Raw genomic sequence first — 115,343 nt, forward strand, 5'->3', positions numbered from 1 at the left:
GCAGATTTTCGCGAATGCCATCGATTGTTGCGACCGCGCGGTTATTGGCATCGGTGACTTCGCCGGGAAGTGTTGGGGTGGTGATCTCGACGATATTGACGCCAGCACGCGGCAGTTCAATCGTGACAGGCGTTTCCTGCCCGACTCGCGCTTGCTCTTCGCTTACCTTTTCGCCATTGACGCGGATTTCGACGGGTGCGGATTGCCCTAGGCTTCTGCCTTCATCAATAACCGTGAAAGACATTTCCAGCGGCTTGCCGCTGATGCCATAACGCGGTGCTTTGTTGAATTTGATGCGACGGTCGAACTCATCCGGTTTGCCGGTGATGAGCGCATGAACAGGCGCGTCAAAGCCGAGAGCGTTTGCGCCGGCGGGTATATCATGCACCTGACCATCGGTGATCATAATGGCGCCTGCAACGCGCGATGGCGGAACATCCAATAATGTGCGTGCAAGCGAACCGAATAGCCGCGTTGCATAGCCATCATCGTTCTCGCCGGGCTCGGCAGCTTCCACCACGCGCGTTTCAAATTGCGGTCTGGAAGCGAGCTGGTCCTGCACGGCTTTCAGGGCTGTATCTGTATCGGCGCGACGTTCGCCCAGTTGCTGGCTCTGGCTGCGATCAACCACAAGTGCCACAACGCTTTTCAGTGGCTCACGTTCCTCGCTGACGATGACAGGGTTGAGGAGTGCCAGCGCGAGAGCAATGGCCGCAAGGCCACGGATAAGTCCGCCGCGCATGCGCAGCGCTATTGTCGCCAGAACGAGTAGCGCCAGCGGTGCCAGAATGCCGATCAGCCACGGCAGAGACAAAAACGGTTCAAATTCTACATTCATATTAATTCCCCAACCGCTCTAGGAGATCGGGAACATGGACCTGATCAGATTTGTAATTGCCGGTGAGCATATACATGACAATATTCACGCCGCCACGAATGGCATAGATGCGCTGCATCGGATCATTGGGCACGGTCGGCAACATCGGGTTGCCCTGTTCATCCACCGCCCAAGCGCCAGCGAAATCATTGGCGGTTATCATAATGGGCGAGACACCATCACCGGTGCGCACTGGCCGGTCGCGTGTCGCATCGGGTGATGCCGTTGCCTCAACCCAGAGCGGACTGCCTTCATAGCGACCGGGAAAATCCGGCATGATGAAGAAAGACTTGGTCAGCACATGATCGTCGGGAACTGGCTCAAGCGGCGGTACATTCATGCCGTCGAGAATTGTACGCAAGCGCTGATTGGCGGGGGAGGCCGATGCATCAAGGCTCGTACCCGCCTGCAGCTGGTCACGCGTATCAAAAAGCACGGTTCCGCCTTGCTGCATATAGGCGTCAACCTTGGCGATTGCTTCAGGTGTCGGCATTGGCGCATCAGGATCAATCGGCCAATAGATCAACGGATAGAAGGCCAGTTCGTCTTTGGCCGGATCAACGCCAATCGGATCACCCGGCTCTAACGCCGTTTTATCGCTAAGCGCAAAAGTCAGTCCGCGCAGACCAGCTTTGCTGATGTCATCCGTCGCGGCATTGCCGGTGATGATATAGGCAAGGTGGGTTTGCGAAACTGAGTTTATAATGGTTTCATCGCCGGGTTTGCTATCGTTGTGCACCTGTTGCGCCTGGGCGTAAGGGACAGAGATAGGCACTAAGCATACGGCGGACGCAGCTGCGATCAGAATAGCGATGCCTGCAATTTTCGAGCGGATTTTCATGCGACGACGGAATGCGCCACGCAGCCAAAGCATCAGCAATGTATCAAGCGCCAGAAGCATGGCGGCAAGTGCGAAGAACGGACCGCGCAACGAAATGGATTGATCTGCACCATAAAACGCAGGTGTTAGTCCAACCGAGAGAGCAGGAGGGGTCATTGGCAGCAGTTTGATGTTGCTTCCCTCAAAAATGTTGAGTGCCTTCAAACCGTCCTCATTGCCATAAAAGCCGGGCGGTGTGTTGATGCTGACATCGGGCAGTTGCTCTTGTTCTACCACAATAGGCTTTGCTTCCGGTGAAGGAGGTATCAGCGCTCCTGAAGCTGAAAGAAGCTGGAAAGGCGGTAGGGAAATGGCTTCATGACTGCCCTGCGTATTGGTGCGCTGCGAGAGCGATACGATGCGGCGCAGCATTTCGACAAATGAGCCGGAAATCGGCAGGCTTGACCATGTGGCATCGGGTGAACTGTGGAAGAGAACCACATTGCCGCGGCCACGGCTTTCGCCTGTCACAAGCGGCGTACCATCGGCAAGCGTTGCATAGGCTTTGTCGTTGAGATCAAAAGATGGCTCGGCCAGAACCTGTCGTGTAACGGTTACATCGTCTGGGACGGTCAAACCCGCAAACGGACCTTTGTCGGAAAATGAACGCAGTTTTTGCGGTTCTGACCATGATAGTGTCCCGCCCAAAGCACGTTCACCTTTGCGCAGACGCACAGGCAGAAGCGGATCGTTTTCGCCAGCACCGGCAAGGCGAGGTCCGGCAAAACGTACCAGTGTGCCACCATCTTCAACCCATTTGGAAAGCTGCTCCTCAACTGGCTTTGGCAAAGTGCCAATATCGGCCATGATGAGGACGGAAGGCTTCGCATCAAGCAGTTCCGGCACAGTTTTCATGAGGTCTGCGGAACGTGGTTCGATCAGATTTGCATAAGGCGAAAGCGCACGCGAAATATAATGCAGCGGCGACAAAAGCGGCTGTGCGAGATCACCATCGCCACTTGCTAGAAGACCAATGGTGCGGCGCTCTGATCCTGCATCGATAAGACGTGTGGCTCCCGCTTGCTGGATGCCATCAATGCGGATGACGCGGAAATCATTACGCAATTCCACCGGCAGATTAAATCGCGCGGTTGCTTCTGTGCTGCCCACGGCGAAAGAGAGTGGCGCTTCTGCAATGCGACGGCCTTTGTCATCAAAGGCAGAGGCGGTCAGCGTGCGCGGCATGGTTATGCCTTCAGGGCGGATTGCCTTTGCCTCTAGGCTGTCGACTTTGTTGTCGATGCTGGTTAGCGCCACAACGCGGTCGAGATCAGCCGCATACCAGAGAACTGAGGCTAGACGACCATCCTGATCAAGCTTTGCAAAAATGTCCTTGTCGGTGGCATTAGCTAGCCCGTCATTCATGAAAGCAAGCCGGATTTTTTCGCCTTGCGGCACGGTTGATGCCAGGCGATCCAGTGCTGTCTTGCGATCAACGGGGATCGGGCGTGGCTGCAAGGCTTGCAAGCGTTCCAATGCGCGGCTGGCATCATAAGGGCCAATCTCGGCATTGGCTGGCTCTGCGGTGCCAAGCACGTAAATCTGTGCGTTGGTGCCTTCCGCATCCGCAATCAGTTTTTCAGCGGCAGTCACGCGCTGCGTCCAGTCTTCCGCGGAAGCCCAGCCATTATCAATGACGATAGCCAGCGGTTCATCGCCGGAAAGGGCGAGGGGACGCGGATTCCAGATGGGTGAAGCAAGTGCGAGAATGACGAGCGCTGCGATCAGCAAACGCAGCAGCGTCATCCACCATGGGCTTTTGGAAGGCACTTCTTCTCGTTTGAAAACCTGTGCCAGAATGCGCAATGGCGGGAAGGTTTCTTCCTGCGGGCGCGGCGGTGTCATGCGTAGCAGCCACCAAATGACCGGCAGCGCGACAAGGCCTGCGAGAATGAGCGGTGAGCCGAAAGCAAGGGGTAAGAAATTCATCCGAGCGCACTCCCGGATGATACGCTTAGAGCATCATGCAATCGCGACAGAGCCTGCGTTGCGGGTGTGTCGGTGCGATGCGTGGTAAAGCTCCAGCCGAGGCGGCGGCAAAAATCGGCCAGTGTATCGCGGCGCGCTATATAGAGACGGCGATAATCTTCCGCGTATGTTTCGGCTCGGCCTGCGACAAGCGTGGTTCCGGTTTCGGGGTCGCGAAACTCCGTACGACCGGAATAGGGGAAGGTCTCTTCTGCAGGATCGGCGACTTCCACCAGATGCGCGCGAACACCACGGCGTGCCAGATCGTCAAGCAAAGTTGTCAACTCATCAAGCGGTTGCAGGAAGTCTGAAACCAGCACCACTTCCGAAAAGCGGCGGATCTGGTCAATATCTGGTAGTGGGCGTGATGTGGTTTCATGCATCAATGCGCTTGCTAAGCGTTCCGCACCATTGCGCGCCGAAAAGGGCTGCAACAGCGATGGGAAAGCAATGCGCTCACCCGAACGCGAAAGAAGTTCGGCCAGTGCAAGGGTCAGCACCAGTGAACGGGCTTCTTTGGAAACGGATGAAAGCTGCGAGCGGTAAAGCATCGAGGGTGAGAAATCGCACCACAGCCAGACAGTGTGGGCGGATTCCCATTCACGGTCGCGCACATAGGTATGATCGTCACGCGCTGAGCGTCGCCAGTCGATATGGGCCAGCGTTTCGCCTTGCACATAGGGCCGGAACTGCCAGAAGTTTTCGCCGGGGCCGCGTTTGCGACGGCCATGCCAACCATTCATCACAGTGTTGACGACACGTTGCGCTTCGACCAGCAGGTCGGGGATACTGGCTGCGCGCGCTCGTGCACGCGCCAAAGTATCTTTGCGATCTGCCGATGAAACTTTTGCGCCGATCACCATTAGGCGGCAGCCTTCACCAGATTGGCGATGACATCACGCACATGCATACCATCGGCACGCGCTGCGAAATTAAGCGCCATACGATGTTGCAAAACCGGCTCGGCCAATGCTTTCACATCATCGACGGATGGGGCGAGACGACCTTCATAAAGAGCGCGTGCGCGTGCGCAGAGCATTAGTGCCTGACTGGCGCGTGGACCCGGACCCCATGCAATATGCTTTTTCGCATGTTCATTGTCGGCATCGGGACGCGCAGAACGCACGAGTTTCAGAATAGCGTCAACGACGCTTTCCGAAACTGGCATACGGCGCACTAGCGCCTGCATCTGGCGCAGACGTTCAGCATCGAGAACCGCATGCGGCTTTGCCTCAGTAACGCCTGTGGTTTCGAGCAGAATGCGGCGCTCGGCATCGAGTTCCGGATAGAGAATGTCGATCTGCATCAAAAAGCGATCGAGCTGGGCTTCGGGCAGCGGATAGGTGCCTTCCTGCTCCAGTGGATTTTGCGTTGCGAGCACATGAAACGGTGCGGGCAGATCATAGCGCTGACCGGCGACTGTGACGTGATATTCCTGCATCGCCTGCAAAAGGGCTGACTGCGTGCGTGGCGAGGCGCGGTTGATTTCGTCGGCCATTAGAAGCTGTGTGAAAATCGGGCCTTTGAGATACCGGAACGAGCGGCGTCCATCGGCATCCTGCTCCATCACTTCCGAGCCGGTAATATCGGATGGCATCAGATCAGGGGTGAACTGAATGCGTTGACCTGAAAGCCCAAGCACTGTTCCAAGTGTTTCGACAAGTTTGGTTTTAGCAAGGCCCGGAACACCGACGAGCAGCGCATGACCACCAGCGAGAATCGCGACGAGCGTGCGTTCGATAACGCTTTCCTGCCCGAAGATAACCGTTCCGACATTTTCCTTAATGCGAGCGATGTCGGCGAGCGCTGCTTCTGCTTCGGCAACAATCTGGTCGGGATTGGCGATTTCGGGGCTAACAACTACGCTCATAAGGACCTCGCAAAAATATCCGCACCTGCAATATAATGTTCAAAACACTATATATGCTGACAAGCCGTGAAACGGTGACTATTTCATGACTTTAAGAGTTAAATTCACATTCGGACAGGGATAACCGAGTCGGATGATAAAAATCACCCCCGAAGGCAACGAAACGCCGCAAAGCGTAAAGCGCGATGCTGACAATATGGGCGGACTGGAAGCACTGATTGCGCGCGCCCATGCTGATGCAACCAGCGGACCCGCTACGAAAGAGCGTGCGATTCCGCCGGTCGAGCGCTGGAATCCAGACTTTTGCGGTGATTTGGATATGGAAATCCGGGCCAATGGAACATGGTTCTATATGGGCACACCGATTGGCCGCCCGCAGCTTGTGCGCCTGTTTTCGACGGTGTTGCGTAAGGATGACGACGGCAAAACCTATCTTGTAACGCCGGTGGAAAAAATTGGCATTCGGGTTGAGGATGCGCATTTCATTGCTGTTGAAATGCAGGTCTCGGGCGAGGGTGAGGCACAGAAACTGACTTTCCGCACCAATGTTGGTGATGTGGTGGAGGTGGATGCTGAGCATCCGTTGCGCTTTGTTATCGATGATGAAAGCGGCGGTCTTAAACCTTATATCAATGTGCGTGGACGGCTTGAAGCGCTGGTCGGGCGTGCTGTCATGTATGATTTGGTGGCATTGGGCGAAGAGATTGAGGTTGATGGCGTGACGATGTTTGCGGTCCGATCGAATGGTGTGGTTTTCCCGATTATGCCTTCGGATGCGCTGGAGGCCGTATTGCATGAATGAGCGTGTGCAAAATTTGTTTTCGGCGAATGATTTTGCGCAGCGTGTGCGTCACTGGCAGCCGGATCATGATGATCTGACAGGCGATCATCTGCTCAATCCGGAATTCACGCAATCGATGGTAACGGCAAAAATGCGCGATGCGGCTGTGCTGGTGCCGGTGGTGGATCGCGGGTCGGAGGCAACTTTGCTTCTCACGCGGCGAACGGAAAAGCTGCGCAAACATTCCGGCCAGATTGCTTTTCCCGGCGGTGCTATCGATCCGGAGGACGGAACGGCGGAAAAAGCCGCGCTGCGCGAAGCCAATGAGGAAATCGGGCTGGTTTCTGATCGGGCCGAGATTATCGGGCATATGCCGCGCTATCTCACGGGCAGTGGGTTTTCCATCACGCCAGTTCTGGCGGTGGTCAATACGCCTTTTGATGTGTGTCCGAACCCGGACGAGGTCGCAGATATTTTTGAGGTGCCACTTTCTTTCTTGATGAATCCAGCCAATCACCGGCGCGAAAGCCGGTTGTTTAATGGTCAGGAACGCTTTTACTACGCAATGCCATATCACGAACGATTCATCTGGGGCGTGACTGCAGGCATCATTCGCGGACTTTATGAAAGGCTCTACCGTTGAGCGATACAATGAATATTTCTGACAAGGCCAGCTGGCTTCATGCAAAGCCTTTGCAGGCGCTTTTTTCCGCTTTTAATCGCGATGGCGGCGAAGTGCGTGTGGTGGGCGGTGCTGTGCGCAATACGCTGCTTGGAACAGCTGTCAGTGATATTGATCTTGCAACGACACATCTGCCGGAAGAGACAGTGCGAATGGCCAAGGAAGCTGGTTTCAAGCCAGTGCCGACCGGCATTGAGCATGGCACTGTAACGGTGGTTGTTCATGGTCAGCCATTTGAAGTCACGACCTTGCGTAAGGACGTTGAGACCGACGGTCGTCATGCCAAAGTTGCCTTTGGCACCGATTGGAAAATCGATGCCGAGCGGCGTGATTTTACCATCAATGCGCTTTATGCGACGGCCAATGGTGATGTGATCGATTATGTTGGTGGTCTTGCGGATATTGAAACCAAAACCCTGCGCTTCATTGGTGATGCGGAGGCGCGTATCCGTGAAGATTATCTGCGTATTCTTCGCTTTTTCCGCTTCTTTGCCTGGTACGGAACAGGGCGTCCCGAAACAGAAGGTCTGCGTGCCAGTGCGCGGCTGAAAGACGGCCTCGATCAGCTGTCGGCTGAACGTGTCTGGTCGGAACTGAAGAAGCTTCTGGCCGCACCTGATCCGTCGCGTTCGTTGCTCTGGATGCGTCAGTCAGGTGTGTTGAACGCCATTTTGCCCGAAAGTGAAAAATGGGGCATTGATGCCATTCATGGCCTAGTGCGCACCGAAGCCGATCTTGGCTGGCCGGTTGATGCGCTTTTGCGGCTTGAAAGCATTGTGCCGCCGGATGCGGCACGGATGACGGAACTGGGCAAGCGACTGAAAATGTCGAATGCCGAGCGTGCGCGGCTTGAAGCATGGGCGAGGGCAGAGGCTGTTAAGTCTGAGACTTCTGAGCAGGCTTTGAAGAAACTTATTTATCGCGGCAGCTCGCAAGCGATACAGGATCGCATCCGGCTGGCTTATGCATCGGCGCGTCAGGAAGCGGCCACCAGCGATGAAGCGATGATCCGTGCTGGCGGCTATTCGCGGCTGCTTGATATGACGGAAAAATATGAGCCGCTCGTTTTTCCGGTGACGGGTAGCGACCTTCTGGAACTTGGCATTGAAAAAGGCCCGGGACTTGGTGAAGTGCTGCGCAATCTCGAAACTTTATGGATTGACTCCGGTTTTAGTCTTGACCGCGAAACGCTTCTGGACAAACTTGATCGCAATAAAATGAACGGCTGATGACTTGTAAAATTCAGCAATGGTTTCATTAGATTACGGCTGAGTGTTTTTTAGTTTTGTTTTGAAAGTGTCTTGGCATGTCCAATCCTGATACATCGACTTCGCAGAATGCTTCTTCTGATCCCAAGCAGAATTTTGGCACGCAAGGCATTGCGCCAATGGAGCGTCCGGGTGCGGTAACGCGTTTCTTCATGGGCATTGTTGCATGGGCGGAGCGGCTTAATCTGAAATATGCCAAGCTCGGCAATCCGCCTGTTTATGACAATGCGACATTCCCATGGGCAGCAGAGGTCGAGAAGGCCTATCCGGCCATCCGGGCAGAGCTTGAAAAGGTGTTGTTGCGTCAGAGCGAACTGCCATCGTTTCAGGATATTTCGTCAGATGTGAAGACGATCTCGACCGACAACCACTGGAAGACTTTCTTCCTGTTGGGCTTTGGCGTGAAGTCGGAGCAGAATGTCAAAGCATGTCCGAACACATGGAATGCTGTGCAGAATATTCCGGGTTTGACGACTGCTATGTTCTCGATTTTCGAGCCGGGCAAGCATCTGCCGCCGCATCGCGGTCCATATAACGGCGTGCTACGTCTGCATATGGGTATGATCGTTCCGGAGCCCGCCGATAAGCTTGCTATCCGCGTCGATAAGCAGATTTGTCATTGGCAGGAAGGCAAGGTTCTGATTTTCGACGATGCCTATGAGCATGAAGCATGGAACCACACCGAGCATACGCGCGTGGTGCTGTTTGTGGACTTCGTGAAGCCGCTGAAGTTCCCGGCGCGTTTCGTCAACTGGGCGCTGATGAATTTGGCGATCTTCACCCCTTTCATCAAAGAAGGGCTGGATAACCACAATGAGTGGGAAAAGAAGTTTTATGCGCAGGCTGAAAAGCTTCGCAATCAGCCAAAAGCATAAATAAAAAAGGCCGGATAATCCGGCCTTTTTTATTGGAGTATTACGGCCACTTCACGACTGGCGGCATGGACGATAGAATCGAATTCACATTGCCACCTGTCTTCAGACCAAAGATCGTGCCACGATCATAAAGCAGGTTGAATTCGACATAACGTCCGCGACGGATAAGCTGTTCTTCGCGATCCTGCGGTGTCCAGTCCTTGTTGAAATTCTGGCGCACCAGATGCGGATAGACTACCGAGAAGCCACGGCCCACGTCACGGGTGAAGGCGAAGTCCTTATCCCAGCCGCCTTGCTCATCAGATGAATGCAGCCAGTCATAGAAGATGCCGCCAATGCCGCGTGCTTCATCGCGATGCGGCAGGAAGAAATATTCATCGCACCATTCTTTCAAACGCTGGTAATCGACAATGTCTTTATGCTTTTCGCAGATGAAGCGAAAAGCTTTGTGGAAGGCCAGCGTATCCGGGTCTTCCTGCGTGCGACGACGGTCAAGAACAGGGGTGAGGTCAGCGCCACCACCAAACCACTGGCGTGAGGTCACAACCATGCGCGTGTTCATATGCACGGCTGGCACATTCGGGTTCTGCGGATGCGCGATCAGCGAAATGCCGCTGGCCCAATAGCGCGGGTCTTCTTCGGCACCCGGTATCTGCTTGCGAAATTCCGGGGTGAATTCGCCATGCACCGTGGATACATGCACACCGACTTTTTCAAATACGCGCCCATGCATGATCGACATGACGCCACCGCCGCCGTTGCCTTCATCTTTCTGCCATGGGGTGCGGACGAAGCGGCCTGGTTCCTGATCGGAAAGCTGGCCCTGCAAGTCGTCTTCCAACTGCTCGAAGCTCGCGCAGATACGATCGCGCAGTTCTTCAAACCAGTTTTGAGCAGCTAGTTTTTTCTCTTCGATATCTTGCGGGATGATTGCCGGAATTTCGTCGCGCTGCATTTTTGTATCCTCTCACGCAATGTATCGTCATCGTTTTATAGAAAAGAGACTTAGCAAAGTCCTGTGCGCTGGCATAGCGCGAAGACAAGATGAGTGGCAGGGGCAATTTCCTCTCCCCAAGAAAAGACTCGTCATCAGCGTGTTGCTTGCCTATCTTAAGTCCTCACGGGGTCACAAAGTCCCTAACAGGGAGGCAATTGCATGAACGCATCACCGCCCAAACCGCCGCTTGAAGGCTTGCGCAAGCAGCTTGAAAAAGGCCGTGCGAATAAAAGCCGGCTCCCACGTGATGGCTTTGTCCGCGAGACATTTGCCCTGCCGCGACAGGCCGCACGCGACAAAGCACGCGAATGGTTCGAGAGTTTTCCGAAAGCGGCCTATTGGACGGAAATTGAGAGCTGGTGCGAACGGCCTGATGATATGATCGAATTCACCATGCGCCGCTTGCCAACGTCTGATTAGAAAACTGATTCAACCCGACAGACTAAGCTCTTGAATTGAGATTCAAATTAGCCATTTTGCTATAACGCGCATCTCTATCCGAAAACCGCTTCACACTTTTCGGGATGCGCTCCAAAAAAAAGCGCCTTCCGATACGATCAGAAGGCGCTTTGATTTTTGAGTCGTTATAGCATTACAGATTTACTTGGCGTCAGTCTGCGGTGCCTGTTCCCAAGACTTCCAATCATTGATGATGCTGTCAGCATAGGTCTTGCCAACGCGGTAGGCATTGGTTGTGGCCAGCGGGAAACCGCCTGACTTTGCAGCGAGCGACTCTGATGCAGTCTGGTCCTTGCCCTGACGATCAAAGTTGGAAGAGGTGCGCAGAAGCGCGACGCGATTGAAGTCGAGCTTGCCTGCGTCGGCTGCGCGCTTGAGAGCGGTCAGTGTGGCGTTGTCTTCCATCTGCGAGGTGCAGTATTCGCCCTTGCCGTCTGTCAGCAGCTTGGTCCACTGTTCGGTTGCCTCGCCAAGCTTGGTGCCGTGCCAGTAGGTGTCAGCCGATGCGGTGTCGCAGATCGTGACTTTTGGTGCACTCTTGGCAGCTTCCTGCGTGTAATGCTTGCGATACTCCTTCGCATCATCGCTGTCGAGAAGCTCAACGCCTTTGGTCGTTGCCAGTGCATAATCGGCAAGCTTGCCGTTGAGTTCAAAGACTTCTGTGCCAGCTGCCCATTTTGGTTTTTCACCCGGCTTTGATGCGCCAAGTCCGAAGAAGTCTGTTGGCCAGCCTTCAGGAGCTTCGCGAATATCAATGCGGTGGTTCAAGTTGGCATCGACGGCATATTTCGCCCAATGCGCAGAACCAAGCGTGCCGTGCTTTGGATCAACGCCTGCAATGCCAGCGATCAGGAAATAGGTATGCTTGAGGTCAAGTTTGTCGCTCAGTGCCATGGCAGCAACTGCACTTGCGGCATTGGCAAAGCCCATGGCAGTGGTCATGTGGCAGAGGCCCTCTGCCGTGCAATCGATATCAGGATATTCAGGGCTTAGACCTGGAAACTTGATCTTCTGCGTGAACTTTTCACCTTCCAGCCATGGCTTTGCTTCTTCACCAAACATGGTGATGACCATGACCTTTGGCGCAATGGTCTCGGAAGCCTGCGCGAATGCTGGTGCAGCGAGTGCGGTCGCAAGAAGCGATGCTGAAAGAATGGAAGTACGGAACGATGGTTTCATTGGAGATAGAACCTTTCTGGCCGGATATTGGAAATGTTTATTCTGTGCTGCCGGCAAGATTGCGGCGCATTCAAATCTGCTTCGGGAACTGATTCCGCTTCATCTCTTATGGGATTGAAAAAGAATCGCTTTCGAGATTTCGCTGGCGCATAGCTTCGCCTGCTGTGAGCGCAACAGAAACCGCAAGATTGAGGGAGCGTGCACCCGGTACCATTGGGATGATCAGCCGCGCATCGGCGAGGTCCTGAATGCTATCAGGAACTCCGGCAGACTCCCGCCCAAACAGCAGGATGTCATTCTCCTGAAACCGATAAGTCGTATAGGGAACAGCTGCCTTAGTGGAAAGCAGCACCAGTCGCTTGCCTGCCTGAAGACGCCAGTCATTGAACTGCTGCCAGTTGGCATGGCGTGTGAGGGCTGCCTGTTCGAGATAATCCATTCCGGCGCGTTTCAAAGAACGGTCGGAGACGTCGAAGCCAGCAGGCTCAATCAGGTCTACCGCGAAGCCGAGACATGCGGCCATGCGCAGAATGGTTCCGGTGTTGCCGGGAATGTCAGGCTGGTAAAGAGCGATGCGCAGATCCATACAAGCCGGGTAGCCCACAAATACGACGCCTGCAAGAGTAGAGCGTGGCCGAAACGCGTGCATCAACACATCTCTGCTGAGCAACGTGTTGCGAATTTGGCTTATTCACACATCACAAAAATATTCCCTTTTTGTTCCTGTCTTTGTCTTCCAAATTTTATAGCGTGCAAGTAAAAGAGGCACCATGTTTACATGGTTTGAAAAACGACTCGACGCTTATCCCGAAGAACCGCCGCGAGAGCCTCCGCGTGGGCTGGTGGCCTTCTGCATGTATTATACCCGTGGCTCATGGCCATGGATTATCGGCATGGCGATTTTTACGACGCTGATTGCGATTATCGAAGTGTCGCTGTTTGCCTTCATGGGCAATATTGTCGACTGGCTTTCGCATCAGTCGCGCGAGACATTTCTGAGCAATGAAGGCTGGCGGCTGTCGCTGATTGCAGGCGTGGTGCTGGTTATTCTGCCCGGCGTTGTGCTGATCCATTCGCTGCTTATTCATCAGACATTGCTTGGCAATTATCCGATGCGCGTGCGCTGGCTGATGCATCGCTATCTGATCCGTCAGTCAATGTCGTTTTTTCAGGACGAGTTCGCCGGGCGTATCTCGACTAAGCTAATGCAGACTGCTCTTGCCGTTCGTGAAACGGTGATGAAGCTGCTGGACGTGCTCAATTACGTGATCGTCTATTTCGCGGGTACGCTGTTTATCGCGGCCTCTGCGGATATTGTGCTAATGATCCCGTTTGCCGTCTGGCTAGTGGTCTATCTAATCTTGCTTCGTTATTTCATTCCGCGCTTACGGGTGATTTCGGAGCAGCAGGCCGATGCGCGGTCGTCCATGACCGGACGTATTGTTGATAGCTATACCAACATAGCGACCGTAAAGCTGTTCTCGCATTCAAGTCGCGAAGAATCGTATGTCAAAGAAAGCCTCGATGGCTTTTTGGGTACTGTGCATCGCCAGATGCGCATGATCACGATGTTCCACTTCACGCTTTATTTGTCGAATTGCATTCTGCTGTTCGCGGTGGGTTTGATTGGCATCAATCTTTGGATGAACGCCTCAATCTCTGTTGGTGCTGTGGCTGTTGGTATTGGCCTTGTGTTGCGTCTCAACGGCATGTCGCAGTGGATCATGTGGGAAATGTCGGCGCTGTTTGAGAACATTGGCACAGTCGAAGATGGCATCACAACGATTTCGCGCGCGCATGAAGTTGTAGATGTTCCGAATGCACCTGTTTTGAAGGTCAGCCAGGGTGCGCTCGATTTCGACAAGATCGGCTTTCATTACGGCAAGGGCAAAGGCGTTATCGAAGGCTTGTCACTTGATATTAAACCCGGGCAAAAAATTGGTCTTGTCGGGCGTTCAGGTGCGGGTAAATCTACGCTGGTCAATCTGCTGCTGCGTTTCTACGATCTGGAGAAAGGCCGCATTCTGATTGACGGGCAGGATATATCCAAAGTCAAACAGGATTCGTTGCGTGCAAGTATCGGTATGGTTACGCAGGATACTTCACTGCTGCATCGCTCAGTGCGTGAGAACATTATGTATGGACGCCCGGATGCGACGGACGAAATGGTCGAGCGGGCTATTCGTCTCGCGCAGGCTGATCAGTTCATTCCATTGCTGACCGATGCCAAAGGTCGACGCGGACTGGATGCGCATGTCGGTGAGCGTGGTGTCAAGCTTTCCGGTGGCCAGCGCCAGCGTATCGCGATTGCGCGTGTGATGCTCAAAGATGCGCCGATCCTTATTCTGGACGAGGCAACCTCTGCGCTCGACTCGGAAGTGGAAGCAGCCATTCAGGACAGCCTCAACACGCTGATGGAAGGCAAGACCGTTATCGCGATTGCGCATCGTCTTTCGACCATCGCAGCTCTTGATCGTCTTGTGGTGATGGATAAGGGCCAAATTGTTGAAGATGGCACGCATGAGGAACTTGTAGCGCTCGGTGGCATTTATGCTGGACTATGGGCGCGTCAGTCGGGCGGCTTCCTTGGCTTTGACGAGCAGGGCGAAGCTGAACTGACACAGTAAGGAATACGCAATTGATGAAAGCGGTTTACAGCCTGTTCGAGCTCTGGGTTAATCCCTTCCGCGAACCGGACAAGCTGAGACCGCCTTCAACAACGCTCGCGTTTCTGTGGCATTATGCGCGTCAGGCCAAATGGCCGCTTGCAGCCGCACTTGCTGTGGGCGGTCTTGCGCCTTTGGTTGAGGCGGGGTTGTTTTATTTCACCGGCAGGCTGGTCGATATTCTTGATCAGGCGGGCCGTTCGGGTGTCGAGCGCAGCTGGTCAGAACTGTTTCAAGCCGCTGGCCCGGAACTGCTGTTCATGGCGATTACGGTTCTCTTTATCCGCTTTTTGGTGACTGCGCTCACGACAATGCTCGAAGGCCAAACACTGTCTCCGGGCTTTTATAATATGATCCGTTGGCAGGCGAATTCTTATGTCCAGCGGCAGTCCTATGCCTTCTTCCAGAATGATTTTGCCGGACGTATTGCCACCAAGGTCTGGCAGGCAGGTCAGGCGGCAGGTGATCTGATTGAAAGCCTCATTCAGGTCGTCTGGTTCATGGCGATCTATAGCATCACGACTCTTGTTTTGGTCGGGCAGCTCGACTGGCGCCTGGCTGCGGCAGTCATTGTCTGGATTGTAGCCTTTGGCCTGATCGCAAAGCACTATCTGCCACGCATCCGCAAGAATGCAGAGGCGTCAGCTGAAGCAGGCTCGATGATTAACGGGCGCATCGTTGACAGCTATTCCAATATCCAGACGATCAAGCTTAACACCGTTGATGATGACGAGCGCTATATGCGTGATGGCTTTAAGCGCTATCTCGCGGCAGTCTTCCCATTCATGCGCTCATTGACAGGTGTGCGGCTTGCCATGACAGCCCTTTCGGGCGTGATGATTGTGGTCATTGCAGGCATCACCATTGATTTGTGGACGAAAGACGCGATTACCGTCGGGCAGGTGTCCTTCACGCTGGGTTTGATCCTGCGTCTCAATATGCTGCTTGGCCGCCTAATGATGCAGTTGAACGGCATGCTGCGGCAGCTTGGCCTGATCGAGAACTCGATGAAACTACTGTCTGCACCGCTTGGTCTGGAAGACAAGCGCGATGCAAAGTCATTGCTCATTACCGATGCGCGTATCGACATAAAAGATGTCACGTTCCATTATGGCAAAGCTGCTGGCGTTTTGGATAAGATCAATTTCTCCATTAAAGGCGGCGAGCGTATCGGGCTGGTTGGTCACTCTGGTGCCGGTAAGTCTACACTCGTTAATCTTATCCTACGGCTTTACGACGTTGAGAAGGGTGCTATCCTTGTTGATGGGCAGGATGTGCGCGATGTAACGCAAGCCTCGCTGCGACGCGCTTTTGCGGTCGTCAGTCAGGAGACTGCGCTTCTGCATCGTTCGCTGCGCGATAACATTATGCTGGCACGTGATGATGCGACCGACGATGATCTTACGGAGGCCGCACGGCAGGCAGAAGCGGATGAGTTCATTGCAAGGCTTGAAGACTTCAATGGACGCAAATCGTTTGATGCTTTTGTGGGTGAGCGTGGTGTTAAGCTTTCCGGCGGCCAGCGACAGCGTATTGCGATTGCGCGTGCAATTCTCAAAGATGCGCCGATCCTTATTCTGGATGAAGCCACATCAGCGCTCGACTCAGAGGTTGAAGCGTCCATTCAGGAGAACCTGCGTCAGCTGATGGATGGCAAGACGGTGATAGCTATCGCGCATCGGCTTTCAACCATCGCAGCGCTGGATCGTCTTATTGTTATGGATAAGGGGCGTATTGCTGAAGAAGGCACGCATGATGAGCTTATCGCGCAAGGCGGTATTTATGCGGGTCTGTGGGCGCGGCAATCCGGCGGTTTTCTGGGCGTAGATAACTAATTTAGAGCTATTTTCTGCATCATAAAAACCTCCGCGCATAGTGAGATTGGCGCGGAGGTTTTTGTTTGGCAACATTTTAAACTTTGCAAAAAGGCTCCCTGCGACATGGTGCCGTCCCTTGGGCTTGGCGTCTGGACAAGGCTTTTCAACCTGCCTACACCTTAATGTTGAGATGGAGGGAATTTCGTTCTGCAAGCACTTGTAGAACTGCAATTTGCGTGTGAGCGCAAAGTGCGGGACCGCTTTTGCGCAGGTGCACGACGGACGAGGGGAGTTATCAATTGAATATCCAGGTTAAAAAGGAATTGGCACGTGAGCGCACACGACACGGCTGAGCCGACACGACGTGATTTTTTGTATATTGCGACGGGAATGGCCGGTGTCGTTGCTGTCGGTGGACTGGCATGGCCGTTTATCGACCAGATGCGTCCCGACGCTTCGACACTCGCAGCAGCGTCTATTGAAGTCGATGTATCTTCGCTTGAAGAAGGCGCATCCATGACTGTCAAATGGCGCGGCAAGCCAATTTTCATTCGCAATCGTACTGCTAAGGAAATTGAAGACGCCAAGGTGACAGCCTTGACCGATCTCAAAGACATTGCAGCGCGCAATGCCAATCTTCCTTTGGATGCAGAAGCGACGGACGTCGCGCGTTCGGCAGGTGAAGGCAAGGAAAACTGGATCGTCATGGTTGGCGTTTGTACGCACCTTGGCTGTGTGCCGCTTGGTGAATCTGGTTCATTTGGTGGTTGGTTCTGCCCATGCCACGGTTCGACCTATGATACCGCCGGTCGTATCCGCAGCGGTCCAGCGCCGGAAAACATGTACATTCCAGAATATGCATTCACTTCCGATACGGTCATCAGGATCGGCTAAGACAGATCTTGGGGAGATAAAATATGAGTGGTCATCACTCCACATATACGCCCTCGACCGGCATCGAAAAATGGGTCGACGAGCGGCTGCCTTTGCCGCGTCTTGTCTATGATTCATTTGTTGCCTATCCGACGCCGCGTAACCTGAATTACATGTATACGTTCGGCGGCATTCTGAGCTTCATGCTCATTGCCCAGATTATTACCGGCATTGTGCTGGCCATGCATTATGCGGCTGAAACGACCATTGCGTTCAATTCGGTCGAAAAGATCATGCGCGATGTCAATTCCGGCTGGCTGCTGCGCTATATGCATGCGAACGGCGCTTCCTTCTTCTTCATCGCGGTTTATTTGCATATTGCCCGCGGTCTCTACTATGGTTCCTATAAAGCGCCACGCGAGCTTTTGTGGATTCTCGGCGTGGTTATCTTCCTCCTGATGATGGCTACTGCCTTCATGGGCTATGTGCTGCCATGGGGCCAGATGTCCTTCTGGGGTGCAACAGTTATCACGGGCTTCTTTACCGCCTTTCCGGTGATAGGCGAACCGATCCAGCAATTGCTGCTTGGTGGCTTCGCGGTTGATAATCCAACGCTGAACCGTTTCTTCTCGCTCCATTATTTGCTGCCGTTTATGATTGTGGGCGTGGTTATTCTGCACGTTTGGGCACTGCATGTGACAGGCCAGACCAATCCGACGGGTATTGAAGTTAAGTCAAAGACCGATACGCTGCCGTTCACGCCTTATGCGACGATCAAGGACGCTTTCGGTGCGCTCGTCTTCTTTATCTTCTTCGCCTATTTCGTCTTCTATATGCCGAACTTCCTCGGTCACCCGGATAACTACATTCAGGCTGACTCACTGAAGACACCGGCGCATATCGTTCCTGAATGGTACTTCCTGCCGTTCTACGCGATGCTGCGTGCGATCACCTTCAACATTGGCCCGATCGACTCCAAGCTTGGTGGTGTTCTGGTGATGTTTGGTTCGATTGCGATCCTGTTCGTCGTGCCATGGCTCGATACATCTAAGGTACGCTCGGCTGTTTATCGCCCTTGGTTCAAGCTGTTCTTCTGGCTGTTCGTGATCAACGCCATCTTCCTTGGCTGGTTGGGTTCGCGTCCTGCGGAAGGCGTTTACACGCTGATGGCGCAGTTTGGCACGCTTTACTACTTCGCATTCTTCATCGTCATCATGCCGATCCTTGGATTGGTTGAAAAGCCGAAGCGCTTGCCGAACTCGATTACCGAGGCAGTGCTTGAGAAGAGCGAAGGCAAGGCTGAGATTACCCCAGTGGAAATCAAAGGCTGAAGTGCGAGATGAAGGACGTAACAATGAAAAACATCCTCAAGAGTTTCGCTGCTTTCGGTATTGCTCCGCTGGTGGCACTCGGTGTGACGATGGGCGGTGCCTTTGCTGCCGGTGGCGGCGAAGGGGAACCTGAGCATTATCCTATCCATCATCCGAAGCAGGAAAGCTGGAGCTTCTCAGGCCCGTTCGGCACTTATGATAAGGGACAGCTTCAGCGCGGTCTCAAGGTCTATAAGGAAGTATGTGCAGCGTGCCACTCGATGAACCTCGTGGCTTTCCGCAATCTGGAAGCGCTTGGTTATTCGCCCGAGCAGGTGAAGGCTTTTGCTGCGGAATATGAAGTCACAGACGGTCCCAATGCAGATGGTGAAATGTTCACCCGCAAGGCTATTGCGACAGATCATTTTCCGTCGCCATTTCCGAATGTGAATGCTGCTGCTGCCGCCAATAATGGTGCTGCGCCGCCAGACTTCTCACTGATTGCCAAGGCGCGTGCTGTTGAACGTGGCTTCCCGACCTTTATCTTCGACATATTCACGCAATATGCCGAAGCTGGACCGGATTACATCCACGCGCTTCTCACCGGCTATGATGAGCAGCCGCCAGCAGGTATGCAGGTTGCTGAAGGCACGCATTATAACCCTTACTTCATCGCGGGTAAGTCGCTTGCCATGGCCAAGCCGCTGAGCGACGATCAGGTGACTTATGATGATGGTTCGCCACAGACAGTGGATCAGTATGCGCATGACGTTTCGGCATTCCTGATGTGGGCTGCTGAGCCGCATCTGGAACAGCGTAAGAAGACCGGCTTTAAGGTCATCATCTTCCTGGTGCTGTTTGCGGGCCTTGTTTACATTGCCAAGCGGTCGATCTGGTCGAATGTGAAGCATTGATTGTCTCATCAGACTGTTGAAAAGGGCGCCGCGAGGCGCCCTTTTTGTTGGATGAGTATCACAAATTGCTCAAAAGCATGGGAAGTCGCTTGGCGCGCTGTGCATATCGTGGTTGAAGGGTGATCAATATAATTGATCGGGCCGAAGCCATAAGCTTCTCCTCTGAAAGGACTGAAAATGGAATCGACGCTCAAAGCCACTTTGAAAGACGCGATCAGAACAATTCCTGATTATCCGAAGCCGGGCGTCCAGTTCCGTGATGTCACAACGTTGATGGGTGACGCGCAGGCTTTCCGTCGTGCTGTCGATGAGCTGGTCTATCCTTTTGCTGGTAACAAGGTCGATAAGGTTGCCGGTATTGAAGCGCGTGGCTTTATTCTCGGCGGCGCAATTGCGCACCAGCTTTCGGCTGGCTTTGTACCGATCCGCAAAAAGGGCAAACTGCCGCGCGATACCGTGCGGATTGCCTATAGTCTTGAGTATGGCATCGATGAAATGGAAATGCATCGCGACGCCATCGAAAAGGGCGAGAGGATTATTCTGGTCGATGATCTGATTGCAACTGGCGGTACGGCAGAAGCTGCAGCCAAGCTGCTTCTACAGATGGGTGCCAATATTGTCGCGGCCTGCTTCATCATTGATCTGCCAGACCTTGGCGGTCGCAAAAAGCTCGAAGCTCTCGGCGTTCCGGTTCGCACACTTGTCGAATTTGAAGGTGATTGATTCACCCCACCCTCAGAAGAAAAGGCCCGGAGTTTTCCGGGCCTTTTTCGTTAAGCGGGCAGCTTCACCATTGCGGCATTATCGAAGGATAGGACCTTGTCGCCATTCTGGTTGTAGGCGGTGCTGCTCATGTTGAGCATCGACCAGCCGGGGCGCGAGCCAAGCGGGCGTACAGAATGGACCGTTCGCTTATAGGTGATCGTGTCGCCTGCATAGACCGGACGTAGCCATTTGAGGTTTTCAAAGCCGGGTGAAGGGCCGAATGTCGGCGGGATTTCGCCGCGCTTCATCGCATCTTTTGTTGCCTCAACAATGGATGCCACGTTCAGCTTCATGAAGACTGCTGTGGTATGCCAGCCTGACGCACAAAGGCCGCCCAGCACGCTTTTCTTGGCTGCTTCCGCATCCAGATGAAACGGCTGCGGGTCGAACTTTGAAGCGAAGTGGATGATTTCTTCTGCGGTGAATTTATAGCTGCCGATGGTCAGCTCTTCACCAAGATGCTCTTCGATAAAGCTCATGCCGCATCTCCTTCGATCTCAGGATTGCGAAGGCCGACCATGGCAGTGTGTTGCAACTCGCAAACGACCTCGCCACGCTGATTGACGATCTCGTTATGGACGGTCAGGAAGCCGACATGCGGCATGGATTTAGAGCGGCGGCGATCAAGCACGGTCGAGAAGCCGCTCAGTGTGTCGCCTGCAAGCACTGGTCGCTTCCAGCGGTTGAACTCTATGCCGGGACTGCCTTGCGAGGTCGAATCTTTAAGATAGGCATCCCAGACCATGCGCATGAAAAGCGACACGGTATGCCAGCCCGAAGCAGCGAGGCCTCCAAGGACGCTTGCCTTGCCTGCGTCTTCATCAAGGTGAAAAGGCTGTGGATCGAATTCACGAGCGAATTCGATAATCTCTTCTTTGGTGATAGTGCGCGGTCCGAAGGGTAGCTTCAATCCTTGCGTGAAATCTTCATAGGCATATTTGGGCGTCTTATCAGTCAATCCGGTCTCCTCCCACCAGAGCGGCTTTGCCGCTCTGTTTTTTGCCTGCGCATGTCTATAACCCCAAAACCGGTTCCCACTTTTGGGAGACATGCGTAGAAAAAAGGCCGCTATTTTGTAGCGGCCTTCGTTTTATCAGGTATTGAAGCGGAACAGCATCACATCGCCGTCATGGACGATGTATTCCTTGCCTTCGTCCCGCGCTTTGCCTGCTTCCTTGGCGCCGACTTCACCATTGAACTTGATGTAGTCTTCATAGGCGATGGTCTGTGCACGAATGAAGCCGCGCTCAAAATCCGTATGGATGACACCAGCAGCGCCCGGAGCTTTGGTGCCGCGACGGATAGTCCATGCGCGGGTTTCCTTTGGCCCTGCCGTGAAGTAGGTGATCAGGTCAAGAAGCTTGTAGCCTGCACGAATAAGGCGATCGAGGCCCGGCTCCTCTAAGCCCATGGCGTCGAGATATTCCTTGGCTTCTTCGTCTGCAAGCTGCGCCACTTCTGCTTCAATCGCTGCCGAAATGATAACGCTCTGTGCGCCCTGTTCAGCAGCCATTTTGGCGACGGCTTCACTGTGTTCATTGCCGTTTGCAGCGTCGCCTTCGGCAACATTGCAGACATAAAGCACTGGCTTGGACGTCAGCAGGTTCAGGCCCTTGAGGATTAGTAGATCATCTGGTGCAATGTCTTTAAGCATCAGACGAACCGGCTTGCCGTTCTGCAGCAGCTCAAGTGCCTGTTCCATCACTGGCAGAACGGTGGTTGCTTCCTTGTCCTTGGACGAAGCGCGCTTGCGGATCTGAACGATGCGGCGCTCAATGCTTTCAAGGTCCGATAGCATCAGTTCCGTTTCAACGGTTTCTGCGTCCGACACAGGATCGATACGGCCTTCGACATGGGTGATGTCGTCATCTTCAAAGCAGCGCAGAACATGCACGATAGCATCGACTTCACGGATATTGGCGAGGAACTGGTTGCCCAGACCTTCACCCTTGGATGCGCCGCGCACGAGACCTGCAATATCAACGAAGTTGATGCGGGTTGGGATAATTTCTTTTGAGCCTGCGATCTTGGCAATGCCATTCTGGCGCGGATCCGGAACAGCCACTTCACCGGTATTCGGTTCAATGGTGCAGAATGGATAGTTTGCAGCCTGTGCTGCCGCAGTCTTGGTCAGCGCGTTAAAAAGCGTGGACTTGCCGACATTAGGCAGGCCGACGATGCCGCATTTGAAACCCATGATATTCGTCCCTTATCGCTTGACGCGGTAAATTGAGCGCACGGCGCCATTATGAAGCGCCTTGGCGGATTGCAGGTCCAGCCAGTGGCGTGATGATTTTTTGAAAGCCGGTTTGCCGCTTCCCAGTATGACCGGAATAGTTCCTATATCGATGATGTCAAGCAGTCCGGCATCGAGAAATTGCCGCGCCAGATCGCCGCCGCCCATGAGCCATATGCGGCCATCCGCTCCCATGGCTTTTAACACCGCAAGCAGTTCATCCGGTGTGCCAGCCATTGTCGTGGTATTTGCTGGGAGGCTGTCGAATTTCTGATGCGTTGCAACCACGACTGGCAGTGAGCCATATGGCCATTCCGGCACCGAGCGGACAACGTCAAATGTCTCGCGCCCCATGATTATCCCAGTGATGCCGCCCATAAACTCTTCAAAGCCGAAACCGTCATCCGGAGGAAACTGTTCAAGCCAGTCAAAACTGCCATCATCATTGGCAATGAAGCCATCAAGACTCATGGCGAACATGTAAACGACTTCGCTCATGGTCTAGTCCTTCTTGCCAAGCAGCTTTTTCAGCATTTCAGCCATTGGACCACTTGCCGGAATATTTGGCTTGGCAGCGTTCTGACGCGCCTGCCGAATATGGCTCTGTGCCTTTGGCGGCGCTTTTGCTGCCTGTGCAGGATCAGCCTTGAATCCACTGGGACGCTGATTGCCGTCGCCCATGGCAACTGCCACACGATTCATGAAGCTGTTGTCTTCTTTTTTAGCGAGTAAGCTGATGTTGTCGGAAATGGCGCCGAACAACTTATCCAGCCATTCACTATCGACCTTAGCTAAGTCGCCAAGGACGTAATTGTGCACCAGTTCCTTCGCGCCGGGATGCCCGATGCCAAGACGCATGCGGCGATAGTCTTTGCCACCGTCGAACGTCTGCACATGGGCGTCGATGGATTTGATACCGTTATGGCCGCCAGAACCGCCGCCTGTCTTGATGCGCAGCTTTGCAGGCGCAAGATCAAGCTCGTCGTAAATCACTACGAGATCAGCAGAGGTCAGCTTGTAGAAGCGCATCGCTTCGCCAATCGACTGGCCGGAGAGGTTCATGAAGGTCATTGGCTTGATGAGAAGCACTTTTTCGCCGTCAATCACGCCATCGGCGATTTCGGCTTTGAACTTCTTCTGCCAGTTGGAAAATCTATGGCGGCGGAATATTTCATCCACCGCCATAAAACCGATATTGTGTCGGTTACGCGCATATTGAGGGCCGGGATTGCCAAGTCCTGCGATGAGCAGCATGGTTTTCTGACCCTCTTATGCGGAAAGCGATTATTCGCCGTCCGTTGCTTCGCCTTCTGCATTTTCTTCCGACTTGAGGCCGGCAGGTGCAGCAATGGTAGCAATCGTGAAGTCGCGGTCCTGAATGGCAGCAGTTGCACCCTTCGGCAGCTTGATAGCCGAAATGTGAACCGAGTCGCCGATTTCGAGACCGGTCAGGTCGAATTCCAGAGCTTCTGGAATTGCGTTTGCTGGAACGATCAGTTCAACGTCGTGACGAACGATGTTCAGAACGCCGCCGCGCTTGATGCCCGGTGCTGCTTCTTCGTTCTTGAAGTGAACAGGAACGTTGACATGGACAACCGACTTCGCGGAAACGCGGAGGAAGTCAACATGCTGTGGGAAGTCACGAACTGGATCCAGCTGGTAGTCCTTAGGGAGAACCTGAATCTTCTTGCCGTCTACTTCGATCGTAGCAACAGTGGTTTTGAAGCCGCCGCCGTGAATCTTGTAGAAGATTTCCTTATAGGAAACAGCAATCGAGATTGGCTCCTGCTTGTCGCCATAGATGACTGCAGGAATTAGGCCGTTGCGGCGAAGTTCGCGGGAGGACCCCTTACCAACCCGGCTGCGCAGATCGGCCTTGAGCACGTAAGTATCGCTCATGGCATTACCTTTCAAAGTTACTGGAGTGTCGTTTTTGATTTGATTCAGCAAACGACATGAAACAGCCCGTAACGCCTTCCACAAGGTGAAAGACCGGACCGATCCATTCCGCGTTGCCTCCAAGGGTGTCTACGCGGATGGCGGTGCTATAGAACAAAGGGGCTTTTCATGCAACCCGTTCCACAGCTTCTGTGGGCTTTTGTCTTAACGGGTGGCATTGGTCGCGTCAAAAATGTTAAGCGGATGCCCGACTGATCGTAGGTTATCTGCCGAGTCGTCGCAAGATTCACAAAATAAAGGAAACGAGATGCAGGTCGGTATCGACATGGGTTCTGTTGCTGGAAGCGGTTCTGCCTCGGCAGCGGCGCTTGGTGGTGGCAAGCAGGCCATGCTTGATCTTGAAGAGCTTCTCGCAACCCGTCTTCTGGTGCAGGGCAATTCAGGGTCCGGCAAGTCGCATCTTTTGCGCCGCCTGCTCGAGCAGAGCGCGCAATGGGTGCAGCAATGCATCATCGATCCGGAAGGCGATTTCGTAACGCTTGCTGATCTTCATGGCCATGTGGTTGTCGATGCTGCCCGCTCGGAAGCCGAACTCACCCGTATTGCAAGCCGTATTCGTCAACATCGTGTATCGGTTGTGCTGAACCTTGAAGGTCTGGATGTCGAGCAGCAGATGCGTGCCGCCGCAGCTTTCCTTGGTGGTCTGTTCGATGCCGAGCGCGATTACTGGTATCCGATGCTGGTTGTGGTCGATGAAGCGCAGCTTTTTGCGCCTGCCGCTGCCGGTGAAGTGTCTGACGAAGCGCGCAAGCTCTCGCTCGGTGCTATGACAAACCTCATGTGTCGTGGTCGTAAGCGTGGCCTTGCCGGTGTGATTGCCACACAGCGCCTTGCAAAGCTTGCCAAGAATGTGGCTGCGGAAGCGTCGAACTTCCTGATGGGCCGTACCTTCCTTGACATTGATATGGCGCGTGCGTCTGATCTTCTTGGTATGGAACGCAAGCAGGCTGAGCAGTTCCGCGATTTGCAACGCGGTCATTTCATTGCGCTCGGACCTGCTTTGTCGCGCCGTCCGTTGCCAATCAAGATCGGCAAGGTCGAAACCTCTGCGCGTTCGTCGTCGCCAAAGCTGATGCCTTTGCCAGATGCACCGGAAGATGCGCGCGATCTGATTTTTACGCCTGCGCCGGAAGAAATCCGTACGGTTGTACGTCGCACACCGCCGCCGCCTCCGCCGCCATCGACGGCAGAAATTCTGGCACAGGTGGCAAAGCCCAAGCCGGAAGCGGAGCCGGTTGAAGCGCCACTTTTTCCCGGAATCGTGGAAGCCGAGCGTGACAGCCTGCTTGAGAAGGTGATGCGCGAGATCGTTGATGATCCCGAAGCGTCCTTCCGTTCGGTTGCGGTGCTTTATCAGGATTTTCTTGTGCGCTGCCGCATTCACCGCGTTCCGGGTGAACCGCTTGCTTTACCAGCCTTCCGTCGTCGTCTTGCCGTTGCACAAGCGAGCATTGAGAGCGATGTAGCGACTGGCGAGACATGGCAGAAGGCGCTGGCTCTTTCCGAAAGCCTCACAGATGACGTGCAAGGCGTGTTTCTGATTGTCGCACAGGCAGCGGTGACAGGCGCGATTTGCCCGTCGGATGCGGCGCTTGCGCGTGCCTATGGTACGCATTCTTTGAGCCGTGCGCGTCGCTTGCTGACCTATTTCGAAGAGCGTGGTCTGTTGGTTGTACGCAATGATTTCAAAGGTTTGCGTATCGTCAACTTTCCTGATCTCCAATGCGAGACGGCTCCTGGCGATCCAAATGCTCCCGATGATCAGGCGGAGGAGGCAACCGCTGCTGAATAAAGCGGTTCTGTGCAAACTGTCATGAGCCTGTAATGATCCTCGGCAACTGCTGGGAGGATTTTACAGAGAGCAAGAATGACGACAGAGCCGCAGCCTGATTTCAGAGAGTTATTTATCACTTTTGGCAAAGTTGGGCTTTTGTCATTCGGTGGACCTGCCGCGCAGATTGCCATGTTGCAACGTGTTTTGGTCGATGAAAAGCGCTGGATGGATCAGGAGCGACTGATCCATGCGCTGAACTTCTGCATGTTGTTACCGGGGCCGGAGGCCATGCAGCTCGCGACCTATGCAGGCTGGGTGGTGAAAGGCTGGCGCGGCGGATTGCTGGCCGGTCTTTTGTTTGTTCTGCCCGGTGCTGTGGTTATGCTGGCTTTGTCAGCACTTTATGTCGCCTTTGGCCATGTTGATATTGTTGCGGGACTTCTTTTCGGCCTGAAAGCTGCTGTGCTGGCGATTGTGTTCGAAGCACTCTACCGGATGGCCAAGCGCACATTGGCTTCTGGCTTTTCCTATGCGGTAGCAATTGCCGCTTTTGTTGCGATTGCATTTCTGAAATTTCCTTTTCCAATTGTCGTGGTAATTGCAGCGCTTGCAGGTGGTTTGCGCCATTTGCTGCGAGGTGGAGCAGCGAGCATTAGTGTCGCGCATGCTGCGCCCAATGCATTTCGCGAACTCTCGCTGCAAACCCTGATCTGGGGCGGATTGTGGCTTGTGCCACTCGTTGCACTTTATCTGATCTTTGGCGGGCAGCATGTGTTTACAGCGGAAGCAGCATTTTTTTCAAAGCTTGCGGCCGTGACATTCGGTGGAGCCTATGCAGCGCTTTCCTATACCGCGCAGCAGGCGGTGGATTACTTTGGCTGGATGCAGCCCGGCGAGATGCTGACGGGGCTAGGGCTTGCTGAAACCACGCCGGGGCCGCTGATCCTCGTGTTGGTGTTTGTCGGCTTTGTGGGCGCTGCCAATCTGTCCGGCCTGCCGCCGCTGTTGGGCGGTTTATTCGGAGGGCTGATTGCGCTGTGGTTTACCTTTGTGCCGTGCTTTCTCTGGATACTGGCAGGCGCGCCGTTTGTGGAGCGCTTGCGTCAATTGCGCTGGCTATCCGCTATGCTTGGCGGGATCACGGCTGCGGTTGTTGGCGTAATCGCCAATCTGGCGCTCTGGTTTTCGCTGCATGTGCTGTTTGGCAAAGTAGTCGATCATCAGGTCGGCTTTTTCAGTCTGCCGCTGCCAGATGTCAGCACAATAGATAATGCCGCCGTCCTGATTGCAGGCGCGGCGGCATTATTGCTTATCGTTTTGAAGCTTAACATGCCGCTGGTGCTACTGCTTGCGGCATGTCTCGGCATTCTAATTAGATTAATCGAACAGGCTTGAAACCGACTCTTCAGCCGCGGTGCGCGCAATCGCTTCACCAATCAGGCTGGAGATCGACAGAACGCGAATATTCGGTGCATCGTTGATCGCGGTCGTTGGCTGGATCGAGTCGGTGATGACCAGTTCCTTGAGCTTCGACGAAGCGATACGGGCAACCGCGCCACCCGACAGAACACCGTGGGTGATGTAAGCGGTAACGCTTTTCGCACCCTTGGAAAGCAAAGCTTCGGCTGCGTTGCAGAGCGTACCGCCGGAATCAACGATGTCGTCGAACAGCAGACAATCTTTGCCGGTCACGTCACCGATAACGTTCATGACTTCCGATTCACCCGGACGCTCACGACGCTTATCAACGATTGCGAGCTGTGCATCGATGCGTTTTGCCAGCGAACGGGCGCGAACCACACCGCCGACGTCTGGCGAAACAACCATGCAATTGCCGGTCGGGTAGTTGGCCTTAACATCGCGTGCGATAACCGGAACCGCATAGAGGTTGTCGGTTGGAATATCGAAGAAGCCCTGAATCTGACCTGCGTGCAGGTCGAGTGTTAGAACGCGGTTTGCACCGGCTTCGGTGATGAGGTTAGCAACCAGCTTTGCCGAGATTGGCGTGCGTGGGCCTGGCTTACGATCCTGACGGGCATAGCCGAAATAAGGCAGAACGGCTGTGATGCGGCGTGCTGATGAACGACGGAAGGCGTCGATCATGATCAGCAGTTCCATCAGATTGTCGTTTGCTGGGTAGGAGGTCGATTGCAGAACGAATACGTCTTCGCCGCGCACGTTTTCCTGAATCTCTACGAAGATTTCCTGATCAGCGAAGCGGCGCACAGTGGCCTTGCCAAGCGGAATGTCGAGATGTTTAGCAACGGATTCAGCAAGAACCCGGTTGGAATTGCCTGCGAAAAGTTTCATTCTTTTTGCCTCTGAAGCCGGAGCAGTTTCGTTCTGTCGCAAAAAGTCCGTGAAACGGACGTGATCTCTGATTTCAAGCGAAACGGAAACAGGTCCGACTTCGCTGTATCATCCTTTAAAAACTTTAAAGCCGCGTACTTTTTCACAACGTGTCAAGTGCCGCAGCTTTCAAGGTTTTCTCGAATGAGCGGCCTATTGCAAAGAGTCACCGTCATTGCAAGTCCTGTGAGGTCACAATTGCAGTAAAAAGGCACGTCACAGTGCTTTCCCACAGGACTGCACCCATGATTCAGCGAAAGATTTCAGTCTTTTGCCGCACAACTGATTTTTCATGCGCGATTTGCCGCAAGCCAGCTCGAATATTCCTGCATGGTCTTATCGGCGATGGATTGCATGGCAGAAGGAGGGACAACGCTCCATGAGTCTGCTGCCGCACCCGGTACTTTTTCCTGCCCCTGAATACGATGGAGACGATTGCCGGAGGCATCCATGACGTCCCAGACATAGAGAATAGTGGTTTGGTTGTCTTCGGAGAGAACCGAGAAGTAGCCCTTCATGACATAGGCCGCATCGGCTCCGCCATTGCCCGCAAGCTCAACACCTTTGGCGCGCGCATCGTCATTAATGCGGTGGGTGAGAGGCGTCACGACATTGACCGGCGCGCCGATGATTGGAGCAATGTAAAGCTTGCCTGGCTTGAGAGACGCTGTGCGTGCCGGTGGGGTGGTCGGCGTTGTTGTCTGTGCTGGCGTCGTCGCTGCTGGCTGGGCAGGTGTTGGCGTCGTTGTATTTTGGGTGGTTTGTGCGGGTTGCTGATTGGAACCCTGCACGTTCAATGCGGATTCCGTGCTGTTGCACGCGGTTAGAAATCCAGTCAGCAACAGCAATATTGAAATATGAGCCTTGTTCATGTTCAGCTTCATGCTCCAGAAAGTGCAGACCACTCCTGCACTATGAATGGAGTTTATCGCTCATCCCGGCTCACTTGACAATCAGGTCGAGCGAATGCCGTGAAAGCGGTACGGATGCACCATTCGTCGTCAGGTAAGTCTGGCCTAGTGTCATGGCGGCTTGTGTGTCTGAATCCATGATGATCATATGGGCAAACAGCGTCATATCCGGTTGGATGCTTTCAGGATTGCCGGAATAGAACATTTGCGGGTCCATCCATGATGGCGTGAAGCGCGCACCGACCGAGTAGCCACAAGCATTCAGGCGATGGCGGGTGAGGCCGTGGGCTTCCATGACGCGAGAATGCGCGTCAAACACGTCGCCAAAGGTGGAGGCTGGTGTCATGGCCTGTTCAACGGCTTCCAGCGCTTCGCGTGCTGCACCATAGAGTTGATGGTGTTCCGGCTTCGGCTCGCCGATAATGACGGTGCGCATCATCGGCGCATGGTAGTGGCGGAAAACACCGGACCATTCGAGCGTCAACTGGTCATTGGCGGAAAGTGTGCGACGTCCGGATTTATAACGGCACAGAAGAGCGTCTGCGCCGGAGCCAATGATATATTCATTGGCTGGATAGTCGCCATCGCCTGCAAAGTTGGCGCTCATCATGGCAGCGAGAATATCGGCTTCGCTGGCGCCAGCTTTGGTAAGTTTTAAGGCTGCATCCAGTGCGTCATCGCTCAGTTCTGCTGCGCGTTTGACGAGGGCGATTTCAGCCGGGCTTTTTAAGAGACGTAGCCGGTCCACCATGCCGGATGCGTCGTAAAGCTTGGCGAAACTCTGCAACTGTTCGTCGAGCTTGCGGGCATTGGCGCCCGTCAGGCCATGTGTCTGATATTCAATACCGATGCGCGTGCCGAGCAGATCAAGCTCGGTGAGAATATTGCGCAGATCAATTGCCGGGTTTGCGTTGTCGCGATCCGTCCATACTACGATATTCTCGATGTTCGATGTGTGACGCGCTTGTCTCAGATCGGCAGAGCGCGTCATCAAAACGGTGGAGCCATCGGCCTTAACCACGAGACACTGGAAGAAGCAAAAGCCGAATGTGTCGTAGCCTGTGAGCCAGTACATGCTTTCCTGTGCAAACAGCAGGATTGCATCCAGCTTTTCTTCCTCCATCTTCAGGATCAGGCGGTCGCGACGTGCGGCAAATTCTTCCGGCTCGAAGTGAAGGGCCATACAGATCTCCTAATCGTTGATGATGGCGATTGCCGCAATCTGGCGACCATAATCCGGCTCAGAGCGATGCGTTGTGCGCCGGTAGGAATAAAACTGGTCTTCATCGGCATAGGTACACTGAAGCAGCGCATCTGCCTTCACGCCTGCGGCAGTCAGGCGGTCGGTGATGAAGGTCCAGAGATCGAAAAGCTTGTGATCTTCCTTGTCGGAAGGCTGAAAATACTTGGCAAAAGATGCGTCTTTACCGGTGAATTCTGCATAGAATTCCGGTCCGACTTCATAATTATCAGGGCCGATTGTCGGCCCAAGCACAGCAATGATGTTCTCACGCTTTGCGCCAAGTTCAATCATCGCTTCAATGGTGTTTTCGAGAACGCCGGTGAAAGCGCCGCGCCAACCGGCATGGGCGGAACCGATAACACCTGCTTCATGATCGGCAAACAGAACCGGGCCGCAGTCAGCCGACAAAGCACCAATTGCAATGCCCGGAATATTCGTCACCATGGCATCGGCCTTTGGACGTGGAGTGCCTAATGGCTCGGTGACATAGATCACATCAGGCGAGTGAACCTGATGCACTGTCATCAGGTGGTCAGATGCAACACCCAGCGTTTCAGCAACGCGCCGACGATTCTCTGTGACCAGTTCCGGCACGTCATTGGAGCCGCTGCCGACATTCAAACCTGCATAAATGCCATCTGACACGCCGCCTTTGCGTGTGAAAAACCCATGCGCAATGCGCTTGCCGTTTGTTCCGGCAGGGCCATCCAGCAGGGGGGAGCGAAGCGGTTGCGGCTTATCGGTCATGGGTTTTCTCTTTTCAAAACGGCTGGATGGTGGGGGAGGCTGGTTGGCTTGTCAATCGCAGCTTTTTGACGGTGGCCTTTGTCAGGACTCATCGAATGGAAAGATGGGCGTCTTTGGATCGCTGATGGCTAGCACTTTGAACAGAGTTCCCATCTGGTCGGGAGAAGCCAGTCGCTCGACATCATTGCGGATTTTATCTTGAAAGGCAGCATCGCGTCCTGCGCCCAAGCGACCGGCGCGGTCGACGAGGCCCATGGCGAGCAGAAAATCGCCTTGCGTCATGGTTGCGGTTTTGCAGCCGCAATTGCGTGCAGTTTTTTCCAGCATGTCGAAATCAACATGGCTGGTCAGGTCTGCCTCACCGGGGTGCGCGAAGACGTCATCATAGGTATGTTTCAGCATGGCTTGCAGCGTGTCGCCAAAGCCCGATTGCAGATGGCCGTAATCGATGGAGAGCGCTGCACCACGTGTTGCAGCAATGCGTTGTGCAATCTCCTGCATCAGCGCGGTGCGCGCGGGAGCTGCTTCAAAAATGGCGCCTTCGGGTGCTGTTTGATGTCCTGTGGGCAGGAGTGCTGCGTCAATGCCAGCAGCGCCGCTGACGAACTGAAACTCGTCTTGTTCGTTGAGTGCGATCAGCCGTTCGACAAAGCGACCATTGGCTTTCACAAACTGCCGGAATGGAATTGCGTCAAACAGTTCGTTAGAAACGAGGATAAGCGGGCCGTTTGGAACATCCGCGAAGCGCTCGAACCATTCGATGGCAGCATTAAGAGGCGCGAGCTTCTCTTTCTGCTTTTCGATAAGACGCGGACTGGTTTCGACCATGGCAACACGAAGAGACGCTGCCATTTGTGGCGCAAGCTTTGTAATCGTGCGCAGCATGTCGCTCATCAATGTACCGCGGCCGGGACCAATTTCGCAGAGGACTGCATCGGTTGGGCGTCCGAGAGCATCCCACACGCCGACGCACCAGATGCCGATAAGTTCGCCGAACATCTGGCTGACTTCCGGGGCCGTGATGAAATCACCATCGCGCCCGAAGGGTTCGCGCGTCGTGTAATAGCCCTGTTCCCGGTCGCCAAGGCAGGCCGCCATATAGTCGGCCACGCTGATCGGCCCTGTGGTGCCGATCAGCCGTTTCAGCCGGTCTTTCAGTGTTGCCTCAGGCATGTTTTGCTGCGGCTCTGTTGGCGCGCCACATGGCCCAAAGACCGATGAGCACCATTGGCAGCGACAGGATCATGCCCATGGTAAGCCATCCACCGAATAGATAACCAAGCTGCGCATCGGGTTCGCGGAAGAACTCGACAATGATACGGCTGAGACCATAGCCCAGAACAAATGTGCCTGCGATAAAGCCCGGCGCTTTCAGCTTCTTGCCGACCCATACGAGCAGGAACAGAATAAAGAACAGAACTAAGCCTTCAAGGAATGCTTCATAGAGCTGGCTTGGGTGACGTGGCAGACCGCCACCATTTGGAAAACGCACTGCCCATGCCACGTCGCTGACACGGCCCCAGAGTTCGTCATTGATGAAGTTCGCCACGCGCACGACGCCAAGGCCAACAGGTACGCCAGCGGCCACGACATCGAACATGCTCCAGACCTTGATCCCGCGTGAGCGCGCAAACCAGATCATTGCAATCGTGGTGCCTAAGATGCCGCCGTGGAACGACATACCGCCGTCCCACACAGCTGGAATGGCCAGCGGATTGGAGAAGTAATAAGCGGGATTGTAGAACAGCACATAGCCAAGGCGTCCACCGATGACCACGCCCAGCGCTGCCCAAATGACAAAGTCATCCAGCGCTTCTGGCTTCATCGGCGGCTGGTTGTTGGCCCACAGGCGATGGTTACGAAGCAGCTTCTTGCCATACCACCACGCGAACATGATGCCGATGACATAGCCTAGCCCATACCAGTGCACGGCAAACGGGCCGATCGAAAAGATTATCGGATCGATATTCGGAAAGGCGAGGCCAGAGGCAGACTGCAAAGTCTCCATAATTCAATAACTCCATTTTCCGGCGGACCATGCGCGACGATATCTGAGTGGTCAAGTCATCACGTTTATACAGCTTCACTTGCATCAGAACCGAGACGGCCCTATTTCAAATTGAGGTTTTCAACAAGACCGTATCGAAATAGGGAATAAAGCTATGACCAGCGGATCGAACCGGGTTCTCGATGAACTCGCAAAGCTTGTGACGGATGCGGCAGGCGCTGCGCAAGGTGTGCGCCGCGAAGTCGAGACTGCTTTGCGCTCGCAGAGCGAACGCGTGCTCAACACACTTGATGTTGTGCAGCGCGAAGACTTCGAAGCAGTGCGTGAAATGGCGATTAAAGCACGCGCCGAAAACGCCGCTTTGCTTGTCAAAATCGAAGCACTTGAAGCGCGTCTTGCTAAATTTGAAGTTGATTCGACTGCAAAAACGGCAAAAACCTCTGCTGCAGCAGCGAAATCCAAAGATAATTCATAATTTTTTATTAACAGGCCGTAAGTGCCAAAAACCCTTGTCTTAGAGTCGCTTAAGGCAGGGGTTCCGACCTGTCCTTCTCATATTTCCACATGCTTTAATGCCTCTTTCGACAAAAGGGGCTGGCGTTCAGATTCAGCATCAATAGACTGAAAACACTACATGATTCGTAATGTGGTCATGTAGGCAGCGGCGAGGGGCTGTAGTTTTAGTTTTCGCGTCTTCAGGCTGCTTTCCAGTATCAGTTGCGTATGTGCGTGTGCCATTGAGGCGTTGCATGTTTTTAAAGCATGTCGATTCCTCGACCGATCAATTCGTGTCTTTTTTCTGCACTTGGTCTTGTGCGGGGCGAGGCGCGGGCGAGCAGTGACTTGCGCGCCGGGAATTTGGAAGTGCCTTTCGAGGCGCTTCGCAGAACAGGAAACGGACATGAGCCTTCTTGAGCTTGAATTTGCACGCGACGCGCATCCGGTGGATGTGATAGAGCATGTTGCGAATTCAAACGACTGGACGTTCGAGCGGACTGGCGACGACGAAATTGCAATTTCGGTAGCGGGTAACTGGACTGACTATCATATCTCTTTCTCCTGGATGGAGGACTTTGAAGCGCTGCATCTGGCCTGTGCCTTTGACATCAAGGTTGCTGAACCTCGCGTCAATGAAGTGATGCGGTTGCTGTCGCTCATCAATGAAAAGCTTCTGATGGGCCATTTCGATCTCTGGCAGCAGGAAGGTGCGATTATGTATCGTCAGTCGCTTCTGCTTGCTGGTGGTGCTGAACCGACAAGCCGTCAGGTTGAAGTGCTGCTTTCTGCGGCACTGGAAGCATGCGAAACCTATTTTCAGGCGTTTCAGTTTGTCGTCTGGTCTGGTGTAAGTGCGCGTGAATCGCTGGAAAGCGTTCTGTTCGAAACCGTCGGACGCGCATGATGAATTATGATCCCGGCTCAATTGCCGGGATTTTTCTGAGTGGGGAGATTGGATATGAGTGCAACTGAAACGATTACCTGGGCCGATTTCGAGCAGGTCGATATTCGCACTGGAACAATCGTTGAAGCGGTGCCATTTCCCGAAGCGCGCAAGCCAGCTTTCAAGCTGAAGATCGATTTTGGTGACAAGATCGGTATTAAGAAGTCGTCTGCGCAAATTACCAAGCACTATCAGCCGGAGGACCTGATCGGTCGGCAAATCATGGCTGTAGTCAATTTTCCGCCGCGTCAGATTGGGCCATTTATGTCCGAAGTGCTCACACTTGGCTTCCCCGATGAAAATGGCGAGGTCGTTCTCGCTGCAATCGATAAAAAAGTTCAAGACGGCGTCAAATTATTCTGATCTTTTAGGTGCAGTCTCAACGCACTTAACATCATTGGAATATGCAGATGCAGGGAACGATTGTTGTCGCTATTGGCGGTGCGCTTGGAAGCGTGTTGCGCTATTGGTTTTCGCTGTGGTTGGCACCGATCAGCCGCGATCTGCCTTGGAGCACCATTGTCGTCAATATCATTGGCTCTTTTGCCATCGCGTTTTTCGGTGCAATGACGATTGCTTCTAGCCGCTTTGAACTGCCAGAAATCTGGCGTGTTGCTTTCCTCGTCGGCGTTTGTGGTGGCTTCACCACCTTTTCCTCATTCAGTATGCAAACCGTTGATTTGCTGCGTTCGGGGATGCCGGGACGTGCTTTGCTGAATGTTGGTATTTCGCTTGCTGCATGTTTTGCAGCAACAGCACTGGGTTATGTTGCGGCACAGGCGCTAAACAAGGTTTAACACTTTTTGCCGCGCATCTTATCCGAAAATCGGTCCCCACTTTTCGGGATGCGCTAGGCAGGAATACGAATAATCGCTCTCAAGCCACCCTTGGGAGCATTTTCCAGTTCAATGTCGCCGCCATGGCTTCTGGCAATGTCGCGTGCGATGGCCAGGCCAAGCCCGCCTGTTCCGCCTGAATCCTGCGTGCGTGCTTCATCAAGGCGCACAAAGGGTTTGAACACGTCTTCGCGGCGATCTTCGGGTATGCCCGGCCCATCATCATCCACGACGATTTTCAGCCAGCCATCGTCATGCGTGACAGCGAGCTCAACATTCTGCGCGTGACGGAAAGCGTTTGAGACCAGATTACTGACAAGGCGCGAAAACGCGTTGGGACGCACATTGACTTCGCTGTCGCCCTCAATCGAATACTGGAAACCGCGCTCGCGCAGCCGTGCTTCATTGGCAAGCTTATCACAGAGCAGACGGACGTCATAAGTCGCTGCTTCTTCCGATCCTTCACCACGCGCAAAGGCCAGATAGCCTTCGAGCATGGTCTGCATGTCGGCAATGTCCTGATTTAGTGGCTCGGTATCAATGGCATTGCCCGTAAGCGCTAATTGCAGTTTAAAGCGCGTCAAAATGGTTCGCAGATCGTGGCTGACGCCTGAAAGCATGGCGGTGCGCTGTTCGATCTGCCGTTCAATGCGTGAGCGCATTTGAATGAAGGCTATACCTGCGCGGCGAACTTCTTCCGCGCCATGCGGTCGGAAACCGTCCGGCATGGGGCGTCCCTTACCAAAGCTCTCTGCTGCTTGTGAAAGCTGCTGGATGGGTTTGATTTGATTACGCAGGAAAGCGATAGAGATAATTAGCAATACAAGAGCGGTGCCGATCATCCATGTCAGGAAGATGCCGGTATTGGATGCATAGGCCTGACTGCGGCGAGCAAAGACGCGCAGCACCTTGTCTTCAAGCTTGATGCGGATTTCGATCAGGTCAGAATCGCCAACGGTATCTACCCAGAAAGGTCTATTGATCTGGCGGGTGATTTCTTCGCTTAGGAAGTAATCGAGAATGGCGAAGAAAGGCTTCGGCCCCGGCGGCGGCAGCGGGTCCGGAGGCAGGATCGAGATATTAAGCCCCAGACGCTGCTGCGAAATACGGATGAGATTGTCGTAGCCGGGTTCCTGCGGATAGGTTTCCAGCGTGTCGATGATCGCAGAAATATCGCGCACAACAGCTGTTGAGAGCCGCTCCGTTACCATTTGCCAATGACGTTCCATGAACACATAGGCAATGATCGCCTGAAGCAACACCATCGGTGCGATGATGATGATGAGCGAGCGCGCATACAGCCCTTTGGGCATACGGCGCGCAAACCAACGCGAAAGGGTTTTCCAGAGGGACGTCATCGTCTCAGAATACTCCAGACGCTTCTGCTAATTTATGTTTTCGGTCACGCTCTGAAATTTGCGACGCTCCGCTCTATTCAATACTCAGTTTGTAGCCGATGCCGCGAACGGTTTGCAGCCAGACCGGGTTTGCCGGATCTTGCTCAATCTTACGACGCAGACGGTTAATCTGAACGTCAATGGTACGTTCACCGACATCCCCATCTGTTCCCGTCAGTTCATGGCGTGGAATAGTATCGCCAGCGCGTTCAGCGAAAATCGCCATGATGTCCTGTTCGCGATCGGTCAGCTTGATTGTCTCGCTGCCCTTCTTCAATTCGCGACGCGGTATGAAGAACGTGTATGGACCAAAAACGATCTGCTCGATCTTTGGTTGCGCTGGAGCTGCGCCGCGACGCAGAATATTATTGATGCGCAGGATCAGTTCGCGTGGATCAAATGGCTTTGGCAGATAGTCATCCGCACCTGCGGACAGGCCATCAATGCGGCTGTCGGTTTCAGACAGCGCAGTCAGCATCAGGATTGGCACGCTTTTCTGTTCACGCAGCGAACGGGTCAGCGAGACGCCGGTTTCTCCCGGCATCATCACATCAAGAATCAGCAGATCGAAATCGATGCCTTCGAGCTTGCGGCGCGCTTCAGCTGCGCTGGCTGCCATGGTGACCCGGAAGCCGCTTGTCGTCAGATATTGCGACAGAAGGCTACGAATACGGGTGTCATCATCGACAACAAGAAGATGAGGCGCGTCGTCTGAAAGGTTCTTTTCTTCTAGAGCCATGGCGTCGTTAGATCCCATCCTGTTCCACGTCTCCCTACGCGTTTAATCGTGTGGGCGTGGCAATAATTCCAAGCAACTCTTTATCAGGTGAACCAGTTTTGGTTTTCCTGACAGAATATGCCGACATGCTACATCTTAACGACAGGAAAGTGGCGCGTCTATGTGAGCGTTTCCACAGCTGCTTCGGCTGCTGCAAAGTCATCGATCTGAACACGCCGTTCAGGATTGACCATGTTGTAAAGAAAGCGCTCAATTACTTTCCGGTCGTCAGGCTGACTTCCCTCCAATGCCCGCGCGATACGGCGCGACTGTGGCAGAGTGATAGAGAGAGCAAGCTGTCGGCCACTTTTCGTTGGATAAAGTTTACGATGACGGCGATCATCGAGGCCTGTTTCCTGAACGACATGGCCTGTATCGATGAGTTGCTTGAGAACGCGTGACAGGCTTTGTTTGGTAATACGCAGAACATCCAGAAGCTCTGCAACCGTCATGCCCGGCTTACGATTGATAAAATACAGCACACGGTGATGGGCGCGGCCAAATCCGATCTTTTCAAGGATCAAGTCCGGATCGGCAGTGAAATCGCGATAAGAGAAGAACAGCAGTTCAATGACGTTGAGATCGTCAGCCTCCCGACACGTCAGAGGATCGCTGATATAGTTCACGTCGTTGGTCGAATTCACATCTAGGCTCCATCCTGTTGCGATAAATATGTCAGCATTGTTGACATAACTCAATCGCCAAGATAATTTTTGGTAAGTGCAGGCCGGTTTTTTTGGAATAAAGTTTGCGCTGAGGCATGTTGGAGGAGAGATAATTACGCAGTTTGCTGTGACATACTGTCCAATAAGGACGGTAATGCATAATAGCGAGCGTTATTTTCCGTAATTACCGGAAATATCTTTGTTTTACATGCTTTATCTGGCTGATTTCAGCACAATTGATTGCGTTGAAAGCAGTGTATCTGGTCGTAAAATACCAGTCTATTTGAAGAAAAACACATCTTGCTTGCCAGTTAATCGATTTAACTGACTGAATTTGACTAGGGAAAGGCCCAATCGGGCCAAACGGGCTGACAGGAAAACAAAGCCCAACTTTGAGGATGCTAAAATGGCTGCGATTCCATTCGATCAACGCGACGGATTTATCTGGCAGGACGGCGAATTTGTCGCCTGGAAGGATGCAAAGGTGCATGTGCTGACCCATGGTCTGCATTATGCGAGTGCAGTGTTTGAAGGTGAGCGCGCTTATGGCGGCGAGATTTTCAAGCTGACCGAGCACACTGAGCGTCTGCATGAATCGGCCCGAATTCTTGGCTTTGAGATTCCTTACAGCGTTGAAGAAATCGACAATGCCTGCCGTGAACTGCTGAAAAAGCAGGGGTTTGAAGATGCTTATGTGCGCCCGATTGCATGGCGCGGTTCGGAGTCGCTCGGCGTTTCCGCACAGAACAATCGCATTCATCTGGCAATTGCGATCTGGCAGTGGCCAAGTTATTTCTCGCCTGAAGAAAAGATGAAGGGCATTCGCCTCGATATCGCAGAATATTGCCGCCCGGACCCGCGCACAGCGCCTTCGCGCTCGAAGGCTGCCGGTCTTTATATGATCTGCACCATTTCCAAGCATGCAGCCGAAGCCAAGGGCTATGCGGATGCACTTATGCTCGACTGGCGCGGTCAGGTGGCAGAAGCTACAGGTGCCAATGTCTTTTTCGTGAAAGACGGCGCTTTGCATACGCCGAAGCCTGATTGCTTCCTCGATGGTATTACGCGCCGCACGATCATTGATCTTGCCAAGCGTCGTGGTCTCGAAGTTGTTGAGCGCATCATTATGCCAGAAGAACTGGCAGATTTCAGCGAATGCTTCCTATGTGGTACGGCTGCGGAAGTGACGCCGGTTTCCGAAATTGGAAAATATCACTTTACGCCCGGTGAAATTACGAGCTTGCTTATGCAGGACTATGTAAATGAAGTTCAGCCAAAGCGAATAGCGGCAGAATAACATTGTTTTAAACAGAAAAAGCGGCTTTTAGGGCCGCTTTTTTGTTATTTGGATGCTTATTGTTTGACATTGTCAAGTTTCAGTTCAAGATTCTGCCAGTCGGACTCGCGTTATTCCGGCATTTAACTCAGATGGGGTGACGATTATGGAATCTCTACTGCCTATCATTCTTCAGCTTGTTTCGGGTGCGGTCGGTGGCAATATTGCTGGCGCCGTTAAAAACCTGAGCCTCGGTACTGCTGGCAATACAGTCGTCGGTGGTATTGGTGGTGTTATTCTTGGCCAGCTTCTGCCGATGTTATCCGGCGGCGGTCTGGATTCTGTTCTTAATGGTGTGATTGGTCAGGTAGCGGGTGGTGGTGTGGGCGGTCTCGTTCTCACAGCAATCGTCGGTCTGATCAAAAACTCGCTGGCAAGCAAAGCCTGACTGAATAACGCGGTTGTGGGGACAACAACCGATTGATTTCCTGCGAGAGGGGAAACGGGCGGCTTTGGTCGCCCGTTTTATTTTATGCCTTTGAAAGCGTGATCTGCTGCATTATCTCATGAGCGACGGTAATTTTTGAACATACTGACTGAATGGAGTTTTTGATGGGACAATTGCAGGCAATCATCGTTCCGGTGACGCCATTTCAGCAGAACTGCACGATCCTTTTCGACGGTGATACCAAAAAAGGCGTCGTGATTGATCCGGGCGGCGATCTTGAGCGCATCAAAGAAGCCATCGCATCGCAGGATGTCAAAGTCGAAGCGATCTGGATTACGCATGGCCATATTGATCATGCGGGTGGCGCATCAGAATTGAGAGATGAGCTTGGTGTGGATGTTATCGGTCCGCATAAAGACGACGCGTTCTTGCTCGATAATCTGGTGACAACTGGCCTGAAATACGGCCTGACCGAGGGCGTGCGGAACATCACGCCAGATCGCTGGTTGGATGAAGGTGATAAAGTCACCGTGGCAGGCCATGTGTTTGACGTTCTGCATTGTCCGGGGCATGCGCCGGGTCATGTCGTCTTTTATAATCCAGAAGCGCATTTTGCGATTGTTGGCGATGTTTTGTTCAATGGATCAGTCGGACGTACTGACTTGCCGGGTGGCGATCATGCGTCACTTATTCATTCGATCAAAGAAAAGCTTTTGCCGCTTGGCGACGATATTGGCTTTCTGTGCGGTCATGGCCCGGGTGGTCGGTTTGGCGAAGAGCGCCGTAACAATCCGTTCCTGAATGATATTGGATATGCCTGATCTGCTTCAGGTATTAAAAAAGCCGCCTTTTGAGGCGGCTTTTTTGTTTCGTTTATCCGATTAGTTCGCGGAACAGAAATGATCCCGGCCATCATAGCCGCGATAGGTTCCGGTGTTTGCATTGAACGAGCGGTACCGGTTGGAGCAATACTGGTACCAGCCACGGCTCCATGGCTCATAACCTGCACGATACTGCACGCTGCGTGCTGGCGGCGCTGGATAATAGGCCGGTGGTGGTGGCGGTGGTGCGTAAACTGGTGCTGGCTGCACATAGGTTGGCTGCGGCTGGCTCAGCGCGCTGCCGATGAGTGCGCCAGCTGCAAGGCCGATGACGCCAGCTGCGAGTGCATCGCCGCCACGGTCACGATGACGATAGGGGCGGCGATCCCAGCCGCCACGGTCCCATCCACCACGATTGTAACCGCGACCATCCCATCCGCGACGCTCCCAACCGCCACGACCCCATGAGTCTGCCGAAGCAGATGCGAGCGGTGCTGAGACTGCTGCTATAGAGGCAACTGCCAGAATAGCTGTTTTAAGTAACTTTTTCATTGTCCGCTCCTTCAGAAGCACAACTTCAATCTCTTTGATGTGCAGGGCCGGATCGGCACACTGCTTCAATCATGAATAACAAGTTAATAGTTTGGAGATGAATGGAGGCTGAACAATGGTGAAGGCACCTTGGAAAGCGCTATAACCCGGTAAATTAAAAGCAGCGCCGGTAATAATTCGCGCTTTAATCTGACTTGCGATAACGAGCTTTAGCCGGGCTTTCCGCTTATTAAAGCTGGAGAAAATCGGGTTGCGTACAATAAAAAACCCCGGCGTTAGCCGGGGATCAAATTCTTTATCAGTAAAATATCGGTTTTAGTCAGTGACCGAAATATTTACGGCCTTAGGACCCTTACCGCGACGATCCGGTTCAGTTTCGTAAGAAACCTTCTGGTTGTCAGCAAGTCCTGCCAGACCTGAAGCCTGTACAGCAGAGATATGCACGAAGATGTCTGCGCCACCATCATCAGGCTTGATAAATCCGAAACCTTTTTCGGAGTTGAAGAATTTGACCTGTCCGGTCTGTGCCATGGGATCCGTTCCTTTTCCTTGGCGCCACCGCTTTATTAGAGACGGTGGAATTACAACTTCTGCCGAACGCACCACACACCCGGCAGAGGGTTATGCAGGCAGTTATCGACTTAGGAAAGGAACCGATCATTGCCGGAGATTAAATCTCCAACCCGGAACTTCTAGCGGTTCCGGCACGCCGTTCTTCCAGTCTTCCGTTGTACTCAAATTGCCCGGACACATGAAGACTGATCTAAGATGCGTGGTTTGGCAAGCAAATTTTTCACCAAATATGAGATTGGTTATCTTTGAAACGGTATCGTTGTTATTTTGTATAAAAATTACCAGAATATTGCTAATTTTATACCAAAAAAGAACAAGCTTAAGGCAATATATCGCTTCATACTACGGTATAGTATGCTCAAATGCTTATTTATTACGCAAAACTATGCATGCGCCGCCCGCTGCGCGCAGTTTAGTGCAGATGTTATCCGCTTCGCCACGACTGTCGGCCCCAATGCGCACGGCATAGATGCCTCGGCGTGCAATTGGCGTGCGCACACGGCTGATCACCGGGTTGTGTCCGGCCAGCACGGAGCTGAATTGTTTGCGCAGTCGGTTCCATTGATTAACTGCGGCGCTGCGTCGGAAATTGCCTGCAACCTGAATGCCCCATGGCTTTGGCTTGATCCGCGACATTGGAATTGTCGCTGTGCGGACGATGGGCAGGCGTTTGCAGGCCTCGCTAAAGCTTAGCTTCGCATCAAGCGGTCTATTGGTGATCTCCTGACCAGCTGCAAAATTATCGGCAGGTGCGCCGGTCAGGTCCAGAACATAGTCTTCGGTTTCGAGCGGCAGAAAGCCACCTGAACGCATCCAGTTGCCCACACGACCCGGCCCCGCATTATAGGCTGCTGCTGCCAAGCCCCAGTTTCCGAAAGCGCCTTTTAGTTCGCTCAAAAAGCCTGCCGAGGCTGGAATTGCCTGTTCGATATCGAAAGGGTCGGCTAGTCCGCGCTCTTTGGCCGTATAGGGCATAAACTGCGCAATGCCCTGCGCACCAACCGGACTGACGGCGCGATGATCAAAGCGGCTTTCTTTCCAGATAAGACGCGCGAAAAAATCTTTTGGAATGCCGCGTTTTTCTGCGCTTTCTTCAATGAGTTCGCAGATGCGCGTGACAGTGGGCTCCGCTTTTTTCGGCGGCATCGGCGGACCGTAGACTTCCGCTGCAGCTTCGGTTTGAGCGAATGCGGATTTAATTGCGTCTGGCCAGCAAAAAAGCTGAAAAAGCGTAATCACTGCGATAGCCAGATGCGAATGCGTCATGCAGTTTTTCCGCTCGTAAACCCCAAAATCCTTGAGTGCAGAGTAAAGCAAGTTTTTGACATGTCGATATGGTTCATGGATGAAAATGGAATATCCGCTGATATATCCTTGCTCTTCCTGTCTGCTGTGCCATTTAGCAATAAATGAAGAGGGAGAGAGCCATGCTGCTAAATAAGATCAGTCGTTTGAGCGTGTTGGCGGGTGTCATGTTTTTGGCGGGTTGCGTGGCAGAAGGTGGGCCGGATTATCGGCCACCAGTCAGGCCGGGCCCATCGCAGCCGCAAATGTGTCCGATGATTTATGCGCCGGTTTGTGGCGAGCGCGGTTCGTCGCGCAAGACTTTCGGCAATGCATGCCAAGCGCGTGCTGATGGTTATCGGATTGTTGGAAACGGCCAGTGCAGTTCAAGACCTATTACAGGTCCGGGTTCCGGCTGGGGAGGTGACCGTCCGGGGCGTCCGCCGCATCAGGGTAACAGACCAGGTCGTCCGGGCGCTGGTGCTTGCACGCGCGAATTTATGCCGGTCTGCGCAAGAAGAGGGAACGCTACACAGACATTCTCCAACCGCTGTGAAGCTGAACGCGCCGGCTACCGCATTACGAATGGCGGGCAGTGCAGATAAGTAAACTAAGCAATAGAAGGAGCGGCCTTTAACGGCCGCTCCTTCTAGACGGCGGTTTTAGCAGGCTGTTGCTTGCCGAAGCGGTCGATATTGGTGTCTCCCCAATCTTTCAAAGCAAGCAGAATAGGCTCTATGCTGCGCCCCAGCGGCGACAGACTATATTCCACCTTTGGCGGAACCTGTGCATAAACCTTGCGATCAATCAGTCCGTCCTCTTCAAGCTCGCGCAGCTGATTTGTCAGCATACGTTGCGTCACGCCCGGTATCTGGCGTCGCAATTCATTAAACCGCAGCGTTCCATCCAGCAGATGAAATAGCACAACACTTTTCCATTTGCCGTCGATGAGACCGATCGCTGCCTCAACGGAGCAGCCGGGGCTGCAATCAAAACGGGAATGCTTAACCTTGGTTATTAAGTATCCTATATATACTAAGTACAAAAAACGGCACTATGTGCGATTTTTGTGCGTATTTTCATTTTCTGATCGTAGTCTAATATTTGTTCCATAGCAAATGGAGCAAAGACTATGAAAGCTGTTGCCTATCAAACCGCCGGCAAACTGGATCGTGCAGATTCACTACTGGATGTCGAACTGGAGAAGCCTGTTGCAAAAGGCCGCGATCTGTTGGTGCAGGTCGAAGCCATTGCGGTTAATCCGGTTGATTATAAAATCCGCAAAGGAGTTTCGGCAGAGCCAGGCCAGTGGAAAGTGCTGGGCTGGGATGCGGTTGGGACCGTGGTTGAAACCGGTGAAGCGGTAGAGAATTTTAAGATTGGCGATAAAGTCTGGTATGCGGGCTCGTATATTCGACAGGGCGCGAATAGCGAGTTTGGTCTGGTCGATGAACGTATTGCGGGAACGCCGCCTGCGTCGATTTCCAACAGTCAGGCTGCTGGGTTGCCGCTGACATCCATTACCGCGTGGGAAATGCTTTTTGACAGGCTCGACATTCGTAAGCCAGTGCCCGGTGCTGCCAATGCCGTTCTTATTATTGGCGGAGCAGGCGGTGTTGGCTCAATAGCCATTCAGCTTATCCGCGCTTTGACAGATTTGACGGTGATTGTCACAGCCTCACGTCCTGAAACACAGGATTGGGTGAAAAAACTCGGCGCACATCATGTCATTGACCATAGCAAGCCTCTCGCGCAACAGGTCGAGGCTTTGGGGATTGGTGCGCCGGCTTTTGTTTTCTCCACCACGCAGACGATGGATCACTTCAATGAGATTGTGTCATTGATCGCGCCACAGGGGCGGTTTGGCTTGATTGACGATTTCGATACTTTTGATGTTGCGCCGTTGAAACGCAAGTCGGTCTCAATCCATTGGGAGATGATGTTTACACGTCCGGTTTTTGAAACGGCGGATATGAATGAACAGGGCAAACTTCTGAATGAGGTCGCACGGCTGATTGATGCAGGTAAAATCAAAACGACGGTGACGGAAGTTTTGTCGCCAATCAATGCTGCTAATCTTAAAGCAGCGCATGGGGTGCTGGAAAGCGGCAAGGCCAAAGGCAAGATCGTGCTTGAAGGCTGGTAAACAGCCCTCAAGCTCAGTCATTTTATCGCCCCGGTCGGCCAGTCTTGCCGGGGCGGCGCTTTTTGCGGGCAGTTTCTGCCGGGTCTTCATAAGAGCCGACACCAGCGCGTTCACGACGGATGATCGCATCATCCGCACCCGCTGGCTTTTCCGTGCGCTTAACGGTCATTTCATCCAGCGTGTTCTTGCGGAACAACGGTTTGGCCATATCCGTGCCCGGCCCCATATTCTCGAGCGAAGGCTTGGCAAAGAGCGATTTCTTCGGCTCGTCATCGACCGTGCGGTGAACCTTCCGGCCAGCATTGTGACGGCCCTTGGTACGGCCTGTGACCGGGCTTTCCAGTTCCACTTCACGCGCCATCGGATCATCGGCAATCGCCAGTTCCATCTCACGCAGGCGCTTGACCTCATCACGTAGTCTCGCAGCCTTCTCGAAGTCGAGATCGGCAGCCGCATCGCGCATCTGCTTTTCAAGATGTTCAAGATGGGCGGCAAGATTGTTGCCCATCATCGAACCTTCTTCGGCAAAGCCCGAAATATCGGCGCGGACGTGATCTTGCTCGTAAACAGAGTTGAGAATGTCCGATATATTCTTCTTCACAGAGGCAGGCGTGATACCATGCTCAAGATTGTAGGCTTCCTGCTTTTCGCGACGGCGGCTGGTTTCATCCATCGCGCGCTGCATCGAGCCGGTGATGTTGTCGGCGTAAAGAATGACCTTGCCGTCAACGTTACGCGCCGCGCGACCAATCGTCTGCACCAGAGAGGTTTCCGAACGCAGGAAACCTTCCTTGTCGGCATCCAAAATGGCGACGAATCCGCATTCCGGAATATCCAGACCTTCACGAAGCAGGTTTATGCCCACGAGCACGTCGAATGCGCCAAGGCGCAGATCGCGGATGATTTCGATACGTTCCAACGTGTCGATGTCCGAGTGCATATAACGCACACGAACGCCCTGTTCGTGGAGATATTCGGTCAGGTCTTCCGCCATGCGCTTGGTCAGCACCGTACAAAGCGTGCGATAGCCCTTGCGCGCAGTTTCGCGGATTTCGCCCAGCACATCATCAACCTGATTTTTTGCAGGGCGGACTTCAACCGGCGGATCGATCAGGCCGGTCGGGCGGATGACCTGTTCGGCGAACACACCGCCAGCTTCTTCCATTTCCCATTTGCCCGGCGTTGCCGATACCGCAATGGTCTGCGGACGCATGGCGTCCCATTCCTCAAAACGCAGCGGACGGTTATCCATGCAAGATGGCAGGCGGAAGCCATATTCGGCCAGCGTCGCTTTGCGCCTAAAGTCGCCGCGATACATGCCGCCAATCTGTGGAACAGTCACGTGGCTTTCGTCGAGGAAAACCAGCGCATTGTCTGGAATATATTCGAATAGCGTCGGCGGCGGTTCACCCGGCTGACGCCCCGTCAGATAGCGCGAATAGTTTTCGATGCCGTTGCAGACACCCGTTGCTTCAAGCATTTCAAGATCGAAATTGGTGCGCTGTTCAAGACGCTGTGCTTCGAGCAAACGGCCCGCGCGGTTGAGTTCTGCTAGGCGATGCTGCAACTCTTCCTGAATGGACTTGATCGCCTGATTAAGCGTTGGGCGCGGCGTCACATAGTGCGAATTCGCGTAGATCTTGACTGATTGCAGATCGCCGGTCTTTTGAGCGGTCAGTGGGTCAAATTCGGCGATGGTTTCAATCTCATCGCCAAACAGCGAGATACGCCATGCGCGGTCTTCCAAGTGGGCCGGGAAGATTTCAATCGTATCGCCACGCACGCGGAACGAGCCGCGGACGAAGTTGATATCCTGCCGCTTATATTGCTGTGCCACGAGATCGGCGAGAAGCTGACGCTGGTCGAGCCGGTCGCCAATCTTCATCTCAAACGTCATGGCCGTATAGGTTTCGACCGAACCGATACCGTAAATGCACGAAACAGAGGCAACGATGATGACGTCATCACGCTCAATCAGCGCACGCGTTGCTGCGTGGCGCATCCGGTCGATCTGTTCGTTTACTGTCGATTCCTTTTCAATATAGGTATCCGACCGTGCCACATAGGCTTCGGGCTGGTAGTAGTCGTAATAGGAAACGAAATATTCGACGGCATTGTTCGGGAAGAAGTTTTTAAACTCCCCGTAAAGCTGCGCTGCAAGCGTCTTGTTCGGCGCAAGAATGAGCGCAGGGCGCTGCGTTTCCTGGATGACCTTCGCCATGGTAAAGGTCTTACCGGAGCCGGTGACGCCGAGCAGAACCTGTGTGCGGTCCTGATCATCAAGGCCGCTGACCAGATCGCGAATAGCGGTTGGCTGATCGCCGGATGGCTCGAAGCTCGATTCCATCTGGATCGCAATGCCGCCTTCCGACTTGGGTGGCCGGGCAGGGCGGTGCGGTGTCCAGAGTTCGCCGTTCTTGAACAGCGGATTGCCGGATTCAATCAGATCGGACAGTGCCTTGACGGTCGCTGTCGCGCCGGTTGGGTTCAGCGCGGTTGCGTCTTCAAGGCTGATGTCGAGACCGGAAACCGGGTTAAGGCCCGCGGCAGCGCGTTCTTTTGCGGAAGCTGCGCCACCCATTGAAGTACCGCGTGCGCTACGTGAAGATTCTTTGCTGCGCTCAGGCACTTTTTTGGGTGCCTTTGGTGCTTTGGCTTTCGGCTGAGGCTTGTCGGCCTCTTCGCCAATGTCTTTGGCCCAATCAGAGATCGAGCCTGAGAATGGTGTGCCTGACAAATCGCGCTGTGGCACTTCGCCAAAGCCGCGTGTTTCGTCATGCGAATCCTGAGTGTATTTGTCTTTTGAGGAGGCCATGGACACAATATGGAATTTCGCAGCACAAATGAAAAGGGTGCAGCGATTAAAACCGCCGCACCGCATATCAGATTTGTGTGGCTCCTGACATCAGGCTGTCAGGAGGTGTCACTTACCATCGTCCTCTTGGGCGCCAGCGATCGCCCGGACCGTAGAAATTGGGGTGGTATCCGGGGTGGTCACGCCAGCCGGGGCGATCACCCCAATGTGGTCTTGGTTGTCCCCATTGACCGGGGCCGCGCCAACCCGGACCCGGACGAAAAGGTCCTGGACCCCAACCAGGCCCCCAGCCGGTATTGTATGGGCGTCGTCCCCAACCCCATCCCGGGCCGTCATCCCAGCGATTGTTATTGTTGATCGTCGATCCAATTACGAGGCCTGCAATAAGTGGAATGCCAATCGCAGCAGCAGTCGGGCCGAAATTATCATTGGTGGTATAGCCGCCGCCCGTTTGCACGGCGATGTAGCGGGATGACGCCCAGCCATCAAGACCGCGATAATTGACGCGGCACCAACCATATCCGTTGGTGCAGCCTGCTACATTGAGTACGACGCCATTTGGAATGCGTCCCATAGATTGATATTGAGTGCCGGGGCCGGTACGAAGATTTATAGTAGCTGTCGCTAAGCCGCTGGCCGCCTCGGCATTGCTTGCAAATAAAAGTCCTAATGCAACAATAGAAGATGTTATTATTGTTTTCATTTGAATATCCTTATATTTGTATATAAATCTAAGATATTATCTTTTTATTATTTTTACTTTAACGGATCAAACTTGTTCTACTTTGATGATTAATAATTGTAATTTTACTAGATTTTTAAATGATGGATTTTATCGCATGGCTGTAGTGCGCATGTCGCACTTTTCCTCGTTCACGGCTTACCGCATACTCCGCCCGACTCTGTTCAGGTGATTGAAGGAAACATTGATGATTGATTTGAACGCGCCAAAGGGCATGTTAACCGTGCGTACACAGGCCATGCCGAATGATACCAACGCAGCGGGCGATATTTTCGGCGGTTGGGTTATGGCACAGATGGATATTGCAAGCGCTATTCGCGCTTCAGAACGAGCCAGGGGGCGCGTTGTAACGGCGGCTGTGCGCGAAATGTCGTTCGCGAAGCCAGTCAAGATTGGCGATGTACTTTGTGTTTACACTGAGATTACGCGTGTTGGTCGCACGTCGATCACGCTGCGCGTGGAGGCGTGGGCACAGCGTTATCTCGCAGAAGAGATGGATCTGGTGACGCATGGCGAGTTCGTTATGGTTGCGCTTGACAAGAGCGGACAGCCAACGCCGGTTCCTGCGGAATAATAATGTAAAGCCTGGATATGTCCGGGCTTTTTGCTATTTGCAGGCGCGATAACCGCTGCGGCGCTGCATCAGATCGAAGTGAAAATGATCTGCGTGTTCGCGGTTATAGCCGGGTCCGAGGACGGTCGTGAAATAAGAGCAGGCATCGGAGCGCACGCTGTTGAGCAGACCTTTTTCGCGGAAGGCGAAGAAGCCGGGTTCGCGAACGGTGATGCTCTTGCCGTTGTTCAGAACGATTTTCGTAACATCGATGGCATTGCCGCTGGAATGCTCCGACATTTTCGCCCCGCGACGGTGGTTCATCGTGCGACAGGAATAGCCGCCCGCATTGTGGATCGTGTTGATGCCTGAGAGGTAACGCAAACGCGCTGACGGTTGCAGGTCGCCCTTGATCCAGCGTGCGAAGGCTTCGGTCACCTCGCAATTCAATGTTGCTGCTGGCTTGAAAGCGATGTTGCCGCTGTTGAAACCGCGCACTTCAATCGGGTTGTCGATGCGACAGCTTCCACCCTGATTGATCGGCGATTTTTCGGTGAAGACCACACCAAGGCGCTTTAAGCGCGTTCGGCAGGCGGCTTCGGAATTCGACATCGCATAGATGTTTTCAACCGTGCTGACAGGATTTTGCACTGGCGTGGCAAAGCCATAGTCGCCCGCGTAATGTGGCTGTGTTTGCGTTGTCATCTCATTTGCGTTGTTTTCGATTTCCTCAGCGAGACCAACCACACGCGGTTCCCGTGGCGCTTCTGGCGGCACAACGATATCCGCATTGGCAATGTCTGCCTGCGGTCGCGGCGGACGATCACCCGAACAACTGGCTAAGAGTGTCAAAAGCGCAAGACCTGTTGGCAATGCATAACGATGAAAGCGGTTGGACAACGCAAAACTCATGTCCCTGCCTTTCATTCTGGAAACGGTTCTGCACGCATATTAGCCCATAAGCGTAAACGAACAGTCAGTGCTGCTGTTAAAGCCTATGGCGATAATCGGGCAGACCGTGGTCATAAGATTGGCGAAATCTCCACGGCACTCTGCTAACACTATCTTGCGGTTGAGGGCCAGACCGCGACATGATCCTTCCGGTCCCCAAAGTTCTTCCCATGTCAGCACTCATTTCGCCAAGCGTATTGCCGATTCTGCTTCTCATCGGCTCAAACGTATTCATGACCTTCGCCTGGTACGGGCACCTGAAATTCACCAGCACGCCGCTGATAACGGTGATTTTCATCAGCTGGGGTATCGCGCTGTTTGAATATTTTCTGGCAGTACCCGCCAATCGTATCGGGCACGAAGTCTATTCAGCAGCACAGCTCAAGACGATACAGGAAGTTATCACGCTGGTGATTTTCAGCCTGTTCTCGATCTTTTACCTCAAAGAAGCTTTCACTTGGAATCACGTGATGGGCTTTGCGCTGATTGCTGGTGGAGCAGCGCTGATTTTTCGCGGGTAGTTTTTTCGCAGTTTTGCTGGAAATGCGGGGTTATTCAGCCGCTACTGGGATTGGTTCCGCTCTGCGTTTCCAGAACATCGGAACCAATTCCACTGCCATCATTGCGATAAATAACAGTCCGCAACCGATAAAGCCGATAAATGTCAGGCGGTCGCCGAGGAAGATTGCACCAAACATTGCGGCAAAGATTGCTTCGGATGAGAGGAAAATCGCCGCTTGCGCTGACGTTGTATAACGCTGGCCAATGGCTTGCAGCGTAAATGCGACGCCTGATGAAAAGACGCCTGTAAACAGCAGCTCTTTCCACGTCAATGCAATGAAATTCCAATTGATGTCTTCAACGACAACAGCAATGGCCAGTCCGGCAACAGCGGCGGTGGCAAACTGTACGCAGCTTAGCGTTATGGGTCGGCCTGCACGATTGGCACGGCTGATCAGCAAAACCTGCATGGCCCAGAACACTGCGCCGATGATGACGAGCCAGTCACCTTGTTTGAGTGCGCTTAAAGTACTGCCAGACAGCAGAAATATCCCTGCAAGACAGGCAACGGCGCTTGGCCAGACAATCGGGTGCGGCCAGTTTCGAAACACAATGACACCCAGCACGGGCACCATCACAACATAAAGGCCGGTGAGAAAGCCTGCATTGGTAACGGATGTGGTGATGAGGCCGATCTGTTGCAGGACAAGGCCGGTGAACAGCATCGAACCCACAAGCATGAAATACAGATAGTTCGAACGTTGCAGTCTATGGGGTGATCGTCTGCCTTCGGCAATCGACCATGGCAGCACAGTGATTGCGGCAATAGCCGAGCGGACACCGATAAACAGAAATGGTCCGATGCTGGCCATCGCGGTTGATTGCGCGACAAAGCCCATCCCCCAAATGACACCCGCCAGAAGAAGGAGTAAATTTGCCTGAACGCGTGTCATCATTGCCTCATAAATGCGGGATCAGGTTAGCGGCTTGGCGCGTCATCCCTTCGCGGCTATGCTATAGGCAATAGTCGATAACGGCGGCAAGGGATTTCCTTGCGCGGCGTATTTGGGGATGCTTTTTCGGGAGGGGCTACATGTTTTCTTTTCTCACTAGAAACAAAGTAATTCTGGCAGGAGCTGCGCTTGCGGCAGTTTTGGCCAATGCTGGGCCCGCCAATGCGGCTTTCAAGCAAATTCGCGATAGCTGGGTTCAGTGCGATTTCGCATCCAATTGTACGCTTGCGCTTAAAAGCACGGATAATGGTCCGATATCATTCAGTCTCTATCGCAGCAGTGCGGTCAATTCGCAGCCTTCGTTGCGTCTGTCCGGCTTTGATCAAAGCGCTAAGGCTGGCAAGATCGCTGTTGCGGTTGATGGCAAGCAGGTGATTTCTTTCGACCTCTCGGCGATGAAGCTCGATGATGGTCAAGGCTATTATGAAAATGCAGCAGACGTAAAAAAGCTGCTTGATGCCATGAAAGCCGGTCAGAAGCTGACGCTGCAATATAATGGCAAAACATATAGCTATTCGCTCTCAGGCTTCGTTGGCGGGTTGATTTACATGGATGAGCAACAGTCGCTGAACGGCACTGTTGCGGCTTTACAGGCCAAGGGCAATAAGGCGGCTCCACCCGCTCCAGACGTGTCGCAAATTACAACGATCAATGAACTGCCAGAGTCTATTCGTAAAGATTTCAGTGGCGAGGATTCGGTTTGTGGCACTGACGACGGAGACCCTTTTCAGAATGGCGGCGGATTCAATGCAAAAATAGCCAATGGAACGAACCTCATTGGCGTGCCATGTGGTTCTCCGGGTGCATATAATCAGCCCTATGCTTTTTATAGTCAGTCAGATGACAAAGTGGTTCCGATCTCCTTGCCGACTATCTCGGATGATGGCCCGAGCACTGTTGATCAAGCTTGGAACATCGACTGGTCGCAATCCTCCAAGACATTGACTGCCTTTTTCAAAGGTCGTGGTATTGGTGATTGCGGAACCTATGATGTCTGGAAGGCGACCGACGACGTGGATGGCAAAGTGCGCTTCGTTCTTCTTGAAGAGCGCTCTAAAGGCGATTGTGACGGCAACTATGCCGGTGGTCCCGAAAAATGGCCTGCAAGCTGGCCTGTCTCGAAAAAATAGCGCGATTTACGCGCATAATTAACAGGCTGAAATTTTTGTTCGTGAAATGATCTTTTAAAATGCTATAGTTTCACCAACATCTCTTTGAACGGTTCCGAAGCGATTGCTTCGGGGACCGTTTTCTTTTTGTGTGCCGCCGGGTGATTTCACCTGTCGGACGGTGATTTTGGTTCCATTGTGAAGCGAAATCAGGCGGGCAATCAAACTGCCGCTGCACTTAAATCCCGAAGGGAAGTGTAGCGGGCGATGGAAAGGACTGGACTGGGTATGGAAAAGTTCCCGATGACCCCTAGCGGTTTTGAAAACCTCAAGGAAGAACTGCGCACGCGTCAGCAAGTTGAACGGCCAAATATTATTGAGGCAATTGCTGAAGCACGTGCGCATGGCGATCTTTCCGAAAATGCGGAATATCACGCAGCGAAAGAAGCGCAGAGCCTCAATGAAGGTCGCATTAACGAGCTGGAAGATCTCGTTGGTCGCGCCGAAGTTATCGATGTCACCAAGCTTTCCGGCGACAAAATCAAGTTTGGCGCCACCGTTACGCTGATCGATGAAGATAGCGAAGAAGAAAAAGTCTATCAGATCGTTGGCGATCAGGAAGCCAATGTGAAGCAAGGCCGTATTTCGATTTCTTCGCCAATCGCACGCGCACTTATCGGCAAAGGCGAAGGCGACACGATTGAAGTCAATGCACCGGGCGGTTCGCGTTCGTACGAGATCATCGGCTTCAAGTTTATCTGATGTCTGATGTGACGGTTCCTGTCGATGAGGTTGAGGTCGTTGCGCCGAATTTCAAGCACCGCCTTTCTGGTGTAACTTCAACCATCGTGCAGCTCATCCCTTTGCAACGCGCAAAGGGATTGGGCATCGCAACAATGGGACCGGGACTGCCTGAGAGCCTTCCGCATCTTGGCTGGTCGGCTCTTTTCTCCTTCTGGAAAAGGCCCGCAAAGCGACGCTTTCGCATTTGGCATGCGCGTCGCAACATTGAAATGCTGGCCGGAATTTTCATGCGTGATGTCTTGCGCATGAAAATGCGGCTGGTGTTTACTTCCGCTGCACAGCGTCATCACAAACCCTTCACGAAATGGCTGATCCGCCGCATGAACGCGGTGATTGCGACCAGTGGCCGCTCGGGAAGCTTTCTTGAAGTGCCGCATGACGTGATTATGCATGGCGTTGATCTTGAACGGTTTCATCCGCCAGTGGGCGAGGATGATCAGTTCAGTGCATCAGGCTTGCCGGGCAAATATGCCATTGGTTGTTTTGGGCGTGTGCGTCATTCCAAAGGCACAGACCTGTTTGTCGATGCGATGATTGCGCTTTTGCCGAAATATCCGGATTGGACAGCGATCATAACTGGCCGCACGACGTCTGAGCATCAGGCATTTGAAGATGATCTTAAAGCGCGTATTGCTGCGGCAGGCTTGCAAGATCGTATTCGTATTCTTGGCGAAGTGCCGGATGTGCGCATCTGGTATCGGCGCTTGACGCTCTATGTTGCCCCGTCACGCAATGAGGGCTTTGGCCTGACACCGCTTGAGGCGATGGCTTCAAAAACCGCTGTCGTTGCAAGTGATGCTGGCGCTTATTCGGAAATGATCGTTGAAGGCACGGGTAGTTTTGTTGCAGCCGGTGACGGCAACGCTTTGCGTGATGCAATTGAGTCTTATCTGGCAGATCCGGCAATGGCTGAGCGTCATGGTGAAACCGCGCTAACATATGTGCGCGAAGCGTTTCCGCTCGAAAAAGAAGCTGCTGCAATCAGCGCAGTTTACGAGCGCGTATTTAACAGCTGAGTTATTGTCCAAATAAAAAAGCGACTGCGCAGGACGCAATCGCTTTTTCTTGGAATTTTGTCTGATCAGAGAATCATCAGCGGTTCGTCCTTAACCGGACGAATGGTTAGTGCTGTGCGGACCGAATCCACATTGGGCGCTGCTGTCAGTTCTTCGATGACGAAAGTCTGGAACGTGTTGAGGTCGCGGGCAACGCAATGCAGCAGGAAGTCAGATTCGCCTGAAACCATCCATGCGCGGCGTACTAGCGGCCACTGCTTTGTCTTCTCAGCAAAAGCCTTCAAATCGGCATCTGCCTGGCGATGCAAACCAACGGAACAGAAGGCTACCAGATCCTGACCAAGTGCGTTGCCATTAAGGATTGCACGATAGCCACGAATAACGCCGCTTTCCTCAAGTTTGCGCACACGACGCAAGCAAGGAGGGGCGGAAATTCCGACCCGTTCGGCGAGTTCGACATTAGTGATGCGCCCGTCATTCTGGAGCTCCCGAAGGATTTTCCAATCGATGTCGTCCAGATCAGCCTTAATAGGCATATAAAACTCCGCGCAAGGAAATTTCAGTCAATTGTAATTTTAAAACACTCAGCGCCATTATAGCGCAATACTATCTTGCTCATACCAAAAGAAGCGAGTGGATGTAAACCGCTTAAAGCGTCGTTAAAGCGCGTTGTGCTCAATCTTATCGGCAGAGCATGCTTTAACTTTTTTACGCATGTCTTTACCCCAAAACCGGTTCCCACTTTTGGGAGACATGCTCTATCGCATCCAGAAAGTGCGTGTGAAGAGGATAAAGATTGTGATGAGCTCAAGACGGCCAACCAGCATCAGAAATGAAAGCACCCAGAGTGCTGGATCATGGATGGTGGAGAAGTTGCCGACCGGACCGATGACATCGCCAAATCCCGGTCCAACATTGGACAGCGCCGTCAGTGCCCCTGTGAAGGCCGAGACGAAATCGAGGCCGAGAGAAGCCAGCAGAACTGCGCCGATAACCAGTGATGCAATGTAGAGAAACAGATAGAGCAGGACGTTTTGCGCGATCTCGCCTGACACTTCAGAAGAGCCGTACCGGATTTTGATGACCGCGTGCGGCATCACAAGGCGAGCGAGATTAGCGCGTGTCAGGCTCCACAGGATGATCAAACGGTTCATTTTAATGCCGCCGGAGGTCGAGCCTGCGCAGCCGCCAAGGAAACAGGCGAGAAAGAAGATACCGATGGCTGGTGGACCCCACAGCGAATAATCTTCTGTGGTGAAGCCAGTCGTCGTGATGACCGAGACAAAATGGAACGATGCGGCAATCAGCGCATCGCCAAACGGAATATGTGTGCCAAGCCGCAGGACGATTGCAAGAATGAAGCTGAAACCAATCACGATGGTGAAAAAGAGCTTCACCTGAGGGTCTTTTAAAAGCTCCGTGCGTCGGGGCATGAAAGCTTTGATATACAAAATGAAGGGCAGGGCGGACAGCACCATGAAGACGGTTGAAACCACCAGCAGCATCCGGTTGCCTTCATAATAAGCAAACGAGTTGTCGTGGGTGGAGAAGCCCGCCGTTGCCACCGTTGCCAGACCATGATTGACAGCATCAAAGATGCTCATGCCAACTGCAAAATAAGCAATCATGCAGGCAGCTGTGAGGCTGAGATAGGCGATGATGATGCCAAGCGCGATCTGGTTCATGCGCGGCAAAATCTTCTCAGACTTGTCTGAGTTTTCCATATGGAAAAGCGCCAGGCCACCAGCGCGCAGCGATGGCAGCATCAAAAGCGCCAAGCCGATGAAGCCGACACCCCCGATCCAGCATAAAAGCGAACGCCACAGCAAAATACCGCGCTGCATGTCATCAAGGCCGGTCAGAGCGGTCGCGCCCGTTGAGGTGACGCCCGACATGGCTTCAAAAAATGCCGTCGCATAACTGATCGGCAGATGAGAGAAATAAAGCGGTATCGAGCCGAGAAAACTTGCTGTAAGCCATAAAGAAGCTGTCAGCAAAAAGCCAAGACGGGGCGTAAAGCGCGTATTCTGGTTTTGTGTGGCGAGCAGAATCAGTAGCGATAATGCGCCGGTTGCCGCAGCCGAGCGGATAAAGATCAGCCAATCGTCACTGCCGTCGCGCAGGTCGATAGCCGCAGGCAGCAGCATTGCAACAGCCATAACGAGGCCGAAACGCGCACAGATATTGGCGACTGTCTTATAAATGGCGGTCGGCTCCAGCGTTTTTTGAAAGCGCCCAGCGTCTTTTATAAACGCAATGTATTCTGTGTCTTTAACGCGGGAATTTGCCCGCTGCAATGCACCTGTGACTTATAGCCTTGCTGAAAGGCCACAAGCTGTGGGCGAAGGCCGACAAACGCCGCTCAAACCTTGCAATGGCGGGTTTGTGAACCTACCTTGTCAAACAATATCAGGATATTGGCAAAGCAGGGTGCAGGAACGTTTTTCTCACTTGCCGAAAATGGCCTGAAACGATTTTTGGACCGGAGAACTCCCTATGTCACAGCGTCACGCGCCCGTTATCATCATCGGCTCAGGTCCGGCGGGTTATACCGCCGCAATCTATGCAGCGCGTGCGATGCTTAAACCGATTATCATCACGGGTTTGCAGCAGGGTGGTCAGCTGATGATCACCACCGATGTTGAAAACTATCCGGGCTATGCGGAACCTGTTCAGGGTCCATGGATGATGGAACAGATGGCGACGCAGGCTGAGAAAGTTGGCGCGGAAATTCTTTATGACATCATCACTGAAGTTGACACTCAATCGCGTCCCTTCCGCCTGATTGGCGATGGTGGCACGGTTTATACCTGCGATGCGCTGATTATCGCAACTGGTGCACAGGCCAAGTGGCTTGGCCTTGAAAGCGAACAGACCTTTATGGGTGGCGGCGTTTCGGCTTGTGCGACCTGTGACGGTTTCTTCTATCGCGGCAAGGATGTTGTGGTTGTTGGTGGCGGTAATACCGCTGTCGAAGAAGCGCTGTATCTTTCGCATATTGCAAAGAGCGTGACTGTAGTTCATCGCCGCGAAGGCTTCCGCGCTGAGAAGATTATGCAGGACCGTCTGCTGTCGCGTGATAACGTTAAGGTCGTTTGGAACAGCGTGATCGACGAAATCGTCGGTACGGAAGCAAAGCCACCAGTGGGTGCGACCGTGACTGGCGTGCGTCTTAAGAATATTGTCACCGGCGAAACGCATGTTCACGATGCACATGGCGTTTTCATCGCCATTGGTCATGCTCCTGCCGTTTCTTTGTTTGAAGGCAAGCTCAAGCAGAAGCCAAACGGCTATCTGTGGACTGCGCCTGATTCGACGGCAACCGATGTTCCGGGCATTTTTGCTGCTGGTGACGTCACCGATGATATTTACCGGCAGGCAGTTACTGCCGCTGGTATGGGCTGCATGGCGGCGCTTGAATCCGAGCGCTATCTGGCTGCACAGGAACCGCTGCACGAAGCTGCGGAGTAATGAGAGGGGGAGAAGGTGGTCGCACCACTCGACTGGGATAAACTGCGCATATTTCATGCCGCCGCAGAAGCGGGGTCGTTTACCCATGCCGCACAGACATTGCATCTGTCGCAGTCAGCTATTTCGCGCCAGGTTAGCGCGTTGGAACAGGATGTGGGAGTGCCCTTGTTCCATCGCCATGCACGTGGCCTTATTCTGACGGAACAGGGTGAAACGCTCTATCGCACAGCGCATGACGTGCTGATGAAGCTCGAAAATGTGCGTTCCAAGCTTGCAGAGAGCAAGGAAAAGCCGACGGGTCGCCTGCGTGTGACCACGACGGTTGGTCTTGGTTCTGGCTGGCTGATTGAGCGCATTCAGGAGTTCGTCGAGCTTTACCCGGATATTCAGTTGCAGCTTATTCTCGACAATGAAGAACTGGATCTGACCATGCGTCACGCGGATTGCGCAATTCGTTTGCGTCAGCCGCAGCAGCCGGACCTGATCCAGCGTCGCCTGTTCACCGTGCATATGCACGTCTATGCATCGGCGGGTTATGTTTCCAAACATGGAAAGCTCAATTCCATTGACGAAATTGACCAGCATCGCGTGGTGACGTTCGGTGAGCCTGCGCCAAGCTATCTGACAGGGTTGAACTGGTTGGAAGTCGCAGGTCGTACGGACGGAAGCTCACGTATTCCTGTCTTGCAGGTCAATAATCTTCTGTCGGTGCGTCGTGCTGTGCAGCGCGGCGTCGGCATGGCGGTTCTGCCTGATTATATGGCCGACAAGGAATCCGGCCTCGTGCAGTTGTTGCCTGATCTTGAGGAAATTCCGTCCTTCGATACGTTCTTCTGTTACCCGGAAGCGTTGAAGAATTCGGCAAAGCTTCATGCTTTCCGCGACTTCCTGTTTTCAAAGGCGCGTAACTGGACCTATTGATCTGTCCCAAAGTTTTTAAGAAGGCCGCGTAGCATTCCTTACGCGGCCTTTTTCTTGGATATTGTTAAGCCGGTAGGTTCTCTTGAGGCTTTAGCTTTTCCCGGTTCAGATTACTCGGATAAACCTCATGCATGACATCATCAATGACGTGATGTGTCAGTGTTTCGATATCGACGATTTTGCTTGTGGCTTTGTCATCAAGATCATGAATGACCGCACCGACAATCCGGTCTCCGGGAAGTTCACGATCTATCGCCTGCGCAACAAAACCCGCTGACGGTGCCCAGACATAGCTTATTCCTGCCGCTTCACCCAACCATGCCCGATGAAGGTGGCCGCTTGCGTGAAGCTGCACGTTATGGCGTGCAAAAAGCTCCATCAAACGCTGGCGTGGAACAGGTGGAATACCCCAGAGCCCGGTTTCGCCTTCATCCGGGCTGTCAATGAACAGCGGCTTGTGGGCGAAAACAGCAACAGGGCGGCCTTCGCTATGGTTGAGCTGTTGTTCGAGCCAGCAAAATTGCTCTTCTTCCAGCGCTGAGCCATCACCCATAATCAGACTGTTGAGGCCGATAAGCAGCCATTGTCCGAAATTCAACGTCCAATATTCAGGACCAAAATGGTCGCGCCAGCGTTCTAAGCGTTCGGCATTAACCGGTTGCCGGCTTGCCGGTAAATGGCCAATGTCATGATTGCCCGGCAGACAGAGCATCGGAGCGGGAAGGTCTGCCATTAGTTCACGACAGAAGATCAGATCGTCTTCCACATCTGCGCCATCAATCGTGAAGTCGCCGGTATGGATAATGAGGTCTGGTTTCTGATCAGCCATCCAGTCGATAAGCGGCGACCAGTTGCCGTTGAAGTGCGGCTTGGTTGGGCTGAGATGCGTGTCGGTAATCTGGATGATCCGCAAGATAGGCTCCGGCGCAGCGCGATGGGGAGAGAGGCTGCGAATTTTAAACGGTATCTAGGAGTGTCTCATGACAGATAGGTTGCAGTTGGATGATTGTTTGATGACAGACATCAGATGGTCTGATTTGCTTGTCCGTGTGATGTCTTGCCATTTTATGAGGCATGCATAATGGCTGTGTGCCTTTCGTTTAGGCGGCTCATTAATGCAGTATGAAGAAACATGATTGGTTGGTTAATGTGCAAGCTATTGATTTTAATTGATAATATTGAATGATGTAGCTATGCAAAAAATGCATGGCTGCATTGTGTTAAAGTTGAGTTGCAAAAACAATAATCACAAGGCATATAAGAGTCATCTCAGCGCTGCGTTTCCTCCTCCCATTTGCGCGCGCTGAGTGTTCCCCTCTGGAGGTTTGCCTCAATGGCACCTTCAAAACTCAAAGCCAGACACTTGTCTGGCTTTTTTTTTGGCTTTGCGCCGGGGCAGATGGTTTTGCTAGAAATACCGATACGAAAAAGGGGCCTTTCGGCCCCTTCGTCGTTCTATATCTTAGGAGTTTAGCGCAGGCTTGCGCAGAAGCGCTGAATGCGTGAGCAGGCTTCTTCGAGCAGCTCATCCGAAGTCGCGTATGAAATACGAAAGTTTGGTCCAAGGCCGAAAGCCGAACCGTGAACAACGGCAACGCCTTCTGCTTCGAGCAGTTCCGTTACGAAGTCTTCGTCGGTTTCGATAACTTTGCCAGCTTCCGTCTTCTTGCCGATCAGGCCAGCGCAGGATGGGTAAACGTAGAACGCGCCTTCAGGTGTTGGGCAATGAATGCCAGTTGCCTGATTGAGCATGGAAACAACCAGATCGCGACGCGCCTGGAAGATTTCCTTGTTCTTCGGAATGAAGTCCTGCGTGCCGTTCAGTGCTTCAACAGCTGCCCACTGAGCGATGGAACAAGCGCCGGAAGTCTGCTGACCCTGCACCATGTCCATAGCCTTGATAAGCTGCAGCGGACCTGCTGCGTAACCAATGCGCCAGCCGGTCATTGCATAGGCTTTCGACACGCCGTTCATGGTGAGCGTGCGGTCATAAAGCGATGGCTCAACCTGCGCAGGCGTCGTGAAGACGAAATCGCCATAGACGAGATGTTCATACATGTCGTCGGTGAGGATCCAGACCTGCGGATGACGCACGAGAACGTCGGTCAGCGCCTTCAGTTCGGCTTCGGTGTATGCCGAGCCGGTTGGGTTCGATGGCGAGTTGAAGATCAGCCACTTGGTCTTTGGCGTGATTGCCTTTTCGAGATCAGCAGCGGTCAGCTTGAAATTGTCTTCGATCTTCGTGTTGACGAAAACCGGGGTGCCGCCGTTGATCGCAACCATTTCCGGGTAGCTTACCCAGTATGGCGCAGGAACGATGACTTCATCACCTGGGTTCAGCGTCGCCATGAAAGCGTTGAACAGGATCTGCTTGCCGCCGGTGCCGACGATGACCTGTTCTGGCTTATAGTCGAGGCCGTTTTCGCGCTTGAACTTAGCAACGATGGCCTGACGCAGCTCAGGAATGCCAGCAACTGGGGTATACTTTGTTTCGCCGCGATTGATCGCGTCGATAGCAGCCTGCTTGATATTGTCTGGTGTATCGAAATCGGGTTCACCCGCTCCGAGACCAATCACGTCCTTGCCCTTGGCTTTCAGTTCACGTGCTTTCTGGCTGACCGCGATGGTCGCAGATGGTTTTACACGGGAAAGGGCGTCGGCGAGAAATGCCATGATAGATCTCCATAGATGGCAGGATCAGATAACCGGCACCGGGCGTGGTCCGGTCTTGCGGGCTTTCTATGTCGCATTGCCGCACGAATCGCAACAAAAGCTTTGCAGTTTCGCAACAAATTCCGCGGTCTCGCGCAATTGTGTTGCTTAAAAGTTCTGATCCATCAGCGATCCGCGCATATTCGTTCAACGAAACTGATTGGACAGCTTGCAACGGGATCGACATCTTATAGCGATACAGGAGAAGCAGATGCTCACGATCTACTCACAGCCAGATTCTGGAAATTGTTATAAGCCGCGGCTTTTGCTCGCGAAACTTGGCAAACCTTTTAAGCACGTCACTGTTTCCGCGCTTGATGGTTCGACCCGAACGCCGGAATATCTGGCCAAAAATCCAAATGGCAAGGTTCCGTTGCTCGAACTTGAAGATGGGCGCTTCATTGCCGAATCAAATGCAATTCTTCTCCATCTCGCAGAGGGCACAGCCTATCTGCCAAAAGATGCTTATGAGCGTGCGCTTGTCTATCAGTGGCTGTTCTTCGAGCAATATAGCCATGAGCCTTATGTTGCGGTGCGCCGGGCTTTGATGGTTTATCCGGAGCGCGCACGTGATGCGACGCCTGAACAATTGGCATCAACGCTCTTTGGGGGCGACAAGGCGCTCAGCGTGATGGAAACGCAGCTCAAGAAAACGCCGTTTCTGGCAGGCAATACTGTAAGCATCGCCGATATTGCACTCTATGCTTATACGCATGAGGCCCATCGCGGTGGATTCAATATGAATCAATATCCAGCTGTTCAGGCGTGGCTTGCGCGTGTGGCTGCCGATAAAGGCCATGTTCCAATGGATTGGCTGCCCTGAATTCTAATAAAGAAAAAGGCGGGGTGTTACCCCGCCTTTTTCTTTGCTTTATGGGCAAAACTTATACTGCGACGAGGTTGTCTGCAGACGAACGGCCCGAACGACGGTCTTCAACGATTTCGAAAGAAATCTTCTGACCTTCGTCAAGCGTGGTCAGACCAGCGCGCTGAACAGCAGAGATGTGGACGAAAATGTCCGTGCTGCCCTGATCAGGCTGAATGAAGCCGAAGCCCTTGGTCGTGTTAAACCACTTAACTGTTCCCGTAGCCATGGGAAATTCCTTTGTAACATTAGTAGTCGTTAGTCCGTATGCTTCGCACACGTCCCTGTGGATCGAATTTATGGACAGGAGATCGTCAGGAAGCACGGCAGGCCGGGCGGGTCGCAAAGTCACTTGACCGAAAAATCGATTGCCGAACTATATGCGACAAATTTGACCAGCACAAGACAGGCTTTGCACTCTCTAAAGGCCTATTTTCGTAATGCTTTTTCTCATTTCCTCGGTTCTGCGGGGAAAGGCTTTTGTGAGAAGAGTTGTGGTCACTCCATGTTTTTCAGAAGGTTTTTAGAGTGTCTCGCCCTATCCTCGCGTGAAAGTTACATCTTATATGTACTCAAGACCGCGCGAGTTGTTGAAAACAACAGGATTCCGTCTGGTTTTGGTCACTATATTTCGTCAGTAATAGCGGCAACGTGAAATCGTACATGCGATGAGGAAAGACGTGGTATCCCAGTCAAAGCAGGATGAGCCGCAAGGCGTTGATCGTCGCCTCATGAAGCCGCAAGCTGAAGTGCTACCGGACGGCAACGATCTTTTCTCTCAAGTCCGAATGATGATGAGTGCATTCTGGGTCTCTCCAGTGCGCAATCAGCTGATTGCTCTGGGAGCTGGCATATTTGCGCTGATTGTTCTAATTGCTGTTGGGCAGGTGGCGATCAATCGCTGGAATGTGCCTTTCTATAATGCGTTGTCTGATCGCAATCTGAGTGCCTTCTTCCATCAGCTGCTGATTTTTTTCGCGATTGCAGGCACGGTTCTCGTTCTCAATGTGTCGCAGACTTGGCTGAACCAGATGTTCAAGCTGAAATTGCGTGATGGGTTGGCCCGCGATCTCGTTGGTCAATGGTTGCAACCGGGCAGGGCGTTTCGTCTGGCAAAGGCGGGCGAGATTGGCATTAATCCCGATCAGCGTTTGCAGGAGGATGCGCGGCATCTCGCGGAAACAACCAGCGATCTGGGCATCAATCTGCTGCAATCGACGGTCATTCTTGTAAGCTTCGTCGGCGTGCTGTGGTCGCTTTCGAGCGGCTTTGTGTTTCACGTTTGGGGCTATAGTTTTTCTATTCCCGGTTACATGGTTTGGGCGGCTGTGTTTTATGCAGGTTCTGCTTCGCTGCTGTCTTGGTTTGTCGGCCGTAGCCTCGTTAATCACAATGCAGACCGCTATGCGCGTGAGGCTGATTTCCGCTTTTCGCTGATGCGCGTGAATGAGCATATTGATGCGGTGACGCTGGCGCGTGGTGAGGCCGATGAGCGCCGCAGACTGGATCGCGATCTTGATGCGGTGTTGCTTGCCATAAAGCGCATCGTTATTGCTACGACTAATCTCACATGGGTTACGGCAGGCTATGGCTGGTTTACCATCGTCGCGCCGATCCTTGTCGCTGCCCCTGTTTATTTCTCAGGTGGGCTGACATTTGGTGGCTTGATGATGGCGGTTGGCGCCTTCACACAGGTGCATAATTCGCTGCGCTGGTTTGTCGATAATTTTGGTGCGATCGCTGACTGGCGGGCAACGCTTCTGCGTGTCGCGAGCTTCCGGCAGGCGATTTTGCGTATGGATGAGATCGGCAATCTTGATCGACAGATTGCCGTAGAGACCAATACGGACGAGCAATTGACGATTGACAATCTGTCGATTGCAGCGCCAGACGGTTGTCTCAATCTTGTTGAGAAAAATGTGGTCATCAATCCCGGTGATCGTCTGCTCGTAACGGGTGCCACCGAATCCGAGCGTAGTATGCTCTTCCGCGCACTCGGAGGCCTATGGCCTTGGGGCAGTGGGCGGATTGGATTGCCTGCGGGTGATCGCGTGGTTTTCATTCCGCATGCGCCGTATATCCCGCCCGGTAATTTGCATGATGCGGTTGTCTATCCTCTCAACGCTGCCGACTTTTCAAAAAATCAGGTTGCTGAGGTTTTGGGATTAGCCGGGCTTGAACGACTGGTGCCGCAGATTGATCGTGTTGTGCGTTGGGATCGGACATTGACGGCTGACGAGCAACAAAGCCTCGCTTTGGCGCGGTTGGTGCTGCAAAATCCAAGCTGGATTGTCATTGATGGCACACTGGATGGCATGGACGAAGATGCACGCAAGCGCGCTTATGATATTCTGGAAGGGCCGCTGAAAGCCGCATCCGTGATCCATATTGGCAAGGGATTGGGCCATAATGGCTTATTTCCGACCAAGCTGCATCTTGAGATTGATTTAGACGCTACGCCACTGCGCTTGCCGCATCAATCCTAAGCAAGAGCTTAAAAATAAAAAGGCCGCAGATATTCATCTGCGGCCTTTTTTAAATTGCTCATGTAAAGCTTATGCGCGGAAGTAATCCTGAAGCGGACGAACTTCCATTGAACCAGCCTTGAGTGCTGCAATGGCTTCTGCGGCAGCTTCGGCACCAGCCATGGTGGTGTAGTAAGGCAGTTTCTGCATCAAGGTTGCGCGGCGGATCGATTTGCTATCCGAAACAGCGCTGGCACTGTCGGTCGTGTTGAAGACCAGATGGATCTGACGATTACGGATCGCATCTTCAACATGCGGACGGCCTTCGATGACCTTGTTGATCTTGACCGCTTCAATGCCATTTTCTTCAAGGAACTTCTGCGTGCCGCCGGTTGCCATGACCTTGAAACCAATGCTTGCCAGCTTACGCACCGGGCCGAGCACGCGTTCTTTGTCTTCGTCACGTACCGACACAAACACCGTGCCTTCACGAGGAAGCTCTACACCTGCGCCTAGCTGCGCCTTGGCGAATGCCAGTGCGTAGTCGTAGTCGAGGCCCATAACTTCGCCGGTTGAGCGCATTTCTGGTCCGAGCAGCGTATCGACGCCGGGGAAGCGTGCAAACGGGAACACAGCTTCCTTGACGGCGATGTGTGGACGCGCACTTGGCTGTGGCTTGCCGCCATAGGCATTGAGTGCTTCTTCAAGGCTTTCGCCAGCCATGATGCGGGCTGCAACCTTGGCAATTGGCGTGCCAATAGTCTTTGCGACGAATGGAACGGTACGCGATGCGCGTGGGTTCACTTCAAGAATGAAGATTTCATCATCCTTGATGGCGAACTGCACGTTCATCAGGCCGCCGACGTTGAGTGCCTTGGCGAGCAATGCTGTCTGGCGTTCCAGTTCAGCGACGATTGTTGGCGAAAGCGTATGCACTGGCAGCGAGCAGGCGCTGTCGCCGGAGTGAATACCAGCTTCTTCGATATGCTCCATAATGCCGGAAACATAGCTGGCCTTGCCATCGCAAAGGCAATCAACGTCCACTTCGATAGCCTGTGTCAGGTAGGTATCGAACAGAAGCGGGTTCTTGCCGAGAAGCGTGTTGATCTGGCCAGTCTTGTCGTTCGGATACTTAGCCTTGATGTCTTCTGGCACCAGTTCAGGAACGGTGTCGAGAAGATAGGTCTGCAAGCCGCGTTCATCGTGGATGATCTGCATGGCACGGCCACCCAGAACATAAGACGGACGAACAACCAGCGGGAAGCCGAGGTCAGCAACAATCAGGCGGGCCTGTTCAACCGAATAGGCAATGCCGTTCTTTGGCTGGTTGAGACCGAGCTTGATCAGGAGCTTCTGGAAGCGGTCGCGGTCTTCTGCAAGATCGATTGCATCTGGCGACGTGCCAAGGATCGGAATGCCAGCCTTTTCCAGTGCATTTGCAAGCTTGAGCGGTGTCTGGCCGCCGAACTGAACGATCACGCCATGGAGCGTGCCTTTTTCCTGCTCAACGCGCAGGATTTCCAGCACGTCTTCAGCTGTTAGTGGCTCAAAGTAGAGACGATCTGATGTGTCGTAATCGGTGGAAACGGTTTCCGGATTACAGTTGATCATGATGGCTTCGTAATCGGCATCATTAAGCGCGAAGGCCGCATGGCAGCAGCAATAATCGAACTCGATGCCCTGACCGATACGGTTTGGACCGCCGCCGAGAATGACAACCTTCTTGCGGTCCGAAACTTCTGCTTCCGAACGCGGCTGACCAACGAAAGGTGTTTCGTAGGTCGAGTACATGTAAGCGGTTGGCGATGCAAATTCCGCAGCGCATGTGTCAATGCGCTTATAGACTGGATGAACGTCCAGCTCGTTACGCAGCTTTGCAACATCTTCAGCATCTTTACCGATCAGGCTTGCAAGGCGTGCATCAGAGAAGCCCATGGCTTTGAGCATACGCAGGTTTTCTGCGTCCTGCGGCAGACCGTGTTCGCGAACGCGGGCTTCCGTCAGAACGATCTCTTCCATCTGTTCAAGGAACCATGGATCGATTTTCGATACATCGTGGATCTGTTCCGTGGTCAGGCCAAGGCGCATTGCCTGTGCAACCATACGCAGACGGTCCGGTGTTGGCGTGCCAATGGCAGCGCGAATTGCGTTCTTTTCGTCGCCTTCTTCAATGTTCGGAATGGCGATTTCATCAAGACCGGTGAGGCCGGTTTCAAGACCGCGCAGTGCTTTCTGCAAGCTTTCCTGAAAAGTACGGCCGATGGCCATAACTTCACCAACCGATTTCATGGCGGTGGTCAGAATTGGCGAAGAGCCCGGGAATTTTTCAAAGGCAAAACGCGGGATCTTGGTGACGACGTAGTCAATCGACGGTTCAAACGAAGCAGGTGTCGCGCCGCCGGTGATGTCGTTGTCCAACTCGTCCAGCGTGTAACCAACGGCAAGTTTGGCTGCGACCTTGGCAATCGGGAAGCCGGTTGCCTTGGAAGCGAGTGCCGAAGAGCGCGACACACGTGGGTTCATTTCGATGACGATCATGCGGCCATTGGCCGGGTTGATCGCGAACTGAACGTTTGAACCGCCGGTTTCGACGCCGATCTCGCGCAATACCGCAATCGAGGCGTTACGCATGATCTGGTATTCTTTGTCGGTCAGTGTCAGCGCAGGAGCGACGGTAATCGAGTCGCCCGTATGCACGCCCATTGGATCGAGGTTTTCGATCGAGCAAATGATGATGCAGTTGTCCGCCTTGTCGCGAACGACTTCCATTTCATATTCCTTCCAGCCGAGAACCGATTCTTCGATCAGCACTTCGGTGGTTGGCGACGCATCAAGACCACGCTCGATGATCTCGAAGAATTCCTGACGATTATAGGCAATGCCGCCGCCGGTGCCGCCGAGCGTGAAGCTCGGGCGGATGATCGCTGGGAGGCCAACGTAATCCATCGCCTGCGCAGCCTTTGCAAGCGCATGGCTCATATAGCGCTGCTTACGTTCGACTTCGCCGAGCTGCCATTCGGTTTCGAGCTTGTCGAGCGCCTTGTCGAGGTCGTCGCCCGAATATTGCGACTTCACTTCGTTGCGCTTGGCTTCGTGACGCTTGCGGTCTTCGTCTTTGATTTCGGTCGCGTTGGCGAGCATCGAATTCGGCGTGTCGAGGCCGATTTTGTCCATGGCTTCGCGGAAAAGGGCGCGGTCTTCGGCTTTGTCGATGGCTTCTGCGTGCGCGCCGATCATCTCAACATTGTAGCGCTCAAGAACGCCCATACGGCGGAGCGACAATGCAGTGTTGAGCGCGGTCTGGCCGCCCATGGTTGGGAGGAGCGCGTCCGGGCGTTCCTTGGCGATGATTTTAGCAACAACTTCCGGGGTGATTGGCTCGATATAAGTCGCATCTGCCAGATCCGGGTCGGTCATGATCGTGGCCGGATTGGAGTTGACGAGGATGATGCGGTAGCCTTCCTCTTTCAGCGCTTTACAAGCCTGTGTGCCCGAGTAATCGAACTCGCAAGCCTGACCGATAACAATTGGGCCCGCGCCGATGATCAGGATGGACTTGATATCTGTACGTTTCGGCATGGGGGCGTATCCTTGTTCTTAGCCTGCCAGAAAAGCCCGCGCGGATTTCCGGCGGGTTGGCAGAAGTATATTCTTTGGGCTAAGTGGGCCTTATAGGCAATGATGAGCCAAAGCGGAACCCCACAAATGCCCTTATTTCAAAGAAAATGCGGGCATTCACCAAAACTTATGGGCAAGCTTGGTTGTAATGCTGGTTTGTAGACGCATTTGTTGCAAATCCGTCTTTGTTTGTGATTCATGCGCATTTACTTTTTGTGTTGCTGTACCAACTGTTTGTGCGACAATTGTAAGCATTAGTTTGGTGCCGCTGTTGACAGGTGGCACGGTGAAGGGGAGTTGGTCCATGCGTTGGCAAGGCCGTAGACAAAGCGATAATGTCGAAGACGTACGTGGACAACAGAGCGGAGGCGGGGGCTTTCGCGGTGGTGGCATGGGCGGTGGTCCCGGTTTTCGCATCATGCGTGGCGGCGGGCTTTCCGGTATTCTCATTCTTGTTGTGATGTTCTTTGTGCTGAAGGCTGTCGGTATTGATCCGCTGCCGTTTTTGTTTGGTGACGGTAGTATTAACCCGACCCAGACTTCGCAGCAGAGCACTGGTGGCAAGGTTGCCAATGATGAGGCAACGCAGTTTGCGCGCACGATTCTGGCGGAAACCGAAGACACATGGAGTGGTATTTTCCAATCGCGCGGACAAACCTATGCACCGCCGACCATGGTTCTGTTTTCCAATGGCGTGCGCTCGGCTTGTGGCATGGCATCCTCTGCTTCGGGACCATTCTACTGCCCCGGCGATAAAAAACTTTATATTGACCTGACATTCTTCAACGAGCTTGCAACCAAGTTTGGCGCATCGGGTGACTTCGCCAATGCTTACGTGATTGCGCATGAGGTCGGGCACCACGTGCAGAACCTGCTCGGGATTCTGCCGCGCTTCAATCAGATGCGTCAGCAGATGAACGAGGCGCAAGCAAATCAGATGTCAGTGCGTGTTGAGTTGCAGGCGGATTGTTTTGCGGGCGTCTGGGGCTATTATACCGATCAGAAGGGTATTCTGGAAGCCGGTGATCTGGAAGAAGCGATCAATGCGGCGCATCAGATTGGTGATGATACGCTGCAGAAGCGTTCTCAGGGTTATGTCGTTCCTGAAAGCTTCAATCACGGTACATCGGCACAGCGCGCAAAATGGTTCCAGCGCGGTTTTGATAGCGGGAAGATCGATTCCTGCGATACATTCAGCGGCGATATTTGATCGCTGAGATAAATATGGACAAAGAAAAAGCCGGGATTTTATCCCGGCTTTTTTGTTTTGAGCTTTATGCAGCTTCTTCGCGTTCTGGAAGAAGCGCTTCGCCCTTGTTTTCGCGGATCAGATTGATGAACCGGCGGAACAGATAGTGGCTGTCCTGTGGGCCGGGCGAAGCTTCCGGGTGATGCTGCACGGAGAAGACTGGCTTGCCGATAACGCGGAGGCCGCAATTGGTGCCGTCAAATAGCGACACATGCGTTTCTTCGACATGGTCTGGCAGGCTGTCGGAATCAACTGCGAAGCCGTGGTTCATCGAAACGATTTCAACCTTACCAGTGGTGTAATCCTTGACCGGATGGTTTGCACCATGATGGCCCTGATGCATCTTTTCGGTTTTTCCGCCGAGTGCGAGAGCCAGAATCTGATGACCAAGGCAGATGCCGAAAACAGGCAATTCGCTATCAACCAGCTTCTGAATGGTTGGCACTGCATATTCGCCAGTTGCAGCTGGATCGCCGGGGCCGTTCGACAGGAAAATGCCGTCTGGATTGTAGGCCAGCACGTCTTCTGCAGTGGCCGTTGCAGGCAGAACGGTGACTTTCGCGCCAAGCCCCGAAAGCAGACGCAGAATGTTGCGCTTTACACCGAAGTCGAGTGCAACGACGTGATACTGGGCGTCGTCCTGTTCGCCGTAGCCTTCGCCGAGCGCCCATGGGGTCTGGTCCCAGGTCTGGTTCTGGCCGATGGTGACGTCTTTTGCGAGGTCAAGGTTTTCAAGGCCGCTCCAGTTCGCAGCGCGAGCCTTGAGTGCCTCAATGTCAAACTTGCCTTCCGGGTCATGCGCGATGACAGCATTCTGTGCGCCACGCTCGCGGATGAGCGAAGTGAGGGCGCGTGTGTCGATGCCGGTCAGTGCGATGACGCCGCGGCTTTTCAGCCATGCGTCCAGATGTTCCGAAGCACGGAAATTGGATGGGCTTGTGATGTCTGCTTTGAAGATCGCGCCGACGGCGCCATGACGGTTGGCCGGTGTCAGGTCTTCAATGTCTTCTGCGTTTGCGCCGACATTGCCGATATGTGGGAAGGTGAAGGTGACGATCTGGCCTGCATAGGAAGGGTCGGTCAGGATTTCTTCATAGCCGGTGAGGGCGGTGTTGAAGACGACTTCCGCCTCAATCGCGCCGGTTGCGCCAACGCCCTGACCCTCGATGACGGTGCCATCTGCCAGCACGAGAACGGCGGTTCGCTTGGCAATTGTCCAGGGTGCTGTCTTCGATGGGGATTCGGTCATGGCTTGCACTCCTGCGTGGTTTCGCGCTGCCGTCTGGCGCGCGTTTTCGGTTTATCAGTCATGCGGCATGTATCCGTGTTTCAGCCGCTCAAGACTGAGCAACTTGAAAACCTATGTTTTCGGGGCCATATATGCGCCAAAAAGCAGCGGGGATTAAACTTCCCGCCGTGAGCACATGCCGATGTCCTGCTAAGCTTTGAGCAATAGAGAAACTTGCACTCCGGGTCAATTGCCTGATTGCAAGCTTTTCATGAAATGTCGGATTTGCGCGTGTGATTGCTTATTCGCCTGCTTTCAGACTAGAAGCAGTTTTAACCGAACAGTTTACAGATATTAGGAGACACCTATGCTGCGCCAAGAGATTTCTGATGCAATGACCGCCGCTATGAAGGCGCAGGATAAGCTTCGCTTGTCCACACTGCGTCTGATCATGGCTGCGGTCAAGGATCGCGATATTGCTAATCGCGGTGCGGGAAAAGATCCGGTTGGTGACGAAGAACTGCTTGGGATTCTTGGCAAGATGGTCAAGCAGCGCGAAGAATCCGCACGCATCTATGAAGAAGGTAACCGCATCGAATTGGCTGAAGGCGAGCGTGCTGAAATTGCGATCATCAGCGATTTTCTGCCAGTTCAGATGAGTGATGATGAAGCTAGGGCGGCTTGTGAAGCGGTCATTACTGATATTGGTGCAAGCGGCTTGCGTGATATGGGTAAGGTTATGGCAGCGCTGAAAGAGCGCTATGCAGGTCAGATGGATTTCACGAAGGCCAGCGCTCTCGTGAAAACGCTTCTTCAGTAACAAATAAAAAGCGCCCTTATCGGGCGCTTTTTTTATGAATTTTGCTTTGCTGTTTTCAAGCGCGTTGTGCCGAGCAATCCTTGTTCTTCAAGAACGGGATAAGCCATTGAAGCCAGCAGTGAGTTAATTTGTTTCAGATCACGGATTGTATCGAGGTGGATGGTGCTGGTTTCGATACTGCGTGTTGAACCATCGCGAAGGCGCGAGAAGTGGCGCATGCTCGTCTGTTTTTCCAGATCGCGCAGATTGTCCTTTTCCTGAACGAGCTGGCGTGCCGTGTGTCCGTCACGCGAAACAATCACGTTAAAGGCCATATGCGCATTGGCAAGCACCATGGCATGAAAATGGCTAAGTTCCTTCCAGCCTTCCTCGGTAAATTCTAGGTTGTGATCCATCTTTTTCTGCACATGCGCGAGCATGTTGCGGACGATGATGTCGCCGACCTGTTCAAGTTTTACGCAAGCGCCCATCAATTCCTGCATGCGCAGTGCCTCAAACTCATCAAGGTTTTTACTGGCGAGTCTGGTCAGATAAAGCTTGATCGCAGCATGCTTTTTGTCCACGCGATCATCAAGTGCTGCAAGTTCGTGGATGCGCGCCTGGTCCGGGTTTTCATAGAGATCGATAATGCGGCGCAGCATTACCTCAATCGTATCGCAGACGCCGACAACTTCACGCGTTGCATTTGCCAGCGCCTGTGAAGGCCGGTCGAGAACGGCGTTATCCAGTGCGCTGTATTCTTCCATCTCAAGCGGCTGGACGGGCGCGTTTTTATCGGAGTTTAAGTGTACCAGCGCTTCTGTTGCACGCAGAACGAGTCCTGAGAGTGGAATGCCCGCGAGCATGATGATCACGTTAAACAGAATATGTGCGTTGACCACCTGCGAGACGGGATCGCCGCCCAGGAACGCAATCGATGGTTTGAATGTCTCAAACAGGATCAGAATGATAAGCGAGCCAGCGCCACGCATCAGCAAATTGCCGAGCGGCACGACGCGCGTTTCTGGCGGTGCCTGACGGGTGAGAATTGGTGCAATGATCGACGAGCCAAGATTGACGCCGAGTACCATGACCACGGCCAGCTCTGGCGTGATTAGTCCGCGTGAAGCAAAGGTAGTGAGCAGAATGACGGCGGCAATGCTTGAGTGAAACAGCCATGTCATCAGCGCTGCCAGAAGATAGGCAGTGACCGGATCATTTGAAAGATAATCGACGATAACTGGCAGAAGCTCGCTCTGGCGGAGCGGTTCAGTTGCATGGCCTGTCATTTCAAGAGACATGATAAGCAATCCGATGCCGACCAGAATGCGACCGATCTGGCGCCAGTCGCGTCGTTCTGTCGTCATGAAAATGGCGGTGCCCGATACAAGACAGAGCGGTACCAGAATAGTCAAATCATAGCTTAAAATTTTGACGACAAGTGCTGACCCAAGCTCGCCACCGCGCACAGCCATAAGGCCAGCGACGCCACCGACAATGCCCGATCCGACAAAGGAGCCGACCAGAAGCGTTACAGCCGTCGAGCTTTGCAGCGCGATTGCAAGCGCAAGACCAAAGGCGATGGAGAGCAGCGGGTTTTGCATCTGGTTGCGCAAACGACGGCGCAAGCGATCACCATAGGCACGCTCCACACCCGTTCGCACCATGCGCGTCGCCCAAAGAAGGAGAGCAACAGCACCAGCAAGATGCAAAAGGACAAGAGAACCGTTCACGGGAACTCCTTTCAGGTTGGAGGCAGGGGAACAAATATTTCAGTTAAGTCTACGCAACAAAAAGAGAAAAAATATGTTCCGGCTAATCATATAATTAAGGGAATATGGGCCTGAAATGCCCGAAAATCAAGTCGTGTAGCTCCAATGTAAAAGTTATATGACAGTTTTATGACAAGTCGGCCGGTTCAAATTGCACCCGGAGCATGTGATTAACGGGGAGCGTTTGGTGCGGGCGATGGACTGCATGCGTGCGCGAGCCTATATAGTCTATAAACTATAGAGTTTGCTGACCTGAAAGAGACAGTCGTAATGCGTTTTCCGCCTTCATTCCTTGATGAGATCAGAGATCGCGTTCCGATCTCGACGCTGATCGGAACGCGCGTTTCATTTGATCGTAAGAAAAGCAATCCACCAAAGGGTGACTTTTGGGGCTGCTGCCCGTTTCATGGCGAGAAGACGCCGAGTTTTCACTGCGAGGACCGCAAGGGCCGTTACCATTGCTTTGGCTGTGGTGTAACGGGCGATCACTTCAAGTTTTTGACGGAACTTGAAGGCGCGAGTTTTCCTGAAGCTGTTGAGCGCGTTGCCGATATGGCAGGTGTGCCGATGCCTGAGCGTGATCCAGAAATGGAAAAGCGCGAGGCGCAGCGTGCAACGCTGTTCGATGTGATGGAGCTTGCGGCGCAGTTTTTTGAAGGTCAGTTGCAGGTTGCAGCTGGTGCCAAGGCGCGAGCCTATTTGCGCGACCGCGGTCTTTCGAGTGCTACGCAGCAGACATTCCGCATTGGGTATGCCCCTGAATCGCGCAATGCGTTGAAAGAGTTTTTGGCGTCCAAAGGCGTTGCAAAAGATCAGATTGAGGCTTGCGGCCTTGTGGTGCATGGCGAAGGCATAGCCGTTTCCTATGATCGCTTCCGCGATCGCATCATGTTTCCGATTGAGGATCTGCGCGGACGGATTATTGCATTTGGTGGCCGTGCGCTTTCTGCCGATGCGCCTGCGAAGTATCTGAACTCGCCAGAGACTGAACTCTTTCACAAGGGCCGCATCCTTTATAACGGCTTGCGTGCAAGAAAAGCTTGCCAGCCACAGGGCGGCGAAGAAGCAAAGCCGATCATCGCGGTTGAAGGCTATATGGATGTGATTGCGCTTGCGCAGGCTGGCATCCATCAGGCCGTCGCTCCATTGGGCACTGCACTCACGGAAGAACAGCTCGAACTCCTTTGGCGCATCAGCCCTGAGCCGATCCTTTGTTTTGATGGTGACGGTGCAGGTGTGCGGGCGGCGCATCGCGCAGCTGATCTTGGACTTCCAACTTTGCAGCCGGGAAAGTCGCTTCGCTTTGCGATGCTACCCGAAGGACAAGACCCTGACGATCTGGTCAAGGCAGAAGGTCCGTCTGCATTTTATGCGGTGTTGCGTGATGCAAAGCCGCTGGTCGATATGGTGTGGACGCGGGAAACGGCGAGCGGTGTTTTTGATACGCCGGAGCGTCGTGCCGAGCTTGAAGCCCGATTACGCGAAATCACCAATCGCATCGCGAATGAGGACATTCGGCGTCATTATAGCCAAGAAATGCGTGACAGAGCGCAGGCATTTTTCGGCCAGCGGCGGCAAAGCAACGGCGGCAATACGTTCAATCGTGATAAAGGCAAAGGACGCGGACCACAACAACAAGGCCGTGGCGGTGCAGCCTTTGGCGGGCGGATGGCGTTTTCCGACAGCTTGACGCGTTCGAATATGGTCAAAGGCCGCAATGCGCCAGCACGTGAAACTGCAATCGTTTTGATGTTGCTCAATCATCCACGTCTTATCGAAGAAGATTTCGAGGCGATGTCGACGCTCGATTTTGAACACGACGCTTTAAGAGTGCTGCATTTCGCCATGCTTGATGTCTTGGCATCCGATCATGTTCAGGACGGCTTTGCGATGCGCAAAGCGCTGGTCGCAGCGGGACATGGTGAAGCGATTGAAACTCTGGAAGCCATGGTTCGGCGCACCCGTGAATGGACTGCCACGGCACAGGCGGCTGAAGACGATGTGCGCGAAGCCTTAAAACAGGCGCTTCACTTGCATCAGCGCGCGCGCACCCTACATAGGGAACTGCGCGCCGTTGAAGCATCGCTTGATACGGACGAAACCGGCGAAGTCTTTGCTCGGCTTATCGACATTCAAAAGCAGATTGCGCAGGCAGAGGCGACCGAAGCTCTCATTGATGGTTTCGGACTTTCATCGGGTCGTGCACCCGGTGCTTCGTAATCTGGAAGCCGGCGAATCACTATAGATCGCCGGAATTTCAGACCGGCTTAGAATGCTCGTTTATAGAAAGTATCATTGCGTAAAAGCCCAGAGAATGGGCCGCGACAATAAATGATTCGCTTTTTAGACCCGAATCAGGTGAGTCGCTCTTGACGTGCGGCACAAATGACGGAATCACGACAGTTCGAGCAAGGATTTAAAGAACTGATATTGATCAATATTCCCTAAGAGGACCTCTGAAACCATCCTGAGCGGGCAAGAATTAAAGAGCGGGCAGGGCCTTCAAGGCGACCAGTGTCCCCGGATCAACCCACAGGATTTTGGAACCAACAGGGCTCGTTAATAACCGCAGGGTTAATTCGGCATTAACGTGAAATCAGCTATTCGCAGAATCAACAGTTAAACGGCGCTCTCGCAAAACCGTTTGGCCACTCTATATATCTTAGAAGCGACTGGTGTCGCCTGGAGACGAGCAATATGGCAACGAAGGCTAAGGAAAACGAAGAAGCCGAAGTCGAGCGCGAAGGTGCGACCGACGGGCCGCTTCTCGACCTTTCTGACGATGCTGTCAAGAAGATGATCAAGGTTGCGAAGAAGCGCGGCTACGTCACTATGGACGAGCTGAATGCTGTGCTTCCTTCCGAAGAAGTGACATCTGAGCAGATCGAAGATACGATGGCTATGCTGTCGGATATGGGCATCAATGTTGTTGAAGACGATGAGCAGGAAGCTGATCGTGACGAAAACAGCAGCGATGACGAGCAGGAAGAAGGCGGCGATCTGGTTGAAGCAACCGGCACCGCCGTTGCTGCCACGACCACCAAGAAAGAGCCGACCGACCGCACCGACGATCCTGTGCGCATGTATTTGCGCGAAATGGGAACGGTTGAGCTTCTGTCGCGCGAAGGCGAAATCGCTATCGCAAAGCGCATTGAAGCGGGTCGCGAAACGATGATCGCCGGGCTTTGCGAAAGCCCGCTGACATTCCAGGCGATTATCATCTGGCGCGAACAGTTGAATGAATCCAACATTCTGCTGCGCGAAATCATCGATCTTGAAACCACGTATGCTGGCCCAGAAGCCAAGCAGGCGCCGATTGTTGAGCGCGTGGAAGAAGAAAAGCCACGTGACGACAAGGCTCCGCGCCGTTCGCGTGACGACGACGACATTACCAATGTTGGCGGCGATATGCCTTCGGAAGAAGAGGAAGAAGACGAGGACGAAGCCAATCTGTCGCTAGCGGCTATGGAAGCCGAGTTGCGCCCACAGGTTATGGAAACGCTCGATCTGATCGCTGACACCTATCGCAAGCTGCGCAAGTTGCAGGACCAGCAGGTCGAAAGCCGCCTGCTGGCTTCCGCTGATCTGTCGTCCAGCCAGGAGCGTCGTTACAAGGAACTGAAAGATCAGCTGATTAAGGCGGTTAAGTCGCTTTCGCTGAACCAGAACCGTATCGAACAGCTCGTTGAACAGCTTTATGACATCAACAAGCGTCTCGTTCAGAACGAAGGCAAGTTGCTGCGTCTCGCTGAATCTTTCGGCGTGCGTCGTGAAGAGTTCCTGAAGGAATATCAAGGCCATGAGCTTGACCCGAACTGGGTAGAGCGCGTCAGCACTCTGTCGGCTCGCGGCTGGAAAGACTTTGCTGCAAAAGAAGAACGCGCGATTGATCGTCTGCGTTCTGAAATTCAGATGCTTGCTACTGAAACCGCGATTTCGATTGGTGAATTCCGCCGCATCGTCAATCAGGTTCAGAAGGGCGAACGCGAAGCGACCATCGCTAAGAAGGAAATGGTGGAAGCCAACCTTCGTCTCGTTATTTCGATTGCCAAGAAGTACACCAATCGTGGCCTTCAGTTTCTTGATCTTATTCAGGAAGGCAATATCGGTCTGATGAAGGCGGTTGATAAGTTCGAATATCGCCGTGGTTACAAGTTCTCGACCTATGCGACATGGTGGATCCGTCAGGCAATCACCCGTTCGATTGCCGATCAGGCACGCACCATCCGTATTCCGGTGCATATGATCGAAACGATCAACAAGATCGTTCGTACCTCGCGCCAGATGCTGCATGAAATTGGTCGTGAACCAACGCCTGAAGAATTGGCTGAAAAGCTGGCCATGCCGCTTGAAAAAGTGCGCAAGGTTCTGAAAATTGCCAAGGAGCCGATTTCGCTTGAAACGCCAGTGGGTGATGAAGAAGATTCACATCTTGGCGACTTCATTGAAGACAAGAATGCTCTGCTGCCGATCGATGCGGCCATTCAGGCAAACCTTCGCGATACGACCACGCGTGTTCTAGCATCGCTGACGCCGCGTGAAGAACGCGTGCTGCGCATGCGTTTCGGTATCGGTATGAACACTGACCATACACTTGAAGAAGTCGGTCAGCAGTTCTCGGTTACGCGTGAACGTATTCGTCAGATTGAAGCGAAAGCACTGCGCAAGCTCAAGCATCCGAGCCGTTCGCGCAAGCTGCGTTCGTTCCTCGACAGCTAAGACCTTTTCGCCCGATGCCGGATATGGTGTCGGGCGATTTTTATGAGAGCGCATCCCGAAAAGTGTGAAACGGTTTTCGGATAAGATGCGCGTCAAAACTAAGACTTAGAGTGCCGATCTGATTACATCAGATCAAATGTGCTCGAAAGAGAGGGAGCGTTATGTCTTTTTTGAAGCGCCTTTTTGGCGGTGGTTCAGCGGAAGAAACGCCAGCAGCGCCAAAAGAAGCCGGACGTCTTGAGCACAAAGATTTTCTGATCGTTGCAACGCCTTACAGTGAAGGCGGCCAGTATCAGGTGTGTGGTGTGATCTCCAAGACAATTGATGGCGAGCTGAAAGAGCATCGCTTTGTGCGGGCGGATCGTTGTCCGGGCATTGAAGATGCTGCCAGCATTTCGCTCAACAAAGGTCGCCAGATTATCGATGAGCAGGGCGAAGCGATTTTTCGTTAATCTGCTTCGATGGATTTGAAAAAGCCGCGCAGTATCCATGCGCGGCTTTCTTTATTAGTGAGGATGGCAGACGAAGCTGACCATTTTGCGGACCATCGGCAGGATCGCCAGCAAGACCGGGAAAGCGATAGCCCATGACAACGCCCACGAGGTCATCCAGCTATAAGCGAGATCGGGATGCGTAAAACCGAGGCTTTTTGCCGTCGCGATCAATGAGACAACGAATGTCATCATGATTGAAAGAATAAGCGGCATCACAACAGATGCATAACGCGCTGGCAGTTTTCTGCGGCGTGAACCGTTCAACTGAGACATGTGTATTCCTGAATATTATGCGGGGAACGCGCAACGAAACATCAAAGCGAATAGCCGTTCCCGGCAGAATTGATGCGTTGCTTAACGTAAGACGCTTACGATCATAAGGATGATGCGTGTTATCTATCGCAGCATGGCTTTCGTTTCAATAGGAAAGGGCGGCGATTTGCCCACGCTATTGAAGGCAAAACCGCTACGCACTTTTGCTGCAAATGCTCTATATGCAGCCCCATGGATAAGAAACCTTTCTGGCAGACCAAATCTCTTGAAGAACTCAACCGACAGGAATGGGAAAGCCTGTGCGATGGTTGTGGTCAATGCTGCCTGCATAAATTGCTCGATGACGATACCGAGGAAGTCTATTGGACGACGGTTGCCTGTACGCTGCTGGACAAGGATAGCTGCAAGTGCAGCGATTATCCGAACCGCCGCAAGACAGTGCCTGATTGCGTGTTTCTGACGCCTGAGATCGTGCATGAGGTCAATTGGCTGCCTGCAACCTGTGCCTATCGTTTGGTTGCTGAGGGTGCCGATCTTTACTGGTGGCATCCGCTGGTGTCGGGCTCGCCAGACACGATCTACGAAGCAGGTGTGTCCATCCGTGGAAAAGTAACGGCTTTTGATCATGAGCTGGCCGATGAAGAAGAATATATCCAGCATATGGTTCCGCTGGACTGAACGGCGTCAGCGTCACATTAATTAAGTTTAATATTGAAGTCTGTCAGCGCCAGTTTACGCGCTGACTTTGAATAAGCCATTGTTTTATATTTAAAATATCAGATTCCTTGACCCGGAATCTTTCGCAGCTCTTATCAAGCTGAACGCGATATGAACGCTGGCTTGGCTTTCCGTTCATCTTTCATGGACTACTTATTGGGTGTCTCAGGTGAGCACCACCTGATAAAAGTTTGAAAGGGTTTCAAGATGTCCGCAATTTCGTTCAAGTCGCTTGTTGTCACTGCTGCAATTGGTCTTGCTGCCGTCTTCTCAGCGGGCGCATCTGCAAATGCTGCATCACCTTCTTCCGCTCCAGCGTTTAGCACATCGGCGCATTCGCCTTTGATCAAGATTGATCATCGTGGCAATCGTCATCATGGCCGCCCAGCTTACCGTGGTCCCGCCTGTTCGGTTGAGAATGCCAAGATGAAAGCGCACCGTATGGGCATTCGTAATGCACGCGTTGCCTATCGTGGGAAATCTGTTCAGGTGCGCGGCTTCCGTCACGGTCATCCAACCGGCGTTGTGTTTGCCAATGCACGCGGTTGCCCGATCATCCGCTAACGGTCGCTTAATATGAATAAAAGCCAGCCTGAATTTCAGACTGGCTTTTTTGTTCGATGATGGAAGAGCGGGGCGCTAAAGCGCCCTTTCTTTATTCTTTGATTTCGAAAACAACGTTGACCGAAACATTGTAGCTATTTTCCCCAGCTGCAACTGGAACTGAATCCTCAGGAGCAGCTGCTGCCATCATCTTGACCTGACGTGCGATTGGCATCGGCATATAACCACGGTTCTGTTCGTTGATTTCAACTACGCGACCAAGGCCAACGCCTGCTGCATCGGCAAGGGTCTTTGCCTTGGCAATCGCATCGGCGACGGCGCGCTTGCGTGCTTCGTTGATTGTCGATGCCGGATCGTCATTAACGAAGGTCAGATCGCCGCCTTGATTCACACCGAGTGTTACGGATTCATCAAGGACATTGCCGACCTTGGCGAGATCGCGCACGCGGACAGCCAGACTGTTCGACACGCTGTAGCCGCTGATCTTTGGCTCTTTCAGGCCATTCTTGTCGTCTGGATAAACATAGCGTGGCTGAATATTGATGCCGCTTGTCTGCAGATCACGCTCTTCAACGCCAGCCTTTTTCATCGCGTCCAGAACTTTGGCCATTGCTTCATTGTTGGCGGTCATGGCTTCGCGCGCCGTTTCTGCATCACGCAAAACGGTGAGATTCAGAATGGCCATGTCAGGCGTAGAGTTCATCTTGCCTTCGCCGGTAACGGCGATGCGTGCGGGCTGCTTCGTCATCTGATTCTCCTGCGCTTTGGCTGGCAGGGCAAGTATGCCTGCAAGCATGATTGCCGAAATTGAAGTGGCAAGAAGAGTAGTAGCGCGGTTTTTCATGAGATCTCCTGTAGAGAATGTTGAGGCAGCTTTTACAAAGCATTCTTTGCGATAGTGCTATTTCTGCTTTGTTGCTCGTGTATTTAAGTTTCCTCTAAAGCAAAACGCCACATTATCTGATCTGAAATGCAGTTGAATTGCAATCAACTGTTTCAAATGAGGTCAGTTGTGACTTGGGTTGCATGAATGGCAATCGAATATGTGCGTATTAGGGCAACTTGTGTAATTGACAGCTTGTGTCCCATGTTTCTTTAAGGTAGTTGCAGTGTTGTGTGGGCCTGTAGCTCAATTGGTCAGAGCCGGCGGCTCATAACCGCTTGGTTGGGGGTTCGAGTCCCTCCGGGCCCACCATTTCCTTAAAAAGCAAAGACTTAGACCTTGGATTTCTCAGGTGGAACATCCAAGGGAGACATGGGTTGTTCAATCCGGCCTATCTAACTAAGTCCAGAAACGGAGTGTTCTACTTCCGTTGGCCGATTCCCAAAGAGCTGCACCCTGCGAGAAAGCCCTCAACGCTGAAGTTGTCGCTATTTACGCGTGAGCCTCGCAAAGCATTGCGCTTATCACGTTACTTGAGCCAAATAGGCGAACGGCTGAATGAGAATGGAATTGCGTATAACATGCGGTACGAGGAACTAAGAACGGTACTAATCGAACATTTCAAGCAATGGCTAACCGAGGCGAAAGCTGAGATGAACGATACTGGTCCGCTTAGTGAACTGGATAGACAGATTTACAAGAGCAGCAAGCTTATCGCCAAGCATGCACGGGATACAGATGCGCCACTCTCTCTTGTACAGTCGGACGATGGTCTGCTTACGCGGTTCATCGAGAAGTACAATCTCGACATCCACAAGGGTACCCCGGAATACAACTGGCTCGGACGAGAAATGAAGCTGTCGTACCATGGCTTTTTGAAAGCGGTTCTTGCTTACGACAAGTCGCTGGGACGGTACAAGTTTGATGAACGACCAATGCCTATCGCTTCTATTTCTACGGTAACGAGTATGCCGGGAATGTCCATTGCCGAAGTTGCCTCCGCCTACAGCAAGGAAAGGCGGCGCGGTAACGCATGGGCAGCAAAGACAGTCATTGAGAAAGCTGACCATATAAAATTGCTAGAAGAAATTCTGGGTAGCGGTACTGATGTACGAACCCTGACAGCTATGGATGGGAAACGGGTCAAAGACACTTTGCTCGCCTATCCGCGTAACCGTTCCAAGAGCCCGGTGACACGAGGTAAGTCGTTAGCGGATGTTCTCGCTCTACCGAATGTTGAAACCATTCAAGTTGCTACGATCAACAAGTACCTGCAAACCTATAATGAAATGTTCGACTGGGCGAAACAGAACCATCATATTAGTGAAAACTTCTTCTCTGGGCTCGCCGTCAAGCAGACAAAGAAGAACAAAGATGGCGACCGAGACGCGTACACAGATGATCAAATTCAGCTCATTCTGCGGACTGTTTTGTACAACGAACAAGGTCTGGTTACGAAACCATATCAAAAGTGGGCAACGCTTATTGGAGTTTATTCAGGTGCCCGCCTTGGTGAAATAGCGCAGCTGCACATCAGGGATATTAGAGAAGAAGATGGAACATGGGTATTTGACATAAACGAGGAGGGCGACCGTAAAAGCCTGAAGACTTCGGCGGCTCGCCGTCTTGTTCCCGTGCACAATAAGCTTATCGAGGCTGGCCTTCTCGATTATGTGCAAGCTATGGCCGATAAACATGCATCTAGGCTATTTCCTGACTTCACGTATGATCCTAAGAACGGTTGGGGAAGACAGCAGAGCCGTTGGTTTAATGACAGACTTCTCGTCCAGCTAGGGCTAAAGAGCAAGACGCGCGTCTTTCACAGCCTGCGGCACACCGTCAATACGCGTCTTTTGCAGGCAGGAGTTGCCGATCCGCTGGTAAAGTCGATCATAGGTCACGAGCAAGACGGTATTACGCATAGGCAATATTTCAAGGAAGGCTTTACGCTACAGCAACGAAATGAAGCAATGCAGAAGCTGGACTACCGCTTGCCGCTACGAGAACCGCAAGTTCCGTTCGGGATTGACACGGATTCCTGAATACGACAAACAAGCCTTGGAGCCGTACGTGCGGCTTCGGGGCGTAGTAACCCCTCAAGACTAGGACTGTACCACTGAACTGGTACCACTCTTCGACCTATGGTCGGGGAGCCTGCGGCGTATGCAACAGGTTCTCTGAACTAAAGGCCGTAGGGCCGTGTCTTGCGGTTACTAACTCCCCGATCACCAAGGATCGAAGGGCTATTCGCGGGGACGTACCGCGCCTATCGCCCTTCCTGTACGGCGGGGATGTGTCGTGGAAATCATCATTTTAGCATTACTGGGCTTTGGTGCGTACAAGCTGTATCAGTTCGCAAATACGAGAACTGGCTTAGAGGCGGTACGAGCATATATGTTTCTTGAAGCTCTAAACAAGGGCGTGACGCCGACAGAAGCTAACAAGGCAATACGACGTGCGGCGTTGGATTTAAATTCGGTTCTCATGCAAAATGCCATAGCCATGTCGGCAATAGAGTACCGCGAAGTTCATGGTGGGAAGATACTTCCAGTTATCGGTCAAGCGTACCGGAAAGGGCTGCAAAGTACGATGCCATTTTGGTATCGCGCTGGTGTGTTGGCTGTACCGCGTACATTATCGGTTGATGTAGCATACGGAACCCAACGCGACGACGCTATCCGTTTGACTTATGGTATAGAATACGAACGGTATCACCGGACATACTTGAATGAAGTTGCTCGCTTGTCTGGCAAGTCAAGCGGTGAAGTCACAATGGCCCATCTCCTTGACGACGAAGTGTGCCGACGTGCTTATCGTGACGGGATGGATGCGTTGGTTCTGGCAACAGCCTTTTGTGAAATGCATTCGATCAATACAGAGGCATACACTGAGTACAGCGCTTACTACGACGTATTCGTACGAGAAGCTAAGCGTCTTTCGGAGCGGTCGAAACATAACGATCTTGATTTGACTAGCATTGATCCAAATCGTGTCCGACACAGTTTTCTTAATGGTTTGCATCCACGACTGGCGGCGGATGGTTTCATCCGAAGTTTGCAGAATGCTTGAGGTCGATTTGCAGCGGCGTAAATAGGCGGTGCGATGAGAGTGGCGGTGGTCTTGCCTATTGAGTTGGGTTGACCAAAGCATTCTTAAATGCCGTTCAAATCGTCATAATTGACCGTAGGAGGCAATTGGCGAGAAAGATGACCTTCTTCCATGAGGAGTGGAGATTTGCGCTATGTTGACGATCCTCGCGGTTTTTCACCTATAGATTTATCTGTGTCCTAATATTATTGCTACCTCCTTGTATTATTACTAATTCAATTGCGTCAATACTGAACAGAAATACGATTTTTACGAGCAGTAGTATTTGACTAATACATGAAATTATGGTATCTATACGGTACTAGTTATCTATACGGTACTAGTTATCTATACGGTACTAGTTATCTATACGGTACTAGTTATCTATACGGTACTAGTTATCTATACGGTACTATCTTCTGTGGTGTATTTATTGTATATATTAGTATTTATGTAATAATCGGTAGGGTGGGTTCGCTTCCGGTTAGACTGATACACCAGCTATAGTCGTTGGGTATCGGTCTATATATCTTATACCGTCCGAATTATATTTTTCCTGTGGGTAACCCAATGGGCGTTACATATTCCACTTAGATAAAACGGCTTCGGCTCCTGCCTGATCGGTCCTGATCCGGAGAATGGTCTGTCGGGTCAAACCAGTTGCCTTGGCAATCTGCGAAGCACCAGTGCCTATCGCTAACATATCCACAACCTGTTGAAAGGTTTTCCTATCATAGCTAGGCTTTTTCCCGGGATAGAGCTTGGGATTGCCCTTCTTCGCCTCTATTCCGGCCCGTTGAGCAGCCTTTGTAACTTCCGCCTGAGCTTGTGCTGATGCGGCCATGAAAGCGATCAGCGCGTCTCTAACGGCTTGCTGCATAGGGTCTGCTGTTGCTCCATCAAAAGTCATATTGTTAATGACAGTCTTGACGATCACACCCTGCCGCATGAAGTGCCTTACGGTGTCAGTTACATCCTGATAGCTGCGGCCTAGGCGGTCCACCCATCGTACTACCAACGTATCGCCATGACGCAGTTTGTCATACAGTCGCTTGCCTTCCGCTCTGTCAAGCAGCTTCGTACTGACGCCTGACACACCATGATCGGCAATGACTTCGTTGATAACAAATCCGGCAGCTTCAGCTTGCGTCTTTTGATGGTCAAGCGTTTGGTCGATGGTCGATACACGAGCGTAGAGCACCGTCTTGGACATAGCTTATTCCTATCCGTTAGGGTTATGTCCATTTAAATGCATGTACGATGATACAAGTCAACCCTTACGTACAGATGTTATTGCAGAGTTTTTGGTGTACGCAGGGGTATACCTTATCGTACGACTTATAGGATGCCTTATGTCTTGATGTTTGTACTAACTCTGTTTCGTGATGTTGCACCTTAAAAACGTTCTGCTTCGCTTCGAATACGGCATGATAACGACCCACATGGGGGAAAATTGGACATTGTAGGGATTAAGGTACCCCTACGAAATTGCAGGTTGGTTTTGAAATTTCAGTTTTGATAGATCACATAGAGAATGTGTGGGTGCGGGCTGTTATGATATGGGCTTGTTCGAAGGGGGGTGCATCATTGTTGGCAAGCATTTATGGGATAATAAAGATGTTTGCGAACGTGAGGTGATTTGCCTTTGATCCGTTATATTTTCTATGCCACTACGATGGTGCCATGACAGAATCTTTAAAAGTCGATAACACTTCACCTGATATGAAGACGGAACTTCTAGCGCGCCTAAAAGAAGCGGTGCCTGAAGTGTTTACGGATGGGAAACTGGACCTTGATCGGCTTCAGGAACTGGCCGGTGATGCAGTTGCAATCGGACCAGAACGTTATGGCCTGACGTGGCCCGGTAAGCGTGACGCCATTTCAATGTTGCAGGCACCATCAAGGGCAACCTTGGTGCCGGATCTCGCCGAAAGCGTGAACTTTGACGATGCGCAGCACATTTTCATTGAAGGTGAGAACCTTGAAGCCCTGAAACTACTTTACAAGTCCTATTTCGGGCGGGTGAAGTTGATTTATATCGACCCACCCTACAATACGGGGAATGATTTCATCTACGATGATGATTTCACCGACCCCTTGGCCACATATTTGAAGCAGACCGGCCAAATGACCGAGGACGGCGATTTGGCAACCAGTGCGCCAGAAAAGGCGGGCAGGTTGCATTCGCGTTGGCTGTCAATGATGTACCCACGTCTTTCCATGGCGCGACAAATGCTCAAGGACGAAGGTATCATCCTAATTAGCATTAATGATGCAGAAGCCGCCAACCTGAAGCAGCTTTGCGATGAAGTGTTCGGGCCAGAAAACTTTATTGCCCAGATGGTGTGGGAAAAGGGCCGGAAGAACGATGCCAAGCTGCTATCGGTCGGCCATGAATATATTTTGATTTATGCGCGGCTCTTATCGTCGCTTAAAGAGGCGAAGACCGTTTGGCGTGAAGAGAAGCCCGGCGCGCGCGAGATTTGGGACGAGTACGTTCAATTACGGGCTAAGTTTGGCGATGACGATAAGACCATAGAAGCCCATCTTCAATTTTGGTACGCGGCATTGCCTAAAGGTCATCCGTCAAAGAAATGGAGCCGCTATAAACGCGTGGACAAACATGGTCCTTGGCGTGATGTAACAATTTCATGGCCCGGGGGAGACGGTCCAACTTACGACGTAATCCACAATGTGACCGGGCAACCGTGTAAAGTCCCTGAAGGTGGTTGGCGCTTCTCCGATCCTAAAACGATGGAAGAGAAAATTAGACTCGGTATTGTTGAGTTCCGTGAAGATCATACCGAACCACCTTTCCGAAAGTCACATCTTCGCCCACCTTCTGAAGAGTTTGAGGAAGAAGGAGATATTGAAGATTCCGAGGATGAGACGGAAGAAATGGAACTTGCCACAATGGTGCGAGGTTCGTATTTCTATAAACAATCTCTTGTTTCAGTTAAGCACCTACAAGATCTAATGGGTGCTAAAGTTTTCGATAACCCAAAGGACCATGAAGAGCTCGCGCGGCTGTTCAAATATACTGTAGCTGGTGAACCGAAGCCAATTATAATGGACTTCTTCGCTGGATCGGGGTCTACCGCGGAAGCTGTGATCCGGCTTGTTGACAGTGGAATAGCGGATGCGAAATTCATTGTGGTTCAATACCCCGAACCGACAAATCCTAAAGAACGTACGGGAAAGGCTGCGTTAGCTAAGGGCTGGAACACAATTTCCCAAGTTACGCGTGAACGTCTCCGACGTGTCTTGAAGCTTCCCGATCTTCAAGCCGTCCCACAGGGCTTCCGCGCCTTCCATCTCACCGAAAGTGGTATTGAGCGATGGAACGGTGCGAACAGCATAGAACCAGAAGAATATCTCAAGCAATTGGAAGCCTTTGCTGACACGCTCAAACCTGGATGGAGCGCCGAAGACGTGATCTGGGAGGTCGTGTTGCGTGAAGGCTTCGCGCTTACCTCTAAGGTCGTGCCCGTTGAAGGCGAAAGGCCCGGAATGTTGTGGCACGTCACCGACGATGAGCAAGACAAGAAATTCACTATCTGCTTGGCGGATGCCATAGACCTAACTGACTTGAAGGCGCTGGGGTTGACCAAAGACGACTTGTTCATTTGTCGGGACACGGCGCTGACCGATACGGTTGCTGCCAACCTTGCGCTGCAATGCCATCTGAAGGTGTTGTGAGCGATGGAATTCAAGTTCGATGCCGCGCAACAGTTTCAGCTTGATGCAATCTCTTCGGTCGTTGGCCTTCTGGATGGGCAAGGTCATATCGGTTCCATGCTAGTTCCGGCGGCAGGAGCGACGGTCGTTCCAAACCGTTTAGATATGACGGACTATCAACTGCTTGCCAATCTAAACCGCGTACAGACCAACAACGGACTGAAAGCTGATACCGCTCTTGCGATGATTGAACAGGACGTAGACTTGTTCGAAGGCAGGGGGAAGGTTTGGTTTCCTAATTTTACGGTTGAAATGGAAACCGGCACGGGCAAGACCTATGTCTACCTACGCACGGCATTGAACCTTGCTCAGCGTTATGGCCTAACCAAGTTCATCATTGTCGTGCCGTCGGTCGCAGTACGTGAAGGCGTGTTGAAGACAATCCGCCAAACGAAGGCGCATTTTTCGACATTACCCGGTCTGCCACCCTTCCATCATTCGGTCTATGCGGCTCAACCAGGACAAATTCGCAGCTTTGCTGCGTCGAATGCCGTTGAACTTATGGTAATGACTATTGATGCGTTTTCGCGAGAACAAAACGTCATTCGCAAGCCGCAAGAAGGCAATCCGCCAGTTATACATCTGCTACAGGCTGTTCGGCCAGTCCTCATCATGGACGAACCTCAGAATATGGAAAGCGAAGGCCGGATCGCTGCTTTAGCAGCGCTCAACCCGCTGTTCGCGCTACGCTACAGTGCGACGCATCGAAACGCTTATAATCCTGTTTACCGGCTGACCCCGTTTGATGCCTATCGACAGGGCTTGGTAAAGCAAATCGAAGTTGGCGCAGCCATTGAAGAAGTTAACGCCAATCTGCCTTACATCCGCGTCGAAAACATTGACACGGCCAACAAGTCGCTGACCGCGCAATTGACAGTCGATGTGCAAGCGAAGTCAGGGAAGATCACGCGGAAAACTATCAAGGTCAAACACGGCGACAAGCTTTGGGAAAAAGCCAATCGTACCGACTACGATGGTTTGGAAATCGCCGAAATCAACTTCCAAGCCGGGTATGTGCGTTTCACTAACAATGCCGAAGTCGCGCTGGGTGGAGAAACCGGTATGCACAGGGACGCTGTCTTGGAAGCGCAAATCCGGTTCACGGTCGAACGGCATTTCCAGAAGCAGAAACGCATTCGCGATTTGGGTTTCAACGTCAAGGTTCTGTCCCTATTCTTCGTGGATAAAGTCGAAAGCTTCCGCGATGAAAGCGGCCTAATACGCAAGCTGTTCATTAAGGCTTTCAACGAAGCCAAGGTCGCGTATCCTGAATGGCGAGACAAAGACCCGAACGACGTTCAGGCTTCATATTTCGCGTCTACAACGAACAAGAAGGGCGTTGTTTCGGTCGTTGAAAAGGAAGTGCCAACGAACGAAAAGGACCGCGCTGCACAAGCCCGCGAATTCGATCTGATTATGCGCCGGAAGGAAGACCTAATCAGCTTCGAAGAGCCGGTTGCGTTCATCTTCTCGCATTCGGCGCTGAAAGAAGGCTGGGACAATCCCAACGTCTTCCAGATTTGTACTCTGCGCGAAGTAGGTAGCGAAACGGAACGTCGTCAACAAGTCGGTCGCGGGGTTCGCTTGCCTGTCGATAGTTTGACCGGTGAGCGAGTACAGGACAACCGCGTCAATATTCTCACTGTTAGCGCAAGCGAAACTTATGAAAGCTTTGTGACCCGCCTGCAAAGCGAAATCGAAAAAGAATACGGCAAAGAAGGCGTACCGCCTCAACCCGGTAATGCTCGCGATAAAGTCATACTTAAGTTACGCAAGGCGCATCTGTTGAAACCAGAGTTTCAAGAGCTTTGGGAGCGCATCAAATACCGGACGCGGTATTCTGTCGAAATCGATAGCGGAAAGCTGGTCTCTGACGTGGCAGCAGAACTTCCGGAAGTGAAGGTCCGTCGCCCGCGGGTCGTGGTTCAGGTGGCCGGAATAAGCGCGAAGACGAGCGAAGACCTGTTTGAAGCAATCCGCCTTGCAGATGCCAGCGTCGCTATCGATCTTGAAGGCCGGTACCCAATACCGAATATCGTTTCCATCATAGAAAATCTCATGGAAGCGACATCACCGCCGATGCGTATTGGTCGGCAGACGATTCTTCAAATCCTGAAGGCCGCACCCGATCCCAAAGCGATGACCGACAATCCTCATGAGTTTGCGGCTGCGTTAGTCGGCATACTTAAGGATAAGCTGGCTGACCAATTGGTTGGGGGCATCAAATACGAACGTGACGGCTCTTGGTACGAACAGACACAATTTGACGAATTGATTGAAACGTTTGCGTCTAACGTCGTGAAGAGCGAGCCGAACGCTTTTGGTGGGGGAACACACATCTATGATGGTGTTGTGGTCGATTCCGATACAATCGAACGGCCTTTCGCTGAAGGTTTGGAACGTGACGCAAGGGTAAAACTATATGTGAAGCTTCCGGGTTGGTTCAAGGTGTCAACGCCGATTACGGCCTATAATCCCGATTGGGCCATTGTCATGGATATGGGCGACGGTAAGGATCGGCTCTATTTGATTCGTGAGACGAAGCCGAAAGACCTTGCAAACCTTCGACCGGACGAGCGGCGCAAGATTGAGTGCGGAAAGAAGCACTTCATTGATACCTTGGGGCAGGACTATAAGGTTATAAGCGATGTAAGCGAGCTTGTTTAGCAGGGACAGCTATGTACGAACTTATTCAAAAGCAGATTGAAACTGATTACTTTCAGCAAAAGTTCCCGAATGACGGGCAACGCTTCCTTGCATGGTATTTGCGCAATATCCTCTTCCGTGACATGAACGAGACTCGCGACGACATTACCGACGGAGCGGACGACAAGCAGATTGACGCGCTTATCGTGGATGACGAAAAGTCGATGGTTCGCATCATCCAAGGCAAGTTCATTCAGGGCGGCACGGTCGATGCAGAACCGTTGCGCGAAGTTCTGTCCTCATGGCTACAGATTAAAGACCTTGCCCGGCTTCAGAAAGTCTCCAACCAGAAGCTTGCCCGCAAGCTTCGTGAACTGGCTAACGCACTGGAAGAAGATTATGAAGTTTCGTTCGAACTTATTGTCACAGGCACACTCACCAAGGCAGCACAGCATGACCTTCAGACCTTTCAAGAGGAATTGACAAAGCTTAGTGAGAACGAAGCCTTCGACGCTACCCTTCACGTTATAGACGCAGAAGAATTAAGACGTCGCTACGACTATGCAATTGAAGCCGACAACCCTACCATCAACTATAAGCTTCCACTGGCTGGTGTGAAGCACATGTACCATGAGATTGCCGGAACACCGGTTCTCATCGCTGCATTGCCCTTGAAGGAATGTGTCAAACTTCCGGGTATTAAGGATGGTACACTGTTTCAGAAGAACGTGCGCCAGAGTCTTGGATCAAGCAATGCCGTAAACAAAGGCATTCGCAGCTCGATTTTGGGTGACAAACGCAGCGATTTCTTCTTTTTTCACAATGGTGTGACTGCACTTTGCAATAAGATGAGCTTGGACGGCGACACACTATCCCTATCGGGGCTTAGTATTGTCAATGGCTGCCAATCGCTGAATACGATCTTGTCGTGTAGCGAAACAGTCAAGAACGTGGATGACGCATTCATTCTGTTCCGCTTCTACGAAATTCCGCAGCGTGATCGGGCCGACAAGATTTCGATCTATACCAACTCGCAAAGCGCGGTGAAGGCACGCGATCTTCGCAGTAACGACAAGCGGGTTCTGGCGATTAAGAAGGCCTATGAGTTGCGTTACCCGACGGGATATTTCATCACCAAGCGCGGAGAAACAGCCCCGGCAGACAAGAATAAGAAGCACGTCGTGGAATTATCGTCCTTTGCCAAGAATCTTGTCGCGTGGCAAACTCTGCGTCCGAATCTATCCTATGGCGAGACGAAGATTTTCGACAAGTACTTTGAAACGCTATTCAAGAACAAGGACACTCCACCTGAGAGCATCTTTGCTCTAAATGCATGGATGAATGAGGTTCAAGCTACGTGGGTACTGGAAAATCCTCTCAGCTTGAACGAGACGCTCCTAGCAATGAAGGCCTATGCTCCATTCCATCATCTGTATGCTGTAGCTATGTGTTTCGCGATATCGAGTAACCAGCCGGATCGTGTGCCAAATGCGAGCAAGTCTTTGGAAGCAGCGCAACGCAACAATATGATGAGCGAGATCGTCAAGGTGGCTGGTTTATGCTTGAATATGGCGCTAGAGACGGCTGCAAATGAGCCTCAAGTCGGCAATCGCGTATTTAGTCCGCAAAACTGGGTTAAGTCTAAAGCTTGTCTAGCGGGTATCAATGGGGCAGTAAGACAATATTTTAAGATGACTTTGCCGATGCTGCCGGATGTGAGGAAAAGGATGGAAGAAGCAACTGTTCTACCCTTAGAGGCATTCGAATACCGGCTATCAGCGGACTAGTTGCTGCTTTCATCAATAAGACCTTCCCATTCTTTAGGTTTTGTTATCAACATGTACGAAAAAGGGGGACATTGTGTCCCCCTTCCCATCCTAAGAAGCCCGGTCTCTAAGGCTTGCAAGCGATGGTGGGCGCTCCCTCCGGGCCCACCATTCTCTCTTAAAGAAATTTAACAAAGGTCTTGTGCTCAACCCTGACGCTTGAGCACAATTTTGTGCATGGAATTTGCGCGTTCAACAAGTTTTTAGGAGTTTGTTAAAGAAATAGTAACGTAATGAAACAATTTTTCATGTCACGTGAATTTAATTTAGGAGGTCTCAGGCAATGACTAGAAAAACAACCGCTGTTGCGTTGGCGCTTGCAGGGTTGGTGGCGAGTTCTCTCGCGGCTTCGGCTAAGACAAGCCATATCGGTGAATTCAGGGATTGGGGTGTTTATCAGAACACGCAATTGCCCGGAAACAAATGCTACGCGCTGACCGTGCCGTCGAGTTTTCTTCCGGCAGGGGTGCAGCATGGTGACAATTTCATAATTATTTCCAAGTCTGGCGGAAGTTTTAGTCCGCAGCTTGTTATGGGCTATCCATTAAAAGCAGATAGCCGCGTTAACGTCATGATCGATGGAGCGCAGTTCCCCTTCTTTAGCGAGGGCAATCGTGCATGGGCCCAGAATGTCGGCGATGAAGCGCGCATTTTAAGTGCGATGCGTTCCGGCAAATCGGTTAATGTTCAGGCCACGTCTGCACGAGGCACGCAGACCCGCTACACATTCTCGCTGATGGGATTGTCTGCTTCGCTTCAGCGCGTTGATCGCTGCTGAGCAAGCATAAAGATAAAGCCCTGCCAAAGGCAGGGCTTTATTATAGGGTAGATGTGATGGCTTTTAAGAAAGCCATTTCTGGTGCTTGTACCAGTCATCAATATCAGACTTTGCGCGGTCCTTAGCGAGGCCGTAGCGCTCCTGAATCTTACCTTCGAGCTGCTCACGGCGACCATCGATCTGGTCGAGATCATCATCAGTGAGTTTACCCCACTGTTCCTTGATCTTGCCTTTAGCCTGCTTCCAATTGCCTTCTACGCGATTCCAGTCCATTGGATTTCCTCCGTTCCGGTTTGTTGTACTAAGACAATGCTTCAGCAGGCGATTGGTTCAGATTTTTCTCCGCGAGCAGATACGAATTTAATTCTAGGTCAGTTAAATTCCTAGGAATTTGAACGGCTTAGCATCCTTAAATTCAGTGTTCACGACACCAGAAAAAATGTTTTTCTGATCTGGTCCGAGATCAAGCTTCTGGACTTTTCCCTTGTCAGCCGAAAAATCGATGGTCTTTAGGTCTACCCAGAAGACGTTTGGCGTGAGTGCGGATTCAAAGAAGTAGAGCTTTTCTTTTTGGTCAGACACAGTGCGCCAGCGCGTCGAGGAAATGTTCGGCTCATCTGGAGTTGTAATGCCAAAAGGAACAGAAGCGTTGCGGATGACGCCAAATACGCTGGCTAGGGCTTCAACAGAATCTTCTGATTTTGGAATGGCGTTGATGTAAAAGGCCGCGCGTGTGAAGCGGTCTGAAGCGCGGTTTGTACCCGGAAGCATCACGGTCCCGCCGATCTGTTCCCAATAGGAGTGCAGCGCCAGCTGCTGATCGAACGTCGGGGAATTGGTCATCACCTGATAGGTCGGGCTATGATGGATGACCTGCTTGCCATTGATATATTCAACAATCGCGCTGTCGCCGCTGGCGTCAGAAATCGAAAGATGAAGTGTGGCCAAGCGGCTTTCGCCCGGCACTGCATCGGTTACGATGGTGTACGGGTTTTTGCTAAGCTCTTGTACGGCTTCATCAACGGTTGCGAAATTATCGAGAACGTATTGCGCCCATGCTGCAATTGAAAGGCCGGGGCCTGTGCCATCGAATTTTGGATATTCAGATTCAACCAGCCAAAGAACATTTGCAACCAGCCCGACTTCGTTCATACCGTCTGTTGTCGAGATGTCGTAGCCGGAAGCGATGACGCTACCATATTTCGAGGTCCACTTGATCGAGTTTGGACCCGTTTCGCCCGTGCGGGCCATGCCGCGTGGGAAAATCCAAAGATTTGTACCAACGTCAACCTTCCAGTCCATCGACCGAGCGGTGATAACATGGTCGTTCGCACCGAGGTAAACCACGCGTGTGCAGGCTTCTGCGACTGGAGCGACCAGCATACTTGTGGTGACAAGCAAGCTTGTGCATGCGGCTGCTAAAGATTTCTTCAGAAATGCCATGAATGGCCCCCTATTGTTGAAACGACAGATAATTGGCTTCAATCAAAAACACTTTCGCCTCGTGGCGAGCATGCTCATTCTTGTCTGAATATGCTTATTGGTAAACTATTTATATGACTGCACAATATAAACTATTTGAACTTCGAAAGAGCATTTACTGAAAATACTTATCTCTCACCATTATATCCACGGCGCTTCCATTCTTTCAAAGGCATAATGTCAGGCGGTCCGCCGCCAGCTTCATACCAGGAATCGACTGCCCATCGCTCGCCGTCGCTAGCAGTCATTACGGCAGTCCAATGGGGATAACGGCCATCGATAAAACTGCCACGCGTGGTTTTTCGCGCGGGCTGATGGTGCTTTAGCCAGCCTTTGTCATGAAGAAAGCGTATAAAGTTATCCGTGTTGGTGGATTCATCAACGCAATCCATCTGTCCTTTGATGCGAGCTTTGCCAAACTGCATTCGCGGCTTATCACGAACACCGATAACGGCAGTGCTACGCTCCTCGAAATAGGCAATGGCGCTTCGGAGCGCTTTGCGTTCGTCTGCAGCTGATTTGCTACCCTTCCGCATCGTGCTATCGATACGGCGCAAATCCTGGGCTGATAAAATCAGCTTGGTTTGATAATAACAATCGTAACCGTGACAGACCCTGAATGTAGCAGCTGTGGCAATGGACGTGCCTGAAAACAGCATGAGCGCGGGAAGGGCTGCAAGTAGCAATCTCATGTCGCGGGTGTTCCATGCTTTTGGCTGGTGAAAAGCAGCGACGGCTCGAGGCGTTCGATGCCTTGGTAGGGGTTTGCGTGTATCGCCAAAATCCAAAGGCAGAAAGCAGCGGTGATCGAGTAGATGATCATTGCTTTAACACCGGCACGCACACGATCTGCATGGGTCGAAGCGATGGTGATGATTGTGAGGATCGTCAAAAAGAAAAGAAGATACCACTTATACATATCGACTGATGTCGACCCGACTGACAGGCGCGTATTGCGTGCATCCTGAAGTTCGTCAAAATCATGAACCAGCTGAGATATGATCGGGGTAGGAATATCCGTTTTCGCGAGATTGACGATTTCACGCCGGATATTCTGCAAGGCGACTTCTACAGCGTGTGCAGGCAAGACATTGCTGTTGCCTAGCCATTCATCTTTTACCACGGCAGAACGATATTCTACCAGCGTTGCGGCGAGTTCGGGGGCATTGAGAATGTCTGGGCTGGCGGAGCCAATGAGACGAGAGATTGATGATCGTTCTTCGCTGGTTGCCTGATCTGCTTTACCATTAGCCGTCCATATATCGGCTGCAACGAACCCTAAGGACAATGCCCAGGCGGTAGCAATGGTGCTTACAAATGCGCCAATAGGAATTGAAAGAATGTCATGTTTGGCATGGTTTGACAAAATATGAAGTGCCAGACGTCCGACATAATAGATGCCGATGCCTAGCACGGCAAAAGTCATGAAAGAAACATAGACCGATAGTTCAAAAATAAATGCCATGACTCGTCCGTTAAACCATAGAGGTTGGCATCTGCTTTTGGGATGAAATATTAGTTAATATAATATTTCCGGCCCCTTTAGATTGCCTGATTTATTTGAGGTTATCTCATTAAATCTTGCAAGCCTAAAATAGGACGTTCTCGTGGTTTGATTAATAGGCCGAAAAGCGCAAAACTCCACAAGGAAATTGAACGCACAAGTTGCTGCTATCAAAGCCACAATCCCTCTGCGTTATCATCGCAGCGGATTGTGGCCTGACAAAGCTATTAGAAAACAATAGAGACGCCAACCACAGGACCGTGCTGGGTAACGTCATATTTGAATCTCTCACGACCTTCTTTGTCATTAAAATCTTGATATAGCGCTCGATAGCCGACGCGCCAGATTGTCGGCAAATCGAATGTCTTTGTACGATAACCGAGATAGATCTGACCATGTGCGCTCAATTTAGTGCCAACGCCAAAGCCACCAATGTCGGCTTCAGCGGATATGTTCCAGCGCTCGCTCACATCGTAAAGCACGCGTGTGCCTACAAATGGATCGGTCCATTCTGCTTTACGTGTTTCGCTGAACGGCCCGACACTGAGTTTTGCCTTGATCTGTGTCCATCGGACACCGGCCGTTGGCTCGATAGCAAAGACGCGCTGCCGTCCGAAATAAGTCAGGCCATCAAGATCCTGCTGGTAAGCTCGATAAAAAACACCACCTGCGAGCGAGGTCGATATTATGTCGAGATCGAGACGCTCGTGGAGGATGTCTTCGCCCTGACTGGTCTTGGTGTACTGACCGTCAAAATAAACGCCGTACTTACCATTCGTAATCTCGATGTTGCCCATTGCACTCATATCGAGATTGCTGAAAATTTCCTTAAATGGGACGTCAACCTTAGATGAATATCCGAGTAATCCTGCATTGCCATTGAGCGATGCGCCCCAGACATAGGGGCTGAATATAACACGCCATTGCTGTTGATCCTGAAACTCTGACTGAGCAGGCGCAGGCGCAACTATGTCTGCGGCAAGAGCAGAAGCTGTTGTTGCTATAAAAAAGGTACTCATTAAAGCAATATTACGCACAGTCTTACCCGCAAAATTCCTGCTATATATGCTTGAATTTAGCTTCATCACGGATCAATCCCCTTGGAGCGTAATTTAGAAAAAATGAAAGTATAACCTCAAAAGGTCTATTCGTATCAATATGTTAATCATGCCCAGAAATAAACCAAAAAATTGGAATTTTGAACGGTTTTACCTCACCCATATCATTCAAGCTGAGAGGGTGCTGATAATATTAGGGGGGGTGAAAATGAGGCCGTCCCGTCTAAATTCACGGAACGTCGTCATAAGCCGGAATGCCGCCTTCGTTTTCCAAGCTGGCAATTCGTTTTGCTTCAGAACGGTTGAATTTTAGCCTTACGCCGAGGCCGCCACCGTTTTCCCAGATAAATTGAGCGCCGACCCTTTCAAGCGTATCCTGTAAAGCCTGTTTTTGCTCGGGGGTCGGTGTACCGATCTTACGCTCAAAGTGTTCGATGACAGCGGCGTCAATGCCCGAGAGTTGTGCAAGTCGATCGCGGGAGAATTCTACGAGCGCTCGAGCGGCGCGGCATTGAGGGCCTGTAAGCATATTATTCTCCGGTTCAATCATGTCTTATGGTTTTAGCGTGCTGTAACGAGCTTATGATCAAACACGATAATTGCCACATATTTTTTGCTTAAGGTGGCAAAGAACATGACCGATCACGTAATCTTGAGTTTTGCGTTTTTTCGTGAACACAATTTTGCCATTGTTTTTCTTGTTCGCGGCAGTGCGGCTTCTTACATAAGATGTGCGCCGCAGGAGTAGCGCCGTTTGTCTGGTGTTTTACCAGATCGATAGTTCGGCCTGCCTCATAAACTTGATAATCAGATGGTTTGTTATGACCACTTTTAGATATTTCATTTGGCCTGTGATTTTCACGGTCATTGGTTTGCTCTGTGCCTTATGGCTGGGATATTCGACAACCGGCACAGTCGGAGGCATGGTCTCTGTTTTCATCATCTGTGCGGTGCTCAGTGTCCTCGAAATCTCGCTTTCGTTTGATAATGCTATCGTCAATGCGCGCATCCTGCGTGACATGACACCCGAATGGCAGCATCGATTCCTGACATGGGGCATTATCATTGCCGTTTTTGGCATGCGGATTATCTTCCCGCTGGCGATCGTTGCGGTTGCCATGTGGACGGACCCTATTTCGGCGCTGAAACTTGCGATCTGGCAGCCCAATGAATATGCGCGGGTGATTGCTGAGGCGCATACGGGTATCGCGGCCTTTGGCGGCACATTCCTGCTGATGGTTGGCATGAAGTACTTCTTCGACGTCGAGAAGGACGTGCACTGGGTCAAAGTTATCGAAAGCCAAATGTCCAAGTTTGCTTCGATTCAGGGTATTGAGATCGGCGTTGCAATCGCTCTGATCCTGTTTTTCTCGTATCAACTTGATGCCGACCACTCGCACACATTCCTTGTGGCGGCGCTGTTTGGCTTGTTGACCTTCCTGGCGGTTGAGGGCTTGGGTGCGGTGCTCGACGCTTCGCAGGAGCAGGTCGATATGGTGCATCGTGGTGGTCTTGGAGCGTTTATCTATCTCGAAGTGCTGGATGCCAGCTTCTCGTTTGATGGCGTTATCGGTGCATTTGCGCTGACGACCAACCTGTTTGTGATTGCAATTGGTCTTGGTATTGGGGCGTTTTATGTCCGGTCGCTGACCATTATGCTGGTCGAGAAAAAGACCCTTGGGCAGTACCGTTATCTTGAGCATGGCGCATTTTATGCGATCCTCGTGTTGGCGGTGATCATGTATGTGCAGACACTGTTCCATATCCCGGAAGTGATCACCGGACTTATTGGTGCGGTGTTGATCGGTCTCTCATTCATGTCGTCGATCCGATATAACAAGCGGAACCCGGAGTGGCAGAACGAGGCTGACGAAGCTGCACTGCACTAAGCCTTGCACTGTTTAACGAAGAGAAAGGCGGCGCTTGCCGCCTTTTTTGTTGACCGAATCGAAAGAGTTCGCAAGCGTTGATCTGCTCGCGACAAGGCCCGTCGGAGCGTATCTTCATATGCTGTCAGTCAGAAACGACTGCGGCTGCGACTTTTTTGGAGAGGGGTTTTCCATGGTCGTTACTCGTTTGAGCAAAACCGCATTTGTTGCGGCAATTGCTTTCTTCGCAACACTTGTCGCGTTCGGCAATATTACCGATTACGGCAGCAATTTCGCATTCGTTCAGCATGTGCTTCTGATGGACACCATTTTCCCAGATGCCACGATCAAATATCGCGCTATTGAGAGCAATACTCTGCACAATGCGGGCTATATTCTGATCATTGCTGCTGAAACACTGACAGCCATTCTCTGCTGGATCGGTGCTTTTGCGATGCTTGGCCGTTTGGGTGGCGATGCAAAGAGCTTCAATCACTCCAAGAAGTGGGGCATAGCTGGTCTTTCGGTCGGTTTTCTCGTCTGGCAGGTTGGTTTCATGTCGATTGGTGGCGAATGGTTCGGCATGTGGATGTCGTCTACATGGAACGGAATTGAATCGGCATTCCGCTTCTTCATCACGATCATTGCCGTGCTGATCTATGTCGTTCTGCCGGATGGCGAAATCGAGAAATAATCAGATGAAATGAGATGCAAGGGCGGGTTCGTTGATAAGTTCAACGCCCGCCTTTTGCATCTGATCAAGCATGGCATTCATTGACCCGCCAATGTCGATGCCGCGACAAGCGTCAAGCCTTACGCGCACCTGAAAACCGTGCGCCATTGCATCAAGCGCGGAATAGGCAACGCAGAAATCGGTGGCCAGTCCCGCGATTGTCAGAGAACCAATTTCGCGGTCACGCAAGTAGCCTGACAGGCCTGTCGGCGTTTTGCGGTCGTTTTCATAAAAAGATGAGTAGCTGTCTACGCCAATGCGAAAGCCTTTGCGGATGACAAGCTGCGCGCGCGTCCACTGCAAATCTGGATGGAAGTCCGCACCATGCGTGCCTTGAACACAGTGGTCAGGCCATAGCGTCTGCTGCCCATAAGCCATCTCCACGCTGTCATATGGCTTTTTCCCTGGGTGACTGGTAGCAAAGCTCAAATGTCCTGCCGGGTGCCAGTCTTGTGTCAGAATGACATGCTCGCTCTCGTCAATCAGACGGTTGATTGCAGGCAGAATCTCATCCCCCTTATCTACGGCCAAGGCGCCACCAGGGCAGAAGTCATTTTGCACATCAACGACGAGAAGGGCATGTCCGATCATAAAACGCTCCTGAATGCTTTACGGCAACTATAGTCAGCGATCAGGGGCGATGCCAGCCATTATCCGTGTTCTGGTATTACATTGTCTTTGGTGCTACCGAGCAGCTTTATTGACACGGATTGGGGATGATTATGAGCGATGAAATCACACGTGACAGCAATGGAACGCAGCTGAATGACGGCGATTCCGTTACGCTTATCAAGGATTTGAAGGTTAAGGGAACCTCGACGACGCTCAAACGCGGTACGCTGGTTAAGGGTATTCGCCTGACGGGGAACCCGGACGAAGTTGATTGCAGCACCAAGCAGGTCAAAGGCCTCGTGCTGCGCACGGAATTTTTGAAAAAGGCCTAATCAGGCATCAATTTCGACACGACCACGCGGACGGCTGCAACAGGCAAGGATGTAGCCTTCCGCGACTTCGTCATCACGAATGCCGCCATTGTGGGTCATTTCGGTTTCACCACCGATACATTTGACTTTGCAGGTGCCGCAAATGCCGAATTCGCAAGCGCTCGGAATTTTTAATCCGCCATTGCGGGCGGTCAGCAGGATTGTGTCATTTTCGGTGCATTCGACTTCGACACCTGAAAGCGTGAAGACGACCGTTGCAGGTAGCACGGCAGGCTTTGCGGGAGCCGCAGGTTTTTCAGCCGTCGCGGCCAGTGTTGATGGCAAGGGTATAGCAGAAATTTCGCTGGCAGGCTGGAAACTTTCCTGATGGTAATTGGCCATATCGAAGCCGGATTGTTCCAGTAGGCCGCGCACGCCATTCATGAACGGCTCAGGACCACAGCAGAATACTTTGCGATGCAGAAAATCCGGTGCCAGCAGTTCAAGCCTTGCGCGGTCGATGCGACCATGCAGGCCCGGCCAGACATGGCGTGCCGATGACTGCTCGACGATGAATGCAAGGCGCATGGCTTCCATGCGGCCCGACAGCAATTCCAGTTCCTTGCGGAAAATAATGTCATCAGGCGAGCGCGCGCAGTTGATGAAGGCGACATCTGTTGCTGGAGCACAATCAAACAGCCAGCGTGTCATCGAAACCATTGGCGTGATGCCAGAACCAGCCGAGATGAACAGATATTTTTCGCTAGGATGATTGGCGAGCGAGAAGTCACCATTGGGGCCATAGGCCTTAATGGTCATCGGCGGGCGCAAGTGATCCAGCATCCAGCGGGTGCCGATGCTGTCCTTCTGCGCTTTGACAGTGACGGAGATATGATAGGGGCGGGAAGGGGTTGATGACAGCGTATAGGTGCGCAGTACCGGTCCCAGTCCATCGGCCCGTTCAATCGGCAGTTCAAGCGTGACGAACTGGCCCGGTGTATAGCGGAACCAGTTGTCCTCCAGCGTTTTGAAGGAGAAGGTCATGACGTCTGGCGCTTCTTCGATGGCCGAGATGCATTGCAGCATCTGCAACCTGTCGTTCCACGGCAGCATCTCATCCAGATATTTCAGAGGCTGCATGGCCTTCTCACTTCTTTAAGTTCATTGCAAATTATGCGACGCGGCTGAGCTTTGCAGTTTCGCCCTTCAGGCGAGGCGTGATGGTGTTGGTGTACCATTCAAGGAACTGCATCACGCCGCCTTCATGCTCGACGGAATAAGGACCGGGCTGGTAGGCGGGTGAGCGAATGCCAATGGCATTTTCTTCCACTATCTGCCGGTCCTGATCGTTGGTCTGTATCCAGACGTGAGTCAGCTCATCGAGGTCGTAATCGACGCCTTCAACTGCATCCTTGTGAACAAGCCATTTGGTTGTGACCATGGTTTCCTCGGCACTGATTGGCATGACGCGGAAGGAAATGGCGTGGTCGACCATTAGATGGTTCCAGGTCGAAGGATAGTTGAAGAGCAGCATCGCGCCGATATTCGTGTTGCCCGATACCTGATCACTCAATGGTTTTTTGACCGCTGGCTTTCCGGACATGGTGTAGCTTACCGCATCGCGCAGAAGTGGAATACGGGTAATGCGATAACGACCGTCTTCCGACATGTTGAATTCGGCAGGCAAGCCGATGGAAGCACAGTTTTTCCAGAGCTGATTGATTTCCGGGTCTTCCATCACACCCTGAACGCCGGTGGCGCTTGGTGCTTCGGGATAGGTGCGGCAAAGTTCCGGGTGGTTGGCAGCGCAGTGATAACATTCGCGGTTGTTTTCCCAAACGAGCTTCCAGTTTCCCTTCTCGATGATCGAGCTTTCAAAGGCGACTTTGGCATCCTTGATGTTGTGCGGTGCGAGGTAAGGCTCGACCAGAGTGCGGAAGCTGTTGAAATCTGGCGCTTCGTCTGCGAGGCAGACGTAGATATAGCCCGCAACAGTCTCGCAATGCACTTGCTTCAAACCATATTCGGCAGGCTTGAAATCTGGTCCGACCTGACGCGCAAACAACAGGCGTCCGTCGAGTTCATAAGTCCACTGATGATAGGGGCAGACAAGCTTAGCAGCGGTGCCTTTTTCAGCCGCGCAGATGCGCGAGCCACGGTGACGGCAGGAATTGTGGAACGCACGGATAGTCCCTTGTGAATCACGCACGATCACAACCGGATATGCGCCCACCTGTACGGTCATGTAAGAGCCGGTCTTGGGCAGTTCGCAATCGTGACCGACAAATAGCCAGTCGCGATAAAAAATGTTTTCCAGATCAAGCTTGTAGAAATCTGGATCGGTATAAAACTTCTGCTCAAGGCTGAAATTTGGGTCGCGCCCGATCAAAAGTCCCAGCATTTCGTTGCGAACGTCCATAGAATCGACCCTTTGCGTCCGTATCAAAGTCGGGCTGGTGCTGTTCTCTCAGCGACGCTTGCTCGACCGAATGTTCCCTTTATCCTCCAGAAGCTGCGCTTTCCCATTATCTCAATGGCTTGTCTGTTCATTGGCTGATGTTCACACTGGCTTCCGTTGTCATGATTCAATCATTGAAATGTTCTAAACGCGCATTGGGATGCGACATGATTTTCGCGTAAAGACGACACGCGCGCATTCGCGCAGTTCTTCGCAAATATGTGTGAGTTGCGCGCGCGGGATTGCCAAGATGGGAGAAAGCCAGTTACCAAGCTGCCTGACACATTCGGTTTCATTCCATGGGAGGCTCGCAGGCCATGAAACGTTCAGAAGTTAATGAGATTATCCGCGAAAGCGATGCTTTCATCCGTTCTTTTGGCTACATCATGCCGCCATTCGCCTATTGGACGCCTGAAGAGCTGAAAAAGCGCACGTCAAGCGATTCAAAGGCTATTCTCGATGGACGTCTTGGCTGGGACATTACTGATTATGGTCAGGGCAAGTTTGCGGATCTTGGTCTGTTTCTGTTCACAACACGCAACGGTAATGTTGAAGACCTCAAGCGCGGCACCGGCATGCTCTATGCCGAAAAGATCATGATCTCGCGTAAAAACCAGATTTCGCCGATGCACCGCCATGCATTGAAGGCTGAAGACATCATCAATCGTGGTGGCGGTACGCTGGTGCTGGAACTGTTTAATTCGCGCGCCGATGGTAGTGTTGAAGAAGAAACTGATGTGACCGTCGCAACGGATGGGCGGCTGGTAACGCAGAAAGCTGGTGCGCATTTGAAGCTAAGCCCAGGTGAAAGTGTCACGCTGCTGCCGGGCAACTGGCATGCCTTTTGGGGCGAGGGCGGCGATGTTTTGATCGGTGAAGTATCGACCGTTAATGACGATCTGACGGACAATATTTTCCGTGAGCCGATCGGCCGCTTTTCCGATATTGAAGAGAACGAAAAGCCATTGCATTTGCTCGTCTCAGACTATGATAAATGGCTCTAAGTTAGATTAAAGGACTGAACATATGAAGCTGGCGATGATCGGAACGGGCTATGTGGGTCTGGTTTCAGGTGTGTGTTTTGCCGAATTTGGCTTTCACGTTACCTGTGTCGACAAAAACCCGTCGATCATCGAACGGCTTGAAGCGGGTAAAGTCACGATTTTCGAGCCAGGGCTTGATGAGCTTATGGGGCGCAACATTCGTGATGGCCGCCTTGAATTCAGTACCGATCTTGCGACCAGCGTTGCTGATGCCGATGTGATCCTGATTGCAGTCGGCACGCCGTCGCGTCGTGGTGATGGTGAAGCGGACCTGCAATATATTGAAGCTGCTGCCGATGAAATCGCGGCAGCGATGAAGCCGGGTGCGGTGGTCGTCATCAAATCGACCGTTGTTGTCGGCACCAATGCGCGCATTCGCGACCGTATAGCGCTTGCGCGTCCGGGCGTTGAGTTTTCGATGGTCTCAAACCCGGAGTTTCTGCGCGAAGGTTCAGCGATTGAAGACTTCATGCGCCCTGATCGTGTGGTGGTGGGTGTTGATGATGAGCGCGGCAAGGCGGCGATGCAGCGGCTTTATCGTCCGCTTTATCTGCGCGAGACGCCAATGGTCGTTACTTCGTTGGAGAACGCTGAAATCATCAAATATGCAGCCAATGCTTTTCTCGCTATGAAAGTGACGTTCATCAATCAGGTGGCTGATCTGTGCGAAAAAACGGGCGGCAATGTGCAGGAGGTTGCGCGCGCTATCGGTATGGATAACCGCATCGGGTCGAAGTTCCTGCATGCAGGACCGGGCTTTGGTGGTTCGTGTTTCCCAAAAGATACCCGTGCATTTGCAGCGACTGGCAAAAAATATGATGCGCCGCAGTCGCTGATCGAAGAAGTAATCGCGGTCAACGAAGCGCGCAAGCTATCGATGGCGGACCGTATTATTGCTGCTGCTCGTGAGAGTGGCACGAAAACAGTTGCTGTGCTGGGTGTTGCTTTCAAGCCGAACACGGATGATATTCGTGAATCGCCTGCGATTGACATTATTGCCGCCATTCAAAAGGCGGGCATTTCTGTTCGTGCGCATGATCCGGAAGCGATGGATGCTGCTAAATCTGTTTTGCCAGAAGTGATCTGGTGCGGTTCCGCTTATGAGGCTGTACAAGGCGCGGGCGTCACGGCGCTTTTGACTGAGTGGAATGCTTATCGTGCGCTTGATTTGAAGCGTGTCGCAAAAGTGATGGATGGCAATGTGCTGATTGATCTGCGCAATGTCTATAAAGCTGACGATGTTGCCGGAACCGGATTGGATTATCGCTCGGTGGGGCGGACGTTAAAGAGCTAAAAACAAAAACGCCGATCTGAGGATTTCAGATCGGCGTTTTTGTTTGGTGAAAAGGATTAATTCGCTGCTTTCAACCGCTTTCTCTCATTGGCAATAAGCCAGAGATTGCGGATATAAACGATCAGGCCAAAGCCCTGACCTGCGATGAAAACAGGGTCTTTGCGCTGGATAGCGTAAACCAAGAGCAGCACGCCACCTATGAGCGAAAAGAACCAAAATGCCACTGGCATAACGCTCTTTTTGGCTTTTTCAGATGCAAGCCACTGCACGACGAAGCGCATGGTAAAACAGGCTTGAGCGACAAAGCCTAGAATAATCCAGCCGTCCCATTGTGCTACGAATACATCGTGTAACCAGCTCGCAAGGCTGCTGAAAATATCAGTCATGGGTAATCTCCGTCACACGCGGCACAACCTTGCGGCGCTTGCGCAGCCACCACACGCCGTAAAGGTCGAGAATGCCGCGCAAGCCGCGGTCGAGAATTCCGTAATTCGATTTGCCGTGGCGGCGTTCGCGGTCGGTGACATCGATATGCACGACATCAAAACCTTCACGCAAAGCGAGCGCAGGCAGATAACGATGCCAGCCATCGAAGAATGGCAGCTCGCGAAAAAGATCGGTGTGCAGTGCTTTGAGGCCGCAACCGGAGTCGCGTGTTTTGTCCTTGAGGATCGCACCGCGCAGATTGTTGGCAAAGCGCGAGGAAAGCTGCTTGAGCTTGGTGTCAGTGCGCTTGAGGCGCTGACCGGCGGCAATGCCAAAAGCAGGGCCGGCATTGATCAGGGCGTCGGCAAGTGCTGGCAGATAGGCAGGATTGTTCTGCCCGTCGCCATCCATTGTCACAACAATCTGGCCACGTGCTGCGAAAACGCCTGAGCGCAAAGCAGCACTCTGGCCGGATGAGCGGTCGTGACGGATATGGCGTAGCGGCTTGCCTGCATGGATGCGGCCAGCCAGCACATCGCTGGTTGAATCTGTCGAGCCATCGTCTACGACAATGACTTCATAGGCGCGGCCCAGCATGGCGCTATCGACTTCATCGAGCAGAAAAGCGAGATTGTCGGCTTCGTTGCGGCAGGGGATGACCACAGAAATCGTCGGTGTTGACAAGCGGAGTTCCTTCATTCCTTGCGCATTTACCGTAAATCAGTGTGCGTAATATCTCAGTACAGGTGCCCTGTAGCGCGCAAGGCGGGCTCCATACCACTGATTGCCGGGCAAACCAAGTGTTTCAAGAAAACGTGAGCCTGACCAGTTTCTCAGAATATTAGCTGCTTTTAGCCGGACTTGTTACCAGACGGAAGAGCTTGCGCGAGCCAATCCAGAAAATTATGCGTCACTTCATCCCGGTTTAGGTCATTGAGACTTTCGTGCCGTGTGTTGGGATAAACTGTGCAGGTTACTTTGCTAAAGCCCATCGCCTGCATTCGGTGTGCGAGTTTTTTGGTGGCTTTGGCATTGTCAGTTGCAGGGTCTTCGCCACCGCCAACGAGATTAAACGGCAGGTCGCGGCGGATATTTGCAAAATTACTGTCAGTCGCACCCGCCTTCATCATGCGGAATACGTCGATCCATAAGGCGACGCTTGCATCAAAGCCACAAAGCGGATCGTTGATATAAGCTTCAACCTCTGAAGCATCGCGCGATAGCCAGTCAAACGCGGTGCGATGGTTGGGGATAGCGTTGCCCCAAGCCCGAAAGGTGAGCTTTGGCAGGATCGAACTTGGAACGTCTGAGCCTTTGAGCATGCGCTCGATTTTCAGAATTGCCATCGCCGCGCTGTTCTCAACGCCTCCGTTGAAGTTGGCGTTCCAGATGGCTGCAGCATCAATTGTTTCAGAGTGAATGAGCGTATAATTGAGCGCGATCAGTCCGCCCATTGAATGTCCGAATAAAACCACCGGCAAGCCAGGGTGTGAGGCATGAATATGGCGGTTTAGGGCAAGAACATCATCAATTGCCACTCTATAGCCGTCTTTTTGCGCGAATATTCCTCTTGGTGCATATGCACCAATATTGGCGCCGTGCCCGCGATGATCGTGCGCATAGACATTATAGCCTGCTGCGTTGAGGGCTATAGCAAACCGCGTATAGCGTGCAGAGTGTTCGGCAAGCCCGTGGCAGATGTGCACAGCAGCCTTTGGTGCAGCAATCAGCGATTGCCGAAATGGCAGTTCGATTCCGCCACTGAGCGGCAAGCGATGGATGTTTTCAAACGACATGAAACCATCTGAATTTATGCTGCGCAAATAGTCAAACGCTCTTTTGGTAGTGTCGCTTAAAAAGGCATCCAGAGGTTGAGTGAATTAATTTTAGGCAAATGCAATTTTTGAGCAAATTCCGCTTGAAAACCGCAGAAACCTAGGCAAATCTATCTTTAACAGGGGATGTCGACGGAGTTTTGAAGGAAATCCAGAGGCGTTGAATTTAGGTATTAAGGCATAACTAGCAGGCCATTCGGTGAAAGGGAGGATACTTTCCCGAGTGGTGGCCAGAGGGGAAACCGGGTGACGGAAATATCCGCGCCCGGTTTCATTTTGTTTATGAGCTTTTCAAGCTGAAGTTTGCGCGATGATATTTGCTTCCGCGCGCTATTTCGCCTACATAGCCCTCAGAAATTTCCCTGCGGTTCAGCGTTATCGCTGATCACGCTCTCTAACTCGTGGAGACGACGCGCTTTATGGCACGCCAATTCATTTATCATATGTCCGGGCTGAACAAGGCCTATGGTGCTAAAAAGGTTATCGAAAACCTTCATCTGTCGTTCTATCCGGATGCTAAGATCGGTATTCTTGGTCCTAACGGTGCCGGTAAATCGACGATCCTCAAGATCATGGCTGGTCTCGACAAGGATTACACCGGCGAAGCCTGGCTCGCTGAAGGTGCGACTTGCGGCTATCTTGCGCAGGAACCGCATCTTGATCCGGAAAAGACAGTTCTTGGCAATGTTATGGAAGGTGTGGCTGACAAGACAGCTATCCTCGACCGTTACAACGAACTGATGATGAACTATTCTGATGAAACCGCTGACGAAGGTGCAGCACTTCAGGACGTCATCGACAGCCAGAATCTTTGGGATCTCGACAGTCAGGTTGAAATGGCGATGGAAGCTCTGCGCTGCCCGCCTGCTGATGCCGATGTTACCAAGCTCTCGGGCGGTGAGCGTCGTCGTGTGGCACTTTGCAAGCTGCTTCTTTCGAAGCCTGATCTGCTGCTGCTTGACGAACCGACCAACCACCTTGACGCTGAAACGACTGCGTGGCTGGAAAAGCATTTGCGTGAATATGAAGGCGCTGTGCTCCTCATCACGCACGATCGCTACTTCCTCGACAATGTCACGGGCTGGATTCTTGAACTCGATCGCGGTCGCGGCATTCCTTATGAAGGCAACTATTCTGCCTATCTGGAAGCCAAGTCCAAGCGCATGATTCAGGAGGGCCGTGAAGACGATTCCCGCCAGAAGGCACTTGAGCGTGAACGCCAGTGGATTGCTGCGAGCCCGAAAGCGCGTCAGTCCAAGTCTAAGGCCCGTATCAAGGCCTATGACCAGCTGGTTGAAGCCGCCAACAATCAGCGTCCGGGCGATGCCCAGATTCTGATCCCGGCTGGTGAGCGTCTTGGTCAGGTGGTTATTGAAGCAGAAGGTCTGACCAAATCGTTTGGCGACCGTATGCTGATCGAAAACCTTACCTTCAAGCTGCCTCCGGGTGGTATCGTTGGTGTTATCGGTCCAAACGGTGCCGGTAAGTCGACGCTCTTCAAGATGATTACCGGTCAGGAAAAACCGGATTCCGGTTCGATCCGCATCGGTGACACCGTTCATCTTGGTTATGTCGATCAGAGCCGCGATCACCTCGACCCAAACAAGAATGTCTGGGAAGAAATTTCTGGCGGCAACGACATCATCAAGCTCGGCAAGTTTGAAATGAACTCCCGCGCTTATTGCGGCGCGTTCAACTTCAAGGGTGGCGATCAGCAGGCCAAGGTCGGCAATCTGTCCGGCGGTCAGCGTAACCGTGTGCATCTTGCCAAGATGTTGCAGGCAGGCGGCAACGTTCTGCTGCTCGACGAACCGACCAACGATCTTGATACGGAAACGCTGGCAGCGCTCGAAGATGCACTTGAAAAATATGCTGGTTGCGCTGTTATCATCTCCCACGATCGTATGTTCCTTGATCGTCTGGCGACACATATTCTGGCATTCGAAGGCGATAGCCATGTTGAATGGTTCGAAGGCAACTTCGAGGATTATGAAGCAGATAAGGTTCGTCGTCTCGGACCTGAAAGCGTCAATCCAAAGCGGGTTACCTACAAGCCGCTGACACGCTAAACAAAATCAAGGCCGGTGCATTGCACCGGCCTTTTTCTTTGAATGGAGTTTGAAATGAAAGACTGGTCCGCACAGCAATATCTGAAGTTTGAGGATGAGCGCAGTCGCCCGGCGGCTGACCTTCTGGCGCAGATCAAGATCGATAATCCGCGTAAGGTGGTCGATATTGGTTGTGGACCGGGGAACTCTACTGAACTTCTGGTTCAGCGCTGGCCTAATGCGAAAACCTCGGGCTTTGATACATCGCCGGATATGATCGAGAAGGCGAAAGTGCGCTTGCCACAAGTGGACTTCGCTCTTGGTGATCTCACCAAATTTGTGCCAGATGCTGAAACGGATGTGCTGTTTTCCAATGCGGTTTTTCAGTGGATTCCCGATCACATAGAACAGATGCAAAGGTTACTGTCCGAGCTTCAGACGGGTGCCTATCTGGCAGTGCAGATGCCGGATAACATGGCTGAACCGACCCATGTCTTGATGCGTGACGTTGCCAAAACAGAGCCATTTAACGCGAAGATTGGCGATAAGGGCAGGGCACCACTGCCACCAGCGACGGAATACTATAACGCTTTGATTGAGCATGCGTCCCATGTCGATATCTGGCATGTGATTTACAATCATCAGCTGGCTGATGTGGACGCTATCATTGAGTGGGTGAAGTCCACTGGGCTGCGCCCGTTTCTTGATCCATTGGATGATGATGAGCAGCGCGAATTTTTGAAAGCCTACAAATCGCGTCTTCTGGAATTCTATCCAACGCTGAATGACGGACGGGTGCTGCTGTGTTTCCCGCGCATTTTCATCGTTGCCAGAAAATAGGCAAACGCTTTAGCGGATTTTCTCTTCTCTGTGACGGAGACCGTCTTTCACAAAGATTTTACCGGGTCTGCAAATTGCGTATCCGGTAAAACAGTTAAATTTCAGGTTCTTATGTGACTGATGAAGAGTTTCTAATCAAATAGTAGTGCATGATAATAGATTGCATACAAACGATATTGCTCCTATGGTTTTGCGATATCGGAGGTAGTTCCAAACATTTTTTGATGCCCGCTGGGATCGCTTGATTGGGAGTGGCGACATCTGTTTTTCAAAGATGTGCGTCTAGGTTAGTTTCAGAGACTGTGCAGCCTTTTGGTTAAACCATGCAGACTTGCAGACTGAAATCTGAGGCCTGAACAGCCTGCCGAATATATTGATTTAGACATCAACGATTACTGGTTTTGCTCTCTCCCAAGCAAGGCGAGTAATCATGCAGTCGTATCCCCTTTTGCGGCTGCTATCGGGAGTTTTAGAATGAGCAATGCAGAAATGCACAGCGATGCAAACGGTGAGATCGAAGAGAAACACGACGCTCACGATACACGCCGAAGGATTTATGCAATCGTTGCGAGCGCCTCCGGCAATCTGGTCGAATGGTACGACTTTTATGTCTATTCTTTCGGCGCGCTTTACTTCGCGTCACAGTTTTTTCCAGCGGAAGATCAAACCAGTCAGTTGTTGAATGCAGCGGCGATTTTCGCAGCCGGTTTTCTTATGCGACCTATCGGTGGCTGGTTGTTCGGCCGTGTGGCTGACCGGCTTGGTCGACGCACTTCTATGCTGATTTCTGTTAGTATGATGTGTCTTGGTTCTTTTGCAATCGCAATCCTGCCAACCTATGAAACGATTGGCCTCTGGGCGCCCCTCTTGCTGTTGCTTGTCCGGTTGTTACAGGGCCTGTCGGTCGGCGGGGAATACGGCACCACTGCCACATATATGAGTGAGGTTGCCCTTGCCGGGCGTCGCGGTTTCTTCTCGTCGTTCCAGTATGTGACGCTCATCGGCGGTCAGCTTCTGGCCGTGCTGGTTCTGGTCATATTGCAGTTTTTCTTAACGTCAGAACAGCTGCATGAATGGGGCTGGCGTATTCCGTTTGCCATTGGCGGCTTGGCTGCAATCGTTGCGCTTTATCTGCGCCGTACACTGCACGAAACCTCCACCGAAGAGTCACGTAACAGCAAGGCTGCGGGTAGTTTTGCGACGATCTGGAAGCATCACCGCAAGGCGTTTTTGGTTGTTGTGGGCTTCACGGCTGGCGGTTCGCTCACCTTCTATACATTCACGACCTATATGCAGAAATATCTGGTCAATACCGCCGGTATGAACAAGGAGACAGCCAGCGAGGTTATGACCGTTGCGCTGTTTGCATTCATGCTCATGCAACCGCTGTTTGGCTATATCTCCGACAAGGTCGGCCGCAAGCCAATGATGATTGCGTTTGGCGGCGTATCGGTGTTGACGACGATTCCTTTGCTCACAGTGCTTGGCTCTGTGCAAAGCCCGACTATAGCGTTTGTCTATATTGCTATCGCATCTGCAATTGTCAGTATGTACACGTCGATTGGCGGCATCGTGAAATCGGAACTGTTTCCGGCTGAAGTGCGGGCTTTGGGTGTTGGCTTTTCCTACGCCATTGCCAATGCAATTTTTGGTGGCACTGCCGAATATGTGGCGCTGTGGTTTAAGAAGGTCGGCTTTGAGAGCGGGTTCTTCTGGTATGTGACCATTATGATGGTGATCGTGTTCATCGTCGGTCTGGTCATGCCTGATCCGCGCAAACACGGTTATTTACAGGGGCACGGAACCCACTGATATCTGAACCAGTTAAACGCCGCCTTCGGGCGGCGTTTACATTTCTACCTTCTCGTCATCGTCCGCGGTGACGAGCCGTGTTGCGCGCCATTCGGTGAGCTTTTTATTGATTGCATCCATTACGAAAAAGCGCGCTGAATCTTTATCATAGCCATCATCACGCAAGGCATCATAGTCGGTATGCGCGTGGCGGACATGCGCAACAGTTGCGAGCCAGACCGCTATAGATGGTGGGAGAGTTTTCATATGCGGTGCAAGTGCCGCTGCACGGATCGGCTCGGAATCGGAATAGGGGACTGCGGGGAGCAAAAGCGTAAGCGATTTTGCAACTGCCTTCTGGCGCTCAGTGCTTGCACCCATGGCTGTCTTCCTTTCCGGCCTTCAGCGAGATTCGCAACAAGCATACTCTGCTTATTAATTCACTCAAACGGGTACCCGAGCTTCATGGCAGTTTTGCTGTGCATGGGTGTGTGAAAATCACTTGCGCGATTTCTACAATTCACATAAACATATCTTTATATGTTTTAGATTGTGGAGGTTGCGAATTGCGGTTGCAGCTCGATCAGATGGTGGATGTTTTAAAAGCGGTGGCTGAACCAAGCCGCTTGCGCATCCTTGCGCTTCTTTCCAGAGGCGATTTGACCGTATCGGACCTGACCACAATTCTTGGCCAGTCGCAGCCGCGCGTGTCGCGGCATCTCAAGCTGCTTGGCGAAGCAGATTTGATTGATCGCTATCAGGAAGGCGCATGGGCGTATTTCCGTCTATCAGATAATGCGGTTTGCGGCGAAGTTGCGCGCAATTTGCTGTCAAAGCTTGATAGTGCCGACACCTTGCTTGAACGGGATATGGAGCGGCTTTCGCAAGTCAAATCCAGTCGTCAGGAAAAGGCCGCAGCCTATTTCAGTGCGAATGCTGGCAGCTGGGATGAAATCCGTAAGCTGCATGTGTCGGAAAATGCTGTTGAGGTCGCTCTTAAGGGCATCATTGGCGAGAAGCCGTTTCAGGCGATGCTCGATGTTGGCACGGGGACTGGCCGCTTGCTGGAGCTGTTCTCACCGCTTTATCTGCGTGGGCTTGGCATTGATATTAATCGTGACATGCTGGCTGTGGCGCGTGCCAATCTTGATTTGGCATCGGTGGCCAATGCGCAAGTGCGTCAGGGTGATGTCTATGCACTGCCTGTTGAGCGCGAGAATTTTGATCTGGTGACAATCCATCAGGTTCTTCATTTTCTTGATGATCCACTGGCCGCAATTCGGGAAGCTGCGCGTGCATTGCGTCCGGGCGGTCGATTGCTGATCGTTGATTTTGCCCCGCACCGGCTTGAGTTTCTGCGCGAAGAGCACGCGCATTTACGGCTTGGTTTCAGTGATGAGCAGATGCTGGGCTGGATGAAAGAGGCAGGGCTGGAACCTGCAAAAACAACTGAGTTGGCGCCAAAGGCTGCAAATGGTGACGATGGACTGACGGTGAAGCTTTGGCTTGCCCATGATCCGCGTTTGCTGATTGCTGATCCGGCCCCGCGCAATGCAAGCATGACGGAGACAGTCTAATGGGCTTTTATGGTCTTTCCCGCCGACCTGATATCGGCCAGACCACCCGGGTATCGTTCGAATTCTTCCCGCCTAAGTCGGAAGAAATGGAACAGCGCCTGTGGGAAACGGTAACGCGGCTTGCGCCGCTCAAGCCTGAGTTTGTCTCTGTGACTTATGGTGCAGGTGGTTCGACGCGTGAGCGCACGATCCGCACTGTTGCGCGTATCTTGAAAGAAACTGATATTCAGCCTGCGGCACATTTGACTTGTGTGGATGCGACGCGTGAGGAAGTGGATCGCGTTGCGCAGGAATTTGCAGCGCTTGGCGTTAATCGCTTTGTGGCGTTGCGTGGCGACCCTGCCAGCGGCATTGGCGAGAAATATGTGCCGACAGAAGGCGGTTATCAGAATGGTGCTGATCTGGTCGGCGGTCTGCGTAAGCTTTCTGATTTTGACATTTCTGTTTCAGCTTACCCGGAAAAGCATCCTGAAAGCCCGGATTTCGCGACCGACATCGATATGCTCAAG

At 52.4% G+C, this 115,343-nt stretch carries 108 protein-coding genes, 1 tRNA gene and 1 pseudogene (2 of these 110 only partly in view); 55 read left to right on the top strand and 55 right to left on the bottom strand.

Going from position 1 to position 115,343, the window contains the following annotated elements:
* The 4 genes in view from J2782_RS00815 to J2782_RS00830 are tightly spaced (at most 1 nt apart) and all read right to left on the bottom strand, a layout consistent with a single transcriptional unit that may run on beyond the window.
* On the bottom strand, positions 1-838 hold the beginning of the coding sequence (locus tag J2782_RS00815) for a hypothetical protein (RefSeq protein WP_310009721.1). The gene continues 1,238 nt to the left of window position 1, outside the view; only the first 838 of its 2,076 coding nucleotides appear in the window; its start codon is at positions 836-838; its stop codon lies beyond the left edge, outside the window.
* 1 nt (position 839) lies between these two features.
* Positions 840-3,686: a DUF4159 domain-containing protein gene (locus tag J2782_RS00820; protein ID WP_310009722.1), complete on the bottom strand. Its 2,847-nt coding sequence runs from the start codon at positions 3,684-3,686 to the stop codon at positions 840-842.
* Positions 3,683-4,588, bottom strand: a complete 906-nt coding sequence (locus J2782_RS00825; protein ID WP_310009723.1) for a DUF58 domain-containing protein — start codon at positions 4,586-4,588, stop codon at positions 3,683-3,685. The genes J2782_RS00820 and J2782_RS00825 overlap by 4 nt, the downstream gene beginning before the upstream one ends.
* On the bottom strand, positions 4,588-5,595 hold the full coding sequence (locus J2782_RS00830) for an AAA family ATPase (RefSeq protein ID WP_310009724.1): 1,008 nt from the start codon (positions 5,593-5,595) through the stop codon (positions 4,588-4,590). The genes J2782_RS00825 and J2782_RS00830 overlap by 1 nt, the downstream gene beginning before the upstream one ends.
* 133 nt (positions 5,596-5,728) lie before the next feature.
* Here J2782_RS00830 and J2782_RS00835 point away from each other — a divergent pair, with 133 nt between their 5' ends.
* The 4 genes from J2782_RS00835 to olsC all read left to right on the top strand — a co-directional run bounded on the left by J2782_RS00835 (position 5,729) and on the right by olsC (position 9,201).
* Entirely contained in the window at positions 5,729-6,397 is a 669-nt protein-coding gene (locus J2782_RS00835) for a DUF1285 domain-containing protein (RefSeq protein ID WP_310009725.1), read from the top strand.
* Positions 6,390-7,019, top strand: a complete 630-nt coding sequence (locus J2782_RS00840; protein WP_310009727.1) for a CoA pyrophosphatase — start codon at positions 6,390-6,392, stop codon at positions 7,017-7,019. Before J2782_RS00835 ends, J2782_RS00840 begins: the two co-directional genes overlap by 8 nt.
* The gene (locus tag J2782_RS00845) at positions 7,016-8,287 is read left to right on the top strand and encodes a CCA tRNA nucleotidyltransferase (RefSeq protein WP_310009728.1); all 1,272 of its coding nucleotides are present in this window, start codon (positions 7,016-7,018) and stop codon (positions 8,285-8,287) included. The genes J2782_RS00840 and J2782_RS00845 overlap by 4 nt, the downstream gene beginning before the upstream one ends.
* A 77-nt stretch (positions 8,288-8,364) precedes the next feature.
* Positions 8,365-9,201, top strand: coding sequence for an ornithine lipid ester-linked acyl 2-hydroxylase OlsC (gene olsC, locus J2782_RS00850; protein ID WP_310009729.1), 837 nt, complete (start codon positions 8,365-8,367; stop codon positions 9,199-9,201).
* A 40-nt stretch (positions 9,202-9,241) separates the two neighbouring features.
* On the opposite strand, the gene hemF is transcribed toward olsC, so the two are convergent.
* Positions 9,242-10,156 carry an oxygen-dependent coproporphyrinogen oxidase gene (gene hemF, locus J2782_RS00855; protein WP_310009730.1) on the bottom strand — a complete coding sequence of 305 codons (915 nt, stop codon included), beginning with the start codon at positions 10,154-10,156 and terminating at the stop codon, positions 9,242-9,244.
* 201 nt (positions 10,157-10,357) lie between these two features.
* Here hemF and J2782_RS00860 point away from each other — a divergent pair, with 201 nt between their 5' ends.
* The gene (locus J2782_RS00860) at positions 10,358-10,618 is read left to right on the top strand and encodes a hypothetical protein (RefSeq protein ID WP_310009731.1); all 261 of its coding nucleotides are present in this window, start codon (positions 10,358-10,360) and stop codon (positions 10,616-10,618) included.
* A gap of 180 nt (positions 10,619-10,798) precedes the next feature.
* On the opposite strand, the gene J2782_RS00865 is transcribed toward J2782_RS00860, so the two are convergent.
* Complete coding sequence (locus J2782_RS00865; RefSeq protein ID WP_310009732.1) at positions 10,799-11,836, bottom strand: purine-nucleoside phosphorylase; 1,038 nt, start codon at positions 11,834-11,836, stop codon at positions 10,799-10,801.
* A gap of 106 nt (positions 11,837-11,942) precedes the next feature.
* Positions 11,943-12,422 (bottom strand): tRNA (cytidine(34)-2'-O)-methyltransferase, encoded by a 480-nt coding sequence (locus tag J2782_RS00870; RefSeq protein WP_310011024.1) that lies wholly within the window; start codon positions 12,420-12,422, stop codon positions 11,943-11,945.
* A gap of 184 nt (positions 12,423-12,606) precedes the next feature.
* On the opposite strand from J2782_RS00870, the gene J2782_RS00875 reads away from it, so the two are divergent.
* From J2782_RS00875 to J2782_RS00900, 6 genes are all read left to right on the top strand, one after another.
* Entirely contained in the window at positions 12,607-14,463 is a 1,857-nt protein-coding gene (locus J2782_RS00875; RefSeq protein WP_310009734.1) for an ABC transporter ATP-binding protein, read from the top strand.
* A 14-nt stretch (positions 14,464-14,477) separates the two neighbouring features.
* Complete coding sequence (locus tag J2782_RS00880; RefSeq protein ID WP_310009735.1) at positions 14,478-16,337, top strand: ABC transporter ATP-binding protein; 1,860 nt, start codon at positions 14,478-14,480, stop codon at positions 16,335-16,337.
* Positions 16,338-16,649: 312 nt separating this feature from the next.
* Positions 16,650-17,213 (top strand): ubiquinol-cytochrome c reductase iron-sulfur subunit, encoded by a 564-nt coding sequence (gene petA, locus J2782_RS00885; protein ID WP_250038762.1) that lies wholly within the window; start codon positions 16,650-16,652, stop codon positions 17,211-17,213.
* A gap of 23 nt (positions 17,214-17,236) precedes the next feature.
* Positions 17,237-18,523, top strand: a complete 1,287-nt coding sequence (locus J2782_RS00890) for a cytochrome b (protein ID WP_310009736.1) — start codon at positions 17,237-17,239, stop codon at positions 18,521-18,523.
* Positions 18,524-18,546: 23 nt separating this feature from the next.
* The gene (locus tag J2782_RS00895) at positions 18,547-19,416 is read left to right on the top strand and encodes a cytochrome c1 (RefSeq protein WP_310009737.1); all 870 of its coding nucleotides are present in this window, start codon (positions 18,547-18,549) and stop codon (positions 19,414-19,416) included.
* A 177-nt stretch (positions 19,417-19,593) separates the two neighbouring features.
* Positions 19,594-20,139 (top strand): adenine phosphoribosyltransferase, encoded by a 546-nt coding sequence (locus tag J2782_RS00900; protein WP_250038765.1) that lies wholly within the window; start codon positions 19,594-19,596, stop codon positions 20,137-20,139.
* A gap of 50 nt (positions 20,140-20,189) precedes the next feature.
* On the opposite strand, the gene J2782_RS00905 is transcribed toward J2782_RS00900, so the two are convergent.
* From J2782_RS00905 to J2782_RS00930, 6 genes are all read right to left on the bottom strand, one after another.
* The gene (locus J2782_RS00905; RefSeq protein ID WP_310009738.1) at positions 20,190-20,660 is read right to left on the bottom strand and encodes a MaoC family dehydratase; all 471 of its coding nucleotides are present in this window, start codon (positions 20,658-20,660) and stop codon (positions 20,190-20,192) included.
* Positions 20,657-21,139, bottom strand: a complete 483-nt coding sequence (locus J2782_RS00910; protein ID WP_310009739.1) for a MaoC family dehydratase — start codon at positions 21,137-21,139, stop codon at positions 20,657-20,659. Before J2782_RS00910 ends, J2782_RS00905 begins: the two co-directional genes overlap by 4 nt.
* Before the next feature lie 135 nt (positions 21,140-21,274).
* The gene (gene ychF / locus J2782_RS00915; RefSeq protein WP_310009740.1) at positions 21,275-22,378 is read right to left on the bottom strand and encodes a redox-regulated ATPase YchF; all 1,104 of its coding nucleotides are present in this window, start codon (positions 22,376-22,378) and stop codon (positions 21,275-21,277) included.
* A 12-nt stretch (positions 22,379-22,390) separates the two neighbouring features.
* Positions 22,391-22,915 (bottom strand): dihydrofolate reductase family protein, encoded by a 525-nt coding sequence (locus J2782_RS00920; protein WP_310009741.1) that lies wholly within the window; start codon positions 22,913-22,915, stop codon positions 22,391-22,393.
* A 3-nt stretch (positions 22,916-22,918) separates the two neighbouring features.
* On the bottom strand, positions 22,919-23,671 hold the full coding sequence (pth, locus tag J2782_RS00925) for an aminoacyl-tRNA hydrolase (protein ID WP_310009743.1): 753 nt from the start codon (positions 23,669-23,671) through the stop codon (positions 22,919-22,921).
* Between the two features lie 30 nt (positions 23,672-23,701).
* Positions 23,702-24,316 (bottom strand): 50S ribosomal protein L25/general stress protein Ctc, encoded by a 615-nt coding sequence (locus J2782_RS00930; RefSeq protein WP_310009744.1) that lies wholly within the window; start codon positions 24,314-24,316, stop codon positions 23,702-23,704.
* Positions 24,317-24,623: 307 nt separating this feature from the next.
* Here J2782_RS00930 and J2782_RS00935 point away from each other — a divergent pair, with 307 nt between their 5' ends.
* Both J2782_RS00935 and chrA read left to right on the top strand, forming a co-directional pair.
* Positions 24,624-26,168, top strand: a complete 1,545-nt coding sequence (locus tag J2782_RS00935; RefSeq protein ID WP_310009745.1) for a helicase HerA domain-containing protein — start codon at positions 24,624-24,626, stop codon at positions 26,166-26,168.
* A 75-nt stretch (positions 26,169-26,243) separates the two neighbouring features.
* Positions 26,244-27,545, top strand: a complete 1,302-nt coding sequence (gene chrA, locus J2782_RS00940; RefSeq protein WP_310009746.1) for a chromate efflux transporter — start codon at positions 26,244-26,246, stop codon at positions 27,543-27,545.
* Here the strand turns inward: chrA and J2782_RS00945 are convergent.
* The 6 genes from J2782_RS00945 to lgt all read right to left on the bottom strand — a co-directional run bounded on the left by J2782_RS00945 (position 27,528) and on the right by lgt (position 33,411).
* A complete protein-coding gene (locus J2782_RS00945; protein ID WP_250038773.1) occupies positions 27,528-28,460 on the bottom strand; it encodes a ribose-phosphate pyrophosphokinase in 933 nt (310 codons plus the stop codon). The two genes, chrA and J2782_RS00945, sit on opposite strands and share 18 nt — an antisense overlap.
* Before the next feature lie 329 nt (positions 28,461-28,789).
* Entirely contained in the window at positions 28,790-29,383 is a 594-nt protein-coding gene (locus J2782_RS00950; RefSeq protein WP_310009747.1) for a hypothetical protein, read from the bottom strand.
* Between the two features lie 58 nt (positions 29,384-29,441).
* Complete coding sequence (locus J2782_RS00955; protein ID WP_310009748.1) at positions 29,442-30,593, bottom strand: M24 family metallopeptidase; 1,152 nt, start codon at positions 30,591-30,593, stop codon at positions 29,442-29,444.
* Positions 30,594-30,602: 9 nt separating this feature from the next.
* Positions 30,603-31,400: a peptidoglycan editing factor PgeF gene (pgeF, locus tag J2782_RS00960; RefSeq protein WP_310009749.1), complete on the bottom strand. Its 798-nt coding sequence runs from the start codon at positions 31,398-31,400 to the stop codon at positions 30,603-30,605.
* Positions 31,401-31,481: 81 nt separating this feature from the next.
* Entirely contained in the window at positions 31,482-32,573 is a 1,092-nt protein-coding gene (locus tag J2782_RS00965) for a class I SAM-dependent methyltransferase (RefSeq protein ID WP_310009750.1), read from the bottom strand.
* Entirely contained in the window at positions 32,566-33,411 is an 846-nt protein-coding gene (gene lgt / locus J2782_RS00970; RefSeq protein WP_310011026.1) for a prolipoprotein diacylglyceryl transferase, read from the bottom strand. The genes J2782_RS00965 and lgt overlap by 8 nt, the downstream gene beginning before the upstream one ends.
* 151 nt (positions 33,412-33,562) lie before the next feature.
* On the opposite strand from lgt, the gene J2782_RS00975 reads away from it, so the two are divergent.
* From J2782_RS00975 to crcB, 4 genes are all read left to right on the top strand, one after another.
* Entirely contained in the window at positions 33,563-33,883 is a 321-nt protein-coding gene (locus J2782_RS00975; protein WP_310009751.1) for an accessory factor UbiK family protein, read from the top strand.
* 426 nt (positions 33,884-34,309) lie between these two features.
* Entirely contained in the window at positions 34,310-34,810 is a 501-nt protein-coding gene (locus tag J2782_RS00980) for a type III secretion system chaperone family protein (protein WP_250038779.1), read from the top strand.
* A gap of 54 nt (positions 34,811-34,864) precedes the next feature.
* Positions 34,865-35,212, top strand: a complete 348-nt coding sequence (locus J2782_RS00985; RefSeq protein WP_310009752.1) for a tRNA-binding protein — start codon at positions 34,865-34,867, stop codon at positions 35,210-35,212.
* A gap of 41 nt (positions 35,213-35,253) precedes the next feature.
* A complete protein-coding gene (gene crcB, locus J2782_RS00990) occupies positions 35,254-35,646 on the top strand; it encodes a fluoride efflux transporter CrcB (RefSeq protein ID WP_404989583.1) in 393 nt (130 codons plus the stop codon).
* 53 nt (positions 35,647-35,699) lie between these two features.
* Here the strand turns inward: crcB and J2782_RS00995 are convergent, their stop codons facing one another.
* From J2782_RS00995 to J2782_RS01005, 3 genes are all read right to left on the bottom strand, one after another.
* Complete coding sequence (locus J2782_RS00995; RefSeq protein WP_310009754.1) at positions 35,700-37,043, bottom strand: ATP-binding protein; 1,344 nt, start codon at positions 37,041-37,043, stop codon at positions 35,700-35,702.
* 73 nt (positions 37,044-37,116) lie between these two features.
* The gene (locus J2782_RS01000; protein ID WP_310009755.1) at positions 37,117-37,839 is read right to left on the bottom strand and encodes a response regulator transcription factor; all 723 of its coding nucleotides are present in this window, start codon (positions 37,837-37,839) and stop codon (positions 37,117-37,119) included.
* A gap of 140 nt (positions 37,840-37,979) precedes the next feature.
* Positions 37,980-38,504: a MarR family winged helix-turn-helix transcriptional regulator gene (locus J2782_RS01005; protein WP_250038784.1), complete on the bottom strand. Its 525-nt coding sequence runs from the start codon at positions 38,502-38,504 to the stop codon at positions 37,980-37,982.
* Between the two features lie 427 nt (positions 38,505-38,931).
* On the opposite strand from J2782_RS01005, the gene J2782_RS01010 reads away from it, so the two are divergent.
* The 3 genes from J2782_RS01010 to J2782_RS01020 all read left to right on the top strand — a co-directional run bounded on the left by J2782_RS01010 (position 38,932) and on the right by J2782_RS01020 (position 41,070).
* On the top strand, positions 38,932-39,822 hold the full coding sequence (locus tag J2782_RS01010; RefSeq protein WP_310009756.1) for a branched-chain amino acid aminotransferase: 891 nt from the start codon (positions 38,932-38,934) through the stop codon (positions 39,820-39,822).
* Positions 39,823-39,967: 145 nt separating this feature from the next.
* On the top strand, positions 39,968-40,249 hold the full coding sequence (locus tag J2782_RS01015; protein WP_310009757.1) for a hypothetical protein: 282 nt from the start codon (positions 39,968-39,970) through the stop codon (positions 40,247-40,249).
* A gap of 164 nt (positions 40,250-40,413) precedes the next feature.
* A complete protein-coding gene (locus J2782_RS01020; RefSeq protein ID WP_310009758.1) occupies positions 40,414-41,070 on the top strand; it encodes an MBL fold metallo-hydrolase in 657 nt (218 codons plus the stop codon).
* A 60-nt stretch (positions 41,071-41,130) separates the two neighbouring features.
* On the opposite strand, the gene J2782_RS01025 is transcribed toward J2782_RS01020, so the two are convergent.
* From J2782_RS01025 to J2782_RS01035, 3 genes are all read right to left on the bottom strand, one after another.
* On the bottom strand, positions 41,131-41,622 hold the full coding sequence (locus tag J2782_RS01025; protein WP_310009759.1) for a BA14K family protein: 492 nt from the start codon (positions 41,620-41,622) through the stop codon (positions 41,131-41,133).
* A 315-nt stretch (positions 41,623-41,937) separates the two neighbouring features.
* Positions 41,938-42,153, bottom strand: a complete 216-nt coding sequence (locus J2782_RS01030) for a cold-shock protein (RefSeq protein WP_024899445.1) — start codon at positions 42,151-42,153, stop codon at positions 41,938-41,940.
* Between the two features lie 408 nt (positions 42,154-42,561).
* On the bottom strand, positions 42,562-43,461 hold the full coding sequence (locus J2782_RS01035) for a transglycosylase SLT domain-containing protein (RefSeq protein WP_310009760.1): 900 nt from the start codon (positions 43,459-43,461) through the stop codon (positions 42,562-42,564).
* Between the two features lie 161 nt (positions 43,462-43,622).
* Here J2782_RS01035 and J2782_RS01040 point away from each other — a divergent pair, with 161 nt between their 5' ends.
* Positions 43,623-44,084, top strand: a complete 462-nt coding sequence (locus tag J2782_RS01040; RefSeq protein WP_310009761.1) for a Kazal-type serine protease inhibitor domain-containing protein — start codon at positions 43,623-43,625, stop codon at positions 44,082-44,084.
* A 44-nt stretch (positions 44,085-44,128) separates the two neighbouring features.
* Here the strand turns inward: J2782_RS01040 and J2782_RS01045 are convergent, their stop codons facing one another.
* Positions 44,129-44,497 (bottom strand): winged helix-turn-helix transcriptional regulator, encoded by a 369-nt coding sequence (locus J2782_RS01045; RefSeq protein WP_310011027.1) that lies wholly within the window; start codon positions 44,495-44,497, stop codon positions 44,129-44,131.
* A 114-nt stretch (positions 44,498-44,611) separates the two neighbouring features.
* Here J2782_RS01045 and J2782_RS01050 point away from each other — a divergent pair, with 114 nt between their 5' ends.
* Positions 44,612-45,625 (top strand): zinc-binding alcohol dehydrogenase family protein, encoded by a 1,014-nt coding sequence (locus tag J2782_RS01050; RefSeq protein ID WP_310009762.1) that lies wholly within the window; start codon positions 44,612-44,614, stop codon positions 45,623-45,625.
* Positions 45,626-45,647: 22 nt separating this feature from the next.
* Here J2782_RS01050 and uvrB read toward each other — a convergent pair whose 3' ends face one another.
* Together uvrB and J2782_RS01060 are read right to left on the bottom strand one after the other, a co-directional pair.
* A complete protein-coding gene (uvrB, locus tag J2782_RS01055) occupies positions 45,648-48,440 on the bottom strand; it encodes an excinuclease ABC subunit UvrB (RefSeq protein WP_310011028.1) in 2,793 nt (930 codons plus the stop codon).
* A gap of 112 nt (positions 48,441-48,552) precedes the next feature.
* A complete protein-coding gene (locus tag J2782_RS01060) occupies positions 48,553-49,143 on the bottom strand; it encodes an SH3 domain-containing protein (protein ID WP_310009763.1) in 591 nt (196 codons plus the stop codon).
* 226 nt (positions 49,144-49,369) lie between these two features.
* Here J2782_RS01060 and J2782_RS01065 point away from each other — a divergent pair, with 226 nt between their 5' ends.
* Positions 49,370-49,756 carry an acyl-CoA thioesterase gene (locus tag J2782_RS01065; RefSeq protein ID WP_310009764.1) on the top strand — a complete coding sequence of 129 codons (387 nt, stop codon included), beginning with the start codon at positions 49,370-49,372 and terminating at the stop codon, positions 49,754-49,756.
* A 33-nt stretch (positions 49,757-49,789) separates the two neighbouring features.
* Here J2782_RS01065 and J2782_RS01070 read toward each other — a convergent pair whose 3' ends face one another.
* The gene (locus J2782_RS01070) at positions 49,790-50,647 is read right to left on the bottom strand and encodes an extensin-like domain-containing protein (protein WP_310009765.1); all 858 of its coding nucleotides are present in this window, start codon (positions 50,645-50,647) and stop codon (positions 49,790-49,792) included.
* A gap of 209 nt (positions 50,648-50,856) precedes the next feature.
* On the opposite strand from J2782_RS01070, the gene J2782_RS01075 reads away from it, so the two are divergent.
* Entirely contained in the window at positions 50,857-51,207 is a 351-nt protein-coding gene (locus J2782_RS01075; protein ID WP_250038795.1) for a DMT family protein, read from the top strand.
* Between the two features lie 30 nt (positions 51,208-51,237).
* Here the strand turns inward: J2782_RS01075 and J2782_RS01080 are convergent, their stop codons facing one another.
* Positions 51,238-52,140 carry a DMT family transporter gene (locus tag J2782_RS01080; RefSeq protein WP_310011029.1) on the bottom strand — a complete coding sequence of 301 codons (903 nt, stop codon included), beginning with the start codon at positions 52,138-52,140 and terminating at the stop codon, positions 51,238-51,240.
* A gap of 140 nt (positions 52,141-52,280) precedes the next feature.
* Here J2782_RS01080 and J2782_RS01085 point away from each other — a divergent pair, with 140 nt between their 5' ends.
* The 3 genes from J2782_RS01085 (at position 52,281) to J2782_RS01095 (ending at position 55,129) form a co-directional block, all read left to right on the top strand.
* Complete coding sequence (locus J2782_RS01085) at positions 52,281-53,330, top strand: DUF1176 domain-containing protein (protein ID WP_310009767.1); 1,050 nt, start codon at positions 52,281-52,283, stop codon at positions 53,328-53,330.
* Positions 53,331-53,597: 267 nt separating this feature from the next.
* Positions 53,598-54,071, top strand: coding sequence for a transcription elongation factor GreA (greA, locus tag J2782_RS01090; RefSeq protein ID WP_250038972.1), 474 nt, complete (start codon positions 53,598-53,600; stop codon positions 54,069-54,071).
* Positions 54,071-55,129: a glycosyltransferase family 4 protein gene (locus J2782_RS01095; protein ID WP_310009768.1), complete on the top strand. Its 1,059-nt coding sequence runs from the start codon at positions 54,071-54,073 to the stop codon at positions 55,127-55,129. Before greA ends, J2782_RS01095 begins: the two co-directional genes overlap by 1 nt.
* A gap of 65 nt (positions 55,130-55,194) precedes the next feature.
* Here J2782_RS01095 and J2782_RS01100 read toward each other — a convergent pair whose 3' ends face one another.
* A complete protein-coding gene (locus tag J2782_RS01100; protein WP_007875947.1) occupies positions 55,195-55,665 on the bottom strand; it encodes an Lrp/AsnC family transcriptional regulator in 471 nt (156 codons plus the stop codon).
* A 222-nt stretch (positions 55,666-55,887) separates the two neighbouring features.
* Entirely contained in the window at positions 55,888-57,288 is a 1,401-nt protein-coding gene (locus J2782_RS01105) for a TrkH family potassium uptake protein (protein WP_250038973.1), read from the bottom strand.
* Between the two features lie 337 nt (positions 57,289-57,625).
* On the opposite strand from J2782_RS01105, the gene trxB reads away from it, so the two are divergent.
* A complete protein-coding gene (gene trxB, locus J2782_RS01110; protein WP_250038798.1) occupies positions 57,626-58,600 on the top strand; it encodes a thioredoxin-disulfide reductase in 975 nt (324 codons plus the stop codon).
* A gap of 15 nt (positions 58,601-58,615) precedes the next feature.
* Positions 58,616-59,521, top strand: coding sequence for a LysR family transcriptional regulator (locus J2782_RS01115; RefSeq protein ID WP_250038799.1), 906 nt, complete (start codon positions 58,616-58,618; stop codon positions 59,519-59,521).
* 64 nt (positions 59,522-59,585) lie between these two features.
* Here the strand turns inward: J2782_RS01115 and J2782_RS01120 are convergent, their stop codons facing one another.
* The 3 genes and pseudogenes from J2782_RS01120 to J2782_RS01130 form a co-directional block, all read right to left on the bottom strand.
* Positions 59,586-60,434, bottom strand: a complete 849-nt coding sequence (locus J2782_RS01120; RefSeq protein ID WP_310009770.1) for a metallophosphoesterase family protein — start codon at positions 60,432-60,434, stop codon at positions 59,586-59,588.
* Between the two features lie 351 nt (positions 60,435-60,785).
* A pseudogene (locus J2782_RS01125) lies at positions 60,786-60,972 on the bottom strand (hypothetical protein); the annotation flags it as partial.
* A gap of 19 nt (positions 60,973-60,991) precedes the next feature.
* A complete protein-coding gene (locus J2782_RS01130) occupies positions 60,992-62,194 on the bottom strand; it encodes a pyridoxal phosphate-dependent aminotransferase (protein ID WP_310009771.1) in 1,203 nt (400 codons plus the stop codon).
* A gap of 250 nt (positions 62,195-62,444) precedes the next feature.
* On the opposite strand from J2782_RS01130, the gene J2782_RS01135 reads away from it, so the two are divergent.
* Positions 62,445-63,056, top strand: a complete 612-nt coding sequence (locus J2782_RS01135) for a glutathione S-transferase family protein (protein ID WP_310009772.1) — start codon at positions 62,445-62,447, stop codon at positions 63,054-63,056.
* A gap of 61 nt (positions 63,057-63,117) precedes the next feature.
* On the opposite strand, the gene J2782_RS01140 is transcribed toward J2782_RS01135, so the two are convergent.
* Positions 63,118-63,327 carry a cold-shock protein gene (locus J2782_RS01140; RefSeq protein ID WP_250038802.1) on the bottom strand — a complete coding sequence of 70 codons (210 nt, stop codon included), beginning with the start codon at positions 63,325-63,327 and terminating at the stop codon, positions 63,118-63,120.
* A 502-nt stretch (positions 63,328-63,829) separates the two neighbouring features.
* Between J2782_RS01140 and J2782_RS01145 the strand changes: the two genes are divergently transcribed.
* Positions 63,830-65,584 (top strand): ABC transporter ATP-binding protein/permease, encoded by a 1,755-nt coding sequence (locus J2782_RS01145; protein ID WP_310011031.1) that lies wholly within the window; start codon positions 63,830-63,832, stop codon positions 65,582-65,584.
* 69 nt (positions 65,585-65,653) lie between these two features.
* Here J2782_RS01145 and carB read toward each other — a convergent pair whose 3' ends face one another.
* Positions 65,654-69,142, bottom strand: coding sequence for a carbamoyl-phosphate synthase large subunit (gene carB, locus J2782_RS01150; RefSeq protein WP_310009774.1), 3,489 nt, complete (start codon positions 69,140-69,142; stop codon positions 65,654-65,656).
* Between the two features lie 343 nt (positions 69,143-69,485).
* Between carB and ypfJ the strand changes: the two genes are divergently transcribed.
* Entirely contained in the window at positions 69,486-70,391 is a 906-nt protein-coding gene (gene ypfJ / locus J2782_RS01155; protein WP_250038805.1) for a KPN_02809 family neutral zinc metallopeptidase, read from the top strand.
* 64 nt (positions 70,392-70,455) lie between these two features.
* On the opposite strand, the gene carA is transcribed toward ypfJ, so the two are convergent.
* Positions 70,456-71,679: a glutamine-hydrolyzing carbamoyl-phosphate synthase small subunit gene (carA, locus tag J2782_RS01160; protein WP_310009775.1), complete on the bottom strand. Its 1,224-nt coding sequence runs from the start codon at positions 71,677-71,679 to the stop codon at positions 70,456-70,458.
* A gap of 346 nt (positions 71,680-72,025) precedes the next feature.
* Here carA and J2782_RS01165 point away from each other — a divergent pair, with 346 nt between their 5' ends.
* Entirely contained in the window at positions 72,026-72,478 is a 453-nt protein-coding gene (locus J2782_RS01165; protein ID WP_310009776.1) for a GatB/YqeY domain-containing protein, read from the top strand.
* A gap of 32 nt (positions 72,479-72,510) precedes the next feature.
* Here J2782_RS01165 and J2782_RS01170 read toward each other — a convergent pair whose 3' ends face one another.
* Complete coding sequence (locus J2782_RS01170) at positions 72,511-74,190, bottom strand: Na/Pi cotransporter family protein (RefSeq protein WP_310009778.1); 1,680 nt, start codon at positions 74,188-74,190, stop codon at positions 72,511-72,513.
* Between the two features lie 309 nt (positions 74,191-74,499).
* On the opposite strand from J2782_RS01170, the gene dnaG reads away from it, so the two are divergent.
* The 3 genes from dnaG to J2782_RS01185 all read left to right on the top strand — a co-directional run bounded on the left by dnaG (position 74,500) and on the right by J2782_RS01185 (position 79,400).
* Positions 74,500-76,449, top strand: coding sequence for a DNA primase (gene dnaG / locus J2782_RS01175; protein WP_310009779.1), 1,950 nt, complete (start codon positions 74,500-74,502; stop codon positions 76,447-76,449).
* Between the two features lie 477 nt (positions 76,450-76,926).
* Complete coding sequence (rpoD, locus tag J2782_RS01180; RefSeq protein WP_250038811.1) at positions 76,927-78,948, top strand: RNA polymerase sigma factor RpoD; 2,022 nt, start codon at positions 76,927-76,929, stop codon at positions 78,946-78,948.
* Between the two features lie 161 nt (positions 78,949-79,109).
* Positions 79,110-79,400, top strand: a complete 291-nt coding sequence (locus J2782_RS01185) for an HlyU family transcriptional regulator (protein WP_250038812.1) — start codon at positions 79,110-79,112, stop codon at positions 79,398-79,400.
* 54 nt (positions 79,401-79,454) lie between these two features.
* Here the strand turns inward: J2782_RS01185 and J2782_RS01190 are convergent, their stop codons facing one another.
* Entirely contained in the window at positions 79,455-79,715 is a 261-nt protein-coding gene (locus tag J2782_RS01190; protein WP_250038813.1) for a DUF2798 domain-containing protein, read from the bottom strand.
* A 231-nt stretch (positions 79,716-79,946) separates the two neighbouring features.
* On the opposite strand from J2782_RS01190, the gene J2782_RS01195 reads away from it, so the two are divergent.
* Positions 79,947-80,393, top strand: a complete 447-nt coding sequence (locus J2782_RS01195; protein WP_250038814.1) for a YcgN family cysteine cluster protein — start codon at positions 79,947-79,949, stop codon at positions 80,391-80,393.
* Between the two features lie 246 nt (positions 80,394-80,639).
* Entirely contained in the window at positions 80,640-80,996 is a 357-nt protein-coding gene (locus J2782_RS01200) for an antifreeze protein (protein ID WP_250038815.1), read from the top strand.
* 91 nt (positions 80,997-81,087) lie between these two features.
* Here the strand turns inward: J2782_RS01200 and J2782_RS01205 are convergent, their stop codons facing one another.
* Entirely contained in the window at positions 81,088-81,840 is a 753-nt protein-coding gene (locus tag J2782_RS01205) for an SIMPL domain-containing protein (protein WP_310009780.1), read from the bottom strand.
* Between the two features lie 274 nt (positions 81,841-82,114).
* Between J2782_RS01205 and J2782_RS01210 the strand changes: the two genes are divergently transcribed.
* The 3 genes from J2782_RS01210 (at position 82,115) to J2782_RS01220 (ending at position 84,948) form a co-directional block, all read left to right on the top strand.
* A tRNA-Ile gene (locus tag J2782_RS01210) sits at positions 82,115-82,191 on the top strand.
* Between the two features lie 65 nt (positions 82,192-82,256).
* A complete protein-coding gene (locus J2782_RS01215) occupies positions 82,257-83,921 on the top strand; it encodes a tyrosine-type recombinase/integrase (protein ID WP_310009781.1) in 1,665 nt (554 codons plus the stop codon).
* 256 nt (positions 83,922-84,177) lie between these two features.
* A complete protein-coding gene (locus tag J2782_RS01220) occupies positions 84,178-84,948 on the top strand; it encodes a hypothetical protein (RefSeq protein ID WP_310009782.1) in 771 nt (256 codons plus the stop codon).
* A gap of 595 nt (positions 84,949-85,543) precedes the next feature.
* On the opposite strand, the gene J2782_RS01225 is transcribed toward J2782_RS01220, so the two are convergent.
* Positions 85,544-86,179 carry a recombinase family protein gene (locus tag J2782_RS01225; RefSeq protein WP_310009783.1) on the bottom strand — a complete coding sequence of 212 codons (636 nt, stop codon included), beginning with the start codon at positions 86,177-86,179 and terminating at the stop codon, positions 85,544-85,546.
* A 470-nt stretch (positions 86,180-86,649) separates the two neighbouring features.
* Here J2782_RS01225 and J2782_RS01230 point away from each other — a divergent pair, with 470 nt between their 5' ends.
* From J2782_RS01230 to J2782_RS01245, 4 genes are all read left to right on the top strand, one after another.
* Entirely contained in the window at positions 86,650-88,665 is a 2,016-nt protein-coding gene (locus J2782_RS01230) for a site-specific DNA-methyltransferase (protein ID WP_310009784.1), read from the top strand.
* Between the two features lie 3 nt (positions 88,666-88,668).
* Complete coding sequence (locus J2782_RS01235; RefSeq protein WP_310009786.1) at positions 88,669-91,371, top strand: restriction endonuclease; 2,703 nt, start codon at positions 88,669-88,671, stop codon at positions 91,369-91,371.
* Positions 91,372-91,382: 11 nt separating this feature from the next.
* Positions 91,383-93,137: an AIPR family protein gene (locus J2782_RS01240; protein WP_310009787.1), complete on the top strand. Its 1,755-nt coding sequence runs from the start codon at positions 91,383-91,385 to the stop codon at positions 93,135-93,137.
* A gap of 322 nt (positions 93,138-93,459) precedes the next feature.
* Positions 93,460-93,954 carry an invasion associated locus B family protein gene (locus J2782_RS01245; RefSeq protein WP_310009788.1) on the top strand — a complete coding sequence of 165 codons (495 nt, stop codon included), beginning with the start codon at positions 93,460-93,462 and terminating at the stop codon, positions 93,952-93,954.
* A gap of 63 nt (positions 93,955-94,017) precedes the next feature.
* Here the strand turns inward: J2782_RS01245 and J2782_RS01250 are convergent, their stop codons facing one another.
* The 6 genes from J2782_RS01250 to J2782_RS01275 form a co-directional block, all read right to left on the bottom strand.
* Positions 94,018-94,227: a CsbD family protein gene (locus J2782_RS01250; RefSeq protein ID WP_310009789.1), complete on the bottom strand. Its 210-nt coding sequence runs from the start codon at positions 94,225-94,227 to the stop codon at positions 94,018-94,020.
* A 102-nt stretch (positions 94,228-94,329) separates the two neighbouring features.
* Entirely contained in the window at positions 94,330-95,337 is a 1,008-nt protein-coding gene (locus J2782_RS01255; protein WP_404989601.1) for a linear amide C-N hydrolase, read from the bottom strand.
* Positions 95,338-95,564: 227 nt separating this feature from the next.
* Positions 95,565-96,128: a hypothetical protein gene (locus J2782_RS01260; protein WP_310009791.1), complete on the bottom strand. Its 564-nt coding sequence runs from the start codon at positions 96,126-96,128 to the stop codon at positions 95,565-95,567.
* Positions 96,125-96,901 carry a bestrophin-like domain gene (locus J2782_RS01265; RefSeq protein ID WP_310009792.1) on the bottom strand — a complete coding sequence of 259 codons (777 nt, stop codon included), beginning with the start codon at positions 96,899-96,901 and terminating at the stop codon, positions 96,125-96,127. Before J2782_RS01265 ends, J2782_RS01260 begins: the two co-directional genes overlap by 4 nt.
* Before the next feature lie 266 nt (positions 96,902-97,167).
* The gene (locus J2782_RS01270) at positions 97,168-98,028 is read right to left on the bottom strand and encodes a hypothetical protein (protein ID WP_404989584.1); all 861 of its coding nucleotides are present in this window, start codon (positions 98,026-98,028) and stop codon (positions 97,168-97,170) included.
* Between the two features lie 199 nt (positions 98,029-98,227).
* Positions 98,228-98,527 (bottom strand): helix-turn-helix domain-containing protein, encoded by a 300-nt coding sequence (locus tag J2782_RS01275; RefSeq protein ID WP_310009794.1) that lies wholly within the window; start codon positions 98,525-98,527, stop codon positions 98,228-98,230.
* Positions 98,528-98,819: 292 nt separating this feature from the next.
* Between J2782_RS01275 and J2782_RS01280 the strand changes: the two genes are divergently transcribed.
* Together J2782_RS01280 and J2782_RS01285 are read left to right on the top strand one after the other, a co-directional pair.
* A complete protein-coding gene (locus J2782_RS01280) occupies positions 98,820-99,887 on the top strand; it encodes a DUF475 domain-containing protein (RefSeq protein ID WP_310009795.1) in 1,068 nt (355 codons plus the stop codon).
* 172 nt (positions 99,888-100,059) lie between these two features.
* Positions 100,060-100,560: a DUF2165 family protein gene (locus J2782_RS01285; RefSeq protein WP_250038824.1), complete on the top strand. Its 501-nt coding sequence runs from the start codon at positions 100,060-100,062 to the stop codon at positions 100,558-100,560.
* On the opposite strand, the gene pncA is transcribed toward J2782_RS01285, so the two are convergent.
* On the bottom strand, positions 100,561-101,190 hold the full coding sequence (gene pncA, locus J2782_RS01290) for a bifunctional nicotinamidase/pyrazinamidase (RefSeq protein WP_310009796.1): 630 nt from the start codon (positions 101,188-101,190) through the stop codon (positions 100,561-100,563). It abuts the gene before it with no gap.
* A gap of 131 nt (positions 101,191-101,321) precedes the next feature.
* Between pncA and J2782_RS01295 the strand changes: the two genes are divergently transcribed.
* Positions 101,322-101,543: an alkylphosphonate utilization protein gene (locus tag J2782_RS01295; RefSeq protein WP_140903813.1), complete on the top strand. Its 222-nt coding sequence runs from the start codon at positions 101,322-101,324 to the stop codon at positions 101,541-101,543.
* On the opposite strand, the gene J2782_RS01300 is transcribed toward J2782_RS01295, so the two are convergent.
* The gene (locus tag J2782_RS01300; protein ID WP_310009797.1) at positions 101,544-102,662 is read right to left on the bottom strand and encodes an FAD-binding oxidoreductase; all 1,119 of its coding nucleotides are present in this window, start codon (positions 102,660-102,662) and stop codon (positions 101,544-101,546) included. It abuts the gene before it with no gap.
* Between the two features lie 31 nt (positions 102,663-102,693).
* Positions 102,694-103,941 carry an aromatic ring-hydroxylating oxygenase subunit alpha gene (locus J2782_RS01305; protein ID WP_310009798.1) on the bottom strand — a complete coding sequence of 416 codons (1,248 nt, stop codon included), beginning with the start codon at positions 103,939-103,941 and terminating at the stop codon, positions 102,694-102,696.
* Positions 103,942-104,297: 356 nt separating this feature from the next.
* Between J2782_RS01305 and J2782_RS01310 the strand changes: the two genes are divergently transcribed.
* Positions 104,298-104,984, top strand: coding sequence for a D-lyxose/D-mannose family sugar isomerase (locus J2782_RS01310; RefSeq protein WP_310009799.1), 687 nt, complete (start codon positions 104,298-104,300; stop codon positions 104,982-104,984).
* A gap of 22 nt (positions 104,985-105,006) precedes the next feature.
* Positions 105,007-106,317: a UDP-glucose dehydrogenase family protein gene (locus J2782_RS01315; protein ID WP_310009800.1), complete on the top strand. Its 1,311-nt coding sequence runs from the start codon at positions 105,007-105,009 to the stop codon at positions 106,315-106,317.
* 56 nt (positions 106,318-106,373) lie between these two features.
* Here J2782_RS01315 and J2782_RS01320 read toward each other — a convergent pair whose 3' ends face one another.
* The 3 genes from J2782_RS01320 to J2782_RS01330 all read right to left on the bottom strand — a co-directional run bounded on the left by J2782_RS01320 (position 106,374) and on the right by J2782_RS01330 (position 108,539).
* Positions 106,374-106,703, bottom strand: a complete 330-nt coding sequence (locus tag J2782_RS01320) for a lipid-A-disaccharide synthase N-terminal domain-containing protein (protein WP_310009801.1) — start codon at positions 106,701-106,703, stop codon at positions 106,374-106,376.
* A complete protein-coding gene (locus J2782_RS01325) occupies positions 106,696-107,427 on the bottom strand; it encodes a glycosyltransferase family 2 protein (protein ID WP_310009802.1) in 732 nt (243 codons plus the stop codon). The genes J2782_RS01320 and J2782_RS01325 overlap by 8 nt, the downstream gene beginning before the upstream one ends.
* A gap of 167 nt (positions 107,428-107,594) precedes the next feature.
* Positions 107,595-108,539, bottom strand: a complete 945-nt coding sequence (locus tag J2782_RS01330) for an alpha/beta hydrolase (RefSeq protein WP_310009803.1) — start codon at positions 108,537-108,539, stop codon at positions 107,595-107,597.
* A gap of 458 nt (positions 108,540-108,997) precedes the next feature.
* Here J2782_RS01330 and ettA point away from each other — a divergent pair, with 458 nt between their 5' ends.
* The 3 genes from ettA to J2782_RS01345 all read left to right on the top strand — a co-directional run bounded on the left by ettA (position 108,998) and on the right by J2782_RS01345 (position 113,278).
* Positions 108,998-110,647, top strand: a complete 1,650-nt coding sequence (ettA, locus tag J2782_RS01335) for an energy-dependent translational throttle protein EttA (protein WP_105518739.1) — start codon at positions 108,998-109,000, stop codon at positions 110,645-110,647.
* Between the two features lie 54 nt (positions 110,648-110,701).
* Complete coding sequence (gene tam, locus J2782_RS01340; RefSeq protein ID WP_310009804.1) at positions 110,702-111,466, top strand: trans-aconitate 2-methyltransferase; 765 nt, start codon at positions 110,702-110,704, stop codon at positions 111,464-111,466.
* Between the two features lie 474 nt (positions 111,467-111,940).
* The gene (locus J2782_RS01345) at positions 111,941-113,278 is read left to right on the top strand and encodes an MFS family transporter (protein WP_310009805.1); all 1,338 of its coding nucleotides are present in this window, start codon (positions 111,941-111,943) and stop codon (positions 113,276-113,278) included.
* Positions 113,279-113,314: 36 nt separating this feature from the next.
* On the opposite strand, the gene J2782_RS01350 is transcribed toward J2782_RS01345, so the two are convergent.
* The gene (locus J2782_RS01350) at positions 113,315-113,638 is read right to left on the bottom strand and encodes a DUF2293 domain-containing protein (protein WP_310009806.1); all 324 of its coding nucleotides are present in this window, start codon (positions 113,636-113,638) and stop codon (positions 113,315-113,317) included.
* A gap of 206 nt (positions 113,639-113,844) precedes the next feature.
* On the opposite strand from J2782_RS01350, the gene J2782_RS01355 reads away from it, so the two are divergent.
* Together J2782_RS01355 and metF are read left to right on the top strand one after the other, a co-directional pair.
* Positions 113,845-114,834: an ArsR/SmtB family transcription factor gene (locus J2782_RS01355; protein ID WP_310011032.1), complete on the top strand. Its 990-nt coding sequence runs from the start codon at positions 113,845-113,847 to the stop codon at positions 114,832-114,834.
* A protein-coding gene (gene metF / locus J2782_RS01360) for a methylenetetrahydrofolate reductase [NAD(P)H] (RefSeq protein WP_310009807.1) crosses the window boundary here: on the top strand, positions 114,834-115,343 show its 5' portion. It continues 402 nt past the right edge of the window; 510 of the gene's 912 nt are visible here — the first part of the coding sequence; the start codon lies at positions 114,834-114,836; the stop codon falls past the right edge of the window. Before J2782_RS01355 ends, metF begins: the two co-directional genes overlap by 1 nt.

It is taken from the genome of Brucella pseudogrignonensis (assembly GCF_031454375.1).
In the GTDB taxonomy this organism is placed as follows: Bacteria; Pseudomonadota; Alphaproteobacteria; order Rhizobiales; family Rhizobiaceae; genus Brucella; species Brucella pseudogrignonensis_A.

Bases quoted from the DNA above. Each gene is read 5' to 3' on its own strand.
- J2782_RS00820 (WP_310009722.1), bottom strand. From the start codon at position 3,686: ATGAATTTCTTACCCCTTGCTTTCGGCTCACCGCTCATTCTCGCAGGC.
- J2782_RS00825 (WP_310009723.1), bottom strand. From the start codon at position 4,588: ATGGTGATCGGCGCAAAAGTTTCATCGGCAGATCGCAAAGATACTTTG.
- J2782_RS00830 (WP_310009724.1), bottom strand. From the start codon at position 5,595: ATGAGCGTAGTTGTTAGCCCCGAAATCGCCAATCCCGACCAGATTGTT.
- J2782_RS00835 (WP_310009725.1), top strand. From the start codon at position 5,729: ATGATAAAAATCACCCCCGAAGGCAACGAAACGCCGCAAAGCGTAAAG.
- J2782_RS00840 (WP_310009727.1), top strand. From the start codon at position 6,390: ATGAATGAGCGTGTGCAAAATTTGTTTTCGGCGAATGATTTTGCGCAG.
- olsC (WP_310009729.1), top strand. From the start codon at position 8,365: ATGTCCAATCCTGATACATCGACTTCGCAGAATGCTTCTTCTGATCCC.
- hemF (WP_310009730.1), bottom strand. From the start codon at position 10,156: ATGCAGCGCGACGAAATTCCGGCAATCATCCCGCAAGATATCGAAGAG.
- J2782_RS00860 (WP_310009731.1), top strand. From the start codon at position 10,358: ATGAACGCATCACCGCCCAAACCGCCGCTTGAAGGCTTGCGCAAGCAG.
- J2782_RS00865 (WP_310009732.1), bottom strand. From the start codon at position 11,836: ATGAAACCATCGTTCCGTACTTCCATTCTTTCAGCATCGCTTCTTGCG.
- J2782_RS00870 (WP_310011024.1), bottom strand. From the start codon at position 12,422: ATGGATCTGCGCATCGCTCTTTACCAGCCTGACATTCCCGGCAACACC.
- J2782_RS00875 (WP_310009734.1), top strand. From the start codon at position 12,607: ATGTTTACATGGTTTGAAAAACGACTCGACGCTTATCCCGAAGAACCG.
- J2782_RS00880 (WP_310009735.1), top strand. From the start codon at position 14,478: ATGAAAGCGGTTTACAGCCTGTTCGAGCTCTGGGTTAATCCCTTCCGC.
- J2782_RS00890 (WP_310009736.1), top strand. From the start codon at position 17,237: ATGAGTGGTCATCACTCCACATATACGCCCTCGACCGGCATCGAAAAA.
- J2782_RS00895 (WP_310009737.1), top strand. From the start codon at position 18,547: ATGAAAAACATCCTCAAGAGTTTCGCTGCTTTCGGTATTGCTCCGCTG.
- J2782_RS00900 (WP_250038765.1), top strand. From the start codon at position 19,594: ATGGAATCGACGCTCAAAGCCACTTTGAAAGACGCGATCAGAACAATT.
- J2782_RS00905 (WP_310009738.1), bottom strand. From the start codon at position 20,660: ATGAGCTTTATCGAAGAGCATCTTGGTGAAGAGCTGACCATCGGCAGC.
- ychF (WP_310009740.1), bottom strand. From the start codon at position 22,378: ATGGGTTTCAAATGCGGCATCGTCGGCCTGCCTAATGTCGGCAAGTCC.
- J2782_RS00920 (WP_310009741.1), bottom strand. From the start codon at position 22,915: ATGAGCGAAGTCGTTTACATGTTCGCCATGAGTCTTGATGGCTTCATT.
- pth (WP_310009743.1), bottom strand. From the start codon at position 23,671: ATGCTGCTCATCGCAGGACTTGGCAATCCCGGCCCTCAATATGCGCGT.
- J2782_RS00930 (WP_310009744.1), bottom strand. From the start codon at position 24,316: ATGAGCGATACTTACGTGCTCAAGGCCGATCTGCGCAGCCGGGTTGGT.
- J2782_RS00935 (WP_310009745.1), top strand. From the start codon at position 24,624: ATGCAGGTCGGTATCGACATGGGTTCTGTTGCTGGAAGCGGTTCTGCC.
- chrA (WP_310009746.1), top strand. From the start codon at position 26,244: ATGACGACAGAGCCGCAGCCTGATTTCAGAGAGTTATTTATCACTTTT.
- J2782_RS00945 (WP_250038773.1), bottom strand. From the start codon at position 28,460: ATGAAACTTTTCGCAGGCAATTCCAACCGGGTTCTTGCTGAATCCGTT.
- J2782_RS00950 (WP_310009747.1), bottom strand. From the start codon at position 29,383: ATGAAGCTGAACATGAACAAGGCTCATATTTCAATATTGCTGTTGCTG.
- J2782_RS00955 (WP_310009748.1), bottom strand. From the start codon at position 30,593: ATGGCCCTTCACTTCGAGCCGGAAGAATTTGCCGCACGTCGCGACCGC.
- pgeF (WP_310009749.1), bottom strand. From the start codon at position 31,400: ATGACCGATAAGCCGCAACCGCTTCGCTCCCCCCTGCTGGATGGCCCT.
- J2782_RS00965 (WP_310009750.1), bottom strand. From the start codon at position 32,573: ATGCCTGAGGCAACACTGAAAGACCGGCTGAAACGGCTGATCGGCACC.
- J2782_RS00975 (WP_310009751.1), top strand. From the start codon at position 33,563: ATGACCAGCGGATCGAACCGGGTTCTCGATGAACTCGCAAAGCTTGTG.
- J2782_RS00980 (WP_250038779.1), top strand. From the start codon at position 34,310: ATGAGCCTTCTTGAGCTTGAATTTGCACGCGACGCGCATCCGGTGGAT.
- J2782_RS00985 (WP_310009752.1), top strand. From the start codon at position 34,865: ATGAGTGCAACTGAAACGATTACCTGGGCCGATTTCGAGCAGGTCGAT.
- crcB (WP_404989583.1), top strand. From the start codon at position 35,254: ATGCAGATGCAGGGAACGATTGTTGTCGCTATTGGCGGTGCGCTTGGA.
- J2782_RS00995 (WP_310009754.1), bottom strand. From the start codon at position 37,043: ATGACGTCCCTCTGGAAAACCCTTTCGCGTTGGTTTGCGCGCCGTATG.
- J2782_RS01000 (WP_310009755.1), bottom strand. From the start codon at position 37,839: ATGGGATCTAACGACGCCATGGCTCTAGAAGAAAAGAACCTTTCAGAC.
- J2782_RS01010 (WP_310009756.1), top strand. From the start codon at position 38,932: ATGGCTGCGATTCCATTCGATCAACGCGACGGATTTATCTGGCAGGAC.
- J2782_RS01015 (WP_310009757.1), top strand. From the start codon at position 39,968: ATGGAATCTCTACTGCCTATCATTCTTCAGCTTGTTTCGGGTGCGGTC.
- J2782_RS01020 (WP_310009758.1), top strand. From the start codon at position 40,414: ATGGGACAATTGCAGGCAATCATCGTTCCGGTGACGCCATTTCAGCAG.
- J2782_RS01025 (WP_310009759.1), bottom strand. From the start codon at position 41,622: ATGAAAAAGTTACTTAAAACAGCTATTCTGGCAGTTGCCTCTATAGCA.
- J2782_RS01030 (WP_024899445.1), bottom strand. From the start codon at position 42,153: ATGGCACAGACCGGACAGGTCAAATTCTTCAACTCCGAAAAAGGTTTC.
- J2782_RS01035 (WP_310009760.1), bottom strand. From the start codon at position 43,461: ATGACGCATTCGCATCTGGCTATCGCAGTGATTACGCTTTTTCAGCTT.
- J2782_RS01040 (WP_310009761.1), top strand. From the start codon at position 43,623: ATGCTGCTAAATAAGATCAGTCGTTTGAGCGTGTTGGCGGGTGTCATG.
- J2782_RS01050 (WP_310009762.1), top strand. From the start codon at position 44,612: ATGAAAGCTGTTGCCTATCAAACCGCCGGCAAACTGGATCGTGCAGAT.
- uvrB (WP_310011028.1), bottom strand. From the start codon at position 48,440: ATGGCCTCCTCAAAAGACAAATACACTCAGGATTCGCATGACGAAACA.
- J2782_RS01060 (WP_310009763.1), bottom strand. From the start codon at position 49,143: ATGAAAACAATAATAACATCTTCTATTGTTGCATTAGGACTTTTATTT.
- J2782_RS01065 (WP_310009764.1), top strand. From the start codon at position 49,370: ATGATTGATTTGAACGCGCCAAAGGGCATGTTAACCGTGCGTACACAG.
- J2782_RS01070 (WP_310009765.1), bottom strand. From the start codon at position 50,647: ATGAGTTTTGCGTTGTCCAACCGCTTTCATCGTTATGCATTGCCAACA.
- J2782_RS01075 (WP_250038795.1), top strand. From the start codon at position 50,857: ATGTCAGCACTCATTTCGCCAAGCGTATTGCCGATTCTGCTTCTCATC.
- J2782_RS01080 (WP_310011029.1), bottom strand. From the start codon at position 52,140: ATGACACGCGTTCAGGCAAATTTACTCCTTCTTCTGGCGGGTGTCATT.
- J2782_RS01085 (WP_310009767.1), top strand. From the start codon at position 52,281: ATGTTTTCTTTTCTCACTAGAAACAAAGTAATTCTGGCAGGAGCTGCG.
- greA (WP_250038972.1), top strand. From the start codon at position 53,598: ATGGAAAAGTTCCCGATGACCCCTAGCGGTTTTGAAAACCTCAAGGAA.
- J2782_RS01095 (WP_310009768.1), top strand. From the start codon at position 54,071: ATGTCTGATGTGACGGTTCCTGTCGATGAGGTTGAGGTCGTTGCGCCG.
- J2782_RS01100 (WP_007875947.1), bottom strand. From the start codon at position 55,665: ATGCCTATTAAGGCTGATCTGGACGACATCGATTGGAAAATCCTTCGG.
- J2782_RS01105 (WP_250038973.1), bottom strand. From the start codon at position 57,288: ATGGCTGTTGCAATGCTGCTGCCTGCGGCTATCGACCTGCGCGACGGC.
- trxB (WP_250038798.1), top strand. From the start codon at position 57,626: ATGTCACAGCGTCACGCGCCCGTTATCATCATCGGCTCAGGTCCGGCG.
- J2782_RS01130 (WP_310009771.1), bottom strand. From the start codon at position 62,194: ATGGCATTTCTCGCCGACGCCCTTTCCCGTGTAAAACCATCTGCGACC.
- J2782_RS01135 (WP_310009772.1), top strand. From the start codon at position 62,445: ATGCTCACGATCTACTCACAGCCAGATTCTGGAAATTGTTATAAGCCG.
- J2782_RS01140 (WP_250038802.1), bottom strand. From the start codon at position 63,327: ATGGCTACGGGAACAGTTAAGTGGTTTAACACGACCAAGGGCTTCGGC.
- J2782_RS01145 (WP_310011031.1), top strand. From the start codon at position 63,830: ATGAAGCCGCAAGCTGAAGTGCTACCGGACGGCAACGATCTTTTCTCT.
- carB (WP_310009774.1), bottom strand. From the start codon at position 69,142: ATGCCGAAACGTACAGATATCAAGTCCATCCTGATCATCGGCGCGGGC.
- ypfJ (WP_250038805.1), top strand. From the start codon at position 69,486: ATGCGTTGGCAAGGCCGTAGACAAAGCGATAATGTCGAAGACGTACGT.
- carA (WP_310009775.1), bottom strand. From the start codon at position 71,679: ATGACCGAATCCCCATCGAAGACAGCACCCTGGACAATTGCCAAGCGA.
- J2782_RS01165 (WP_310009776.1), top strand. From the start codon at position 72,026: ATGCTGCGCCAAGAGATTTCTGATGCAATGACCGCCGCTATGAAGGCG.
- dnaG (WP_310009779.1), top strand. From the start codon at position 74,500: ATGCGTTTTCCGCCTTCATTCCTTGATGAGATCAGAGATCGCGTTCCG.
- rpoD (WP_250038811.1), top strand. From the start codon at position 76,927: ATGGCAACGAAGGCTAAGGAAAACGAAGAAGCCGAAGTCGAGCGCGAA.
- J2782_RS01185 (WP_250038812.1), top strand. From the start codon at position 79,110: ATGTCTTTTTTGAAGCGCCTTTTTGGCGGTGGTTCAGCGGAAGAAACG.
- J2782_RS01190 (WP_250038813.1), bottom strand. From the start codon at position 79,715: ATGTCTCAGTTGAACGGTTCACGCCGCAGAAAACTGCCAGCGCGTTAT.
- J2782_RS01195 (WP_250038814.1), top strand. From the start codon at position 79,947: ATGGATAAGAAACCTTTCTGGCAGACCAAATCTCTTGAAGAACTCAAC.
- J2782_RS01200 (WP_250038815.1), top strand. From the start codon at position 80,640: ATGTCCGCAATTTCGTTCAAGTCGCTTGTTGTCACTGCTGCAATTGGT.
- J2782_RS01205 (WP_310009780.1), bottom strand. From the start codon at position 81,840: ATGAAAAACCGCGCTACTACTCTTCTTGCCACTTCAATTTCGGCAATC.
- J2782_RS01225 (WP_310009783.1), bottom strand. From the start codon at position 86,179: ATGTCCAAGACGGTGCTCTACGCTCGTGTATCGACCATCGACCAAACG.
- J2782_RS01230 (WP_310009784.1), top strand. From the start codon at position 86,650: ATGACAGAATCTTTAAAAGTCGATAACACTTCACCTGATATGAAGACG.
- J2782_RS01235 (WP_310009786.1), top strand. From the start codon at position 88,669: ATGGAATTCAAGTTCGATGCCGCGCAACAGTTTCAGCTTGATGCAATC.
- J2782_RS01240 (WP_310009787.1), top strand. From the start codon at position 91,383: ATGTACGAACTTATTCAAAAGCAGATTGAAACTGATTACTTTCAGCAA.
- J2782_RS01245 (WP_310009788.1), top strand. From the start codon at position 93,460: ATGACTAGAAAAACAACCGCTGTTGCGTTGGCGCTTGCAGGGTTGGTG.
- J2782_RS01250 (WP_310009789.1), bottom strand. From the start codon at position 94,227: ATGGACTGGAATCGCGTAGAAGGCAATTGGAAGCAGGCTAAAGGCAAG.
- J2782_RS01255 (WP_404989601.1), bottom strand. From the start codon at position 95,337: ATGCTGGTCGCTCCAGTCGCAGAAGCCTGCACACGCGTGGTTTACCTC.
- J2782_RS01260 (WP_310009791.1), bottom strand. From the start codon at position 96,128: ATGAGATTGCTACTTGCAGCCCTTCCCGCGCTCATGCTGTTTTCAGGC.
- J2782_RS01265 (WP_310009792.1), bottom strand. From the start codon at position 96,901: ATGGCATTTATTTTTGAACTATCGGTCTATGTTTCTTTCATGACTTTT.
- J2782_RS01275 (WP_310009794.1), bottom strand. From the start codon at position 98,527: ATGCTTACAGGCCCTCAATGCCGCGCCGCTCGAGCGCTCGTAGAATTC.
- J2782_RS01280 (WP_310009795.1), top strand. From the start codon at position 98,820: ATGACCACTTTTAGATATTTCATTTGGCCTGTGATTTTCACGGTCATT.
- J2782_RS01285 (WP_250038824.1), top strand. From the start codon at position 100,060: ATGGTCGTTACTCGTTTGAGCAAAACCGCATTTGTTGCGGCAATTGCT.
- pncA (WP_310009796.1), bottom strand. From the start codon at position 101,190: ATGATCGGACATGCCCTTCTCGTCGTTGATGTGCAAAATGACTTCTGC.
- J2782_RS01295 (WP_140903813.1), top strand. From the start codon at position 101,322: ATGAGCGATGAAATCACACGTGACAGCAATGGAACGCAGCTGAATGAC.
- J2782_RS01300 (WP_310009797.1), bottom strand. From the start codon at position 102,662: ATGCAGCCTCTGAAATATCTGGATGAGATGCTGCCGTGGAACGACAGG.
- J2782_RS01305 (WP_310009798.1), bottom strand. From the start codon at position 103,941: ATGGACGTTCGCAACGAAATGCTGGGACTTTTGATCGGGCGCGACCCA.
- J2782_RS01310 (WP_310009799.1), top strand. From the start codon at position 104,298: ATGAAACGTTCAGAAGTTAATGAGATTATCCGCGAAAGCGATGCTTTC.
- J2782_RS01315 (WP_310009800.1), top strand. From the start codon at position 105,007: ATGAAGCTGGCGATGATCGGAACGGGCTATGTGGGTCTGGTTTCAGGT.
- J2782_RS01320 (WP_310009801.1), bottom strand. From the start codon at position 106,703: ATGACTGATATTTTCAGCAGCCTTGCGAGCTGGTTACACGATGTATTC.
- J2782_RS01330 (WP_310009803.1), bottom strand. From the start codon at position 108,539: ATGTCGTTTGAAAACATCCATCGCTTGCCGCTCAGTGGCGGAATCGAA.
- ettA (WP_105518739.1), top strand. From the start codon at position 108,998: ATGGCACGCCAATTCATTTATCATATGTCCGGGCTGAACAAGGCCTAT.
- tam (WP_310009804.1), top strand. From the start codon at position 110,702: ATGAAAGACTGGTCCGCACAGCAATATCTGAAGTTTGAGGATGAGCGC.
- J2782_RS01345 (WP_310009805.1), top strand. From the start codon at position 111,941: ATGAGCAATGCAGAAATGCACAGCGATGCAAACGGTGAGATCGAAGAG.
- J2782_RS01350 (WP_310009806.1), bottom strand. From the start codon at position 113,638: ATGGGTGCAAGCACTGAGCGCCAGAAGGCAGTTGCAAAATCGCTTACG.
- J2782_RS01355 (WP_310011032.1), top strand. From the start codon at position 113,845: ATGGTGGATGTTTTAAAAGCGGTGGCTGAACCAAGCCGCTTGCGCATC.